General features: G+C 60.1%; 95 protein-coding genes and 1 tRNA gene (2 of these 96 running past the window's edge). 48 read left to right on the forward strand and 48 right to left on the reverse strand.

Annotated elements, in window-relative coordinates; all coding sequences use genetic code 11:
- The 4 genes from IB246_RS07425 to IB246_RS07440 all read left to right on the forward strand — a co-directional run.
- Positions 1-840, forward strand: partial view of an electron transfer flavoprotein subunit alpha/FixB family protein gene (locus IB246_RS07425; RefSeq protein ID WP_008044814.1) — the 3' portion only. It extends 381 nt beyond the left edge of the window; 840 of the gene's 1,221 nt are visible here — the last part of the coding sequence; the start codon falls outside the window, past its left edge; it ends in the stop codon at positions 838-840.
- A gap of 15 nt (positions 841-855) precedes the next feature.
- On the forward strand, positions 856-1,626 hold the full coding sequence (locus tag IB246_RS07430) for an electron transfer flavoprotein subunit beta (protein ID WP_008044824.1): 771 nt from the start codon (positions 856-858) through the stop codon (positions 1,624-1,626).
- 124 nt (positions 1,627-1,750) lie between these two features.
- The gene (locus IB246_RS07435; protein ID WP_008044826.1) at positions 1,751-2,317 is read left to right on the forward strand and encodes a GNAT family N-acetyltransferase; all 567 of its coding nucleotides are present in this window, start codon (positions 1,751-1,753) and stop codon (positions 2,315-2,317) included.
- A gap of 79 nt (positions 2,318-2,396) precedes the next feature.
- Complete coding sequence (locus IB246_RS07440) at positions 2,397-3,560, forward strand: retropepsin-like aspartic protease (RefSeq protein ID WP_008044828.1); 1,164 nt, start codon at positions 2,397-2,399, stop codon at positions 3,558-3,560.
- A 771-nt stretch (positions 3,561-4,331) separates the two neighbouring features.
- Here the strand turns inward: IB246_RS07440 and gbcA are convergent.
- On the reverse strand, positions 4,332-5,627 hold the full coding sequence (gene gbcA, locus IB246_RS07445; RefSeq protein ID WP_008044830.1) for a glycine-betaine demethylase subunit GbcA: 1,296 nt from the start codon (positions 5,625-5,627) through the stop codon (positions 4,332-4,334).
- Between the two features lie 281 nt (positions 5,628-5,908).
- Between gbcA and gbcB the strand changes: the two genes are divergently transcribed.
- Positions 5,909-7,009: a glycine-betaine demethylase subunit GbcB gene (gene gbcB, locus IB246_RS07450; RefSeq protein WP_008033237.1), complete on the forward strand. Its 1,101-nt coding sequence runs from the start codon at positions 5,909-5,911 to the stop codon at positions 7,007-7,009.
- Positions 7,010-7,135: 126 nt separating this feature from the next.
- Here the strand turns inward: gbcB and IB246_RS07455 are convergent, their stop codons facing one another.
- Both IB246_RS07455 and IB246_RS07460 read right to left on the reverse strand, forming a co-directional pair.
- Complete coding sequence (locus IB246_RS07455) at positions 7,136-7,960, reverse strand: SDR family oxidoreductase (protein WP_008044832.1); 825 nt, start codon at positions 7,958-7,960, stop codon at positions 7,136-7,138.
- 380 nt (positions 7,961-8,340) lie between these two features.
- A complete protein-coding gene (locus IB246_RS07460; RefSeq protein ID WP_008035042.1) occupies positions 8,341-9,381 on the reverse strand; it encodes a low specificity L-threonine aldolase in 1,041 nt (346 codons plus the stop codon).
- A 133-nt stretch (positions 9,382-9,514) separates the two neighbouring features.
- On the opposite strand from IB246_RS07460, the gene IB246_RS07465 reads away from it, so the two are divergent.
- From IB246_RS07465 to IB246_RS07505, 9 genes are all read left to right on the forward strand, one after another.
- The gene (locus IB246_RS07465; protein ID WP_032832900.1) at positions 9,515-10,225 is read left to right on the forward strand and encodes a TraX family protein; all 711 of its coding nucleotides are present in this window, start codon (positions 9,515-9,517) and stop codon (positions 10,223-10,225) included.
- A gap of 283 nt (positions 10,226-10,508) precedes the next feature.
- Positions 10,509-11,762: a serine hydroxymethyltransferase gene (gene glyA, locus IB246_RS07470; protein ID WP_008035038.1), complete on the forward strand. Its 1,254-nt coding sequence runs from the start codon at positions 10,509-10,511 to the stop codon at positions 11,760-11,762.
- 23 nt (positions 11,763-11,785) lie between these two features.
- Positions 11,786-13,036 carry a sarcosine oxidase subunit beta gene (locus IB246_RS07475; protein ID WP_007947735.1) on the forward strand — a complete coding sequence of 417 codons (1,251 nt, stop codon included), beginning with the start codon at positions 11,786-11,788 and terminating at the stop codon, positions 13,034-13,036.
- Between the two features lie 14 nt (positions 13,037-13,050).
- Entirely contained in the window at positions 13,051-13,380 is a 330-nt protein-coding gene (locus IB246_RS07480) for a sarcosine oxidase subunit delta (RefSeq protein ID WP_008035036.1), read from the forward strand.
- Positions 13,377-16,394: a sarcosine oxidase subunit alpha gene (locus tag IB246_RS07485; protein WP_008045161.1), complete on the forward strand. Its 3,018-nt coding sequence runs from the start codon at positions 13,377-13,379 to the stop codon at positions 16,392-16,394. Before IB246_RS07480 ends, IB246_RS07485 begins: the two co-directional genes overlap by 4 nt.
- Before the next feature lie 136 nt (positions 16,395-16,530).
- Positions 16,531-17,163 (forward strand): sarcosine oxidase subunit gamma, encoded by a 633-nt coding sequence (locus IB246_RS07490; protein WP_008035033.1) that lies wholly within the window; start codon positions 16,531-16,533, stop codon positions 17,161-17,163.
- A gap of 116 nt (positions 17,164-17,279) precedes the next feature.
- On the forward strand, positions 17,280-18,137 hold the full coding sequence (gene purU / locus IB246_RS07495; protein WP_008035031.1) for a formyltetrahydrofolate deformylase: 858 nt from the start codon (positions 17,280-17,282) through the stop codon (positions 18,135-18,137).
- A gap of 197 nt (positions 18,138-18,334) precedes the next feature.
- Positions 18,335-19,534, forward strand: coding sequence for a formaldehyde dehydrogenase, glutathione-independent (gene fdhA, locus IB246_RS07500; protein ID WP_008035029.1), 1,200 nt, complete (start codon positions 18,335-18,337; stop codon positions 19,532-19,534).
- Between the two features lie 185 nt (positions 19,535-19,719).
- Entirely contained in the window at positions 19,720-20,268 is a 549-nt protein-coding gene (locus tag IB246_RS07505; RefSeq protein WP_008045160.1) for a DUF2780 domain-containing protein, read from the forward strand.
- Between the two features lies 1 nt (position 20,269).
- Here IB246_RS07505 and IB246_RS07510 read toward each other — a convergent pair whose 3' ends face one another.
- Complete coding sequence (locus IB246_RS07510) at positions 20,270-21,157, reverse strand: acyltransferase (protein ID WP_192230001.1); 888 nt, start codon at positions 21,155-21,157, stop codon at positions 20,270-20,272.
- 293 nt (positions 21,158-21,450) lie between these two features.
- On the opposite strand from IB246_RS07510, the gene IB246_RS07515 reads away from it, so the two are divergent.
- The 4 genes from IB246_RS07515 (at position 21,451) to creD (ending at position 25,684) form a co-directional block, all read left to right on the forward strand.
- Positions 21,451-21,954, forward strand: coding sequence for an ATP-dependent zinc protease (locus tag IB246_RS07515; protein ID WP_008045158.1), 504 nt, complete (start codon positions 21,451-21,453; stop codon positions 21,952-21,954).
- A 74-nt stretch (positions 21,955-22,028) separates the two neighbouring features.
- On the forward strand, positions 22,029-22,709 hold the full coding sequence (creB, locus tag IB246_RS07520) for a two-component system response regulator CreB (protein WP_032832901.1): 681 nt from the start codon (positions 22,029-22,031) through the stop codon (positions 22,707-22,709).
- Positions 22,709-24,127: a two-component system sensor histidine kinase CreC gene (creC, locus tag IB246_RS07525; RefSeq protein WP_008045156.1), complete on the forward strand. Its 1,419-nt coding sequence runs from the start codon at positions 22,709-22,711 to the stop codon at positions 24,125-24,127. Before creB ends, creC begins: the two co-directional genes overlap by 1 nt.
- A 186-nt stretch (positions 24,128-24,313) precedes the next feature.
- Positions 24,314-25,684 (forward strand): cell envelope integrity protein CreD, encoded by a 1,371-nt coding sequence (gene creD / locus IB246_RS07530; RefSeq protein ID WP_008045155.1) that lies wholly within the window; start codon positions 24,314-24,316, stop codon positions 25,682-25,684.
- A 211-nt stretch (positions 25,685-25,895) separates the two neighbouring features.
- Here creD and IB246_RS07535 read toward each other — a convergent pair whose 3' ends face one another.
- The 8 genes from IB246_RS07535 to IB246_RS07570 form a co-directional block, all read right to left on the reverse strand.
- Complete coding sequence (locus tag IB246_RS07535; protein WP_192230003.1) at positions 25,896-26,525, reverse strand: glutathione S-transferase; 630 nt, start codon at positions 26,523-26,525, stop codon at positions 25,896-25,898.
- Between the two features lie 157 nt (positions 26,526-26,682).
- A complete protein-coding gene (locus IB246_RS07540) occupies positions 26,683-26,862 on the reverse strand; it encodes a hypothetical protein (protein ID WP_008045153.1) in 180 nt (59 codons plus the stop codon).
- Positions 26,859-27,989, reverse strand: coding sequence for a PepSY-associated TM helix domain-containing protein (locus IB246_RS07545; protein ID WP_008045147.1), 1,131 nt, complete (start codon positions 27,987-27,989; stop codon positions 26,859-26,861). Before IB246_RS07545 ends, IB246_RS07540 begins: the two co-directional genes overlap by 4 nt.
- A 69-nt stretch (positions 27,990-28,058) precedes the next feature.
- A complete protein-coding gene (locus IB246_RS07550; RefSeq protein ID WP_008045146.1) occupies positions 28,059-30,467 on the reverse strand; it encodes a TonB-dependent siderophore receptor in 2,409 nt (802 codons plus the stop codon).
- Positions 30,468-30,704: 237 nt separating this feature from the next.
- A complete protein-coding gene (locus IB246_RS07555; RefSeq protein WP_008035007.1) occupies positions 30,705-31,676 on the reverse strand; it encodes a FecR domain-containing protein in 972 nt (323 codons plus the stop codon).
- Positions 31,673-32,191 (reverse strand): RNA polymerase sigma factor, encoded by a 519-nt coding sequence (locus IB246_RS07560; protein WP_032829214.1) that lies wholly within the window; start codon positions 32,189-32,191, stop codon positions 31,673-31,675. The genes IB246_RS07555 and IB246_RS07560 overlap by 4 nt, the downstream gene beginning before the upstream one ends.
- A gap of 236 nt (positions 32,192-32,427) precedes the next feature.
- Positions 32,428-33,135: a PolC-type DNA polymerase III gene (locus IB246_RS07565; RefSeq protein WP_008045145.1), complete on the reverse strand. Its 708-nt coding sequence runs from the start codon at positions 33,133-33,135 to the stop codon at positions 32,428-32,430.
- A complete protein-coding gene (locus IB246_RS07570) occupies positions 33,132-35,072 on the reverse strand; it encodes a putative nucleotidyltransferase substrate binding domain-containing protein (protein WP_008045144.1) in 1,941 nt (646 codons plus the stop codon). Before IB246_RS07570 ends, IB246_RS07565 begins: the two co-directional genes overlap by 4 nt.
- Before the next feature lie 253 nt (positions 35,073-35,325).
- Here IB246_RS07570 and IB246_RS07575 point away from each other — a divergent pair, with 253 nt between their 5' ends.
- Positions 35,326-35,772 carry a response regulator gene (locus IB246_RS07575; RefSeq protein WP_008045143.1) on the forward strand — a complete coding sequence of 149 codons (447 nt, stop codon included), beginning with the start codon at positions 35,326-35,328 and terminating at the stop codon, positions 35,770-35,772.
- A gap of 195 nt (positions 35,773-35,967) precedes the next feature.
- Here IB246_RS07575 and IB246_RS07580 read toward each other — a convergent pair whose 3' ends face one another.
- Positions 35,968-38,145, reverse strand: a complete 2,178-nt coding sequence (locus IB246_RS07580) for a malate synthase G (protein WP_008045142.1) — start codon at positions 38,143-38,145, stop codon at positions 35,968-35,970.
- 539 nt (positions 38,146-38,684) lie between these two features.
- Here IB246_RS07580 and IB246_RS07585 point away from each other — a divergent pair.
- Positions 38,685-39,203 (forward strand): glycine cleavage system protein R, encoded by a 519-nt coding sequence (locus tag IB246_RS07585; protein WP_008045141.1) that lies wholly within the window; start codon positions 38,685-38,687, stop codon positions 39,201-39,203.
- Positions 39,204-39,418: 215 nt separating this feature from the next.
- Here IB246_RS07585 and rarD read toward each other — a convergent pair whose 3' ends face one another.
- From rarD to IB246_RS07610, 5 genes are all read right to left on the reverse strand, one after another.
- Positions 39,419-40,306, reverse strand: a complete 888-nt coding sequence (gene rarD, locus IB246_RS07590; protein WP_008045140.1) for an EamA family transporter RarD — start codon at positions 40,304-40,306, stop codon at positions 39,419-39,421.
- 155 nt (positions 40,307-40,461) lie between these two features.
- Positions 40,462-41,436 carry a serine/threonine protein kinase gene (locus IB246_RS07595; protein WP_008045139.1) on the reverse strand — a complete coding sequence of 325 codons (975 nt, stop codon included), beginning with the start codon at positions 41,434-41,436 and terminating at the stop codon, positions 40,462-40,464.
- A gap of 64 nt (positions 41,437-41,500) precedes the next feature.
- Positions 41,501-43,420, reverse strand: coding sequence for a PhoX family protein (locus IB246_RS07600; protein ID WP_192230005.1), 1,920 nt, complete (start codon positions 43,418-43,420; stop codon positions 41,501-41,503).
- A gap of 58 nt (positions 43,421-43,478) precedes the next feature.
- Positions 43,479-44,243 (reverse strand): TOBE domain-containing protein, encoded by a 765-nt coding sequence (locus IB246_RS07605; protein ID WP_008035895.1) that lies wholly within the window; start codon positions 44,241-44,243, stop codon positions 43,479-43,481.
- A gap of 183 nt (positions 44,244-44,426) precedes the next feature.
- Entirely contained in the window at positions 44,427-45,167 is a 741-nt protein-coding gene (locus tag IB246_RS07610) for a ComF family protein (RefSeq protein WP_008035896.1), read from the reverse strand.
- Between the two features lie 92 nt (positions 45,168-45,259).
- On the opposite strand from IB246_RS07610, the gene bioB reads away from it, so the two are divergent.
- The 10 genes from bioB (at position 45,260) to IB246_RS07660 (ending at position 57,832) form a co-directional block, all read left to right on the forward strand.
- The gene (gene bioB / locus IB246_RS07615) at positions 45,260-46,315 is read left to right on the forward strand and encodes a biotin synthase BioB (RefSeq protein ID WP_008024223.1); all 1,056 of its coding nucleotides are present in this window, start codon (positions 45,260-45,262) and stop codon (positions 46,313-46,315) included.
- Between the two features lie 137 nt (positions 46,316-46,452).
- A complete protein-coding gene (bioF, locus tag IB246_RS07620; RefSeq protein WP_008035899.1) occupies positions 46,453-47,631 on the forward strand; it encodes an 8-amino-7-oxononanoate synthase in 1,179 nt (392 codons plus the stop codon).
- A complete protein-coding gene (locus IB246_RS07625) occupies positions 47,624-48,355 on the forward strand; it encodes an alpha/beta fold hydrolase (protein ID WP_008035901.1) in 732 nt (243 codons plus the stop codon). The genes bioF and IB246_RS07625 overlap by 8 nt, the downstream gene beginning before the upstream one ends.
- The gene (gene bioC / locus IB246_RS07630) at positions 48,348-49,160 is read left to right on the forward strand and encodes a malonyl-ACP O-methyltransferase BioC (protein ID WP_008035904.1); all 813 of its coding nucleotides are present in this window, start codon (positions 48,348-48,350) and stop codon (positions 49,158-49,160) included. Before IB246_RS07625 ends, bioC begins: the two co-directional genes overlap by 8 nt.
- Positions 49,157-49,837 (forward strand): dethiobiotin synthase, encoded by a 681-nt coding sequence (gene bioD, locus IB246_RS07635; RefSeq protein ID WP_008035906.1) that lies wholly within the window; start codon positions 49,157-49,159, stop codon positions 49,835-49,837. Before bioC ends, bioD begins: the two co-directional genes overlap by 4 nt.
- 120 nt (positions 49,838-49,957) lie before the next feature.
- Complete coding sequence (locus tag IB246_RS07640; protein WP_008024213.1) at positions 49,958-50,254, forward strand: hypothetical protein; 297 nt, start codon at positions 49,958-49,960, stop codon at positions 50,252-50,254.
- Positions 50,255-50,532: 278 nt separating this feature from the next.
- Positions 50,533-52,338 carry a phenylacyl-CoA dehydrogenase gene (locus IB246_RS07645; protein ID WP_008024212.1) on the forward strand — a complete coding sequence of 602 codons (1,806 nt, stop codon included), beginning with the start codon at positions 50,533-50,535 and terminating at the stop codon, positions 52,336-52,338.
- A gap of 275 nt (positions 52,339-52,613) precedes the next feature.
- On the forward strand, positions 52,614-53,900 hold the full coding sequence (locus IB246_RS07650; RefSeq protein ID WP_008035909.1) for a GGDEF domain-containing protein: 1,287 nt from the start codon (positions 52,614-52,616) through the stop codon (positions 53,898-53,900).
- Between the two features lie 90 nt (positions 53,901-53,990).
- Complete coding sequence (locus IB246_RS07655) at positions 53,991-55,787, forward strand: acyl-CoA dehydrogenase C-terminal domain-containing protein (RefSeq protein ID WP_008035910.1); 1,797 nt, start codon at positions 53,991-53,993, stop codon at positions 55,785-55,787.
- Positions 55,788-56,053: 266 nt separating this feature from the next.
- On the forward strand, positions 56,054-57,832 hold the full coding sequence (locus IB246_RS07660; RefSeq protein ID WP_008024204.1) for an acyl-CoA dehydrogenase C-terminal domain-containing protein: 1,779 nt from the start codon (positions 56,054-56,056) through the stop codon (positions 57,830-57,832).
- Positions 57,833-58,059: 227 nt separating this feature from the next.
- On the opposite strand, the gene IB246_RS07665 is transcribed toward IB246_RS07660, so the two are convergent.
- Complete coding sequence (locus IB246_RS07665) at positions 58,060-58,980, reverse strand: LysR family transcriptional regulator (RefSeq protein WP_008024202.1); 921 nt, start codon at positions 58,978-58,980, stop codon at positions 58,060-58,062.
- Between the two features lie 169 nt (positions 58,981-59,149).
- Between IB246_RS07665 and IB246_RS07670 the strand changes: the two genes are divergently transcribed.
- Both IB246_RS07670 and IB246_RS07675 read left to right on the forward strand, forming a co-directional pair.
- Positions 59,150-60,433, forward strand: coding sequence for an aspartate aminotransferase family protein (locus IB246_RS07670; protein ID WP_008035913.1), 1,284 nt, complete (start codon positions 59,150-59,152; stop codon positions 60,431-60,433).
- A gap of 208 nt (positions 60,434-60,641) precedes the next feature.
- Complete coding sequence (locus IB246_RS07675; RefSeq protein ID WP_008035914.1) at positions 60,642-60,800, forward strand: YqaE/Pmp3 family membrane protein; 159 nt, start codon at positions 60,642-60,644, stop codon at positions 60,798-60,800.
- Between the two features lie 112 nt (positions 60,801-60,912).
- Here the strand turns inward: IB246_RS07675 and IB246_RS07680 are convergent, their stop codons facing one another.
- From IB246_RS07680 to IB246_RS07725, 10 genes are all read right to left on the reverse strand, one after another.
- Positions 60,913-62,739, reverse strand: a complete 1,827-nt coding sequence (locus IB246_RS07680) for a S9 family peptidase (protein WP_008035917.1) — start codon at positions 62,737-62,739, stop codon at positions 60,913-60,915.
- Positions 62,705-63,880: a pyrroloquinoline quinone biosynthesis protein PqqE gene (pqqE, locus tag IB246_RS07685; RefSeq protein WP_008035918.1), complete on the reverse strand. Its 1,176-nt coding sequence runs from the start codon at positions 63,878-63,880 to the stop codon at positions 62,705-62,707. The genes IB246_RS07680 and pqqE overlap by 35 nt, the downstream gene beginning before the upstream one ends.
- Positions 63,852-64,127, reverse strand: coding sequence for a pyrroloquinoline quinone biosynthesis peptide chaperone PqqD (pqqD, locus tag IB246_RS07690; protein ID WP_008024193.1), 276 nt, complete (start codon positions 64,125-64,127; stop codon positions 63,852-63,854). Before pqqD ends, pqqE begins: the two co-directional genes overlap by 29 nt.
- The gene (gene pqqC / locus IB246_RS07695; protein WP_008035929.1) at positions 64,124-64,876 is read right to left on the reverse strand and encodes a pyrroloquinoline-quinone synthase PqqC; all 753 of its coding nucleotides are present in this window, start codon (positions 64,874-64,876) and stop codon (positions 64,124-64,126) included. The genes pqqD and pqqC overlap by 4 nt, the downstream gene beginning before the upstream one ends.
- 128 nt (positions 64,877-65,004) lie before the next feature.
- Positions 65,005-65,916 (reverse strand): pyrroloquinoline quinone biosynthesis protein PqqB, encoded by a 912-nt coding sequence (gene pqqB, locus IB246_RS07700; protein WP_008035931.1) that lies wholly within the window; start codon positions 65,914-65,916, stop codon positions 65,005-65,007.
- Positions 65,917-65,988: 72 nt separating this feature from the next.
- The gene (gene pqqA, locus IB246_RS07705) at positions 65,989-66,063 is read right to left on the reverse strand and encodes a pyrroloquinoline quinone precursor peptide PqqA (RefSeq protein WP_009045898.1); all 75 of its coding nucleotides are present in this window, start codon (positions 66,061-66,063) and stop codon (positions 65,989-65,991) included.
- Between the two features lie 155 nt (positions 66,064-66,218).
- Positions 66,219-68,645: a pyrroloquinoline quinone biosynthesis protein PqqF gene (gene pqqF / locus IB246_RS07710; protein WP_008035933.1), complete on the reverse strand. Its 2,427-nt coding sequence runs from the start codon at positions 68,643-68,645 to the stop codon at positions 66,219-66,221.
- 48 nt (positions 68,646-68,693) lie between these two features.
- Positions 68,694-69,488, reverse strand: coding sequence for a carbon-nitrogen hydrolase family protein (locus tag IB246_RS07715; protein WP_008035935.1), 795 nt, complete (start codon positions 69,486-69,488; stop codon positions 68,694-68,696).
- 12 nt (positions 69,489-69,500) lie between these two features.
- A complete protein-coding gene (locus tag IB246_RS07720; RefSeq protein ID WP_008027019.1) occupies positions 69,501-71,183 on the reverse strand; it encodes a flavin monoamine oxidase family protein in 1,683 nt (560 codons plus the stop codon).
- Between the two features lie 264 nt (positions 71,184-71,447).
- On the reverse strand, positions 71,448-71,909 hold the full coding sequence (locus tag IB246_RS07725) for an Lrp/AsnC family transcriptional regulator (RefSeq protein ID WP_008027020.1): 462 nt from the start codon (positions 71,907-71,909) through the stop codon (positions 71,448-71,450).
- A gap of 174 nt (positions 71,910-72,083) precedes the next feature.
- Here IB246_RS07725 and IB246_RS07730 point away from each other — a divergent pair, with 174 nt between their 5' ends.
- Positions 72,084-74,438: a glucose/quinate/shikimate family membrane-bound PQQ-dependent dehydrogenase gene (locus IB246_RS07730; RefSeq protein WP_032832252.1), complete on the forward strand. Its 2,355-nt coding sequence runs from the start codon at positions 72,084-72,086 to the stop codon at positions 74,436-74,438.
- Between the two features lie 145 nt (positions 74,439-74,583).
- Entirely contained in the window at positions 74,584-75,231 is a 648-nt protein-coding gene (locus tag IB246_RS07735; protein WP_008035941.1) for a hypothetical protein, read from the forward strand.
- Positions 75,232-75,300: 69 nt separating this feature from the next.
- Here the strand turns inward: IB246_RS07735 and IB246_RS07740 are convergent, their stop codons facing one another.
- Positions 75,301-75,609: a DUF3077 domain-containing protein gene (locus IB246_RS07740; RefSeq protein WP_008035943.1), complete on the reverse strand. Its 309-nt coding sequence runs from the start codon at positions 75,607-75,609 to the stop codon at positions 75,301-75,303.
- A 553-nt stretch (positions 75,610-76,162) separates the two neighbouring features.
- Here IB246_RS07740 and IB246_RS07745 point away from each other — a divergent pair.
- Entirely contained in the window at positions 76,163-76,708 is a 546-nt protein-coding gene (locus IB246_RS07745) for a hypothetical protein (protein WP_008035944.1), read from the forward strand.
- Between the two features lie 218 nt (positions 76,709-76,926).
- On the opposite strand, the gene IB246_RS07750 is transcribed toward IB246_RS07745, so the two are convergent.
- From IB246_RS07750 to rpsU, 5 genes are all read right to left on the reverse strand, one after another.
- Positions 76,927-77,003: transfer RNA gene (locus tag IB246_RS07750), tRNA-Ile, on the reverse strand.
- A gap of 15 nt (positions 77,004-77,018) precedes the next feature.
- A complete protein-coding gene (locus IB246_RS07755) occupies positions 77,019-80,765 on the reverse strand; it encodes a bifunctional diguanylate cyclase/phosphodiesterase (RefSeq protein ID WP_008027034.1) in 3,747 nt (1,248 codons plus the stop codon).
- Positions 80,766-80,887: 122 nt separating this feature from the next.
- Positions 80,888-82,735 (reverse strand): RNA polymerase sigma factor RpoD, encoded by a 1,848-nt coding sequence (gene rpoD, locus IB246_RS07760; protein WP_008027035.1) that lies wholly within the window; start codon positions 82,733-82,735, stop codon positions 80,888-80,890.
- A gap of 67 nt (positions 82,736-82,802) precedes the next feature.
- Positions 82,803-84,782: a DNA primase gene (gene dnaG / locus IB246_RS07765; RefSeq protein ID WP_008035947.1), complete on the reverse strand. Its 1,980-nt coding sequence runs from the start codon at positions 84,780-84,782 to the stop codon at positions 82,803-82,805.
- Between the two features lie 481 nt (positions 84,783-85,263).
- Positions 85,264-85,479 carry a 30S ribosomal protein S21 gene (rpsU, locus tag IB246_RS07770; protein ID WP_002551877.1) on the reverse strand — a complete coding sequence of 72 codons (216 nt, stop codon included), beginning with the start codon at positions 85,477-85,479 and terminating at the stop codon, positions 85,264-85,266.
- Between the two features lie 199 nt (positions 85,480-85,678).
- Here rpsU and tsaD point away from each other — a divergent pair, with 199 nt between their 5' ends.
- Positions 85,679-86,704, forward strand: a complete 1,026-nt coding sequence (tsaD, locus tag IB246_RS07775) for a tRNA (adenosine(37)-N6)-threonylcarbamoyltransferase complex transferase subunit TsaD (RefSeq protein WP_008027039.1) — start codon at positions 85,679-85,681, stop codon at positions 86,702-86,704.
- Positions 86,705-86,727: 23 nt separating this feature from the next.
- Here the strand turns inward: tsaD and plsY are convergent, their stop codons facing one another.
- Positions 86,728-87,297: a glycerol-3-phosphate 1-O-acyltransferase PlsY gene (gene plsY / locus IB246_RS07780; protein ID WP_008035949.1), complete on the reverse strand. Its 570-nt coding sequence runs from the start codon at positions 87,295-87,297 to the stop codon at positions 86,728-86,730.
- Positions 87,298-87,371: 74 nt separating this feature from the next.
- On the opposite strand from plsY, the gene folB reads away from it, so the two are divergent.
- Together folB and folK are read left to right on the forward strand one after the other, a co-directional pair.
- The gene (gene folB, locus IB246_RS07785; RefSeq protein WP_008027044.1) at positions 87,372-87,728 is read left to right on the forward strand and encodes a dihydroneopterin aldolase; all 357 of its coding nucleotides are present in this window, start codon (positions 87,372-87,374) and stop codon (positions 87,726-87,728) included.
- Positions 87,719-88,237, forward strand: a complete 519-nt coding sequence (gene folK / locus IB246_RS07790) for a 2-amino-4-hydroxy-6-hydroxymethyldihydropteridine diphosphokinase (RefSeq protein ID WP_008035951.1) — start codon at positions 87,719-87,721, stop codon at positions 88,235-88,237. Before folB ends, folK begins: the two co-directional genes overlap by 10 nt.
- 82 nt (positions 88,238-88,319) lie before the next feature.
- Here folK and IB246_RS07795 read toward each other — a convergent pair whose 3' ends face one another.
- The 11 genes from IB246_RS07795 to IB246_RS07845 form a co-directional block, all read right to left on the reverse strand.
- A complete protein-coding gene (locus tag IB246_RS07795) occupies positions 88,320-89,549 on the reverse strand; it encodes a multifunctional CCA addition/repair protein (protein ID WP_008035953.1) in 1,230 nt (409 codons plus the stop codon).
- A gap of 63 nt (positions 89,550-89,612) precedes the next feature.
- Complete coding sequence (locus IB246_RS07800) at positions 89,613-91,175, reverse strand: SpoVR family protein (protein WP_008027050.1); 1,563 nt, start codon at positions 91,173-91,175, stop codon at positions 89,613-89,615.
- On the reverse strand, positions 91,172-92,443 hold the full coding sequence (locus tag IB246_RS07805) for a YeaH/YhbH family protein (protein WP_008035961.1): 1,272 nt from the start codon (positions 92,441-92,443) through the stop codon (positions 91,172-91,174). The genes IB246_RS07800 and IB246_RS07805 overlap by 4 nt, the downstream gene beginning before the upstream one ends.
- A 204-nt stretch (positions 92,444-92,647) precedes the next feature.
- The gene (locus IB246_RS07810) at positions 92,648-94,570 is read right to left on the reverse strand and encodes a PrkA family serine protein kinase (protein WP_008027052.1); all 1,923 of its coding nucleotides are present in this window, start codon (positions 94,568-94,570) and stop codon (positions 92,648-92,650) included.
- Between the two features lie 296 nt (positions 94,571-94,866).
- On the reverse strand, positions 94,867-95,196 hold the full coding sequence (gene glpE, locus IB246_RS07815; RefSeq protein ID WP_008027054.1) for a thiosulfate sulfurtransferase GlpE: 330 nt from the start codon (positions 95,194-95,196) through the stop codon (positions 94,867-94,869).
- A gap of 33 nt (positions 95,197-95,229) precedes the next feature.
- The gene (locus IB246_RS07820; RefSeq protein ID WP_008035962.1) at positions 95,230-96,114 is read right to left on the reverse strand and encodes a symmetrical bis(5'-nucleosyl)-tetraphosphatase; all 885 of its coding nucleotides are present in this window, start codon (positions 96,112-96,114) and stop codon (positions 95,230-95,232) included.
- Positions 96,114-96,494 (reverse strand): Co2+/Mg2+ efflux protein ApaG, encoded by a 381-nt coding sequence (gene apaG, locus IB246_RS07825; RefSeq protein WP_008027059.1) that lies wholly within the window; start codon positions 96,492-96,494, stop codon positions 96,114-96,116. The genes IB246_RS07820 and apaG overlap by 1 nt, the downstream gene beginning before the upstream one ends.
- Positions 96,495-96,617: 123 nt before the next feature.
- Positions 96,618-97,436, reverse strand: a complete 819-nt coding sequence (gene rsmA, locus IB246_RS07830) for a 16S rRNA (adenine(1518)-N(6)/adenine(1519)-N(6))-dimethyltransferase RsmA (protein WP_008027060.1) — start codon at positions 97,434-97,436, stop codon at positions 96,618-96,620.
- Positions 97,433-98,422 carry a 4-hydroxythreonine-4-phosphate dehydrogenase PdxA gene (pdxA, locus tag IB246_RS07835; protein ID WP_008035963.1) on the reverse strand — a complete coding sequence of 330 codons (990 nt, stop codon included), beginning with the start codon at positions 98,420-98,422 and terminating at the stop codon, positions 97,433-97,435. The genes rsmA and pdxA overlap by 4 nt, the downstream gene beginning before the upstream one ends.
- Positions 98,419-99,735: a peptidylprolyl isomerase SurA gene (gene surA, locus IB246_RS07840; RefSeq protein ID WP_032832254.1), complete on the reverse strand. Its 1,317-nt coding sequence runs from the start codon at positions 99,733-99,735 to the stop codon at positions 98,419-98,421. The genes pdxA and surA overlap by 4 nt, the downstream gene beginning before the upstream one ends.
- Positions 99,716-102,514, reverse strand: coding sequence for an LPS-assembly protein LptD (locus tag IB246_RS07845; RefSeq protein ID WP_008035965.1), 2,799 nt, complete (start codon positions 102,512-102,514; stop codon positions 99,716-99,718). Before IB246_RS07845 ends, surA begins: the two co-directional genes overlap by 20 nt.
- 130 nt (positions 102,515-102,644) lie before the next feature.
- On the opposite strand from IB246_RS07845, the gene IB246_RS07850 reads away from it, so the two are divergent.
- Genes IB246_RS07850 through IB246_RS07860 form a run of 3 tightly spaced genes read left to right on the forward strand, consistent with a single transcriptional unit; the run spans position 102,645 to position 105,101 of the window.
- Positions 102,645-103,664, forward strand: coding sequence for an aminoglycoside phosphotransferase family protein (locus IB246_RS07850; protein WP_008035966.1), 1,020 nt, complete (start codon positions 102,645-102,647; stop codon positions 103,662-103,664).
- Complete coding sequence (gene murU / locus IB246_RS07855) at positions 103,661-104,332, forward strand: N-acetylmuramate alpha-1-phosphate uridylyltransferase MurU (RefSeq protein WP_008035967.1); 672 nt, start codon at positions 103,661-103,663, stop codon at positions 104,330-104,332. Before IB246_RS07850 ends, murU begins: the two co-directional genes overlap by 4 nt.
- A 1-nt stretch (position 104,333) precedes the next feature.
- Positions 104,334-105,101 carry a TerB family tellurite resistance protein gene (locus IB246_RS07860; RefSeq protein WP_008035968.1) on the forward strand — a complete coding sequence of 256 codons (768 nt, stop codon included), beginning with the start codon at positions 104,334-104,336 and terminating at the stop codon, positions 105,099-105,101.
- 142 nt (positions 105,102-105,243) lie between these two features.
- Here the strand turns inward: IB246_RS07860 and IB246_RS07865 are convergent, their stop codons facing one another.
- The gene (locus tag IB246_RS07865) at positions 105,244-106,236 is read right to left on the reverse strand and encodes an alpha/beta hydrolase family protein (RefSeq protein ID WP_008035970.1); all 993 of its coding nucleotides are present in this window, start codon (positions 106,234-106,236) and stop codon (positions 105,244-105,246) included.
- Positions 106,237-106,309: 73 nt separating this feature from the next.
- Between IB246_RS07865 and IB246_RS07870 the strand changes: the two genes are divergently transcribed.
- The 7 genes from IB246_RS07870 to IB246_RS07900 form a co-directional block, all read left to right on the forward strand.
- Entirely contained in the window at positions 106,310-108,706 is a 2,397-nt protein-coding gene (locus IB246_RS07870) for a PAS domain S-box protein (protein WP_008035974.1), read from the forward strand.
- A 144-nt stretch (positions 108,707-108,850) separates the two neighbouring features.
- Positions 108,851-109,480 (forward strand): response regulator transcription factor, encoded by a 630-nt coding sequence (locus IB246_RS07875; RefSeq protein ID WP_003210977.1) that lies wholly within the window; start codon positions 108,851-108,853, stop codon positions 109,478-109,480.
- A gap of 337 nt (positions 109,481-109,817) precedes the next feature.
- Positions 109,818-110,942 carry an ABC transporter ATP-binding protein gene (locus IB246_RS07880; RefSeq protein ID WP_008027079.1) on the forward strand — a complete coding sequence of 375 codons (1,125 nt, stop codon included), beginning with the start codon at positions 109,818-109,820 and terminating at the stop codon, positions 110,940-110,942.
- Positions 110,943-110,986: 44 nt separating this feature from the next.
- Positions 110,987-112,030 carry an ABC transporter substrate-binding protein gene (locus IB246_RS07885; RefSeq protein ID WP_008035977.1) on the forward strand — a complete coding sequence of 348 codons (1,044 nt, stop codon included), beginning with the start codon at positions 110,987-110,989 and terminating at the stop codon, positions 112,028-112,030.
- 207 nt (positions 112,031-112,237) lie between these two features.
- Positions 112,238-113,485 carry an ABC transporter permease gene (locus IB246_RS07890; protein ID WP_008027082.1) on the forward strand — a complete coding sequence of 416 codons (1,248 nt, stop codon included), beginning with the start codon at positions 112,238-112,240 and terminating at the stop codon, positions 113,483-113,485.
- Between the two features lie 13 nt (positions 113,486-113,498).
- The gene (locus IB246_RS07895; RefSeq protein WP_008027084.1) at positions 113,499-114,323 is read left to right on the forward strand and encodes an ABC transporter permease; all 825 of its coding nucleotides are present in this window, start codon (positions 113,499-113,501) and stop codon (positions 114,321-114,323) included.
- 217 nt (positions 114,324-114,540) lie between these two features.
- Positions 114,541-115,343, forward strand: the 5' portion of a protein-coding gene (locus tag IB246_RS07900; RefSeq protein ID WP_008035978.1) for an iron-containing alcohol dehydrogenase. Its footprint extends 346 nt past the window's final position; the window shows 803 of its 1,149 coding nt (coding positions 1-803); its start codon is at positions 114,541-114,543; its stop codon lies off the right edge, out of view.

Here is a 115,343-nt window from a genome sequence, read left to right on the forward strand (position 1 = left end):
TTCGGCGAACACAAGGAAAACGCCTTTGCCACCGCCGGCGTCGATCGCTTGCTGGTGCTCGAAGGCGACGAATTCAGCGGTTATGCACCGGAGCAACGTGTCCAGGGCCTGCGGGCTGTGGATAACCAGTTCAGCCCGCGTCACTGGCTGCTGCCGGACAGCCGCAGCGGTGGCGGCGAACTCGGTCGGCGCTTTGCCGCTGCACTGGGCGAACGCCCGGCCACGCGGGTCTGGCAGGTCAAGGATCAGGAATGCATCGGCCGCGCTGGTGCCGGGTTGCAAGACCTTGCACGTCCCGTCGCACGCTTGATTCTGGCCGCCGCCGAATGCGCCGAGCCGGTCAGCGAAACCCGTCATGAAGCCTTGCCGGTGGAGTTATCCACAACCGTGGCGCGCAGCTTGTCGCGGATCGAGGATCTGGGCGCTGTGGCCGTGGACCCGGCAGCCATTCCGATGGCCGAAGCCGAGTTCATCTTCTCCGGCGGCAACGGCGTCAAGGACTGGGGACTTTTCCACAGGACTGCCGAAGCGCTCGGCGCCACCGAAGGCGCATCCCGTGTGGCGGTGGACGATGGCTTCATGGCCCGTGACCGTCAGGTCGGCGCGTCCGGCACGTGGGTCACTGCGCGGGTCTACGTGGCGGTGGGGATTTCCGGGGCGATCCAGCACCTGCAAGGCATCGGTGCCTGCGACAAGGTGGTGGCGATCAACCTCGACCCAGGTTGCGACATGATCAAACGGGCCGACCTGTCGGTGATCGGCGAGAGCGCCGAGATTCTTCAAGCCTTGATCGATGCGATAGCGGCTTATCGCGACGACGCCAAGCGCGATGCGGCTTAAGGGAAGGAAAGGGTTATGAGCACGAAAATCATCAGCCTGGTGTCCATCGGCGCCCACCCGACCTCCGGCCGGCCACGTCGCGCGGAGCAGGATGCGCGGGCTGTGGAACTGGGTCTGCAACTGGCTGGGGATAACCTGCAAGTGCTGCATGCCGGCGACGTCGCGGAGCCAGCGCTGCGCGCCTATCTGGGCATGGGCCTGGAACAGCTGCACGTACTGGAGCAACCATCCGGTGCCGATGCCTTGCCGGCGTTGACCGCCTATTTGCGCGATGCCGGAGCACAAGTCGTGCTGACTGGCAGCCAGGCAGAAACCGGCGAAGGCTCGGGCATGCTGCCGTTCCTGCTGGCGGAAAACCTCGGCTGGCCGCTGGTGGTCGGGCTGGCTCAGGTTGAATCCATCGATGGCAGTTCGGCGCTTGTCCTTCAAGCGTTGCCCCGTGGTCAGCGCCGTCGTTTGAAGGTGCGGCTGCCGTTCCTGGCGACTGTGGATAACGCGGCGCCGAAGCCTCGTCAGAGCGCGTACGGCCCGGCCCGGCGTGGTGTGTTGCAGGCGGATGAAGTCGAAGTGATCGATGATGAGTTGCTGGCCGTATCGACGCTGCAACCGGCCAAGCCTCGGCCTAAACGCTTGAAGGTGATCAAGGCCAAAAGCGGCGCGGACCGGATGAAAGCGGCGACAGCCAAGGCCAGTGGCGGCGGCGGGCAGGTGCTCAAAGGCGTCACGGCGCAAGCGGGTGCCGAAGCGATTCTCAAATTGCTGATCGAAGAAGGCGTGGTCCGCTAACCGCGAATCTGCACAGAACTAATGTAGGAGTGAGCCTGCTCGCGATGGTGGTGTATCAGTTGACATCTATTCAGCTGATACACCGCTATCGCGAGCAGGCTCGCTCCCACAGGGGGAAAGTTTAATGACCGTCAAATTTCGTTCGGCCCTGCGCGCGGATGCGCGGGAGATTGCCCGTTTGTTCCAGATTTCCTCAGAGGGCGCTTCGGATTACATCTGGAGCCAACTCGCCGAACCCGGCCAGGATCTGTTGGACGTCGGCGCCCTGCGTTACGCCCGTGACGACGTGGATTTCTCCTACCAGAACTGCCTCATCGCCGAGGCCGACGGCCACGTCATCGGCATGATGCACAGCTACGTGATGCGCCACGATCCGCTGGCCGAGCCCACCACCGACCCGGTGCTGGCGCCGTATGCCGACATGGAAATCCCCGACACGCTCTACATCTCCAGCCTCGCGCTGCATGAAGGCTGGCGCAACCAGGGCCTTGGCAAGCAGTTCCTCGCCCACGCTCACGAACGCGCCCGCCAGTTGGGGCTCAAGGGCTTGAGCCTGATCGACTACGCCGTCAACACCGGCGCCCGTCGTTTCTATGAGCGGCATGGTTTCCGCATCGTCGATACCTGCCAGATCACGCCACACCCGATGATTCGGGTGACCGGCGACGCTTACCTCATGCAGTGGCCCTAGTGAGCTACATTTCTTAATGAGCGGCCCGAGGCGGCAGCAGCGCTGATTCATAAAACTCGTTTTCAGGAATGGGTTGCCGATGAACACGGTCAGTCGGCGTGAGACATGTCTGATCTGTAGCGTGATGCTGGTTGTGATGGCTGCGGCCGCTGAAACCCGCCAGGGCGATCCGGATTTCTATCAATGGACCGACTCTGCGCAGGGGCGGCATGCCTCCCTGGCGCAAATGAAGCAACACTGCGATCAGGTGTTGGCGCCTGATAAAAACCTCAATTGTTCAGTCACCGTTCTCGCCAGAATGTTCGAGACCAAGGCCGCCAACCAGCTGCCCGACTACTACCTGGCAATCAAGCGGCGCCATGCTCAAGCCATCGCCAATGACCCTGAACTCCAACAGTTGTTCTCCATGTTCGGCAGCGAATCGATCGCGACCTTGCGGCAGGTCGCCGATTTCTCGCTGACAAGATCACCGCGACGCGAAGTGCTGCCGATTCATCCTTCCCCAGACGATGGCCACGTGACGAATGAGGTGCTGCCGTACCTCGATGTCAAAGCCGCCAACGGTGTTTCGGCGCGGTTCATTCTTGATACGGGCGCCCCGCAAACCCGGGTCAACAGCGAAACCGCGAAACAGATGGGCATCAAGCTGCTGACCGACTCTGATTACGGCTACAGCACTTTCTACGGCGAGCGAGACCTGGCGGCCAAACTCGGAATCCTTGAGTCCCTGAAGATCGGTGCAAGCGAGTTCAGGAACGTCCTGGTGTTTGTCAGTGACCGGGATAACTTATTGGGGCTCGACCTGATCGGTAAGCTGGGACGATTGAACATTACGAAGAAGGCGCTGGAGATCAACGCTGCGGCGCCCACACGATGTGATTCGCCAGTCACCTTCGTCCGTATCGACATCAATCAACGATTGACCCTTGCTGCGCGGCTGGATCGGCGTGCGACCGTGGCGATTATCGACACCGGCAATGTGGATTACCTGACATCCGCCTCGCCCGGCGCTTCACCTGTTCATGTCATCGATAAGCCGCACCACCAAATCTTCAAGGGCGAGTTGAGCTTGTCCGGGCGTACCCGTCTGATCGCCTACAAGTACTACCCGGACTTTACGATCCCGCCGTCGATGCTGCTTGGGCAGTACGTGCCGTCGATTTTGCTCGGATGGCGTGCATTCAATGATTACGAGTTGAATCTGGATATTGCTTCGGGCTTGTCCTGTTTCAACAGGGTTTGATCACGGTTACCCACAATCCCTGTTAGCGCTTCTGTGGATAACGTGTTCGCCCATCGCTGCACGCCATACGAATCAAGCCCTGCAAGCCTTCGTACAAAAAACAACCAGCCTAAGTTGCGGTTTTTTCGCCCTTTTTCCAGAGGATAAGTCTGTTCGTTCGCCAATACTTGCCCCCAAACTCTGTTGGCGCTTCTGTGGATAAGATGTTCGCTGTCCGCTACAGGCCATATAAACCGGGCCTGTTAGCTGCATGATTAAAAAGTGATCAATTTTCCGGTTTGGAGGGGCGAGCCTCGCGCAAACCCTGATTTATCGCGGCTTTCGGCGGTTTTCCACAGAGGCGGCGAAGTTGCCCCCAAAGTCTGTTGGCGCTTCTGTGGATAAGGTGTTCGCCATCCGCTACAGGCCACGTACTGCGTGGCTTTCAGGTGTTAGGTTAAAAAACAACCAATCGCTGTTCAAAACCCTGCTTCTGGATAAGTCACGGATTTTCTTCGGTTTCTGTGGAGAAAGTTAGGGGGGGGCGCACACTTGTCCCCATTAGCTGTGGGTGGAGGTGTGGATAACTTGTTTGCGGAAGGCTGGAAGCCACGAACGGCATAGCGCTGAACGCAATAGATCATATTTCGTACAGTTCTAATGTCGCGGAGAGTCAGAAGGGGATGTGTTGCGAGGGATGGCGCCATCGCGAGCAAGCTTGCTCCTACATTTGATCTTCGGTGCGCCAAAGATCCCCTGTGGGAGCGAGCCTGCTCGCGATGCTTTTGATCTTTAACCCTGAACCGGAACCCCTTTGAGGTAAGGCGCAGGCTCAGCGCCGAGGTTGTTCAGCAGACGCTCGCTGTACCAATCCACAAAGTTCACCACACCAAACTCATAGGTCTTGGAGTAAGGCCCTGGCTGGTAAGCCGAGGAGTTGATGCCGCGCTGGTTTTCTTCAGCCAGGCGACGGTCCTGGTCGTTGGTGGCATCCCAGACCTGGCGCATGCGCTCCACGTCGTAGTCGACGCCTTCGACGGCATCCTTGTGCACGATCCACTTGGTGGTGACCATGGTTTCCTGCGCGCTGATCGGCCACACGGTGAAGACGATGATGTGGTCGCCCATGCAGTGGTTCCACGAGTGCGGCAGGTGCAGGATGCGCATCGAGCCCAGGTCCGGGTTCTTGATGCGGCCCATGAGTTTGGCGCAACCCTGTTTGCCGTCCATGGTCATCGACACGGTGCCTTTGAGCAGCGGCATGCGCACGATGCGGTTACGCAGGCCGAAGCTGGCGTGGGCGTAAGGAATCTTCTCGGCTTCCCAGGCAGCGGCGGAAGCGGCGACGTGGTCCTTGAACGCCTGGTCGGCGCGCGGGTCGGTGACGTCGTCCCATTCCAGCAGGGTTTTCAGCAGTTCCGGGTGCGACGCGTTGCAGTGGTAGCACTCGCGGTTGTTTTCCAGCACCAGTTTCCAGTTGGCCTTTTCCATCAAGGTGGTTTGCACCGCCACCTTGGTGTTTTCCATGTCGTACGGTTCCATGTAATGGTTCAGCGTCGACAGGAAGTCATCGATGGCCGGCGGATTCTCCGACAGGCTGATGAAGATATAGCCGCCGGCGGTCTTCACGTTCACCGGTTTGAGGCCGTACTGCTTCATGTCGAAATCGGCGCCCATCTCGGTGCCGGCGAACAGCAGGCGACCGTCCAGCTCGTAGGTCCACTGGTGGTAGTGGCAGACCAGCTTGGCGACTTTGCCTTTTTCACTGGTGCACAGCCGCGAACCGCGGTGACGGCAGACGTTGTGGAAGGCGTGAACCACGCCTTCGGCGCCGCGAATCACGATGATCGGGTTCTTGCCGACTTGCAGGGTCAGGTAGTTGCCCTTGGTCGGGATTTCGCAGGTCATGCCGGCGATCAACCACTCTTTCTGGAAGATCTCCTGCATGTCGATATCAAACAGCCGCTCGTCAGAGTAAAACGGCTGCGGCAGCGAGAAGGTGCGCTCGCGCTCTTGCAGCATCTGCGCGGTGGCCTTGCGTGCGGGTTCCAGCGGATCGCCCAGGCTGATTTTTGCGGTGACGTCCATCGTGTATATCCTCAAGGCCATCTGCGTGGCCGCGAAAGTGGCTGATCAGGGTTGCTACGCAAGGTGTAAAGGTTATGTCTTGGTATGGGGCGAGTGTGGGGCCGGCGTTGCCCGGAACCTTATCCATGGGCGACATGGCCCAATCTGTTCCCGACGCGTAACCCCCGGCAGTTGGGGGCTGGTCGCGATAAGTATGTGAATGTCGCAGATAGGTAAATGGGTGGTCTGCGCTATACGCAGAATCGTCAACATAAGGCCGACCATCGGCGGTGGAGAACAGCATGTCCAACAGCTTCCTGAATCCGGTAACCACCCAGACCTGGGCCAATGGCCGACACATCGTCCGTTGCGTCAAAGTCATCCAGGAAACCTGGGATGTGCGCACCTTCTGCTTTATGGCCGACCAGCCGATCATGTTCTTCTTCAAGCCGGGGCAGTTCGTCACCCTGGAGCTGGAAATCGATGGCCAGCAGATCATGCGTTCGTACACCATTTCCAGTTCGCCCTCGGTGCCGTACAGCTTTTCGGTCACGATCAAGCGCGTGCCGGGCGGCAAGGTTTCGAACTGGCTGCACGACACCCTGCATGAAGGCTATGAGCTGGCGGTGCACGGCCCGGTCGGGCTGTTTAACGCGATCGACTTCCCGAACCCGAAAGTGCTGTACCTCAGTGGCGGCGTGGGCATCACGCCGTGCATGTCCATGGCCCGCTGGTTCTTCGATACCAACGGCAATGTCGACATGGCGTTTATCCACAGCGCCCGCTCGCCGAAAGACATCATTTATCACCGCGAGCTGGAACACATGGCCGCGCGGATCGAAAATTTCAGCCTGCACCTGATCTGTGAAAAACATGGTTTCGGTGAGCCATGGGCCGGATATCGCGGTTATCTGAACCACAAGATGCTGGAACTGATGGTCCCGGACTTCCTTGAGCGCGAAGTGTTCTGCTGCGGCCCGACGCCTTACATGAACGCGGTCAAGCGCCTGCTGGAAAACGCCGGCTTCAATATGAAGCACTACCACGAGGAATCGTTCGGCGCCACGCCGCCAGAGGCGATCGCCGATGCCGTGGAGAATGCCGAGCAGGCCGCTGAGGCGCCGGAAATCGATGCGGCTGATTTGCATGAGGTGGAATTCACCGCCTCGGGCAAGAGCATCCGCGTGGCACCGGGCGAGACCGTGCATGCGGCGGCCGCCAAGGTCGGCCTGATGATTCCGAAAGCTTGCGGCATGGGCATTTGCGGCACCTGCAAGGTGCTCAAGCTTGGCGGCGAAGTGGAGATGGACCACAACGGCGGGATCACCGAGGAGGACGAAGCCGAAGGGTTCATCCTGTCGTGCTGCAGCGTGCCGAAGGGCGACGTTCGCATCGAGTATTGATGGTCGCACGATAAACCTGTAGGAGCTGTCGAGTGAAACGAGGCGGCGATCTTTTGACCTTGATCTTTGAAGTCAAAAGATCGCCGCCTCGTTTCACTCGACAGCTCCTACAAGGTTGTGGATATCTCAGTCGACGAATAGGTCTGGCATCAGCTTGTCGTTGGTGCCGGGCTCAAAGCGGTAATGATCGAATTCGGTTACTCCGTTTTCTCGCAAAAGCTCCTCATCAATCAACAACCGCCCGGTCAGGCTGCGTCCGGTGCTGCTCAAGATAACGTGAGCGGCATCCGCCATGATTTCCGGTGTGCGCGCATGTTTGAACGACTCGCGTGAGCCCAATTGAAATTCGATGGCGGCGGTGGCGATCATCGTCTGCGGCCACAGCGAGTTGACACTGATCCCGTAATTCTTGAATTCCTCGCTCATTCCCAACGTGAGCATGCTCATGCCGTATTTGGTCACGGTGTACGGGCTGTATTGGGCGAACCATTTGGTTGCCAGGTTCAGTGGTGGTGACAGGTTGAGGATATGACCGCTGCTTTTCTTCAGGTAAGGCAGGGCTGCCTGGCTGCACAGCAATACGGCGCGGGTGTTGATCTGGTGCATCAGGTCAAAGCGCTTGAGCTCGATGTGCTGAACCCCGGTCAGCTTGATCGCGCCGGCGTTGTTGACCAGCGCATCGATGCCGCCGAAATGCTCGTTGGCCTGGGCCAGTGCCTCACGCACCGCGACTTCATCTCGAACGTCTACCTGCAGCGCCAGCGCCTTGCCGCCGGCGGCTTCGACTTCCTTTGCGACACTGAAAATCGTGCCCGGCAATTTGGCGTGCGGCTCGGCACTTTTGGCTGCAATCACGATGTTGGCCCCATCGCGCGCGGCCCGCAGCGCGATCTCACGACCAATCCCGCGGCTGGCGCCGGTGATGAACAGGGTTTTGCCTTGAAGGGACATGCGTGCGCTCCTGATTATTGTTATCTGAGCGCTTCAATGTAGACCAACATGCGTGGTGCATCTTGCTGGCGATGGCGGTGTGTCAGGCACACCGCGTCGTCTGGATCGCCAGCAAGCCGGCTCCTACAGGTTTTTCGTCGTACGCAGAATGGGAGGCAGGGCGGGAATTTGTAGGAGCCGGCTTGCCGGCGATGGCGGTGTGTCAGGCATACCGCGTCGTCTGGATCGCCAGCAAGCCGGCTCCTACAGGGTTTGTGTCGTACGCGGGATGGGAGGTAGGGCGGGGATTTGTAGGAGCCGGCTTGCCGGCGATGGCGGTGTGTCAGGCATACCGCGTCGTCTGGATCGCCAGCAAGCTGGCTCCTACAGGGTTTGTGTTGTTAGCGGGACATCACTTCGCGAATATCCGCTGCCAATTCACGTACGCGTTCTTCCTCGGTGTCCCAGGAGCACATGAAGCGGGCGCCGCCGTTGCCGATGAAGGTGTAGAAGCGCCAGCCCTTGGCGGTCAGTGCGGCGATGGCCGGTTCCGAGAGTTGCAGGAACACGCCGTTGGCCTGCACCGGGAACATCAGTTCCACGCCCTGGATATCGCTGACCAGTTCCGCCAGCAGTTGCGCGCAATGGTTGGCGTGGCGGGCGTATTTGAGCCAGGCATCGTTTTCCAGGATCCCGACCCACGGCGCCGAGAGGAAGCGCATTTTCGAGGCCAGTTGCCCGGCCTGCTTGCAGCGGTAGTCGAAGTCTTCGGCCAGTTTGTGGTTGAAGAACAGAATCGCCTCACCCACTGCCATGCCGTTTTTCGTGCCGCCGAAGCACAGCACATCAACACCAGCCTTCCAGGTCAGGTCGGCCGGTGTGCAGCCGAGGAACGCGCAGGCGTTGGAGAAGCGCGCGCCGTCCATGTGCAGGTTCAGGCCGAGTTCTTTGCAGGTTGCGCTGATGGCGCGGATTTCTTCCGGGGTGTAGACGCTGCCGACTTCGGTGGCCTGGGTCAGGGTCACGACGCGCGGTTTCGGGTAGTGAATGTCCTGGCGCTTGAGGGCCACTTCGCGGATCGATTCCGGGGTCAGCTTGCCGTTCTCGGTGCGGGCGACCAGCAGCTTGGAGCCGTTGGAAAAGAATTCCGGCGCGCCGCATTCGTCGGTTTCGACGTGGGCGGTTTCCGAGCAGATCACGCTGTGGTAACTCTGGCACAACGACGACAGGGCCAGGGAGTTGGCGGCGGTGCCGTTGAAGGCGAAGAACACTTCGCAGTCGGTTTCGAACAGTTTGCGGAAATCATCGGACGCGCGAGCGGTCCATTCATCGTCGCCGTAGGCGCGCTGGTGGCCGTGGTTGGCCTGTTCCATCGCCGCCCAGGCTTCAGGGCAGATACCGGAATAGTTGTCGCTGGCGAATTGTTGGCTCTTATCGGTCATGGCCCTGCTTTCCGTGGTCGGGACGCTTATGGTGAAGCGTCTCGTGGTCAATGATGGTGCGCACTTTACCGAAGATCATCCGGCGAGCACACAGGATGCGTCTGACAGAAAAATACAAAGACGACGGGCGATTATGCACATGACTCAACGGGATGGGGCACTGGATCTGCTCAAGTGGCTGGCGCTGCTGAGCATGGTGCTCGATCACCTGCGATATATCGGTTATTCCCTCGATCTGCTGTATGTGCCCGGACGACTGGCGTTTCCGTGGTTTTGTCTGGCAATGGCGGCGAACCTGTCGCGTTCACGACAAGTCACACATCAATGGCGGTATCTGGGCTGGTTGATTCTGTTTAGTGCTATCAGCGAAATCCCTTACAGGATGTTCATCCCCGATCCCGACACCTTGAACGTGCTGCCTACGCTGGCGCTTGGGCTGTTGGTCGCGCGTGGCTGGCAACAAAAGACGCTGTCATCGCGCCTGCTTGCGGTTGCTGCCTTATTGCTGGCAGCGGTGTTCACGGAATACCTGATGTTCGGCGTTTTTGGTGTGTTGTTGCCGCTGGCGATGTTGCTGGTGATCAAGCGGCCCTGGTATTTCAGTCTGTTGCCGGGGTTGATCTGTCTGGCTGCCAATCAGTGGGAGGTGCTGTATTACTCAGCCCGGTTGGGTAACAGTGCGGCGATCCTCGGCATTGCCACTTGCTTGGTCGCACCGCTGTTGGGAATGTTCCTGTTGCGACATACGCGACAAATAACGCCACCACCGATGCGGCGTTGGGCGTATGCCCTTTATCCGCTGCATTTCCTGCTGCTGCTACTCGTCCGTCAAATCGTCACCTAACCCCTGTAGGAGCGAGCCTGCTCGCGATGGCGGCGGGTCAGTCGACATCAATGTTGAATGTAAGGCCGCTATCGCGAGCAGGCTCACTCCCACAGGGATCTCTACTGGTTCAAGGATCGTGTTCGTTCAGCCATTTCGGTCTATGTCGTAAACGCACCTTTGCGTGGCGTCCGTAGGCATTTGACCTGTCTGCGCCGGTCATACCATCGCTATCAAAGGGCACTGCCGAAACGCCGTGCCTTACCGAGACGAATGGCGCACAGATGCCGCTGGGAGAGACGCGATGTTCAGCAAGCAAGACCAGATCAAAGGTTACGACGATGCACTGCTGGCGGCGATGAATGCCGAGGAGCAACGCCAGGAAGATCACATCGAGCTGATCGCGTCCGAAAACTACACCAGCAAACGCGTCATGGAAGCGCAGGGCAGCGGCCTGACCAACAAATACGCCGAAGGCTATCCGGGCAAGCGCTACTACGGTGGCTGCGAGCACGTCGACAAGGTTGAAGCGCTGGCCATCGAACGCGCCAAGCAACTGTTCGGCGCCGATTACGCCAACGTGCAGCCGCACTCCGGTTCTTCGGCCAACAGCGCCGTTTACCTGGCCCTGCTGCAAGCCGGCGACACCATTCTGGGCATGAGCCTGGCCCACGGCGGTCACCTGACCCACGGCGCCAAGGTTTCGTCCTCGGGCAAGCTGTACAACGCCGTGCAGTACGGCATCGACACCAAGACCGGTCTGATCGACTACGACGAAGTCGAGCGCCTGGCCGTCGAGTGCAAGCCGAAAATGATCGTTGCCGGTTTCTCGGCTTACTCCAAGACCCTCGACTTCCCGCGCTTCCGTCAGATCGCCGACAAGGTCGGTGCGCTGCTGTTCGTCGACATGGCCCACGTTGCCGGTCTGGTCGCTGCCGGTCTGTACCCGAACCCGCTGCCGTACGCCGACGTGGTGACCACCACCACCCACAAGACCCTGCGCGGTCCGCGTGGCGGCCTGATCCTGGCCAAGGCCAACGAAGAAATCGAGAAGAAGCTCAACGCTGCAGTGTTCCCGGGTGCCCAGGGCGGCCCGCTGATGCACGTGATCGCCGGTAAAGCGGTGTGCTTCAAGGAAGCGCTGGAGCCAGGTTTCAAGGCTTACCAGCAACAAGTGATCGATAACGCCCAGGCCATGGCCGGCGTATTTATCAAACGCGGCTACGATGTAGTGTCCGGCGGCACCGATAACCACCTGTTCCTGGTCAGCCTGATTCGTCAGGGCCTCACCGGCAAAGAGGCGGATGCAGCACTCGGTCGCGCCCACATCACTGTGAACAAGAACGCTGTCCCGAACGATCCACAGTCGCCGTTCGTCACTTCCGGCCTGCGCATCGGCACCCCTGCGGTGACTACGCGCGGCTTCAAGGTGACCCAGTGCGTCACGCTGGCCGGCTGGATCTGCGACATCCTCGACAACCTCGGCGACGCCGATGTCGAAGCGAACGTCGCGCAGCAAGTGTCGGCCCTGTGCGCGGACTTCCCGGTTTATCGCTGAGCGCGGTTTTGGAGTAAATGACTATGCAACGCTACTCGGGCTTCGGCCTCTTCAAACACTCCCTCAGCCATCATGAAAACTGGCAGAAAATGTGGCGCACGCCGACCCCTAAAAAGGTCTACGACGTGGTCATCGTCGGCGGTGGCGGGCATGGTCTCGCCACGGCTTACTACCTGGCCAAGGAACACGGCATCACCAACGTGGCCGTGGTCGAAAAAGGCTGGCTGGGCGGCGGTAACACCGCGCGCAACACCACCATCGTTCGCTCCAACTACCTGTGGGACGAGTCGGCGCACCTGTACGAACACGCGATGAAACTGTGGGAAGGCCTGTCCCAGGACCTGAACTACAACGTGATGTTCTCCCAGCGCGGCGTCTACAACCTGTGCCACACCCTGCAGGACATTCGTGATTCCGAGCGTCGGGTCAGCGCCAACCGCCTCAACGGCGTGGACGGCGAGCTGCTCGATGCCAAGCAAGTAGCGGACGAGATTCCGTACCTCGACTGCTCCAAGAACACTCGCTACCCGGTGATGGGCGCTACCGTCCAGCGTCGCGGCGGCGTCGCCCGTCACGATGCCGTGGCATGGGGCTTTGCCCGTGCCGCCGACGCACTCGGCGTGGACCTGATCCAGCAGACCGAAGTGATCGGTTTCCGCAAGGAAAACGGTGTGTGCATCGGCGTTGAAACCAACAAGGGCTTCATCGGTGCCAAGCGCGTCGGCGTGGTCACGGCCGGTAACTCCGGGCACATGGCCAAACTCGCCGGTTTCCGTCTGCCGATCGAATCCCACCCGCTGCAAGCGTTGGTGTCCGAGCCGATCAAGCCGATTATCGACAGCGTGATCATGTCCAACGCCGTACACGGTTACATCAGCCAGTCCGACAAGGGCGACCTGGTGATCGGTGCCGGTATCGACGGCTACAACGGCTACGGCCAGCGTGGTTCGTACCCGGTGATCGAGCACACCATCCAGGCCATCGTCGAGATGTTCCCGGTGTTGTCCCGCGTACGCATGAACCGCCAGTGGGGCGGCATCGTCGACACCACGCCGGATGCCTGCCCGATCATCTCGAAAACCCCGGTCCCGAACATGTTCTTCAACTGCGGTTGGGGCACCGGTGGCTTCAAGGCAACACCTGGCTCGGGCAACGTGTTTGCCGCGAGCCTGGCCAAGGGTGAAATGCACCCATTGGCCGCACCTTTCTCCATCGACCGTTTCCACAACGGTGCGTTGATCGATGAACACGGCGCTGCTGCGGTTGCCCACTAACAGGAGAAATCCCCATGTTGCATATCTTCTGTCCTCACTGCGGCGAGCTGCGCTCTGAAGAGGAATTCCACGCATCCGGCCAGGCGCACATCCCGCGTCCACTGGATCCGAACACCTGCACCGACGAGGAGTGGGGCGACTACATGTTCTTCCGCGATAACCCTCGCGGTCTGCACCACGAGCTGTGGGATCACGTTGCCGGTTGCCGTCAGTACTTCAACGTCACCCGCGACACCGTGACCTACGAGATTCTCGAGACTTACAAGATCGGCACCAAGCCACAATTCACCGACAAGACCGATAGCTCGAAAGCGGCTACGACGGCTCTGGGAGAGAAGGTATGAGCCAGATCAATCGCCTGTCCAACGGCGGACGGATCGACCGCAACAAAGTGCTGAGCTTCACCTTCAACGGCCAGACCTACAAAGGCTTTGAAGGCGATTCCCTGGCCGCTGCACTGCTGGCCAACGGCGTCGACATCATCGGTCGCAGCTTCAAGTATTCCCGTCCGCGCGGCATCTTCGCCGCCGGTGCCGAAGAACCGAACGCCGTGCTGCAGATCGGCGCGACCGAAGCCACGCAGATTCCGAACGTCCGCGCCACGCAACAAGCGCTGTATCAGGGCCTGGTCGCCACCAGCACCAACGGCTGGCCGAGCGTGAACAACGACATGATGGGGATTCTCGGCAAGGTCGGCGGCAAGCTGATGCCACCGGGCTTCTACTACAAAACCTTCATGTACCCGCAATCGTTCTGGATGACTTACGAGAAGTACATTCGTAAGGCTGCCGGTCTTGGCCGCTCGCCGACCGAGAACGATCCGGACACCTACGACTACATGAACCAGCACTGCGACGTGCTGATCGTCGGCGGTGGCCCGGCTGGCCTGGCCGCTGCTTTGGCAGCCGCTCGCAGCGGTGCTCGCGTCATTCTGGCCGATGAGCAGGAAGAGTTCGGCGGCAGCCTGCTCGACTCCCGCGAAAGCCTCGACGGCAAACCTGCCGTGGAATGGGTCGCCAGTGTCCTCGACGAACTGAAGAACACCCCGGACGTGCTGCTGTTGCCGCGCGCCACGGTCAACGGCTACCACGACCATAACTTCCTGACCATTCACGAGCGCCTGACCGATCACCTCGGTGACCGCGCCCCGATTGGCCAGGTGCGTCAGCGCATCCACCGGGTTCGCGCAAAGCGCGTAGTCCTGGCGACCGGCGCTCACGAGCGTCCACTGGTCTACGGCAACAACGACGTGCCGGGCAACATGCTCGCCGGCGCTGTGTCGACTTACGTCCGTCGCTACGGCGTGGCACCGGGTAAAAAACTGGTGCTGTCGACCAACAACGATCACGCCTACCGCGTTGCACTGGATTGGCTCGACGCCAGTCTGCAAGTGGTGGCCATCGCCGACGCCCGCAGCAACCCGCGTGGTGCACTGGTTGAAGAAGCCCGTGCCAAAGGCATTCGCATCCTGACCGGCAGCGCCGTGATCGAGACCCGTGGCAGCAAGCACGTGACCGCCGCTCGCGTTGCCGCGATCGACGTCAAAGCCCACGCCGTGACCAGCCCTGGCGAGTGGCTCGAATGCGACCTGGTTGCCAGTTCCGGCGGTTACAGCCCGGTGGTTCACCTGGCTTCGCACTTGGGTGGCAAGCCAATCTGGCGTGAAGACATCCTCGGTTTCGTACCGGGCGAAGCACCGCAGAAACGCGTGTGCGTCGGTGGCATCAACGGCGTCTACGGCCTCGGCGATTCGCTGGCCGACGGTTTTGAAGGCGGCGCTCGCGCAGCCAGCGAAGCCGGTTTCAGTGTGGTCGAAGGCTCCTTGCCGAAAGCCCTGAGCCGCCTGGAAGAGCCTACGTTGGCACTGTTCCAGGTGCCGCACGAAAAGAACACCGCACGTGCGCCGAAGCAATTCGTCGACTTGCAAAACGACGTCACCGCCGCCGCCATTGAACTGGCGACCCGCGAGGGCTTCGAGTCGGTCGAGCACGTCAAACGCTACACCGCACTGGGCTTCGGCACTGACCAGGGCAAGCTCGGCAACGTCAACGGCCTGGCCATCGCCGCCCGTTCGCTGAACGTGACCATCCCGCAGATGGGCACCACCATGTTCCGTCCGAACTACACGCCGGTGACTTTCGGCGCCGTGGCCGGCCGTCACTGTGGGCACATCTTCGAACCTGTACGCTTCACTGCGCTGCATCACTGGCATGTGAAGAACGGCGCCGAATTCGAAGACGTCGGTCAGTGGAAACGTCCTTGGTACTTCCCGAAAAACGGTGAAGACATTCACGCCGCCGTGAAACGCGAATGCAAAGCCGTGCGCGACAGCGTCGGCCTGCTGGATGCGTCGACCCTCGGCAAGATCGACATTCAAGGCCCGGATGCGCGTGAGTTCCTCAACCGCGTCTACACCAACGCCTGGACCAAGCTCGACGTGGGCAAGGCGCGTTATGGCCTGATGTGCAAAGAAGACGGCATGGTCTTCGACGACGGCGTCACCGCTTGCCTCGCCGACAACCATTTCGTGATGACCACCACCACCGGCGGCGCTGCACGCGTGCTGCAATGGCTGGAAATCTACTCACAGACCGAATGGCCAGAGCTGAAGGTGTACTTCACTTCCGTGACGGATCACTGGGCAACCATGACCTTGTCCGGGCCGAACAGCCGCAAGCTGCTCAGCGAAGTCACCGACATCGACCTGAGCAACGAAGCCTTCCCGTTCATGACCTGGAAAGAAGGTCTGGTCGGCGGTGTACCGGCGCGGGTGTTCCGGATCTCGTTTACCGGTGAGCTGTCGTACGAAGTCAACGTGCAAGCCGACTACGCCATGGGCGTGCTCGAAAAAATCGCTGAGGCCGGCAAGCAGTACAACCTGACGCCGTACGGCACCGAAACCATGCACATCCTGCGTGCGGAGAAGGGCTTCATCATCGTCGGTCAGGACACTGACAGCTCGATGACCCCGGACGACCTGAACATGGGCTGGTGTGTCGGTCGCACCAAACCGTTCTCGTGGATCGGCTGGCGTGGCATGAACCGTGAAGACTGCGTGCGTGATCAACGTAAACAACTGGTGGGCCTGAAGCCGATCGATCCGACCAAATGGCTGCCGGAAGGTGCGCAACTGGTGTTCAACACCAAGCAGACGATCCCGATGACGATGGTCGGTCACGTCACCTCCAGCTACCTGCACAACTCCCTCGGCTATTCGTTTGCCATGGGCGTGGTCAAGGGCGGCTTGAAGCGGATCGGCGAGCGCGTATTCGCTCCGCTGGCCGACGGCAGCGTGATCGAGGCGGAAATCGTTTCTTCGGTGTTCTTCGATCCGAAAGGCGATCGCCAGAACATCTGACACCACAGCCCCTGTAGGAGCGAGGCTTGCCCGCGAAGAACGATGACGCGGTGCCTCAGTAAAACCGAGTCGATGCCTTCGCGGGCAAGCCTCGCTCCCACAGGTGAGATGCAAGAACTTCAGGAACAGGTGCTTTATGACCGCAGCCAATGTTTACCAACAACGCCCAACCACCGGGGCCAAGGCCGAGTCGTCGCTGCATCATGCCGACCTCGCCAGCCTGGTCGGCAAGGGCCGCAAAAACGCCGGCGTGATCGTGCGTGAGAAAAAACTCCTCGGCCACCTGACCATCCGTGGCGATGGCCACGATGCCGCGTTCGCCGCTGGCGTGCACAAGGCCCTGGGCATCGAATTGCCGAGCGCGCTGACCGTCATCGTCAAGGGCGAAACCAGCCTGCAATGGATGGGGCCGGATGAGTATTTGCTGATCGTGCCGACCGGCGAAGAATTTGCCGCCGAGAAAAAACTCCGTGAAGCGCTGGGCGACCTGCACATCCAGATCGTCAACGTCAGCGGTGGCCAGCAGATCCTCGAACTGAGCGGTCCGAACGTGCGCCAGGTGCTGATGAAGTCCACCAGCTACGACGTACACCCCAACAGCTTCCCGGTCGGCAAGGCTGTCGGCACCGTGTTTGCCAAATCGCAACTGGTGATCCGCCACACCGCCGAAGACACCTGGGAACTGCTGATCCGTCGCAGCTTCTCGGATTACTGGTGGTTGTGGTTGCAGGATGCGGCGGCCGAGTACGGGCTTAGCGTTCAGGCCTGAGATTGCCTTCGCGGGCAAGCCTCGCTCCTACAGGGAGATGCATTCCAAATGTAGGAGCCGGCTTGCCGGCGATCAACCGCGCAGCGGTTGCCCATAACAACAGGAGTCACCGCACTATGAGCCGCGCCCCAGACACATGGATTCTGACCGCCGACTGCCCAAGCGTCCTCGGCACCGTGGACGCGGTGACCCGCTTTCTGTTCGAGCAGGGCTGCTACGTCACCGAGCACCATTCGTTCGATGACCGGCTCTCGGGTCGTTTCTTCATTCGCGTGGAATTCCGTCAACCTGACGGCTTCGACGAACAAGCCTTCCGCGCAGGGCTGGAGGAGCGTGGCCAGGCGTTCGGCATGATCTTCGAGCTGACCCCGCCGCATCACCGCCCGAAAGTGGTGATCATGGTCTCCAAGGCCGATCACTGCCTCAACGATTTGCTCTACCGCCAACGCATCGGCCAGTTGTCGATGGACGTCGCCGCCGTGGTTTCCAACCACCCGGACCTCAAGCCGTTGGCCGACTGGCACCAGATTCCGTACTACCACTTCCCGCTTGACCCGAACGACAAGCCGTCGCAAGAGCGCCAGGTGTTGCAGGTGATCGAAGAATCCGGTGCCGAGCTGGTGATCCTTGCGCGCTACATGCAGGTGTTGTCGCCGGAGCTGTGCCGCAAACTCGATGGCAAGGCGATCAATATCCACCACTCCCTGCTGCCCGGTTTCAAAGGCGCCAAGCCGTATCACCAGGCCTATAACAAGGGCGTGAAACTGGTCGGCGCCACGGCGCATTACATCAACAACGACCTGGACGAAGGCCCGATCATCGCCCAGGGCGTGGAGGTGGTGGACCACAGTCATTACCCGGAAGATTTGATCGCCAAGGGGCGGGATATCGAGGGGCTGACGTTGGCGCGGGCGGTTGGGTATCACATCGAAAGAAGGGTGTTTTTGAACGCCAATCGCACCGTCGTTCTTTAGATCGCCTTCGCGGGCAAGCCTCGCTCCTACAGGTGAGCGAGTTGCCCTTGTAGGAGCGAGTGGTGCGGCATCCCGACTTGCCCGCGAAGGGGCCATAACAAACAACACAAGACACACAGGCAATAACCCGAGCAATCAACGCGCCGCCGATCCTGGGCGACGCGGCTATTACATAAAAACAACAGCGAGGTGAAAGCATGTCTGGCAATCGTGGTGTGGTGTATCTCGGCGCTGGCAAGGTCGAAGTACAGAAAATCGACTATCCGAAAATGCAGGACCCGCGTGGCAGGAAGATCAACCACGCCGTGATCCTGCGCGTGGTTTCCACCAACATCTGTGGTTCCGACCAGCACATGGTGCGCGGTCGTACCACCGCTCAAACCGGTCTGGTACTGGGTCACGAAATCACCGGTGAAGTGATCGAGAAGGGCAGCGACGTCGAGAACCTGCAAATCGGCGACCTGGTGTCCGTTCCGTTCAACGTGGCTTGCGGGCGCTGCCGTTCCTGCAAGGAAATGCACACCGGCGTCTGCCTCAGCGTTAACCCGGCACGTCCGGGCGGTGCTTACGGTTACGTCGACATGGGCGACTGGACCGGCGGCCAGGCTGAGTACGCAATGGTGCCGTACGCTGACTTCAACCTGCTGAAACTGCCTGACCGCGATCGCGCGATGGAAAAAATCCGCGACCTGACCTGCCTCTCCGACATCCTGCCGACCGGTTACCACGGCGCAGTGACTGCCGGCGTTGGCCCAGGCAGCACGGTGTACATCGCCGGTGCCGGTCCGGTTGGTCTGGCGGCTGCCGCTTCCGCTCGCCTGCTGGGTGCGGCAGTGGTCATCGTCGGTGACGTCAACACCGTTCGCCTGGCGCACGCCAAGGCGCAGGGCTTTGAAATTGCCGACCTGTCCCTGGACACCCCACTGCACGAACAAATCGCCGCATTGCTGGGTGAGCCAGAAGTGGATTGCGCCATCGACGCCGTGGGCTTCGAAGCGCGCGGTCATGGGCATGACGGCGTGAAGCACGAGGCTCCGGCCACCGTGCTCAACTCGCTGATGGGCGTGGTTCGGGTAGCCGGCAAAATCGGTATCCCAGGCCTGTACGTGACTGAAGACCCGGGTGCCGTGGACGCGGCCGCGAAAATGGGCAGCCTGAGCATTCGCTTCGGTCTGGGCTGGGCCAAATCCCACAGCTTCCACACCGGCCAGACTCCGGTGATGAAGTACAACCGCCAGCTGATGCAGGCGATCATGTGGGACCGCATCAACATCGCCGAAGTGGTGGGCGTTCAGGTGATCAGCCTGGATCAAGCACCTCAGGGCTACGGTGAGTTCGATGCAGGCGTGCCGAAGAAGTTTGTGATCGATCCACACAAACTGTTCAGCGCGGCTTAAGGCTTCACGCAATGCAAAACGGCGACCCTCGGGTCGCCGTTTTTGTTTGAGCCATCCATCTGTCCAGTGACGAACGGGCTCAAAATGGGCGTAGCGCTGAGGAACATGCCGGCAGAAGCCGAGTCAAATCGGCAGGTTTTCCCGCCCATTGCCGGGCGGTTTTCATGGCGCAAGAGGATGTCTGGATGAAGTTTTCACGTGGTTTTGTACTGGCATCGCTCATGACTCTGGTGGCCAGTCCGGTCTTCGCTCAGTTCAGCTTGAGCGATGCAGCCAGTGCCATTTCCGGCATGAAGGACGATAACGCCGCCACAGCGGCAGCGCCGACTGCTGAAACAGCCGATCTGCTGGGGGCGCTCAGCGAGTTGAACCTGACGCCACAACAATTGCTTGGCGGTACCGGAGCGATGCTCGGCCTGGCGAAGAATCAATTGAGTTCAACCGACTATTCGGAACTGGCCCAAAGCGTACCGGGCATCGACATGCTGTCCGGCGGCGGTGAACTGGGGGCCATCGCCGGTTTGCTCGGTTCGTCCGGCAAGGTGGCCGGGCTGGACAATGTCTTGGGCAACGTCAAGGACACCAACGACCTTAACAATGCGTTCAGCGCATTGGGCATGGAAAGCGGCATGATCGGTCAGTTTGCCCCGCTGATTCTGCAATACCTCGGTCAGCAGGGCGTCGCCGGTTCGCTGCTGCAGAACCTGGGCGGGATCTGGGGCGCCGGCACCTGATTCAGTGGCGCTCGGCGCGCAAGGCGTCGATGCGCCGGTCCTTCTCGATCCAGAGCTGGTTGACCCAGTTCTGGACCGTTTCGCGAAACACCGGATCGTTCTCGTAATCGCCCTGCCACAACGCGGGGTCGAGTTCGCGGGTCTTGATGTCAATGATGACCCTCGGCACGTTGCCGCTGATCAAATCCCAAAACCCCGGAATCTTCTGCTGCGGATACACCACCGTCACATCGAGAATGGCGTCCAGCTGTTCACCCATTGCCGCCAGCACAAACGCCACGCCGCCAGCCTTGGGCTTGAGCAAATGGGTGAACGGTGACTGCTGCTGAGTGCTTTTCGCCGCCGTGAACCGGGTGCCTTCCAGGTAATTGACCACCGTCACGGGCTGGCGCTTGTACAGTTCGCACGCCGCTTTGGTGATCTCCAGGTCCTTGCCGGCAAGCGTCGGGTTCTTCGCCAGAAACGCCTTGGTGTAACGCTTCATGAACGGGTAATCCAGCGCCCACCACGCCAGGCCCAGGAGGGACACCCAGATCAGTTCTTTCTTGAGGAAGAACTTGAAGAACGGCGTGCGCCGGTTGAGGGTCTGGATCAGTGCCGGAATGTCCACCCAGGTTTGGTGGTTGCTGATCACCAGGTACGACGTGTCGACCCGCAGGTCATCGCCGCCTCGCACGTCCCATTGCGTGGGGATGCACAGACGGAAGATCAGCTTGTCGATCTCGGCCCAGGTCTCGGCGATCCACATCACGGCCGCTGATGCGTAATCACGCAAGCGGCCGGGCAGGACCAGTTTGAGCAGGGCAAACACCATCAGCGGCCCGAACAGGACCAGGGTGTTGAGCAACAGCAGCAGGGTAACGAAACAGCCGGTGAGCAGGCGGCGCATAAGTAACTCTTGAAAGCGTTTGGGCGCGCCATGATAAGCAGCTTCGGGCGACAGGCCAAATCGGAGGGGAACGAATGTTTCACGCTCGCGTGAGTATGCTGGGGCTGTGGTGATCATTCCGGCCTCTTCGCGGGCAAGCCTCGCTCCTACAGGATTGGGTGTGTTCCCGCGATGTGCGGCACCACGCAAAACCTGTAGGAGCGAGGCTTGCCCGCGAAGCGATCTCAAGAACGAACGAATTGCTCACTGACGGTCTAAAATTCCGCTGCCCACTTTCCCAGGATGCCCCTTACGTGAAATCCCTCCTCGCATTGCTTTCCCTCGTGGCCCTGCCGGTCCTGGCCGCCGAGCCGACCCTGTACGGGCGCTACGAATACATTGCGCTGCCGGAAATCGGCGGTGAAGTGCTCAAGGCCAAAATGGACACCGGCGCCCTGACCGCCTCGCTGTCGGCCAAGGACATCGAAACCTTCACCCGCGACGGCGAAGAATGGGTGCGCTTCCGTCTCGCCACCAAAGACGCGAGCAACAAGGTCTACGAACACAAGGTCGCGCGGATCAGCAAGATCAAGACCCGCTCCGAAGAGGACGAGGATGAAGATGTCGCGGCGCCCACCAAGCGCCCGGTGGTCGATCTGGAACTGTGCCTGGGCAACGTCAAGCGCACGGTCGAGGTCAACCTCACCGACCGCAGCAGCTTCAACTACCCGCTGCTGATCGGCGCCAAAGCCCTGCGTGAATTCGGCGCGGCCGTGAACCCGGCGCGACGTTTTACGGCGGACAAGCCCGACTGCTGATTTCAAGTGGTCTCATTGACGTGACGTGAGGCATGGGGCACCGTTCGCCCACTCAACTGCCGGGCTCGGACGCCATGCCTCATATCCTGATTGTCGAAGACGAAGCGGCGATTGCCGACACCCTGATTTTCGCCTTGCAGGGCGAAGGGTTCACCACGACGTGGCTGAGCCTTGGCGCCGCCGCGCTGGACCATCAGCGGCAGACGCCGGCCGACCTGATCATTCTCGACATCGGCCTGCCGGATATCAGCGGCTTCGAAACCTGCAAGCAACTGCGCCGTTTCAGTGAAGTGCCGGTGATTTTCCTCAGCGCGCGTGATGCGGAAATCGACCGTGTCGTGGGCCTGGAAATCGGTGCCGACGATTATGTGGTCAAGCCGTTCAGCCCACGGGAAGTGGCCGCACGCGTGCGGGCCATCCTCAAGCGCATGGCGCCGCGTGCTGTGGCCGACGCTGGCTCTGCGCTGTTTCGCATCGACAGCGAGCGGGTACAGATCTGCTATCGCGGCCAGTTGCTGAGCCTCACCCGCCACGAATTCCGTCTGCTGCAATGCCTGTTGGAACAACCCGAACGCGTGTTCAGCCGCGAGCAGTTGCTCGATGCGCTGGGCGTCGCCGCCGACGCCGGGTATGAGCGCAGCATCGACAGCCACATCAAGAGCGTGCGCGCCAAATTGCGTCTGGTGAAGGCTGATGCCGAACCGATCCAGACCCATCGCGGCCTCGGTTACAGCTACAGTCCGGGGCACAGCTGATGCCCTTGGGGATCCGGATATTCCTGGTCTATGTGCTGTTCATCGGCCTGACCGGTTACTTCGTGCTCAACACCGTGATGGAGGAAATCCGCCCCGGTGTGCGTCAGTCCACCGAAGAGACCCTGGTCGATACCGCCAACCTGATGGCCGAAATCCTGCGCGATGATTTCAAGGCCGGCACGCTCAATCAGAACCGCTGGCCCGAATTGCTCAAGGCCTATGGCGAGCGGCAACCGAAGGCGAGCATCTGGGGGTTGCCGAAAAATCAGGTCAACCACCGCATCTACGTCACCGACGCCAAGGGCATCGTGGTGCTGGATTCCAGCGGTGTGGCTGTGGGTCAGGATTACTCGCGCTGGAACGATGTTCTGCTGACCTTGCGCGGTGAATACGGCGCCCGCTCCAGTCGCAGCGATCCGAACGATGCCAGCTCTTCGGTGATGCACGTTGGCGCACCGATCCGCGACAACGGTCGGATCATCGGCGTGGTCACCGTGGCCAAACCTAACAGCTCGTTGCAGCCTTACGTCGATCGCACCGAGCGCCGATTGCTTGCGTATGGCGCCGGGCTGATCGGCCTCGGCTTGCTGTTTGGCGCGTTGCTGTCGTGGTGGCTGAGCGCGGCATTGCGGCGCTTGACCGCTTATGCGAAAGCCGTGAGTGAAGGCCGGCGAGTCGAGGTTCCACACTATCGCGGTGGCGAGCTGGAGCAACTGGCGACTGCTGTGGAACAGATGCGCACGCAGCTCGAAGGCAAGGCCTACGTCGAGCGTTACGTGCACACATTGACCCATGAATTGAAAAGCCCGCTGGCGGCGATTCGTGGTGCGGCGGAATTGCTGCAAGGGGAGATGCCGTTGGCGCAACGGCAGCGTTTCGTCAGCAACATCGACAGCGAAAGCGTGCGGATGCAGCAGTTGATCGAACGGTTGCTGAACCTGGCGCAGGTTGAGCAGCGCCAAGGCTTGGAAGAGCGGGTGGCCGTGCCGTTGGCGGGTTTGGTCGATGAGCTGCTGAGTGCTCAGGCCGGGCGCATCGAAGGCAAACGGTTAAGCGTGGAGCAGGCGATTCCAGGGGATCTGGCGTTGACCGGTGAACCCTTTCTGTTGCGTCAGGCGCTGGGTAATCTGCTGGAAAATGCGCTGGATTTCACGCCGGTGAATGGCGTGCTGCGATTCAGCGCCGAGCGTATTGGCGAACAGATTGAATTCAAACTGTTCAATCAGGCCGAAGCGATTCCCGAATACGCGTTGCCGCGATTGAGTGAGCGCTTCTACTCGTTGCCGCGTCCGGACAGTGGGCGCAAGAGCACAGGGTTGGGGCTCAATTTTGTAGAGGAAGTGGTGAAGCTGCATGGCGGGACATTGAGCATTGGCAATGTCGAGGGTGGTGTTGAAGTGACGTTGCGGCTGGCATAAAACCGAGTCGCGGCCAATCGCCGGCAAGCCGGTCTCGCTCCCACATGGACTTGCGTTGAACCTGTGGGAACGAGACCGGCTTGCCGGCGATGGGGACGGCCCAGTCTCCACATAATCTCCATACTCCCCCCACAAAACCCCCACATACCCATCCCAGACTCTCCCCATCCAAACAGGGAGAGTCCCATGAACCGAAATCTGACCATAAAACTCGGGGCCATTGCCCTGCTGATTCTGTTGTTGCTGATCCCGTTGCTGATGATCAACGGCGTGATTCAGGAGCGTCAGGAACTGCGCGACGGTGTGCTCGAAGACATCGCGCGCAGTTCCAGCTACAGCCAGCGCCTGAGCGGGCCGCTGATGGTGGTGCCTTATCGCAAAGTGGTGCGCACCTGGAAGCTCAACGAAAAAACCAACGAGCGTTACCAGGACATCGGCGAAGAGCGCGGCCGTTTGTACTTCCTGCCGGAGCGTTTCGAACTCGACGGGCAGGTCCAGACCGAGCTGCGTTCGCGGGGCATCTACGAGGCGCGGCTGTTCCACGCCGACAACCGCATCAGCGGACACTTCTCGGTGCCGGCGCAACTGGGCATCAAGGAAGACTTCGCCGATTACCAGTTCGATCAGCCGTTCCTCGCCGTCGGGATCAGCGACATTCGCGGCATCGAGAATGCATTGAAACTGGAGCTCAATGACCAGCGCCTGGACTTCATCCCCGGCAGTCAGGTGGGCTGGTTGGGCGAAGGTGTGCACGTGACGCTGCCGGCGCTTGACCCACGTCAGGCCACGGAACTGGCCTTCGGTTTCGACCTGCGTTTGCAAGGCACCGGCCAGTTGCAGGTTCTCCCGGTGGGCAAGACCAGCAAAGTCTCTCTGGCCGCCAACTGGCCGCATCCGAGCTTCATCGGTAACTACCTGCCGACCCAACGCGAAGTCTCCGATCAGGGCTTTACCGCGAATTGGCAGACCTCGTTTTTCTCCACCAACCTGCAAGAAGCGCTGAGCAGTTGCGTGTCCGGCGGCGACTGTGACGCGTTCAGCGGCCGCAGCTTCGGCGTGAGCTTCATCGACCCGGTGGACCAGTACCTGAAAAGCGACCGGGCGATCAAATACGCACTGCTGTTCATCGTCCTGACCTTCGCCGGTTTCTTCCTCTTCGAAGTCCTGAAGAGCCTGGCGGTGCACCCGGTGCAATACGCGTTGGTGGGCGTGGCGCTGGCGTTCTTTTATCTGCTGTTGCTGTCATTGTCCGAGCACATCGGTTTTGCCCTGGCGTATCTGTTGTCGGCCAGTGGCTGCGTGTTGTTGATCGGTTTCTATGTCTGCCACGTGCTGCGCAGCGTGCGCCACGGCTTGAGTTTTTCGGCAGGATTGGCGGCGTTGTATGGCCTGCTCTATGGCTTGTTGAGCGCCGAGGATTACGCGCTGTTGATGGGGTCGTTGTTGCTGTTTGGGTTACTGGGCGTGTTCATGGTGCTGACCCGCAAGCTGGATTGGTACGGCATCGGGCAGAAGGCGGCCAAGCCGCTGGAATTCGATATCGGGGCGGTGGAATGAGCCGGTCGTTGGGGTTGCGTGAGGATCAGCGGGAAGGGGAAGTTTTGGCGACGCTGATTTTTGGGTTGTTTCCGGTAGATCCGGTGTGGTGCCATCGCGAGCAGGCTCGCTCCCACAGTGGATCTCCAGTGAACACAAAATATATGCACACCACGAATCAAAATGTAGGAGCGAGCTTGCTCGCGAAGAGGCCGGAACAGTCAGCGAAAATCTAGCCCTTCGGCATCGTCGCCACCATCGAAGGCCGCTGGCTCACCTCAAAATACCAGTCCGCCAGCTTCGGATTCACCTCGCGCCATCCCAGGTCCGGATGGCGCAAATCCACGTAACCCAACGCACACGCCACACTGATCGCCGCCACATCGAAATGGCTGGTCAGCTCGGCAATCGCGTCTTTTTCCAGCAGCGCCAAGGCGCGGCGGATCTTGTCGCGTTGGCCGTCGAGCCATTCGTCCCAGTGTTTTTCCGGGGCGCGCAGGGCGACTTCGTAACGCACCAGCACCGCAGCGTCCATGATCCCGTCGGCCAGGGAGGCCAGGGTCAGGCGACGCCAGCGCGCGGAGCCTTCGCGAGGAATCAGCGGGTTGCCGACGTGTTGGTGGTCGAGGTAGTCGAGAATCACCCGGCTGTCATGGATGACGTTGCCGTCGGCCAGGCGCAGGGCCGGGATTTTGCTCAGCGGGTTGTCATCGATCAGGGGCAGGTCCGGGGCGACCGGGGTCAGCACACAGTTTTGCAGGGCGACGCGGTCTTGCTGACCGGTCTCGTGCAGCAGCACCATGACTTTGCGAACGAAGGGCGACAACGGGTTGTGGTAGAGGGTCATGTTCGGTGCGGACATGGCAGCATCTCGGTCGGTTTGCAGTGTCGGGAGCATAGCGCGTGGATCACACAACTTGTAGGAGCGAAGCTTGCTCGCGAAGGGATCGCCTCGGTCTGACTGAAGGACCGAGGCGATCCCTTCGCGAGCAAGCTTCGCTCCTACAGGTTTGGTGTGGTTATCGGCGTTGCAGGAGACCGCGCAAGGCGAGGACGGCCGGGATGCCCAGGCCCAGCCAGCTCAGCGCATCCCACACGCCATCACCCAGTAACGCGGCGAATAACCCGGCAGCACTGAGCAGTGCAATGACAATGGGCGTGGAGAAGACCTTCCAGAAATTCGACTGCCGCGGCTTCATGCGTTGGCCTCCGCTTGTTCCAATACAGGCCTTGCCGCTTTGCGCCGCACCACCCACAGGTAAACCCCGCTGCCGAGCACGATGATGGTCAGCACATCGAGGGTCGCCCAGAGGATTTTCATCGGCATGCCGCCGTAATCGCCGAAGTGCAACGGCTGCGACATGCCCATGGCGTCCATGTACCACGGTCGTTCGGCCACGGCGGTGACTTGCAGGGTGCTGGCGTCGATCAGCACCGGCGTCAGCAGATGCGAGGTCAGGTGCGTGCTGCCCTTCATGAACACCGCGTAATGGTGCTCACTGGAAAACCGCGTGCCGGGGAAGGCGATGAAGTCTGGCTGCATACCGGGCGCGACTTCTTTGGCGATGTCGAGCAAGCGGGTTGCAGGCGCGAGTTGCGTCAGCGCCGGCGCATCGCGATACGGTGCAACCATCGCGCTCAGGCTGTCATTGCGCCACGCGGCGATCAGCAGGTCGGCGCAGGCACTGATGACGCCGGTGACGCCGACCACCAGCGCCCAGGTCAGGGTGACGACGCCGATCAGGTTATGCAGGTCGAGCCAGCGCAGGCGCGTGGATTTGTCCTGGCGTACGGTGGCGAATTTCAACCGGCGCATGAACGGCAGGTACAGCACCGTCCCGGACACGATAGCCACTACAAACAGAATCCCCATGAACGCCAGCAGCAGCTTGCCCGGCAGGCCGGCGAACATGTCCACGTGCAGGCGCAGCATGACCATCATGAAGCCGCCGTTGGCCGATGGCATCTCCAGCGCTTCACCGGTGCGGGCGTCGAGCATGAACGTGTGCGACGAATTCGGTTCGGTGCCGGCAGTGGCCGCCATGATCGCGATGGCGGCGTTCGGTTCGTCTTCGTCGAAGCCGAAATACTGCATGACCTCGCCGGGGCGATGTTTTTGGGCGGCCTGCACCAACTGCTGCAGATTCAGCTGCGGGGTGTCGGCCGGCAGCTGCTGCAACTCGGCGGCATCGCCCAGCAAGTGGTCGATTTCGTGGTGGAAGATCAACGGCAGGCCAGTCAGTGCCAGCATCAGCAGGAAGACCGTGCAGATCAGGCTGGTCCAGGTGTGGACAAAGGACCAGCGGCGAATGGTTTTGCTTTTCATGACCCATCCAAATGCAAAAGGGCCACGGCTGTACCGTGACCCTTGTGTGGCTGTAATCCGCTCAGCGGTTTACCACTTGTAGTTGACTGCCGCCACGACGTTGCGCTCGTCGCCGTAGTAGCACCAGGTGCCATCACAGGTCGACAGGTAGTCCTTGTTGAACAGGTTCTTCGCGGTGACGTCAACCGAAACGCCTGCCAGTACCGGGTTGATGCGGCTCAGGTCGTAATGCACAGCGGCGTCGTACACGGTGTACGAACCCACGTGACCATTGTTGGTGTTGGCCGTGTTGCCGTAGGTATCGCCGACATAACGCACGCCCGCGCCCACGCCAAAACCGTCGAGCACACCGGTGTGCCACGTGTAATCGGACCACAGGGAGGCCTGATTGCGCGGGACCAGTTTCATCCGGTTGCCCTTGTCGTCGCCCTTGAGGATCTCGGTATCGGTGTAGGTGTAGGAGCCCACCAGTTTCAGGTTGTCGGTGACATCGGAGACGGCTTCCAGCTCGATACCGCGCACTTTCAATTCACCGATCTGGCTGGTGACGTTGTTCTGCGACACCGACACGTTCTGCTGGCGCAGGTCGAACGCGGCGGCGGTCAGCAAGGTGCGGCTGCCCGGTGGCTGGTACTTCACGCCGACTTCGGTCTGCTTGCCTTCGGTGGGTTTGAACGACTTGGTCGAACTGGCATCGGCGCCCATCGAAGGCTGGAACGACTCGGTGTAGGAGATGTACGGCGTGATCCCGGAGTCGAACACGTAACTCAGGCCTGCGTTGCCGCTGAAAGCCTTGTCGCGCTGGGTGTTAGTGGCATCGCCCTGGTTATTGAACTGCGTCGAGCTGTGAATCCAGTCTTCGCGGCCGCCGAGGGTCAGGCGCCATTTGTCCAGGGAGATCTGATCCTGGGCGTAGAGGCCGGTCTGGTTGGTTTTCTGGTTGTAGTCGTAAAAGGTGTTGTACGCGACGTTGGAGAAGTCCGCACCACGGATTGGCTTGATCACATTGCTGTCGGGCGCGTTGCCTTCCAGCCATTTGTAATTGGTGTTGGTCCGCTGGTGGTCCAGGCCCAACAGCACGACATGGCTCAGCGCGCCGGTCTGGAAGTCGGCCTGGAAGTTGTTGTCCACGGCGAACTGGCTGATGTCCTCATCAACCTGATCGACCAGACGGCGCAGCGTGCCATCCGCCGCCACGACGTCACCGAACGACGCATAGGCTTGCTGGAACGACAGATCGCTTTTGGTGTAACGCAGGTTTTGCTTGAACTGCCAGACATCGTTCAGGCGATGGTCGAAGGCGTAACCCAGTGCGTAATAGGTGCGGTCGTAGTGATCGGAGTCCGGATCGCCAAGGTTTTTATGGTGCGAAATTTTCGCCCCGGCCGGAGAGGCCAGCTTGGTGCCTTGCAGAGGCAGGAACTGACCACTGACCCCGGTATCGTCGCGGGTGAACTGCGAGAGGAAGGTCAGGTGTGTATCGTCATCGATGTTCCAGGTCAGGCTCGGCGCGAGGTTGTAGCGCTTGTCATCAATGTGATCGACCGGCATGCCGCTGTCGCGCACCACGCCGTCGACGCGGTACAGGAACTGACCCTCGTCATCGATTTTTCCGGTGCTGTCGAAGCTGATTTGCTTGCGATTGTTGCTGCCGACTTCGGCTCGCACTTCGTGGCTGGCAATGACGTCGGGACGGCGGCTGACCATGTCGAGCATGCCGCCCGGTGGCGTCTGGCCGTATACCGAAGAGGCCGGGCCGCGCAGGAGCGTGATGCGTTCCAGGTTCCAGGTTTCAGCCTTTGGGTTGGCGTAGGAGCCTTTTGGCAACGGCAGGCCGTCGAGGAACTGGGTTGGCTCGAAGCCGCGTACGCGCAGCCAGTCGGCGCGGGAGTCGCTGCCATAGCTGCTGGCGATCACGCCTGGCATGTAACGCACGGCGTCATCGAGATTCTGTACGCCGCGATCTTCCATCTGGGCGCGGGTGATCACCGACATCGAGCGTGGTGCTTCGACAATCGGCGTATCGGTCTTGGTGCCGGCAGCGGTGCGAGTGGCGACGTATCCGTCAACCGGTCCCCAGGCGTTTTCAGTGTTTTCTACGCCGATCACGCTGGTTTCCGGCAGGGCCACCACGCCCTCAGGCATCGCCACCAGGCTGTAGGTGCCAGTGCTGCTCTGTTCCAGTTGCAGACCGGTGCCACGCAAAGCTGCCTGCAAGGCGCCAACCGCGTCGAACTGGCCATTGACCGGTGCCGACGTCTTGCCCGCCGCCAGCGACGGATTCAGCGACAGCGCCAGGCCCGACTGGCTGGCGATCTGGTTCAACGTTGTGGCCAATGGCGCGGCCGGCAGGTTGTAGGCACGAACGCTGGACGCTTGTTCGGCGGCGATCAGTTGGCTACTGGCCAGAGGGGCGCAAAGGGCAATGGCGACCGCCAGCAAACTGGGGCGCAACAAGGTGTTTAGCGAACGGGACATGCAACGGCTCCTGAAAGGGAATACTTCTCAATTGCCTAGGTGCCGGACGAGAATCAAAAAGTGATAGGGCTGGATGAAAATAATTTCGATTCAGCAATTTTGGTGAGGCTGATGGCCTCTTCGCGGGCAAGCCTCGCTCCTACAGGGTTTTGTGTCATACACAGAATTACCGTTCGACACAAAACCCTGTAGGAGCGAGGCTTGCCCGCGAAGGCGTCCGCTCAGACGACAACTTTCTCAGGGCTTGGCATCAGCCTTCGCCACCGTCACCCACCACGGTGTGTGCTGTTCGATCTGCACCGGCAGCGTCGGCAACAATGCGCTCAGCGCCAGGTCGGTGTCGTGCAACGGGAAACTGCCGGTGATGCGCAAGTCGGCGATCTCGGGCGCTACGCCCAGATGCCCACGCCGATAACGACCGAGCTCGTGAACCAGGTCTTCCAGCCGTGCGTTGTCCACCACCAGCATGCCGCGCGTCCAGGCATCGGCGCCGAGGTTGAGCGCGATGATCGGCCCCAGGCCATTGTTGCGCATCAGCACTTGCTGGCCTTCGTGCAGGATCTGTTCTTCAGTGCTCGACTCGGGGTGGGCGGCCACGGCGGACTGCAACACGCTCAGGCGCGTGCCTTCTTCCTCGCGCTTGACCAGGAACCGCGTGCCCAGTGCGCGCATGCTGCCTTCGCGGGTTTCGACGATAAACGGCCGGGCGTCGCCATGGCCGGTTTCGACGAGGATTTCCCCTTCCTGAAGAATCACCCGGCGCTGCTTCTCATCAAAACGCACATCCACGGCGCTGTGAGTGTTGAGGTTGATCAGCGTGCCGTCGCTCAGGCGCAGGGTGCGTTGCTCGCCGGTGGCGGTGCGCTGATCCGCCAGCCAATAGTCGACCGGCAGATAACGATCACCGGCAAACAGCGCCAGGCCAAGCACCGCAACGATGCTGGCCACGCCGCTGCCGAGTTTGCGCACCCGTCGGCGAATGCTTTCGCGCGATTGCAGCAACGCGGTGCGGGCCGGGCCGCTGGCCACGCTGAAACGCTGGTCGAGCATGCCCAACTGGCGCCAGGCGCGGGCGTGCTCTTCGTGGGCGGCGTGCCATTTGGCAAACTCCTCGCGCTCCACCGGGGTGCCGGAATCCAGCGACAATTGCCAGGCAATCGCCGCGTCCAGCACCTGTGCCGAGACCGGCTTGGAACTGACCGGGTTCACACCGGCTCACCGTACAGCGCGATGTAGCACTGACGAATGCCCTGAGCCAGGTACTGACGCACCCGCGGCACCGACACGCCCAGGCGCTGGGCGATTTCTGCGTGGCCGAGGCCGTCCAGACGGTTGTAGAGAAACGCCGCCCGCGCCTTGCTCGACAGCTTGCCGAGCAGGCGGTCGATGTTTTTCAGGTCTTCGAGGATCATCTGCTGTTCTTCCACCGACGGTTGTTCGCCTTCAGGGATCAGCATCAGTTCGGTGAGGTAGGCCTGTTCCAGCGCAGCGCGGCGGAAATAGTCGAACAGCAGGCCCTTGGCAATCGCCACCAGAAACGCCCGCGGTTCGCGAGGTTCGTTCAGTTGATCACGGCCCAGCAAGCGCACGAAGGTGTCCTGACTCAGGTCTTCGGCCCGTTGCGGGCAGGCGACATTGCGTCGAAGCCAGGCCAATAGCCAACTGCGGTGGTCGCGATATAACGCACCGACGAGCTCACTGTGGGGGCTTTGGACTGACGACACGCAGCATCACCGATTGGGAAGTGTTAACTAACGAGAATTGTTCGCGATTGTGGCAGAGGCGGGGGAGGTAAGCAATTGGCCACTGGTCAGGTGGTTTTGGTGGGGGGCAGTTGGACCGTGTCATCGTTCTTCGCGGGCAAGCCTCGCTCCTACAGGATGGTGCGTTGCTCACGAACAACGTAAACCCTGTAGGAGCGAGGCTTGCCCGCGAAGGCGCCAGATCAGACGCCGCGAATTCAGAACGAAGGCGCCCGCTGCCTGCGCTTCCACTGACTCAACCGCTGTTGCAGATTCAACGGGCTATGAATCTGCTGCTGCCGCGCGCGGCTGAACAGGATCAGCGCCAGCTCGGCGGTCGCCAGCGCATCGGCACTGGCGTTGTGGCGTTCGAACACCTCGAGCTTGAACCAGTCGATCCACTCGTCCAGCCCCGCCTCGCGAATGTGCGCCTGGGGGCAGAGCAGGGGAGCGATATCCGCCACATCCAGAAACGGATGCTGCAACTTGTAGCCCAGATGATCTTTCAGTGCGCGACCGAGCATGTGCTGATCAAACGGCGCATGAAACGCCAGTACCGGGCTGTCGCCGACAAACTCCATGAACTCGACCAACGCCTGCGCCGGATCGCTGCCGGCGGCAATCGCGCTCGGGCCCAAGCCGTGAATCAACACGCTCGGCGCCACTTTCATGTCCGCGCATTGCAGGGTGCGTTCGAACTGCTGGCTGAAGTCGATCGCCCCGTCCTCAATCACCACGGCACCGATGGACAACACCCGATCCTTGTTCAGGTTCAACCCCGTGGTTTCCAGATCCAGCACCACCCAGCGCTGCTCGCGCAGGCTGCATTCTCTGAGCTCGGCCCGCGCCGGCAAGCGTTGCAGACGTTGCTGCAAGTCCCCGGACAGCATCGGCCCTGCCGGGCGCAGCCATGAAAACAGGCTCATAGCTGATACCGCAGGGTCAGGCTGCTTTGCAGGCGTTGGGCCTGGCGCAGGGATTCACGCAGGATGCGTCGGTCCAGATGATTGAGGCTGTCGGGATCGACCCGGTTGGAGTAGGGCAAATTTTCCCGGGTCTGTAGCTGATGTTGCTGCATGCGGGTTTGCTGGATGAAGTGATACGCCTCTTCGTACGCCGCACCGTCCTGTCGATCAATGACTTCTTTGTCGACCAACTGGCGAAAGCGCTCCAGCGTATTGTTCGCCTCGATGCCATGGGCCAAGGCCAACAGTCGGGCGCCGTCGACAAACGGGGTCAGGCCCTGGACTTTCAGGTCCAGCGTGGCTTTCTCGCCATTTTTGCGCGCCAGCACAAACTCGCGGAAACGCCCTACGGGTGGACGGTTGCGCAAGGCGTTCTCGGCCATCATTCGCTGGAACAATCGGTTGTCGGCAACCTGATCGAGAATCCCCCGACGCAACTGCTCGCAGCTTTGCTCGTCGCCCCAGACCACGCGCAGGTCGAAATAGATGCTCGAACCCAGCAGGTTTTCCGGTGTCGCCTCACGAATGAACGCCGCAAAACGCCGCGCCCATTCGGCTCGGGACAAACACAGCTCGGGGTTGCCGGCCATGATGTTGCCTTTGCACAGGGTAAAACCGCAGAGCGCCAGGCTCTGGTTGATCTGCTGAGCGATGGGCAGCAACTTGCCGCGAATCTCGGCGGCGTGCGCGGCGTCCCGCGCCTCGAACAGAATGCCGTTGTCCTGGTCAGTGTGCAGCGTCTGCTCGCGGCGCCCTTCGCTGCCGAAACACAACCAACTGAACGGCACGCCCGGGTCGCCTTTCTCGGCGAGGGTCAGTTCGATCACCCGGCACACGGTGTGATCGTTGAGCAGGGTGATGATGTGGGTGATCTGGGTCGAGGACGCACCGTGGGCCAGCATGCGCTCGACCAATTGACCGATCTCGCCGCGTAGCGCCACCAGGTTTTCCACGCGCTGGGCGCTGCGGATGGTTCGCGCCAGATGCACGAGGTCGACCCGTTGCAGGGAAAACAGGTCGCGCTCCGAGACCACGCCACACAGACGCTGGTCCTTGACCAGGCAGACGTGGGCGATGTGCCGCTCGGTCATGGCAATCGCGGCATCGAAGGCGCTGTGGTCCGGCGTCAGGAAAAACGGCGCCTGGGTCATGTGCCGTTCGATGGCTTCGTTGAAGTCGTTGATGCCTTCGGCCACCACGTGGCGCAGGTCGCGCAGGGTGAAAATACCCAACGGCGCCTTGTGTTCATCGACCACCACAATGCTGCCGACCTGCTGCTCGTGCATCAGGGTGACCGCTTCCCGCAGCGGCGTGGTCGGGCTGCACGTCACCGGGTGACGCATGGCCAATTCGCCCAGACGGGTATTCAGCGAGTATTGGGTGCCGAGGGTTTCCACGGCTTTTTGCTGGACTTGCTGGTTGACCTGGTCCAGCAAACTGCTCACGCCGCGTAGGGCAAAGTCGCGAAACGCGTTGGAAAGTGCGAACAGTTTTATGAACGCCAGCTTGTTCAGCTGTAGGCAAAAGGTGTCTTCGGCGGCCAGATGTTCGGTGCGTGTCGCACGCTCACCCAGCAGCGCGGCGAGGGGGAAACATTCGCCGGTGGTGATTTCGAAGGTGGTTTCCGTGCCGCCCTTGGCCGTGTGGGGACGTTCACCCACGACCCGGCCCTGTTTGACGACGTAGAAATGCTCAACCGGGCCATCGGCGGGCTTGATGATGCTCTCGCCGGGGGCATAAAAACGTAGCTGACATTGTTCAACCAGGTACGCCAGGTGAGCGTGTTCCATTTGATTGAAGGGCGGGAAGCGCTGAAGGAATTGCAAAGTGCCCTGGATGTTCTGCAATACCGCGGTTTTCCCTGCCTGTGTGAAGGCGTCCGCTTTACTCATAACCATTACCGCAGTCTTTTATGAATTGTTGTTGTCGGGTGACTCAGTCATGGTCGGCCCCTGCGCGCAGGGTGCCCATTGGACGTAAGTCTAGGTCGGGCCTTGCGGCGATGAAATTTCGGAAATGCCTTACACAATCTTGGGAAGAACCTATCCTTCCCCCTATAGGAAATAAATCCGACGAAGTGCACATTGACGGCCCGCTTAGCGATGTCTCACCACTGTGCTAGGGAATGATATTGGAAACTTAGAGAAAACCATGTCCGACCACGATATTTTGAGTGACGCCGAGCGCGAGGCGCTGAGTGCCGTCATGCTGGAACCCGACTTGCCGCCGCAACGGGTGCTGATCGTCGATGACGATAAAGATGCGCGCGAGCTGTTGTCGGAGATTCTTGGTCTGGATGGTATTCGTTGCATGACCGCAGCCAGCGGTGAAACCGCGCTCAAGATGCTGGCGGAGAAACCATCGATAGGCCTGGTGATTACTGATCTGCGGATGGGCCACATTGATGGCCTGGAGTTGATCCGCAAGGTCCGTGAGTCCGTTCGGGGCGCCATGCCGTTCATCATCGTTTCCGGCGATGCCGACGTGAAGGACGCGATTGCCGCCATGCATTTGAGCGTGGTGGATTTTTTGCTCAAGCCGATTGATAGCGCGAAACTGCTAAAGCTGGTCAAGCATGAGTTGGGGTTGGAGCCTTAACCAAAACCTGTCGGTCCTGAACATTTCCCTGTAGGAGCCGGCTTGCCGGCGATCGCGGTGTAACAGTCAACATAGATGTTGAATGTCACGGCCCCATCGCCGGCAAGCCGGCTCCTACAGGGGATAGCATTTGCAAACAAAAAAGGCCCTGATCCGAAGATCAGGGCCTTTTTTTGTCACGGCATCAACGCTCGGTTACAGGCCATTGGCAGCCTTGAACTCGCGACGACGACGGTGCAGAACCGGCTCGGTGTAGCCGTTCGGCTGTTTGGTGCCTTCAACCACCAGTTCGACCGCCGCCTGGAAGGCGATGTTGCTGTCGAAGTTCGGTGCCAGAGGACGGTACAGCGCGTCGTTGGCGTTCTGACGGTCAACCACCGGCGCCATGCGCTTGAGGCTTTCCATCACTTGCGCTTCGGTGACGATGCCATGACGCAACCAGTTGGCGATGTGCTGGCTGGAGATACGCAGCGTGGCACGGTCTTCCATCAGGCCGATGTCATTGATGTCCGGCACTTTCGAGCAACCAACACCCTGGTCGATCCAGCGCACCACGTAACCGAGAATGCCCTGGGCGTTGTTGTCCAGTTCGTTCTTGATCTGTTCCGCGGTCCACTGCGGGTTGACCGCCAGCGGGATGGTCAGGATGTCATCCACCGAGGCGCGTGCACGTTTGGCCAGTTCGGCCTGACGGGCGAACACGTCGACCTTGTGGTAGTGCAGCGCGTGCAGCGCAGCCGCCGTTGGCGATGGCACCCAAGCAGTGTTGGCGCCGGCCAATGGGTGAGCGATTTTCTGTTCAAGCATCGCCGCCATCAGGTCGGGCATCGCCCACATGCCTTTACCGATCTGTGCGCGACCTTGCAGGCCGGTGCTCAAACCGATATCGACGTTCCAGTTCTCGTAGGCACCGATCCACTTCTCGGCCTTCATGTCGGCCTTGCGCACCATCGGGCCGGCTTCCATGGAGGTGTGGATTTCATCGCCCGTACGGTCGAGGAAACCGGTGTTGATGAACACCACGCGCTCGCTGGCGGCCTTGATGCAGGCCTTGAGGTTGACCGTGGTGCGGCGCTCCTCGTCCATGATCCCGACTTTCAGGGTGTTGCGCGGCAAGCCGAGCACGTCTTCGATGCGACCGAACAGCTCGTTGGTGAACGCAGCTTCTTCCGGACCGTGCATCTTCGGTTTCACGATGTAGACCGAACCGGTGCGGCTGTTCTTGCGCGAGCTGTTGCCGTTGAGGCTGTGGATCGCCGCCAGGCAGGTCACCAGGCCGTCGAGAATGCCTTCCGGCACTTCGTTGCCGTCTTTATCGAGGATCGCGTCGATGGTCATCAGGTGACCGACGTTGCGCACGAACAACAGCGAACGACCGTGCAGGCTCAGTTCCTTGCCATCGACGCCGGTGTAGGTGCGGTCGGCGTTCATGGTACGGGTAAAGGTCTTGCCGCCTTTGGAGACTTCTTCCGACAGGTCGCCCTTCATCAGGCCGAGCCAGTTGCGGTAGATCACCACTTTGTCATCGGCATCGACGGCGGCGACGGAGTCTTCGCAGTCCATGATGGTGGTGAGTGCAGCTTCCATCAGGATGTCTTTGACGCCGGCAGCGTCGGTCTGGCCGACCGGGGTGCTGGCATCGACCTGGATTTCGAAATGCAGGCCGTTGTTTTTCAGCAGGATCGCGGTCGGTGCAGCGGCATCGCCGTGGAAACCGATCAGCTGAGCGTCGTTGCGCAGGCCGCTGTTGCTGCCGCCTTTGAGGGCGACCACCAGTTTGCCGCCGACGATCTTGTAGCCGATGGAGTCGACGTGCGAGCCGGCAGCCAATGGCGCCGCTTCGTCGAGGAAGGCGCGGGCGAAGGCGATCACCTTGTCGCCGCGAACCTTGTTGTAGCCTTTGCCTTTTTCCGCGCCGTCAGCTTCGCTGATGGCGTCGGTGCCGTAGAGCGCGTCATACAGCGAACCCCAGCGGGCGTTCGAAGCATTGAGCGCGAAACGCGCATTCATCACCGGCACCACGAGCTGCGGGCCGGCCATGCGGGCGATTTCGTCATCGACGTTTTGCGTCGTTGCCTGGAAATCGGCCGCTTCTGGCAGCAGATAACCGATGTCTTGCAAGAAGGCTTTATAAGCCACGGCGTCGTGCGCCTGACCGGCACGGGATTGGTGCCAGCCGTCGATACGAGCCTGGAAATCATCGCGTTTGGCGAGTAGGGCTTTGTTCTTCGGCGCCAGGTCGTGAATGACCTTGTCGGCACCGGCCCAGAATTTATCGGCGGTGAGGCCGGTTCCGGGAATGGCTTCGTTGTTCACGAAGTCGAACAGGACTTTGGCGACCTGCAGGCCACCGACTTGAACGTGTTCAGTCATTGCTTGCCTCACTCTGCTCAGCTATTTCGCTTTTCAGCTCTTCAAATTAACAATGAAGCCTCTGGCTATTTAAACCACAAACCCCTTCCACCAGTACATGCCATTTCGGGCGGCTGGGATGGAACCGATCAACGGCGTTGAGGCCTTGCTGATAGGGCTTTCAGGGCTGCGACCGCGCCTGTGGCAGACATCGATCCAACGTTATGTAGTGCGCGCTGCGGCATACTACATGATGAATTGCGGTTGTGAAAATTAGACTAATTACGTCGTTCTGCGACCCCGTGACGCATTGCAGTCACGTCGGGGATAGGGATGTTCTCAAAAAAGTATGAGATTGTTCCAGTTAAATATAAGAAGTTGTACACGATTTGTTTTTTGGCAGGTTCATCGGTGGTGATCCATTCGCGGGCAAGCCTCGCTCCTACAGGGATGGCGCAGGTCTTGTAGGAGTGAGGCTTGCCCGCGAAGGCGTCGGCCGATTCAGCGCAGCAACATCCCTTGCCTATACTTCTCTTTCTACAACAAAAGAGGGCTGCGCCATGGACCACCTCGTACTCACTGTTTTCGCACCGGACAAACCTGGGCAGGTCGAGCGCATCGCCCAGTGCATTGCCGAGCACGGCGGCAACTGGCTGGAAAGCCGCATGTCACGCATGGCCGGGCAGTTTGCCGGGATTCTTCGGGTGGGCGTGCCGGCCGAGGCCTACGACGAATTGGTCGATGCCTTACAGGCGTTGTCCGTCCATGGCATTCGCGTGCTGATCGCCGAAAGCGGCATCGAACAATCCTGCACCTGGAAACCGATTGCCATGGAACTGGTCGGCAATGATCGCCCCGGGATAGTGCGCGACATCACGCGTCTGTTGAGTGAGCAAGGGGTCAACCTGGAGCGGCTGGTGACGGAAGTGCGTCCGGCGCCTATGAGCAGCGAGCCGTTGTTCCACGCCGAAGCGATTCTTGCGGTGCCGCTGACCTTGTCGCTGGACGTGTTGCAGTCGCGCCTGGAAACCCTGGCGGACGATTTGATGGTGGAGTTGGTATTGCGCAGCGACCCCTGACAGGGTTATCCAAGTTATACGTGCACCTGCCTGTGGATAACCTGTAGAGACAGCCCGCCAGCCCACGCCGGCCGGGCTTCTTCAAGATCTGATCAAAAAACCATCAGTTTCAACAAGTTGCGCACAAACGCCGGGGATCACGCTGTGGATAACCTTGGGAAGGATCGATGCAGGCCACGAGAGGCGTGGCCTGCAGAGGTTTGTACGATTTTTGATCAGCTGCGGCGGCGCAGACTTATCCACGCATCGACGCTGTAAACCGCCAGGCCTGCCCAGATAAAGATGAAGGCAACCAGTGTGCTGGACGACAGATGCTCGCCAAACAGCAGCACGGCTTGCAACAGCACCAATGTCGGCGCCAGGTACTGGAGAAATCCGAGTGTCGTGTAGGGCAAATGCCGTGCGGCGGCGTTGAAACACACCAGCGGCACCAGCGTTACCGGACCGGCAGCGACCAGCCACCAGGCTTCGGACGTGGTCCAGAACTCGGGCTGGGCGCTGACAGCCGTCTGATTGAACAGCAGCCAAGCGATGGCAATCGGCACCAGCATCCAGGTTTCCACCACCAGGCCCGGTAGCGCCTTGACCGGCGCCTGCTTGCGGATCAATCCGTAGAAGCCGAACGTCAACGCCAGCACCAGCGACACCCACGGCAGACTACCGACTTGCCACACCTGTTGCGCGACGCCGACCGCCGCCAGTCCCACGGCAATCCACTGCATACGCCGCAACCGTTCGCCAAGGATCAACATCCCCAGCAACACGTTCACCAGCGGGTTGATGTAGTAACCGAGACTGGCCTCAAGCATGCGCCCGTTGTTTACCGACCAGACGTACGTCAGCCAGTTGGCCGCGATCAGCGTGCCGCTCAAGGCCAGGATCGCCAGCCGTTTCGGGTTGTCACGCAACTCGCGCCACCAGCCCGGATGCTTCCACACCATCAGCAGCAACGCGCCGAACAGTGCCGACCAGAGCACGCGATGGATGATGATCTCCACGGCGGGCACGTTGGCAATGGCCTTGAAGTAGAGCGGGAAAAGTCCCCAGATGATGTAGGCACTCAGGCCCAGGATGTACCCGCGACGGGGGTTGGCGGCTTGCATGCAGAATCCTTGCTTAGGCAGCTAACAAAGAGAGGATTGTATAGACATGTCAGATATTTTGTAGGAGCGAGGCTTGCCCGCGAAGAACGATGATGCGGTATATCAGCCAAACCGCGTCACCGTTCTTCGCGGACAAGCCTCGCTCCTACAAAGGGTTAGAACAGTTTCAGGGGTTCTTCGTTGAGGGCGGCGAGTTGCTCGCGCAACGCCAACACCTGATCACCCCAATACCGCTCCGTCCCGAACCACGGAAAACTGTGCGGGAACGCCGGGTCATCCCAGCGGCGTGCCAGCCACGCGCTGTAATGCATCAGGCGCAGCGCGCGCAGCGGTTCGATCAGCGCCAATTCCCGTGGGTCGAAATCATGAAACTCGTTGTAGCCGTCCATCAATTCCGACAACTGCCCCAGACATTCCTGACGGTCGCCGGCGAGCATCATCCAGATGTCCTGCACCGCCGGGCCCATGCGGCAGTCGTCCAGGTCGACGATATGGAACATCTCGTCGCGACACATCATGTTGCCGGGGTGGCAATCGCCGTGCATGCGGATGTTCTGGTGCGGCGTGGCGTTGTAGACCTCTTCCACACGCTTGAGCAGATCACGGGCGACAGATTCGTAGGCCGGCAGCAGGCTTTTGGGGATGAAGTTGCCTTCGAGCAAGGTTGTCAGCGAGGCATGACCGAAGTTCTTCACGCCCAGGGCTTCACGGTGTTCGAACGGTTTGGTCGCGCCGACGGCGTGCAGGCGACCGAGCAGTTGGCCCAGCCGATACAGCTGATCGAGATTGCCAGGCTCCGGTGCGCGGCCACCACGGCGGGGAAACAGGGTGAAACGGAAACCGTTGTGTTCGTGCAGGCTGGCACCGTTGTGAATCATTGGCGCCACCACCGGCACGTCGCACTCGGCGAGTTCGAAGGTGAACTGGTGTTCTTCGAGAATCGCTTCGTTGGTCCAGCGCTGCGGGCGGTAGAACTTGGCGATCAGCGGCTCGGAGTCTTCGATGCCGACCTGATAGACACGGTTCTCGTAGCTGTTGAGCGCCAGAACGCGCGCGTCGCTGAGAAAGCCGATGCTTTCGACGGCATCGAGCACGAGGTCTGGGGTGAGGGTTGCAAACGGGTGGGCCATGCTGACTCCTGCGCGCAGCAGGCTGCCGCGTCCGGCCAAGCATGGTAGCGCAGACGGGCTGTCTTTAGTGGTTGGGGTTGAGATGAGTGTTGTCAGGGCTGACGTCTTCGCGGGAAATCGCCATCACCGAGGACCGTGGCTTGCCGTTCGGCAGGTGCTCAGGGAACGTCGAGCCACCGTTTTCCCCCGGATGCTGAATCCCGACAAACAGCGTCTTCTGGTCCGGAGAGAAGCTGATCCCCGTCACCTCGCAACCCACCGGCCCGACCATGAAGCGGCGGATCTCACCGGTCACCGGGTCGGCACAGAGCATCTGGTTGTTGCCCATGCCGGCAAAATCACCGGCGTTGCTAGAATCGCCATCGGTCAGGATCCACAACCGCCCGGCCTTGTCGAAACCCAGGCCGTCCGGGCTGTTGAACATGTTCTGCGGCGTGATGTTCGACGAACCGCCCTTCGGCGTGCCGGCGTGGACACCCGGGTTGCCGGCGACCACAAACAGATCCCAGGCAAAGCTTTTCGAGCCGTGATCATCACGGTCGGTGCGCCAGCGCAGAATCTGCCCGTAGACGTTCTTCTCGCGCGGGTTCGGCCCGCCCACCGGCTGACCGTCTTCACCGCGCTTGGCGTTGTTGGTCAGCGTGCAATAGACCTGGCCGTCCTTGGGGCTGACGACGATCCATTCCGGACGGTCCATGCGCGTGGCTTTCACCACCGTGGCGGCGAGGCGTGCATGAATCAGCACTTCGGCCTGATCGGCAAAACCGCTGCTGGCGTCGATGCCGTTTTTGCCGTGGGTCAGCTCGATCCACTCGCCCTGGCCTTTCGGGTGATCGGCATTGCCGTCGCCCGCGTCGAAACGCGCCACGTACAAGGTGCCGTGGTCCAGCAGGTCGCGGTTGGCTTTCGGGTTCTTGTGGTTGATCTTGTCGCGGCTGACGAACTTGTAGATGAGCTCGCCGCGTTCGTCGTCGCCCATGTACACCACGGCGTGGCCGTCATGGGTTTCGGCCAGGGCCGCGTTTTCATGTTTGAAGCGGCCCAGCGCGGTGCGCTTGACCGGTGTCGATGTCGGATCGAACGGGTCGATTTCCACCACCCAGCCATGACGGTTGAGTTCGTTGGGGTTCTTCGCCAGGTCGAAGCGCTCGTCGTGTTGATGCCAGTTGATCTCTTTACTGGTCGCCACCGCACCGTAGCGTTTTTGCGCAGCGTCGAATTTCTGCTCGGCATTGCTGCTACCGAAGCAGTCGGTGAAGTTCTCTTCACAGGTCAGGTAGGTGCCCCACGGCGTCTTGCCGTTGGCGCAGTTCTGGAAGGTGCCGAGCACGTTCTTGCCGTGCGGGTCGGCGCTGGTTTTCACCAGCGCGTGGCCGGCGGCCGGGCCGCTGAGGCTGATCGGTGCGTTGCCGTGAATGCGCCGGTTGTAGCGCGAGCCCTGAACGAATTGCCATTGGCCGTTCTTGCGCTGCACCTCGATCACCGACACGCCTTCGCAGGCCAGCGCCTTGCGCACTTCTTCGGCCGATTGCGGCATGCCGCCGTGCGGGTAGAGGTAGCGGTAGTTGGTGTATTCGTTGTTGATCGCCATCAGCGCCCGGTCTTTCTCACCCGGAAATTCGAACAGGCTCATGCCGTCGTTGTTGTCGCCGAACTGGACTTCCTGTTGCTCGGCGCTGCCGTTGCCGCTTGGATCAAATGCCGGACCGTTCTTTTGCAGCGGCTGGCCCCAGCTGATCAGCACCGAAGACTTGTAGCCCGGTGGCAGGGTGATTGCGTCGCTGGTGGCGGCGGGAATGCTGTCAAAACCCAACAGTTTGCTGGTGCCTGCGCTGACACTGGCCGCGAGCACGCTGCGGCTCAGCAGGTTGCCGCCGAGGAACATCGCGGCACCGCACAGGGCGCCCGCGCTGATGAAACCACGACGGCTGAGGCCGACCATTTGCTCGAGGTCGGTGGATTGGTTGTCTTCTAATAGGCTCACATCAGGCTCCCTGCTGGTTTTTGCAGTCACCTTAAAGCGCGTTAATGACGCTTGTGTTTCAGAGCGGTGTACCGAGCAGCACATTGGAGGGGGAAAATTGCACCCGCAGCGCTTTGCCGGTGTCCAGGCCGTGGGTTCGCAAGTGCAGCGGTTCGGCCAGCGCGCACAGCGTCTGGCCATTGGGCAGGCCGATGCGCACTTCACTCGGGCCGTCTTCGGCGTCGAGGATTTCCTCAAGGGTGCCGGTCAGGCAATTGTGTCCGGGCGTTGCCTCGTCATCGATACCCAGCAGGTCGAGCCAACCGGCCTTGATCAGGGCGACGACTTCGGTGCCGGTTTGCAGCTCCAGGCGCAGGGTGCTGTCGTGAGTGATCTGCGCCACGAGGATCAAGCCTTCAGCCAGTTCCAGGCGGATCAGGTCGTTGCGTCCCTGAGCTTCGATTTCCACGACCTTGCCGTGCAATTGATTGCGCGCGCTGGTTCTGAGCATCAGACGGCCGAGCAGGTTGAGGTCGCTGGCGTCTTCGGCGGCTTCCAACACCTGCGCCTGCAACGTTTGCAGCTTTTGATACAGGCGCAAAACGCGCTCGCCTTCGCTGGACAGCTTGGCGCCACCGCCGCCCTTGCCGCCGACGCTGCGCTCCACCAGCGGTTTCTGCGCGAGGTTGTTCAGCTCGTCGATGGCATCCCATGCAGCTTTGTAGCTCAGGCCCGCGCTTTTCGCGGCGCGAGTGATCGAGCCCTGTTCGGCGATGTGTTGCAGCAAGGCGATGCGCTGCGGGCGACGGACGATGTGCTGGGACAACAACGTAGGCAAGGACATGGCGAGACGCTTTGGCGGGTGATGATGGTGAGGACGTTGGCGGCTTGGGGCGCGGGAGTCAAGTCAGCCACGATTCCTGTGGGAGCGAGCCTGCTCGCGATGGCGGTGTATCAGTCACATCAATGTTGACTGTAATGCCCTCATCGCGAGCAGGCTCGCTCCCACAGATTTTGTGTCCTTGAATCAAATCTCGTTGCCGGGTTTTGGCGTGCGGGCCAGGCAGTAGACGTCGACTCGCGCGGCACCGGCGTCCATTAACAGACGAGCCAATGCCTGGGCCGTGGCGCCGGTGGTCAGTACGTCGTCAACCAGCGCCAGGTGACGGCCCTTGATCAGTGCTCCGGGCATCAGCGCGAAGGCGTGACGCAGGTTCTTCCTGCGCGCATCGGCCTTCAGCTCCTGTTGCGCGCTGGTGTCCTGAATCCGTTTGAGCAGCTGTTCGTCACAGGGGATATCCAGGCTGGCGCTCAACCAGCGGGCCAGCATCGCGGCCTGGTTGAAGCCCCGTTGGCGCAGACGTTTAGCGGCGAGCGGAACGGGGACCAACGCATCTGGCCGTTCCAGCCCTTCATCGAAGCGATGTTGCAGGTATTGAGCAAGAAGTTCGGCGAGCAGGCGACCATACGGCCACTTCGCGCTGTGCTTGAATCGGGTGATCAGACTGTCGACCGGAAAACCATAGGTCCACGGGGCAATGACTTGCTCGAAAGGCGGCGGTTGCTGCAAGCACTGGCCGCACGTCAGGCCCGCCGCAGGTAATGGCAGGGCGCAGGTCTGGCAGTGATCGCCGAGCCAGGGCAGCTCGGTTTCGCAGGCCATGCAGATCGGCGTGGCTTCTTCGGCCGTCTCGTCGCAGAGCAAACAGGACTGGTTGTTTTTTGACCAGATGTAAACCGGTCCTTCGTATCGTGGTTGACAGCGCATCGCTCTTCCTTAAATATGCCGAACATCCGTGTCGCGTCTGTGGGTATTCCGTCCCCCGACCGCTTGCCCAGCATAAAACAAAGGAAACGCCCATGAGCGCCAGCACCTCTGCAACCCTGCGTCATGACTGGTCTTTGGCCGAAGTCAAAGCACTCTTCGTTCAGCCATTCAATGACCTGCTGTTTCAGGCGCAGACCGTGCACCGCGCGCATTTCGACGCCAACCGCGTCCAGGTTTCCACGCTGCTCTCGATCAAGACCGGCGCCTGCCCGGAAGATTGCAAATATTGTCCGCAGTCCGGTCACTACAACACCGGCCTGGAAAAAGAAAAACTGATGGAAGTGCAGAAGGTCCTCGAAGAGGCCGCTCGCGCCAAAGCCATCGGTTCGACCCGTTTCTGCATGGGCGCGGCGTGGAAACACCCGTCGGCCAAAGACATGCCCTACGTGCTGAAGATGGTCGAAGGCGTGAAGGCCATGGGCCTGGAAACCTGCATGACCCTCGGTCGTCTGGACCAGGAGCAGACCGAAGCGCTGGCCAAGGCCGGCCTCGATTACTACAACCACAACCTCGACACTTCGCCGGATTTCTACACCAGCATTATCACCACCCGCACCTACAGCGAGCGCCTGCAAACCCTGGCCTACGTGCGTGATTCGGGGATGAAGATCTGCTCCGGCGGCATCCTCGGCATGGGCGAGTCCCTCGATGACCGCGCCAACCTGCTGATCCAGTTGGCCAACCTGCCGGAGCATCCGGAATCGGTGCCGATCAACATGCTGGTGAAAGTCGCCGGTACGCCACTGGAAAACGCCGAAGACATCGACCCGTTCGACTTCATCCGCATGCTCGCCGTGGCGCGCATCCTGATGCCGAAGTCCCACGTGCGCCTGTCCGCCGGCCGTGAAGCGATGAACGAGCAGATGCAGGCCCTGGCGTTCTTTGCCGGCGCGAACTCGATTTTCTACGGCGACAAATTGCTGACCACCGCCAACCCGCAGGCCGACAAGGACATGCAACTGTTCTCGCGCCTTGGCATCCTGCCGGAAGCGCGCGAAGAGCACGCCGACGAAGTGCATCAGGCCGCCATCGAGCAGGCGCTGGTGGAGCAGAAGAGCAGCGAGCAGTTCTACAACGCCGCCGTCTAACCAACGCGAAACCCTGTAGGAGCGAGGCTTGCCCGCGAAAGAGTCACTGCGGTCGCTCAGTCAGGCCGCGGCGTTCCCTTCGCGGGCAAGCCTCGCTCCTACAGGTTATGTATGTTTTCCTTACTTGCGAGGCCTGCATGTCTTTCGATCTCGCCGCACGCCTTGCTGCCCGTCGTGCCGAAAATCTCTATCGCCAACGCCCCTTGCTCGAAAGCCCTCAGGGCCCGGAAGTGATGGTCGATGGCCAGCCGTTGCTGGCGTTCTGTAACAACGATTACCTGGGCCTGGCCAATCATCCGCAAGTGATCGAGGCCTGGCGCGCCGGGGCTTCTCGATGGGGCGTCGGCGGCGGCGCTTCGCATTTGGTCATCGGCCACAGCACGCCACATCACGAGCTGGAAGAAGCGCTGGCTGACTTGACCGGCCGCCCGCGCGCGTTGCTGTTCACCACCGGCTACATGGCCAACCTCGGTGCGGTCACTGCGTTGGTCGGGCAGGGCGATACGGTGCTCGAAGACCGCCTCAATCACGCCTCGTTGCTCGATGCCGGTTTGTTGTCCGGCGCGCGTTTCAATCGTTATCTGCACAACGATGCAGCGAGCCTGGCCAATCGTCTCGAGAAAGCCACCGGCAATACGCTGGTGGTCACCGACGGTGTGTTCAGCATGGACGGCGATATCGCCGACCTGCCAGCGCTGGCCCGAGAAGCCAAGGCCAAAGGTGCGTGGCTGATGGTCGATGACGCGCACGGTTTTGGTCCGCTGGGTGCCAACGGTGGCGGGATCGTCGAGCATTTCGGCCTGAGCCAGGAAGACGTGCCCGTGCTGGTCGGCACCCTCGGCAAGGCGTTCGGGACGGCGGGCGCGTTCGTCGCCGGCAGCGAAGAGCTGATCGAGAGTCTGATCCAGTTCGCCCGTCCCTACATTTACACCACCAGCCAACCGCCGGCCCTGGCCTGCGCGACGCTGAAAAGCCTGGAGTTGCTGCGCAGCGAACACTGGCGGCGTGAACATCTGAAAACGCTGATCCGTCAGTTCCGCCACGGCGCCGAGCAGATCGGCCTGGAGTTGATGGACAGCTTCACGCCCATTCAACCGATCATGATCGGCGACGCCGGGCGTGCGGTGCGACTGTCGCAGATGATGCGCGAACGCGGCTTGATGGTCACGGCGATTCGTCCGCCGACCGTGCCCGCCGGCAGCGCCCGTCTGCGGGTAACCCTGACCGCCGCGCACAGCGAGGCGCAGGTGCAGCTATTGTTAAATGGACTGGCCGATTGTTTTCAACAACTGGGACCGGAGCCAAGCCATGCGTAATCGCCTGATTCTGCTGCCCGGCTGGGGTCTCGGGATTTCTCCGCTGGAACCCTTGGCGGCTGCGTTGCAGGGGCTGGACGAACACCTGCGCGTCGAGATTGAGCCGTTGCCGGATTTGGAATCCAGCGACCTTGAAGAATGGCTCGACGAACTCGACTCGGCCGTACCTCAGGATGCCTGGCTTGGCGGCTGGTCCCTCGGCGGCATGCTTGCCTCCGAGTTGGCGGCGCGACGCGGTGATCGTTGCTGCGGCTTGCTGACCCTGGCGAGCAATCCTTCTTTTGTTGCCCATGAACAGTGGCCGAGCGCGATGCCCGGCGAGACGTTTGATGCGTTTCTGGCAGGCTGCAATGCCGATCCGCGCATGACCTTGAAACGCTTTTCGCTGCTGTGCGCGCAAGGCGCCGAAGACCCGCGCGGGCTGTCGCGGCTGCTGCTCGGTGGTGCGCCAAACGCCTCTGCTGCGGTGTTGATGAGCGGCCTGGAGTTGCTGGCACAACTGGATACCCGCCAGGCGTTGCAGGCCTTTCGCGGTCCGCAGTTGCACCTGTTCGCCGGCCTTGACGGACTGGTTCCGGCCGAAGCGGCGGGGGACTTGCTGGCGTTGCTGCCGGATGTCGAAATCGGTCTGATTGAACAGGCCAGCCACGCGTTTCTTCTGGAAGACCCTCACGGTGTGGCGGGGGCGATCCAGGCCTTTTTGCATGAGTCCGGTGATGACTGATTTATCCCTTCCCAGCCTGCCCGGCGGCCTGCCGGACAAACGCCAGGTGGCGGCGTCCTTTTCCCGCGCGGCGGCCAGCTACGACAGCGTCGCCGAATTGCAGCGTGACGTCGGCAGCCAGTTGTTGAGCCGTTTGCCGGAAGATTTCGTGCCTGGTCGCTGGCTGGACCTGGGCTGTGGCACCGGGCATTTCAGTCGTGTGCTGGGTGAGCGTTTTCCTGGCGGTCACGGCGTGGCGCTGGACATCGCCGAAGGCATGCTCAATCACGCGCTCCCATTGGGCGGGGCCACGCACTTCATCGCCGGGGATGCGGAGCGGTTGCCATTGCAGGATTCGACCTGTGATTTGATTTTCTCCAGCCTGGCGGTGCAATGGTGCGCGGACTTCGCGTCGGTGCTCAGTGAGGCCCATCGCGTGCTGAAACCCGGAGGAATGTTTGCGTTTGCTAGTCTGTGCGTGGGCACACTGTTTGAGCTGCGAGACAGTTGGCGTCAGGTGGATGGCATGGTGCACGTCAACCGCTTCCGCGAGTTCGGGGTTTATCAACACCTGTGTGCGGCCAGCGGTTTGAAGGTCGCGAGTCTGCAAACTCGTCCTCACGTGCTGCATTACCCGGATGTGCGCAGCCTGACCCATGAACTCAAAGCGCTGGGCGCGCACAATCTGAACCCCGGTCGGCCGGGTGGTTTGACCGGCAGGGCGCGGATCCTCGGCCTGGTCGAGGCGTATGAGCAGTTTCGTCAGGCCCAAGGCCTGCCGGCGACTTATCAAGTGGTGTACGCCGTTTTGGAGAAACCCTTATGAGCGCAGCGTATTTCATCACCGGCACTGACACCGATGTCGGCAAGACCACCGTGGCTGCGGGTTTGCTGCATGCCGCGCGATTGGCCGGCCTGAGTACGGCGGCGGGAAAACCGGTGGCCTCCGGTTGCGACGTGACGCCCAAGGGCTTGCGCAACGCCGATGCGTTGGCGCTGCTGGCGGAATGTTCGGTGCCGCTGACGTATGCACAGGTCAACCCGGTGGCCTTCGAACCGGCCATCGCTCCGCATCTGGCAGCACGCGAGGCCGGCGTCGCGTTGACGGTGCAATCGTTGCTGACGCCAATGCAGCAGATTCTGGAGATCCAGGCAGATTTCACCCTGATCGAAGGCGCTGGCGGCTGGCGCGTGCCGCTGGCGGATCAGGACAACCTGTCGGACCTGGCCATGGCGCTGGGTTTGCCGGTGATTCTGGTGGTCGGCGTACGGCTGGGCTGCATCAACCATGCGCTGCTGACGGCCGAGGCGATTGCCCGTGACGGTTTGCAATTGGCGGGTTGGGTGGCCAACATCATCGATGCCAAGACCGCGCGCCTTGAAGAAAACCTGGCCACGTTGGCCGAGCGGATCCCGGCGCCGTGTCTGGGGCGCGTGCCGAAACTCAAGGTGGTGACGGCAGAGGCGGTGGCGGAACACCTTCAGCTGGATTTGCTGGACTGAGGTTTCAAGCACTGGTTTTACCTATGACAAGGCACTGTGCCATTAGTGTTTTTGTCGGGCCTTTTGCAGGCGGGTCTGGTTCAATGGCCGCTGTTGACCCTTTGTAGGACGAGTTCTCCCATGGAAATCTCAGGAAGTACCGCTTTTTATGCTGGTCTGAGCACTATTCAGACGGGGCAGAACCGTGTCGATCAAGCCTCCGGCCAGATTGCCAACAATTCGGTCGAGCGTTCGGTGACCAGTCAGTCCTCCGATGCTCAGGTCAATCGCCTGCGCTCGGTTGATCGCAGCCAGCAGTCGGACCTCGCCAGCAACATGGTCGAGATGGCTCAGGGCAAGTTTCAGGTCGAGGCCGGTGTCAAAGTTGCCAAAGCTTCCGATGAAATGCTCGGTACGCTGATCGACACATTCGCTTGATCATCTGCTGAAACCGCTCTGCCAACGCCGCGACCCTTCGCGGCGTTTTTGTGTGTAAGTCCTTCTCCCCCAACTAAACTTTTCTGCAGGACGTGTTGCTCAGTCAACGGCGTTGCGTTGTCGCGTGTGCAGCTTTGCGCGGGGAGTGAAGACGAACGGCAAAAGATCGGCGCTTGACAAGATTTGGGCGTAAACGTATGTTTCAAACAACTGTTTGACCGTCACAACAAATCAACGCGGTCGTTCATTCCCGGTTACATCAGCAGAGGTTTATCGCTATGCCTGACTACAAGGCCCCCTTGCGTGATATTCGCTTCGTTCGTGACGAACTGCTCGGCTACGAAGCGCACTATCAGAGCCTTCCGGCTTGCTCGGACGCAACTCCGGACATGGTTGACGCCATTCTCGAAGAAGGCGCCAAGTTTTGTGAGCAGGTACTGGCTCCGCTGAACCGCGTGGGTGACACCGAAGGCTGCACCTGGAGCGAGTCCGGCGTTAAAACCCCGACCGGTTTCAAAGAAGCCTACAAGCAATTCGTTGAAGGCGGCTGGCCAAGCCTGGCCCACGACGTAGAGCACGGCGGCCAGGGCCTGCCGGAGTCTCTGGGTCTGGCAGTCAGCGAAATGGTTGGCGAAGCCAACTGGTCGTGGGGCATGTACCCGGGCCTGTCGCACGGCGCGATGAACACCATTTCCGAGCACGGCACGCCTGAGCAGCAACACGCCTACCTGACCAAACTGGTCTCCGGCGAATGGACCGGCACCATGTGCCTGACCGAACCGCACTGCGGCACCGACCTGGGCATGCTGCGCACCAAGGCCGAACCTCAGGCCGACGGTTCCTACAAAGTCTCCGGCACCAAGATCTTCATCTCGGCCGGTGAACACGACATGGCCGACAACATCGTCCACATCGTGCTGGCTCGCCTGCCGGATGCACCGGCTGGCACCAAAGGCATCTCGCTGTTCATCGTTCCGAAATTCATGCCGAACGAAGACGGTTCGATCGGTGCGCGCAACGCCGTGTCCTGTGGTTCCCTGGAACACAAAATGGGCATCCACGGCAACGCCACCTGCGTGATGAACTTCGACGCGGCCACCGGTTTCCTGATCGGCCCGGCGAACAAAGGTCTGAACTGCATGTTCACCTTCATGAACACAGCACGTCTGGGCACCGCGCTGCAAGGCCTGGCCCACGCCGAAATCGGTTTCCAGGGCGGCCTGAAATACGCTCGCGATCGTCTGCAAATGCGCTCCCTGACTGGCCCGAAAGCGCCGGAAAAAGCCGCCGACCCGATCATCGTGCACCCTGACGTTCGTCGCATGCTGTTGACCATGAAAGCGTTCGCCGAAGGCAACCGCGCAATGGTTTACTTCACCGCCAAGCAAGTCGACATCGTCAAGTACGGCGTGGACGAAGAAGAGAAGAAGAAAGCCGACGCACTGCTGGCGTTCATGACGCCAATCGCCAAAGCCTTCATGACCGAAGTCGGTTTCGAATCCGCCAACCACGGCGTGCAAATCTACGGCGGCCACGGCTTCATCGCCGAGTGGGGCATGGAGCAGAACGTTCGCGACAGCCGCATTTCGATGCTGTACGAAGGCACCACCGGCATCCAGGCACTCGACCTGCTGGGCCGCAAAGTGTTGATGACTCAAGGCGAGGCCCTGAAAGGCTTCACCAAGATCGTCCACAAGTTCTGCCAGACCAACGAAGGCAACGAAGCCGTTCAGGAATTCGTCGCACCGCTGGCTGCAATCAACAAAGAATGGGGCGAGCTGACCATGAAGGTCGGTATGGCAGCCATGAAAGACCGCGAAGAAGTCGGCGCGGCTTCCGTGGACTACCTGATGTACTCCGGTTACGCCTGCCTGGCCTACTTCTGGGCTGACATGGCACGTCTGGCGGCCGAGAAACTGGCAGCCGGCACCACCGAAACGGCGTTCTACACCGCCAAGCTGCAGACTGCGCGCTTCTACTTCCAGCGCATCCTGCCGCGTACCCGCACTCACGTTGCAACCATGCTGTCGGGCGCCAACAACCTGATGGACATGAAAGAAGAAGACTTCGCACTGGGCTACTAAGCCTTAACGCAGCCTTCTGAAAAAACCGCTGCTCCTTTGGGAGTGGCGGTTTTTTTTCAACTCGACTTTGGTGAAAAAAACCACGGTCGGGGGCAGTTCTCCCGTCTTTTGTAACGACCTTTGATGGGGGAGCGGTGAATTGCTGGTTGGCCGGATAGTAGTCAGTAATGCGGCGTCAAAAAAACCTTAGCAAATCACTCAGAAAATCAGGGTCACTGCCGTTAAAGTAGTGGGCACAATGCCATCTATAGACATGACGGGTCGGAGCTTTACCCTTGCCGCGTTCTTCCGCTGTACGTTTCAGTCATTTCCTACCCTCACTTCTGCTTTTGCTTGCGGGGCTGGCGGCTGCGTACGTCAAGGACCTGAACGTCTTCTTCACTTCGCTGTTCAACGTGCTGCCTACGTTGGTGCTGTTGCTCGGCGGCGCTTATTGCGCGGTTTACCGACGTCAGCGTGAACTGTTTCTGATGGTCACGGTGTACATCGCCTACTACCTGCTCGACACCCAGACCGACTATTACCGCGACAACGGCAGAGTGCGTGAAGACGCCGCCGTGGTCTTTCACCTGTGCTGTCTGTTGCTGCCGCTGATGTTTGGCATATTCGCCGCGTGGCAGGAACGCACCCATCTGTTCCAGGACATGATTGCGCGTTTCGCAGTGTTGCTGGCCGTCGGCAGCGTGGCGTTGGGCCTGGAGCAAAGTTACCCACAGGCGCTGTTGATGTGGCTGTCGGAAATCCGCTGGCCAGCCCTGCATGGCGCGTGGATGAGCCTGATTCAGCTGTCCTACCCCGTGTTTATCGCCTCGTTCCTGCTGCTGAGCTGGCAATACTGGCGCAACCCCAGACCTTTGCACGCCGCCCAGTTGGTGGGTTTGCTCGGGTTGTTCTGGGCGTTGCCGAAGACGTTCATCCTGCCGTTCACCCTGAACATCATGTGCAGCCAGGTGATGTTGATGATTGCCGCGGCGGTTGCCCATGAAGCCTATCAAATGGCCTTCCGCGATGAGCTCACCGGTTTGCCTGGCCGCCGCGCGTTGAACGAACGCATGCAGCGCCTGGGGCGCAATTACGTGCTGGCCATGAGCGACGTCGACCACTTCAAGAAATTCAACGACACCCACGGCCACGACGTCGGCGATCAGGTGCTGCGGCTGGTAGCCAGCAAACTGTCGAAAATCGGCGGCGGCGGTAGGGCGTATCGTTACGGCGGTGAGGAATTTGCGCTGGTGTTCGCGGGCAAGACGCTTGAAGAGTGCATGCCGCACCTGGAAGTCATCCGCGAATCCATCGCCACCTACAACATTCAACTGCGTAACCAGGACAACCGTCCTCAGGATGACCAGCAAGGTCGTCAGCGTCGTGCCGGATCAGGGGCTTCGAGTGTGTCGGTCACCGTCAGCATCGGCGTCGCCGAACGCGTGGAACAGCGCAACCCGGAAAAAGTGCTCAAGTCCGCCGATGAGGCGCTCTACGCCGCGAAAGGCGCCGGGCGAAACTGCGTGGTGGCTTACGGTCAGAACCGTCGTGGTGCGGTGCGCGAGGCGGCTGCGGGTTGAGTGATGATGGCGCATTCAGCGTCTGGACTGTGATTGTGAGGCGTGGTCGGCGGCAGTAGGTTTGATCAATCTGCTGCCGGAGAAATGACCATGCCCGAGTACAAAGCTCCCCTGCGCGACATGCGCTTTCTGATCGACCACGTCTTCGACTTTCACAGCAACTACGCCGCACTGGGCGCCACGGATGCCAGCCCGGACATGGTCAATGCGATCCTCGAAGAAGGCGCGAAGTTCTGCGAGAACGTGCTCGCACCGCTCAATCGCAGCGGCGACGAAGAGGGCTGCCATTTCGACAACGGCGTGGTGACAACGCCTACAGGCTTCAAGCAAGCCTTCGCACAATACGTCGAAGGTGGCTGGCATGGTCTGGCGGCCGATCCCGCTTATGGCGGCCAGGGCTTGCCGAGTTCCCTGGGGCTGGTCATCAGCGAGATGGTCGGGTCCAGCAACACTTCCTGGGGCATGTACCCGGGCCTGACGCACGGCGCGATGTCGGCGATCCACGCCCATGGCACCGAAGAGCAGAAAAACACCTACCTGAGCAAACTCACCGCGGGCCAATGGACCGGCACCATGTGCCTGACCGAAGCCCATTGCGGCACAGACCTGGGCATCATCAAGACCCGCGCCGTGCCGGCAGCCGATGGCAGTTACGCGATCTCCGGCAGCAAGATTTTCATCTCTGCCGGCGAACACGACATGAGCGACAACATCATTCACCTGGTGCTGGCGAAACTGCCGGATGCGCCTGCGGGCACCAAGGGCATTTCGCTGTTCATCGTGCCTAAATTCCTACCCGATGCCGAAGGTGAGGCGGGTGCGCGCAACGGCGTTTCCTGCGGCTCGATCGAACACAAAATGGGTATCAAGGCCTCGGCCACCTGCGTGCTGAACTTCGACGAGGCCAAGGGCTTTCTGATCGGTGAACCGAACAAGGGCCTGAACTGCATGTTCACCATGATGAACCATGCGCGTCTCGGCACCGGGATGCAGGGTTTGTGTCTGGGGGAAGCGAGTTTTCAGGGCGCGATCAAGTACGCCAATGACCGTCTGCAAATGCGTTCGCTGACCGGCCCGAAAGTGCCGGAAAAAGCCGCTGACCCAATCATCGTCCACCCTGATGTGCGCCGGATGTTGCTGACCATGAAGGCCTTCAACGAAGGTAATCGCGCGCTCACCTACTTCACCGCGCAACTTCTGGATGCCGCGCACCTGAGCCCGGATGAAGCCGCGCGGCAGGACGCTGAAGACCTGTTGGCGTTCCTGACGCCGATCTGCAAGGCCTTCATGACCGACACCGGGCTGGAAGTGACCAACCACGGCATGCAGGTGTTCGGCGGCCACGGCTTCATTCGTGAGTGGGGCATGGAGCAGTTGGTTCGCGATTGCCGGATCGCACCGATCTACGAAGGCACCAACGGCATTCAGGCGCTGGATTTGCTCGGGCGCAAAGTGCTCGGCAGCCAGGGCAAACTGCTACGCGGTTTTACCAAAATCGTTCACAAGTTCTGCGCGGCGAACGCCGATCATCCGCAACTCGCCAGCTACGTGGCGCAACTCAACGGGTTGAATCAGCAGTGGGGCGAACTGACCACTCAGGTGGGCATGGCCGCGATGAAGAATCCGGACGAAGTGGGCGCCGCGTCGGTGGATTACCTGATGTACAGCGGTTACATCATCCTCGGTTACTTGTGGCTGCGCATGGCGCTGGTGGCTCAGGCACAGCTGGATGCGGGCAGCGGCGACGCCGATTTCTGCCGGGGCAAACTGGCGACCAACGAGTTTTACTTCAAGCGATTGCTGCCACGCACCGCCGCACATCGCGCGGCCATCGAAGCGGGTAGCGATTGCTTGATGAAGCTGCCGGCTGAGTTGTTTGCGCTGTAGCGGTTGCGTTTGAATAGCTTCGCGGGCAAGTCGGATCGCCGCATCGCTCGCTCCTACAGGTCATGCACCAAATCGAAATGGCGCAAACCCTGTAGGAGCGAGGCTTGCCCGCGAAGGCGTTCTGGCAGACACAAAAACGCAATGACCAAAAATTACAAAACGGTCACAGCCTGACCCTATGTGTCGCAAAAGTTGTTGGGTTACACTCGGACCCAACGAAAACACTCTTCCTACGAATCACCTGTAAAGATCCTGCGAGGTTTGCCATGGCTGACTACAAAGCGCCCCTGCGCGATATGCGCTTCGTCCTCAATGAAGTATTCGAGGTCGCCAAGCTCTGGGCCGAGTTGCCTGCACTGGCCGATACCGTCGACGCAGAAACCGTTGAAGCCATTCTTGAAGAGGCCGGCAAGGTCACCAGCAAAAGCATCGCGCCCCTGAGCCGTGCGGCTGACGAAGAAGGTTGCCATTGGGCGGACGGTGCTGTCACCACGCCGGCAGGTTTCCCACAGGCTTATCAGACTTATGCTGAAGGCGGTTGGGTCGGCGTCGGTGGCGATCCGACCTACGGCGGCATGGGCATGCCCAAGGCGGTTTCGGCCCAGGTCGAAGAAATGGTCAACTCCGCGAGCCTGTCGTTCGGCTTGTACCCGATGCTGACCGCCGGTGCTTGCCTGTCGATCAACGCCCACGCCAGCGACGAGCTGAAAGCCGCCTACCTGCCGAACATGTACGCCGGCGTCTGGGCCGGTTCCATGTGCCTGACCGAGCCTCACGCCGGTACAGACCTGGGCATCATCCGCACCAAGGCTGAGCCTCAGGCGGACGGTTCCTACAAAGTCAGCGGCACCAAGATTTTCATCACCGGCGGCGAACACGACCTGACCGAGAACATCATTCACCTGGTACTCGCCAAACTGCCGGATGCACCGGCGGGGCCGAAAGGCATTTCGCTGTTCCTGGTGCCGAAGTTCATGGTCAATGCCGATGGCAGCCTCGGCGCACGTAACCCGGCGACCTGCGGTTCGATCGAACACAAGATGGGCATTCAGGCCTCCGCGACTTGCGTGATGAACTTCGACGAAGCCGTGGGTTACCTGGTCGGCGAGCCGAACAAAGGCCTGGCGGCGATGTTCACCATGATGAACTACGAGCGTCTGGGCGTCGGTATCCAGGGCCTGGCCTCTGGCGAGCGCTCTTACCAGAACGCCGTTGAATACGCCCGCGACCGCCTGCAAAGCCGTTCGCCGACCGGCGCGCAGAACAAGGACAAAGTGGCCGACCCGATCATCGTCCACCCGGACGTGCGTCGCATGCTGCTGACCATGAAAGCCTCGAACGAAGGCGGCCGTGCTTTCTCGACTTACGTGGCGATGCAACTGGACACCGCCAAGTTCAGCGAAGATGCGACCACCCGCAAACGCGCGGAAGACCTGGTGGCGCTGCTGACCCCGGTAGCCAAGGCGTTCCTGACTGACCTCGGTCTGGAAACCACCGTTCACGGCCAGCAGGTTTTCGGCGGCCACGGTTACATCCGTGAGTGGGGCCAGGAGCAACTGGTTCGCGATGTGCGCATCACTCAGATCTACGAAGGCACCAACGGCATCCAGGCGCTGGACCTTGTAGGGCGCAAGATCGTTGGCAGCGGCGGGGCGTTCTACAACCTGTTCGCCGACGAGATTCGTCACTTCACCGCGACGGCCAGCGCTGAGCTGGACGAGTTCACCAAGCCGCTGAACGATGCTGTGACCACCCTCGACGAACTGACGGCGTGGTTGCTGGATCGGGCGAAAAACAACCCGAATGAAATCGGTGCGGCTTCGGTCGAATACCTGCAAACTTTCGGTTACGTGGCTTACGCCTACATGTGGGCACTGATGGCCAAGGCCGCCTTCGGCAAAGAAGCGCAGGACGATTTCTACGCGAGCAAATTGGGCACGGCGCGGTTCTATTTCGCACGCCTGCTGCCGCGTATTCACTCGTTGAGTGCGTCGGTGAAGGCCGGTAGCGAGTCGCTGTTCCTGCTGGACGCGGCGCAGTTCTGACAGTGTAACGTCATGTAAGCATTCTCTTACATGACGTGCTGCTTTTCTCCCATAGATGCAAATTGGATCCACGGCTAATCTACTTCACATGGACGTCGCGCAGGAAGCGCAAAGCAACAACACGGACACGTAGGATTCTGCCAGGACGGCGGAGTGAAATGGATGTCAGGGAAACAGTCTGCAAAGCCCCGCTTCGGCGGGGTTTTCTTTTGCCCGCAGAAAAGTAGTCAGCTCATCCCGTCCAGGGTTGTCGGGACTTCATTCGGGCCATTCATCACTTCTTCAAGCAAGGTCCGCAACAACGCCAATGACGCTTGTTGCCGTTGCACATCGCGACACACCAACCCGACTTTCAATGGCACCCGTGGCTCGGTCAGCGGCTTCCAGAGCAGTTCGTCATTGCCCAGCATCTTCTGCGAGCGGCCGGGCAGGACAGTCGCCAACCGGGTGTGCGGCAGGCTGTCGAGAATCCCCGCCATGTTGTTCAGTTCGGCCTGCACTTGCGGGCGTCGTCCCAGGCTGGCCAGTTGCGTCTGCCAGATCTGTCGCACCTGAAACTCTTCACCCAGCAGCAACATCGGCAACTCGGCGGCCTGACTCATGGAGACTTTCTTGAATTCACGCAGCGGATGATCCGCCGGGATGACCAGTGTCAGTTCATCTTCGTACAGCATCACGCCGTGTAGCCCCGGCTGACGGGGCGGCAGGTAACTGATGCCGATGTCCAGCGAACCGTTGAGCAGCCGTCGTTCGATTTCCAGTCCCGTCAGTTCATAGATCTGCACCACCAGGTGCGGCTGCGCCTTGCGCACGCGTTCGAGCATCTGCGGCACCAGGCTGGTGTGGACGGTTTGCAGCACGCCAATGGCCAGGGTGCGCAGCGCTTGTCCCTTGAAGTTGCCCAATGCTTCACGCGCCCGTTGCAGGCCGTCGAGCAAGGGCAGGGCGTGGTTGTACAGCGTGTGTGCGGCCAGGGTCGGCAGCAAGCGTTTACTGCTGCGCTCGAACAGGCTCACATCGAGGTGTTGTTCGAGCTGGCGAATCTGTTGGGAGAGTGCCGGTTGGGAGATTGAAAGCCGCTCGGCGGCCCGGCCCACATGGCCCTCTTCGTAGACCGCGACGAAATAACGCAGTTGTTTAAAATCCATAAGTTTTACTTATTGAAAATGCTGGTAAATCGAAATGGCTCAAGGTCCTGCCTGAGCCTAGTCTAACCGCATTCACAGGGCTTACAGGGCCATAGAACGCGATGACTACCGTTTACGCCGAAGGTGTTTACATAGGTAAGGCAAAACACTTCACACGAGGTGTTTTCGGATGAATTTGTTCAATTTACGACGCAACGCTCCCAGTCTTGATGACCTGAGCGCGGACACTTTCCTGTCGTACAGAAGTGACAATCTTTCCAGTGAGTGCCTGATGCCCAGTGTCGAGCGGCCGAAACAGATTTTTGTGCGCGGTCAGGGCTCCTGGTTGTGGGACAGCGAAGACCGCGCCTATCTGGATTTTTCCCAGGGTGGCGGGGCCAATAGCCTCGGACATAGCCCTTCGGTACTGGTCAACGCGATCACGGCGCAAGCTCAATCGCTGATCAACCCCGGTTTCGGCCTGCACAATCGCGGCATGCTCAACCTCGCCGAGCGGCTCTGCGTCAGCACTGGCAGTGACCAGGCGTACCTGCTCAACAGTGGCAGTGAAGCCTGTGAAGCGGCGATCAAACTGGCGCGCAAGTGGGGCCAGCAACATCGCGGCGGTGCGTCGCGGATCATCGTGGCCAACAACGGTTGCCATGGCCGTAGTCTCGGGACGATTCCGGCGTCGGACAGTTCCAGGCTGACCAACCGCTTCGAGCCGCAACTTCCAGGCTTCAGCCACGTACCGTTCAATGATCTGGCCGCTCTGCACGCCGCCGTTGATGCCCGGACCGTGGCAATCATGCTTGAGCCGATCCAAAACGAAGCCGGGGTCATTCCCGCTACCGAGGATTACCTCAAGGGTGTCGAACGCCTGTGCCGTGAGCTTGGCATCCTGTTGATCTTCGACGAAGTGCAAACCGGTCTTGGTCGACTCGGCACCTTACTCGCGGAACAGTCCTACGGTGTGCGAGCCGATATCGTCGTCCTCGGCAAAGGCCTGGGCGGTGGTGTGCCCTTGGCGGCGCTGCTGGCGCGAGGCAAAGCCTGCTGCTTCGACGTCGGCGAGCTGACGGGCACTCACCATGGCAACGCGCTGATGACCGCTGCTGGCCTGGCTGTGCTCGATAGTGTGCAGGACAAGGGCTTTCTCGAGCATGTCAGGGAAACTGGCCAGCACTTGTGCGAAGGCCTGGCACGTCTGGCTCATCGCTATGGACACGGCGAACTGCGCGGTCAGGGATTGCTCTGGGGTCTGACCCTGTCCGACGATTCGGCTGACGCCGTAGTCAAAGCAGCGCTGTACGAAGGCTTGCTGCTCGACGCCCCGCAAACCGATTGCCTGCGATTCACCCCAGCGCTCACGGTCAGTAAATCCAACATCGACGAAATGCTCCTGCGCCTGGCCCGCGCGTTTTCCCGCGTGCGCACCGCACAACTGCAATGCCGCAAAGGGATTGCCGTCTGATCAGAACCGCCCTACACGAATTCCCGAACCGTCTCGCGGTATAACGCATCGCCCCACGTTTGATTCTTTTTACGTGGGGCGTTTTTTTTGTCTGCGAACTCATTCGGGCAACGACAGTGGGCCAAGACTCGAACTGAACCCTGACGAACGGCGCAGGTCGATTGGTTGTGTGGCTCACGTGAGCCCACTTCAATTCAGGAGCTGCCCCATGGATTTCATTCGCATCCTCTTCGCCATTCTGTTGCCGCCACTGGGCGTGTTTCTGCAAGTCGGTTTCGCTGGCGCGTTCTGGCTGAATATTCTGCTGACGTTGTGCGGATACATTCCGGGGATCGTGCATGCGGTGTACATCATCGCCAAGCGCTAAGGTTCGCAGCGCAAGATAGATCGCATTCGCTGGCAAGCCAGCTCCCACAGAGTTTGTGCACGCTGAAGATCCTGTAGGAGCGTGGCTTGCCCGCGAAGGGAACGACACGGTTTCAGCTTTCGAGCGCCATCACCCGCCGATAAAACAACCACTCCTGCTCCAGCGCATGGGCCTGATTACCGGCCTTGCGGAAGCCGTGACGCTCGTCCGCGTAATAATGCGCCTGTACCAGAATGCCGTTTTGCTGCAGCGCCTCGGCCATGTCGCGGGTCTGTTGCGGCACGACCACAGCGTCCAGTTCGCCCTGAAAGAAAATCACCGGCACGCTGATGTTGCTCGCATGCAGCAGGGGTGTGCGTGCGGCGTAGCGCTCGGCGTCCAGCTCGGGATCGCCAATCAGCCAATCCAGGTAATCGCCTTCGAACTTGTGGGTTGCGCGGCCCAGGGCAACGGGATCGCTGACGCCGTAAAGGCTGGCACCAGCGCGAAAGACCTTCTTGAACGCCAACGCACACAGCGTGGTGTAGCCGCCGGCACTGCCACCGCGAATAAACGCCTGGTCGCCATCGATCAATCCGCGCTCGGCGAGATGGGCGACTACTGCGCAGGCATCTTCCACATCCACTTCACCCCAACTCAAATGCAGCGCCTGGCGATAGCCCCGGCCGTAGCCGCTGCTGCCACGGTAGTTGAGGTCGGCCACGGCGAAGCCGCGTTGTGCCCAGTACTGGATGCGCGGATCAAGCATCGGGTAGCACGCTGATGTCGGGCCGCCGTGGATGAATACCACCAGCGGCGGTTTCGCTTCGCCGGTCATCGCAGGGTAGAAGAAACCATGAGCCTCGCCCGAACCGCTCGGGTAGCGCAGGGTTTGTGCGATGCTGATCTGATCGGCGGGCAGCGGCGCGATTCCACCGGCCAATACCCTGACGGCTCGGGTCTTGCGGTCGATGGCGATCACGGCTGATGAACTGACCGGCGAAGCGGCGATGCAGTAGATGAATTGTTCATCCAGTGCGAGATGTCGGAATCGGCTGTAGTCCCCGGTGAAATCTTCTGTAGCGTCACCGCCAATGCCCAGTCGGCCGAATCCGCCTTCGGTCCAACTGGCCAGATATCTGTTTTCACTCAAGGGCAGCCAAGTGCAACCACCCAACTGCCAGGGCGCGGGTCCATGATCCGCCGCAGCGCTGGGCAACGGGCGCAACCCATCGGAAGACTCCGCCCACGGCTGCCAGTAACCGCCGCGATCCGTCAGGCAAAGCAGTCGGCCACGGTCATCAAATCGCGGTTGTTGCAACGACTCCTGAATATCTTCACCCGCCAGGCAGCGCACTTGAGCGTAACGGCCATCGCTCTGGCGCTCGGCAACCATCAGGCGCGTCGCGGTCCATGGCTGGTCCGGACGGCTCCATTCGATCCAGGCCAGCCGTCGAGCATCGGGGCTCAGTGTCGGCGAGGCATAAAAGTCAGCACCCTCGGCCAACAGATGCCGCGTGCTGTCCGCCAGATCGATGGCCACCAGTCGATGCCGATCCCGATGTTCTTCAACGGCCAACACTTGCCCATTGGCAAATTGCAGATCGCCGTAGCGGCATTCACCGGACGTCAGCGCTTCGGGCGTTTCGCCTTTGAGCGATTGGCGATACAGCTGCTGATCCGCCTCGTTGACGAAAACCAACCCGTCATCTGTCAGACAGAACGCTCCGCCGCCATATTCGTACACCCGACTGCGCACGCTGAAACCCATTGGCGTCAGGCAATGGGCCTGGCCATCACGCCAATGCCAGATTCGACAAGCGGCGTCCTCGGGACGGTACTCGTTCCAGAACAGGCCATGCTGGCCAACCTGCAGTTCGGCAAAGTCGACACCGGCAGCGACCGCTTTGGCGGCGCTGAAGGGTTCAGCTTTTTGCGATGAGTCGTGAGTTTCGTTCATTGCGAAAGGCCAGTTGTTCGATGGTCTGGGTCGCGTGCTCGGCTTCTTCGCGGGCCTTGATAATCACGCCGTGATGTTCCGACTTGCTGCACACCGGGTCGGCGTTGCTGGCGTCACCGGTGAGCATGAAGGCCTGGCAGCGGCAGCCACCGAAGTCCTTTTCTTTCTCGTCGCACGAGCGGCAAGGCTCGGGCATCCAGTCGTAACCGCGAAAGCGGTTGAAGCCAAACGAGTCGTACCAGATGTGCTGCATGCTGTGGTCGCGCACGTTAGGAAACTGCACCGGCATCTGTCGGGCGCCGTGACACGGCAGCGCGGTTCCGTCCGGGGTTACTGTCAGAAAAATACTGCCCCAGCCATTCATGCAGGCTTTCGGGCGTTCTTCGTAATAGTCCGGCGTGACGAAAATCAGCTTGCACGGATGCCCTTCGGCTTCCAGTTTTGCGCGGTATTCGTTGGTGATGCGTTCGGCCCGGACCAGTTGTTCCTTGGTCGGCAGCAGTCCGACCCGATTGAGCTGCGCCCAACCGTAGAACTGGCACGTGGCGAGTTCGACGAAGTCCGCCTCAAGGGCGATGCACAGCTCGATGATCCGGTCGATCTTGTCGATGTTGTGCCGATGGGTGACGAAATTCAGCACCATCGGATAACCATGTGCTTTCACTGCGCGAGCCATTTCCAGCTTCTGCGCGAAGGCCTTTTTCGACCCGGCCAGCAAGTTGTTCACCTGCTCGTCGCTGGCCTGGAAGCTGATCTGGATATGGTCCAGGCCGGCCTTCTTGAAGTCGCTGATTTTCTGCTCGGTGAGGCCGATGCCGGAGGTGATCAGGTTGGTGTAGAAACCCAACTTGCGCGCCTCGGCAATCAGTTCGGCGAGGTCCTGGCGCACCAGCGGTTCACCGCCGGAAAAGCCCAGCTGCGCCGCGCCCATTTCCCGTGCTTCGCGGAACACCTTGATCCACTGCTCGGTGCTCAGCTCTTTGCCTTGCTCGGCGAAATCCAGTGGATTGGAGCAGTACGGGCATTGCAGCGGGCAGCGGTAGGTCAGTTCGGCCAGCAGCCACAGCGGCAGGCCGATTTCCGGTTTGGGCGGTAACTTGTCCGACACGGAATCAGGCAAGTTCGATCCAGTGCTGAGCACGGGCGACCTCCATGAATTGCTCGATGTCATCACCGAGCTCCGGCACGCCAGGGAACTGCGCGTCGAGTTCGGCGATGATCGCCGCGACGTCACGTTCGCCGTCGATCAAACCGCCGATCAGCGCGGCGCTTTCATTCAGTTTGATCATGCCTTCCGGGTACAGCAGCACATGGCCTTTCTGCGCCGGTTCGTACTGGAACCGGTAGCCTGGACGCCAGGTTGGGGTCTTGCTGCGATCAAAACTCATAAGCTGATTCCTTTGTGCCAGACCCGTTGCTCGGTCACGCTGTGATACGGCGGGCGTTTCAGTTCGTAGGCCATGCTCATGGCATCGAGCATGCTCCAAAGAATGTCCAGTTTGAACTGGAGAATTTCCAGCATGCGCTCCTGTCCTTCACGCGTCGTGTAGTGCTGCAAGGTGATCGCCAGACCGTGTTCGACATCGCGGCGCGCCTGGCCCAGACGGGTGCGGAAATATTCGTAACCGGCCGGGTCGATCCATGGGTAATGCTGCGGCCAGCTGTCGAGGCGCGACTGGTGGATCTGCGGCGCGAACAGCTCGGTCAATGAGCTGCTGGCGGCTTCCTGCCAACTGGCCCGGCGGGCGAAGTTGACGTAGGCGTCCACGGCGAAACGCACGCCGGGCAACACCAGTTCCTGCGAGCGCAGTTGGTCCGGGTCGAGGCCGACGGCCTGTCCCAGACGCAGCCACGCTTCGATGCCGCCGTCTTCACCGGGGGCGCCGTCATGGTCGAGCAGGCGTTGAATCCACTCGCGACGGATTTCCCGGTCCGGGCAGTTGGCCAGAATCGCGGCGTCCTTCAGGGGGATGTTCACCTGATAGTAGAAGCGGTTGGCGACCCAGCCCTGGATCTGCTCGCGGGTCGCCCGGCCTTCGTACATCGCCACGTGATAGGGGTGATGGATATGGTAATAGGCGCCCTTGGCGCGCAGGGCGGTTTCGAATTCGGCGGGGGACAGTGGGGTGTCAGTCATTTCGGTCTCCGGGGAACAACCGGTGGATTCTGTTGTGTCTGTTCGGACGCCTTCGCGGGCAAGCCTCGCTCCTACAGGGATAGCGCCGAATCTGTAGGAGCGAGGCTTGCCCGCGAAGAGGCCATCCGCTACAACACAATACTCATGCCGTCATACGCCACTTCAACATCCCGCCGAACCAGCTCGGCGCGCTCCGGCGAATCCTCATCGAGGATCGGGTTGGTGTTGTTGATGTGGATAAGCACCTTGCGCTGCTTGGGCAACTGTTCCAGCACTTCCAGCATACCGCCGGGGCCGTTCTGCGCCAGATGGCCCATTTCCCGACCGGTGCGGGTGCCGACACCACGGCGCTGCATTTCGTCGTCGTCCCACATCGTGCCGTCCACCAGCAGGCAGTCGCTGCCGGCCATGATCTCCAGCAGCGGCGCGTCGACCTTGCCCAGGCCCGGCGCGTAGAACAGCTTGCCGTCGGTGTTCAGGTCTTCAATGATCAACCCGATGTTGTCGCCCGGATGCGGGTCGAAACGGTGCGGCGAATACGGTGGCGCGGCACTGCGTAGTGGCAGTGGAGTGAAACGCAGACTCGGGCAGGTCGGGATGGTGAAGCTGCAGTCGAGTTCGATGCGGTTCCAGTTCAGCCCGCCGTTCCAGTGGGTCAGCATGGTAAACAGCGGGAAACCGGTGCTCAGGTCTTCATGGACCATGTCGGTGCACCAGACGTTGTGCGGGCAACCCTCGCGCAGGCTGAGCAGGCCGGTGGTGTGGTCGATCTGGCTGTCCATCAGGATGATCGCGCTGATACCGGTATCGCGCAGGGCGCGGCCCGGTTGCATCGGGGCAAAATTCTGGAGCTGGGCGCGGATGTCCGGCGAGGCGTTGCACAGCACCCAGTTCACGCCGTCATCGGAAATCGCGATGGACGACTGGGTCCGCGCCTTGGCGTTCAGGCTCCCGTCGCGAAAACCTGCGCAGTTCACGCAGTTGCAGTTCCACTGGGGGAAACCGCCGCCGGCGGCGGAACCTAGAATCTGGACAAACATGGGTGCTCCATCATTTCAACGCTGAAAATAAAAACGCCTCGGCAAACCGAGGCGCTGAACGGCAGGACAAGCTTAGCGGCTTGCGAAGTACATGGTGACTTCAAAGCCGATACGCAGGTCGGTGTAAGCAGGTTTGGACCAGGACATGGGAGCGCTCCTTCAGGTGATGGGACGGTTGAGATCTATACATATAGTCCACCTCCAGCCGGAGATGTTCAGATAGTTAGGTGGCTATGTTACTCAAAATTACAGAGCGATTGGCCTGCAATCTCGGAAAAAGCTAATTGCACCAGCGGTAATGATCATTTTGCCACTTGCCAAGGCGCCTCCGGCTGCGAACTGCTGGCCAGCCCGCGCCAGCCGCCCTCGGCATTGATCAGGCGTTGTGCGGCGGCGCGCAGGGCAGAACGATCGATGTCCAGAATGGCTTGGGGAAGCTGCGTCAGATAATCCGACGAGTGGCCGGCCAGCTTGCCCTGCCAGAGCAGTTCGGCGGCCTGGGCGACGGGCAACGCAGCGATCTGGAATTGATCGGCCAAGGCCTGACGCTGGGCAACGAAGGTCGCCTCGTCGATGCCGTTGATCATTGCGGGCACGTCGTTCAGAAAGTCTTCCATGTGTTGCAGCAGGTTTAGAGGGGCGACGCTCGGTGATTGCACGCCGAACAGAACACCCGTCTGCCCATGGACCTGACGCAGCGCACTGAACACCGCATAACCCAGTTGCAACTCAACACGAAGACGCTGGTAGAACGGTGTCTGACAAATATGCGCGAGCAAACGCCACGCAGCTTCGTCAGAGATTTCCTGCGTGGCCGTCGGACAGAACAGCAACAGCGCGTGTTCGCTGGAACCGGTGTCGAGGGCGGTCCACAGACGCTGCCCGTTGATCGAGGACGGCGACGACGAATGAGTGTCCGCAATGCCGGGCACGCGACTCAGGGCGAACCCCATCGCTGCTTGAGTCTGTGCCGACAACCCGATTGCCAGGCCTTCCCAGCGCGCCGTCGACCACAGCTGCTGCAAGTCATCAGCGACTGAGCTTTGCTCAAGGCAATGATCAGGCAGCGCTTTCAGCAGTTGTTTAATCGGTATCAACGCGGTGCTTTTCGGTTCTTCCTGTGAGAAACCGGTGTCAGGGTTTGTCAGCTCTTTCAGCGCATGTTCGAGGACGGTCGGCATCGACTCTTGCAGCCCCGTCATTTTCAGCAACCATTCATTTCCAGAAGCGCTGAAGGAAAAGTCGACGCCTGCCTGACGGGCATCCTCGCGCAGCGGCTGCAGGCGATTTTCCAGACCCTGCTGATGGCGGGGTTGAGGTCTGGACTCTAATCGCCAGCGCAGATAAATCGCGCCTTCAGCGCTGTTGTCCGGCAGGGCTAGGCTGAATTGCATCGGCGATTTTTCGCGACGGCTGCGCGAGCGGTCCTGCGCGAATGTCCGCAGGCCACGGTGTTTGCTGGTCTGGCCGCGAATCAGTCCGGCATTTGAGGGTGGCGCCTCGGTGCGCAAGAACGGATTCGGTGTCGGCAGTTGCCATTCACCGCTGAAGTTATCCACAGCGCCGATTTTCTTCAGGATGTCCTTGAGCGCTACAACGCCTTGCTCGGATAACCCGGTTTCAAGCTGTTCGCTGTCGAGTCGGGCCAGCTGCATAGCACTGCTGACTTGTTGCTGGCGCTGAAGCACGGCAGCGTACTCGTCACGCAGAAGGGCCCAATCTTGTTGAGCAGCAAAAAAGCCCAGCCAATCCAGGAGCTTCTCGCTCAGGATGCTCGCCGACGCGGTCGTTGTGAATTCAACGTGCAGCACGGCCTGTCCGGCAAATTGATACAGCGGCTTGGCATTCAGATGCTCAGCCAAACCGCATTCGCGCAATACAGTCAGCAGCCCGCCGGGTTTTGCGGCGTTCAACCAATGGCACAGAAACGCCAATGCTTCGGTCGACGAGTTGGGCAGTGCTTCGAAGGTAAACAGCAGATCCTGCCGACGCTCGCCAGCCTGTTGATAACTTGCGACTGAAGATTCCATCAGCGGCACAGGAGCCTGTTGCGGGAGGTTTTCTCCCAGGGAAATCACTGCGCCGAACTTCAGCGCCATTTGCTTCAGCTCTTCGATACTTTGCGGGCCGGCCAGGCTCAGCGTCATCTGTCCGGTCTGATAAAACCGCTGATGGAAATCCTGCAGCGCTTGCTGAAACTCCGGTTGCTGCACGGGCAGGCTGTCGCGGTTGCCGGCATGAAAGCCGCGCAACGGATGAGTCGGCGAAAGCCCATCGAACAACGCCAGTTGTTGCTGTGCCGTAGGATCCTGCGACCAGGCGACAAACTCCGCGTGCAGCACTTCCCGTTCCCGCAACTGATCGTCCAGATTCATACGCGGATGAGCGAGCATGTCTGACAGACGCTGCAGTCCTCCGTTGAAAACTTGAGGCGGCAATTCGAAAAAGAAGTCGGTGGTGCGCTCGCTGGTCCGTGCATTCACCTGCCCGCCATGGCCTTGTACGTAGGCCATCAGCCCTTGTTCCGCAGGAAAACGCTCGGTACCGAGAAACAGCAGGTGCTCAAGAAAATGCGCCAGGCCTGGCCATGCCAATGGCACGTCATGACTGCCCGCAGCGACCCGCAACGCGGCCGCACAACGCTTCAGATTCGGGGCATGACGCAGCGTCACCCGCAGGCCGTTGGCCAGGGTTTCAGTGTGAGGGCGAGGGGGATTCAGCGCAGGCATGAGCACTTCCAGAACAGGGAAGCGCTAATGCTAGCGGATTACTGGGTGTCAGCGCTTGCTCAGCTCGCCGTAAAGCTCGGGGCGGCGATCGAGGAAGTAACGATTGGCGGCGCGGGAATCGATCATCAACTGGCGATCCAGCTCACCGACAATCAGCGCTTCATCGAGGCCCGCCTGAGCGATGCGGTTGCCATCCGGTGCGGCGATGCTGCTCTGGCCGCAGTAGTGGATGTCGCCTTCGTTGCCGCAGTAATTGGCATACGCCACATAACACTGGTTTTCGAAGGCGCGGGCGCGGACGGTGACGTCGGCGATGAAGTCGTAAGGAATCATGTTCGCTGTCGGCACCAGAATCAGCTCGGCGCCGGCCAGGGCCAGACGCCGCGCGTTCTCCGGGAACTCCATGTCGTAGCAAATCAGGAAACCGAGCTTCCAGCCGTTGAGCTCCACCAGCGGAAAATCATCCTGGCCGGCGCTGAACATCGAGTGATCGAGGTCGCCGAACAGGTGAGTCTTGCGGTAGTTGCACAGGCGTTCGCCATTGGCGTCGATCAGTTGCACGGCGTTGTAGATCTGCCCGTCTTCGGTGCGCTCGGGATAGCCATACAAAATGGCGATCCCCGCGGTCTTGGCAATGCGCGCGATCTGTTGCGCCGATTCACCGTTGTGCACCTCCGCCAGGACTCTGACGGCATCGACGCCGATGTTGTAACCGGTCAGGAACATCTCCGGCAGCACCAGCAAATCGGCGCCTTTGGCCTCCAGCGCCAGTTGGTGCAGGCGCTGCAAATTGCCAGCGACGTCCAGAGGCAGCGGTGGACATTGGTAAAGGGCTACGCGCATTTCGAACTCCTTTTACTCGGGCAGGGCGATCGGACCGATCTCGTTGAACACATCTCCTGGACCCGGGTTCTCGGCGTGAGTTTCACCGCCGAAGTGTTTCATGATGCCCCACACCGCATTGAGCGAGGTCTGCACCGCGCCTTCGACCCACGCAGGCGTCCACGAAACGTCGTCGCCAGCGATGAAAATCCCGCGTTGTTCGGCCGGCATATCAGCCTGCATGAAGTGCGCATACATGCGCTGGTTGTAACGATAATGACCGGGCAATGCGCCTTTGAAGGCGCCAAGGAAATGCGGGTCGGCTTCCCACGACACGGTGATCGGATCGCCGATGATTCGCGCGGCGATGTCGACTTTCGGGTAGATCTTTTTCAGCGCGTTCAACGCCAGTTCGACGCGTTTTTCCACCGGGTGCGGAAGCATTTTCAACGCATCGCTCATCCACGAGTACGACAGGCAAATCACGCCCGGCTTGTCGTCGCCGTTATCGAACAGATAGGTGCCGCGGGTCAGGCGATCGGTGAGGGTCATGCTCATCAGGTCGCGGCCGGTTTCCGGATCCTTGTCCTTCCAGAACGGGCGGTCGACCATCACGAAGGTTTTGGAAGATTGCATGTAGCGGGTGCGGTCGAGGGCCATCCACATCTTTTGCGAGAACAGTGTTTCGTCGCACTCGATCTGGGTGGTCAGCAGCCAGCTCTGGCAGGTGGTCAGCACTGCCGCGTACTCGCGGGTATCGCCGTTGTTATCGGTGACCGCAAAACGACCGTCCGCGGCGTGAGCGATTTTTTTGACCCCGGAGCGTGGCGCGCCTCTGTGCAGCGACTTGAGGCTGGTGCCTTCGGGCCAGTGCACGCAACGTTCCGGCGCATGGCGCCAGATGCCTTGCGGCACTTGTTCGACGCCGCCGACGACCAGGTGTTGGTGATCGTCGCAGTTAGTCATCACTACGCGGAAGATTTCCAGCATCGAGTTCGGGAAGTCCGAGTCCCAGCCACCGGTGCCGAAACCAACCTGGCCGAATACTTCGCGGTGATGGAACGACAGCTTGGCGAATGCTTCTGAGGTGGCGACAAAGTCGTAGAAGGTGCGGTCGTCCCACAGCGGAACCAGGGTGTTCCACAACTCTTTGAGGCGTGGCACGTCGCGGTCGCGGATCGCTTGCTGGATATCGGAGAACTGTGAGCCGGCTTCCAGTGCGTCCGCCCACGCGTCAGCCACTTCCTGGAACAGTGCCGGAAGATCCGCCAGTTTCTGTGCGTAATGGGTTTTGCCTTCCAGGTCGATGACGGTGCTGCCAGAGGCAGGGGTCAGCGGATTGGGAAAGGGTTTGGTCTCGAGGCCGAGCTTGTCGACGTAGTGGTAAAACGCGGTGGACGACACCGGGAAGCGCATGCCGCCCAGTTCGGCGACGATGCCATCGGTCCCGTTGAACGCCTGCGAGCGCAGACGGCCGCCCAATTTCGAGGCTTCATAGACGACGGGCTTGAGGCCCAGTTTCATCAGTTCGTAGGCCGCGACCAAACCGGCGATACCGGCGCCGACAATCGCTACTTCGGCGCCGTGGTTGTGCGCAGGAATGCTGCCGAGGCCGGCCGGGTGTTCGATCCAGTCGTCGAAGGCGAAAGGAAAGTCCGGGCCAAAAATGGTGACTGGTTTTTTACCGTCTGCAGGATGGCGATTGTTCTTGTTCATGGCTGACCTTGCTGGCGACCGGACGCGGGGTGCGCGTCTGAGTATAGGAAAAGATGGCAGCCATTCTAGAGAGCGTAGAACACGTTAATAAGACGCAATGTGTCGTCGTTTTGCTAATTAATTGAGCAAAATGACGAGCTATTGCTACACACCGTCCAGTGTGGGAGCGAGCCTGCTCGCGATGACGGTGTGTCAGTCGACATTGATAGTGATGGGTAAATCGATTCGCCGGCAAGCCAGTCTCGCTCCCACCTTGGACCGCGTCTAAACCGGCTGGCCGCGATCTATCTTGCTGCTGAGAATGATCGACGTGGTCGTCTTCTCCACCCCGTCCACACTGCCGATCTGATCCAGCAACTGATCCAGTTGCTCCGGCGAATCAGTGCGTAGCCACGCCACATAATCAAATTCGCCACTTACGGCACACAACTGCTGAACCTGAGCCATCGCACTCAAGCGCCGCAACACTTCCTTGCCGGAGCGCGGCTGCACCGTGATCCCGACGTACGCCTGCAATCCGCCGTCCACCACACGCTGGCCCAAGCGCACGCCGTAACCGGTGATGACCCTGGCCTTTTCCAGACGCGACAGCCGCGACGTCACGGTGGTGCGGGCGATGCCCAATTGCCGGGCGAGCATGGCCACGCTTTCGCGGGCATTGATTTGCAGGGCCGCGATCAATTGGCGGTCGATTTCGTCAAGAACGGGCGGGCGAGTGTCAGGCAATGGTCGTCTCCAGCAACACAAATCAATGGGTCAGCATGTTACAGCACCGCTCGCATACCGGATGTTTGATCTAGCCTCAGTACCGTTCATGCCATTTTTACCTGCGACAATTTGCCATAAGTAACTAGGTAGTACATTATTCCGCGCTTGTCACAAATGGGGAAAATTACCGACATGAATAATTCTGGGGCTGCCGGCGGCGGCAAATGGTTGCTGTCGGGGCTGGGTGTCCTGATTGCGTTGATCGGACTCGGCCTGGCCGGTGGCGGCGGTTATCTGGTCTCGCTGGGTGGCAGCTGGTATTTCCTGCTGATGGGCCTGGCGATGCTGGTGTCCGGACTGATGATCGCCCGTCGCAAGCCGCAAGGTGCGTGGCTGTATGGCGTGGCGCTGATTCTTACCGCGATCTGGGCCGTATGGGACACCGGTTTCGAATACTGGCCACTGGTCTCGCGCGTGCTGACCTTCGCCGTGATCGGCGTGGTCGTTGCGCTGATCTATCCGACGCTGGTCCGTGCTTCAGGCGCGACTGCCGGCCGTGGCGCTTATGGCCTCGCCGGTATCCTGGGCGTCGGCGTTGTCGCAACGATGGCCTACATGTTCGTGCCGACCCATGTGGTCAAGGCCAGCATTGAACCGGCTGTTACGCCGGTCGCTCCGGGTACCGAGCAGAAAGACTGGGCCCATTGGGGCAACACCACCGCTGGCAACCGCTTTGCCGCACTGGACCAGATCAACAAAGGCAACATCGACAAGTTGCAGGTGGCGTGGACCTTCCGCACCGGCGACATCCCGCAAAGCACCGGCGCTGGCGCTGAAGACCAGAACACCCCGCTGCAAATCGGCGACACGGTCTACACCTGCACCGCTTACGGCAAAGTCTTCGCGCTGGACGTCGACACCGGCGCCCAACGCTGGAAGTTCGACCCGCAAGGTACTGCGCCAAACTGGCAGCGTTGTCGTGGCCTGGGTTATTCCGAGACGCCAGTGTCTTCGGATAACAAGCCCACTGCCTGTACGAAACGTCTGTTTCTACCGACCGGCGATGCCCGTCTGATCGCGATCAATGCCGAGACCGGCAAGCCGTGTGAAGAGTTTGGCAACAAAGGCACGGTCGATCTGACCACCGACATGGGTGAAGTGAAGCCCGGTTACTACCAGCAAACCTCAACCCCGCTGGTCGCAGGTGACGTGGTGATCGTCGGTGGCCGTGTGGCCGACAACTACTCCACCGGTGAACCGCCAGGCGTGGTCCGCGCTTACGATGTACGCAGCGGTGAACTGGTGTGGGCGTGGGATCCGGGCAATCCGAACACCACCAAACGTCCACCGGCTGGTGAGACCTACACCCGTGGCACACCGAACGTCTGGTCGGCCATGTCCTACGACGCCAGACTCGGTCTGGTCTACTTGCCCACCGGCAACGCCACGCCAGACTTCTTTGGTGGTCAACGCACGGCATTCGATGACAAGTGGAGTTCGTCCATCGTCGCCATCGACGTGAAGACCGGTCAGGTGCGCTGGCACTTCCAGACCACCCATCACGACCTGTGGGACTTCGACCTGCCGGCTCAGCCGTTGTTGTACGACGTACCGGACGACAAGGGCGGCCTGCAGCCAGCCTTGGCGCAAGTCACCAAACAAGGCGAGATCTTCCTGCTCAACCGCGAAACCGGCGTGCCGATCGCGCGCGTCGAAGAGCGCCCGGTTCCGCAAGGTAGTGTGCCTGGCGAACGCTATTCGCCCACCCAGCCGTTCTCGGTGGACATGCCGTCCATCGGCAACAAGACCCTGACCGAAGCCGACATGTGGGGCGCCACGCCGTTTGACCAGTTGATGTGCCGCATCCAGTTCAAAGGCATGCGCCACGAAGGCGTCTACACCCCACCGGGCATGGACCGCGCGCTGCAATTCCCGGGCTCGTTGGGTGGTATGAACTGGGGCAGCGTCTCGGTAGATCCAAACACGAACTACATGTTCGTCAACGACATGCGCCTGGGCCTGGCCAACTACATGATCCCGCGCAACAAGATCGCCGCCGGGGCCAGCGGTATCGAAATGGGCGTCGTGCCACAGGAAGGCACACCGTTCGGGGCGATGCGCGAACGCTTCCTCTCGGCGGTGGGCATTCCGTGCCAGAAGCCGCCGTTCGGCACGATGTCCGCCATCGACCTCAAGACCCACAAACTGATGTGGCAAGTCCCGGTCGGCACCGTGCAAGACACCGGCCCGCTGGGTATCCGCATGCATTTGCAGATACCGATTGGCATGCCGACCCTCGGTGCTTCCCTGGCCACCCAGTCCGGCCTGCTGTTCTTCGCCGGTACCCAGGATTTCTACCTGCGGGCGTTCGATACGGGTAACGGGAATGAGATCTGGAAGTCGCGTTTGCCGGTGGGTAGCCAGTCGGGTCCGATGACGTATGTTTCGCCGAAAACCGGTAAGCAGTACATCCTGCTGACGGTGGGCGGTGCGCGTCAGTCAACGGATCGTGGGGATTACGTGATTGCGTATGCCTTGCCTGAGTAAAGGCTGAATCGCACGTACGAAAAAGCCGCGCGATTGCGCGGCTTTTTTTTGTTGAGCGAACCGACCCGAAGCCAGCAACGCACAGGATGGACAGCAATCGCCACTCGTAGTCGAATGCTAAGTCGAGGGATGCAAGGAGACGGAGATGACGAAGCAGATGCCTTCAGCCATGCGCGATCGTGCATTGCAGATTGCCAATCACGAAATGGGCCACTACGTCGTGGCCCGCGCTTTGGGGTTTGCAACCGGCGGCGTGACCCTGTCCGTGACCATGGACTTGCGGCATCAAGGAGGCGCTGCCATTACCCTGGCGCGCCCGATTTCATCGATGGAAGCAATGAAAGCGCACGTGGAAGCCCGAATAATGGTCCTGATGGCTGGCGCCATGGGGCAGACATTGTCTTCGACACATCGGTCCGGGAATCGCGTCGACAAGACGAAAGCCGTCAGCATCCTGAAAGGTGCGCTGGGGGCGGAACAGGATTACGCAAAAGTAAAAGAGCTTCAGCATTTACTGCGCAACATCACCTGTCCCGATACGGACCCTGCGTCATCTGACCGTATTGCGGCTGAGCTTCAAGCGATGACTGATCGCATGTGGGGCCGGACTCAAGCAATCGTCGAGGACCTGGCGGACACGATTACCGAATTGGGGCGCGTGTTGGTCGACGCCATGGTCATCGTGGAACAGTGGGGCAGGGCGGCGGATACGTATGAGGTGGTGTTTACGCGTGAGATGCTTGAGCGGTTGCGGCCAGTGCAGGCCATTCCAGCGTTGGGTGTTTGGGCGTAAGACAACGCGCCACCGATCATCCTGTGAAAGCCCCGAATTCTCGGGGCTCATTCCACGGTCAATTGGCCGCTATTTTTCGGACTTCGTATTGGCGCGATCAGGTCCGCGCTCCAGCACCTTCATCACATCATCGACCACGGCCTTGCTCATCGACGTCAGGTAATGCGCGGCCCAGGCGTGGCGGTCGGTGTCTTTGGCGTAGGCGGCGTCCATGGTCAGCTCCTTGGCGAGGTACAACAGATTTGAGGCCTGAGCTAGAGCATCGGCGAGGGGGACACCACTACTGACATGGAACAGCGGTTGGTTTGAGCAGTAGATGAAGGGGGTGAGGCCGATGGTTTTCAGTTCTGAGGGGTGGAGCGGATTTGTTTGAGGCATGGTTTTACTCCAGGGTTCCAGGAGCTGCCATTTTTCGTTACCACACGAAAAGGTGGCAGCTGTACGCAGGGTGGTAAACCGGGAACCAAGGAAACCGGCACGCCCGAGGGCGTCCCACGCACAGCCGCCATATCAAGAATTCAGGCCTGAAAACTACCTTCGTTCGAAATGCGTGCATTAGTGCGCTGGTTTCGCCGGGTTACCACACCCGATCACTGCATTTGCAGCGACGTCCGGAGACTATCCCGTCGAAGAACAGCGCAACAAGGCATCAAAGTGCCCACAAAACACGATTCGGAGTTTGCCTACAAGGTCTGCGGACGTCATCCGATATTGCGCCACCTGAAGTAAACAAAACCAAACACCATTCACGAAAAAGCCGCGCATTAAGCGGCTTTCTTGTTTGGACTGTCTCGCCTTGAAATCAGATGTAAATCGTTTCAGGACGAGAGAGGAACACCAATTTCGGAAGCGTCTGACATACACAGTGGTGGCCTCTTGTTGATCATTGTTTCTTTCTCGTGGCGTCGAGCCTTGGTTCGAGGTTGGCGGAATGGAGACCGAAGTGACCGCTTATTTTCCAGCACTGACCATTGGCGATCAGACCTTCGATTTTGTTCACCTTGAACCGTTCAATTTCACGATTGCGAGCCAGTTGGCCAAGCGTGATTTGCGCGTGCATGTCACTTTTTCGAGCCACTGTTTCAGTCGGGGGTATGACGCGGCGACGCATCCGGCCGGTGAACCAATCCTTCTCGATGGTGCAGGACGGCCGCGCACCTTCTGTGCAATCCGTTATCGGCTGTCATTGGGTCTACCGACGGTGATCCAGGGGTTAAACCATCCCCAGTCCAAGGTCCGTGAGACTGCAGCCCTACGCAATTGGGCATACTCTATGACGATTCAGGATCCTGCCGGGCCTTATCACGTGTTTTTTGAGATACGGCGGGCGGCCAAGGAAAAGCCGCAGGATCTGAATCTGGTGGTTGAAAGTGCTTATCACCAAGCCGAGCAGCCGCCAAGGTTGCTGGGCAAAATGGGCTTTATGCTGCTGTGCGGTAAGGTCTACTTGCGGCAATCGAGCTCGACCAAACGCTAGGGGCAGAAACGAAAAAAGACGCCGTAGGCGTCTTTTTCGATTCGGTAAAGCAGATCCGGACACCACTTACGAACCGCCTTGCGCGGTTACGGCTTTCGCCGCTGGGAAGCGCTCAATCTCATCCGGTCAGTCGCTTCGACGAGTCAAATCTAATGAAAGTTGATATTCACGTCAATCATTAAGTCTGACGAAAGCCGCGCAATGCGCGGCTTTCAATTTGGTGGGCCCACACGGACTTGAACCGTGGACCAAAGGATTATGAGTCCTCTGCTCTAACCAACTGAGCTATAGGCCCTCAGTAGGCCGCGGATTATAGCGACGGTTTCTCGGCTGTGCTATCCGAAAAATCCGATACGGCTATACGAAGAAACGTCGCGGCGAATTCGTCCGCCCGCAACGGCAAGCTGACGATGTAGCCCTGAATCTGTTCGCAGCCTTCTTCGGCGAGAAATAGTTGCTGCGCCAGGGTCTCGACGCCTTCGGCTATCACGGTGAATTGCATGCTGCGACCCAGCGCGATGATGGCGCGAACGATTGCCGCATCGTGGGGATCATCCGGCAGGCCGCGGACGAAAGACTGGTCGATCTTGAGAATATCCAGCGGCAGGCGTTTGAGGTAGCTCAGGGAGGAATAGCCAGTGCCGAAGTCGTCGATGGCCAGTTGCACGCCCAGGTGTTTGAGTTGATGCAGCACCGCCAGCGCTTCCTCGGCCTGGCTCATGATGAAGTTCTCGGTAATTTCCAGTTGCAATAACCCGGGCTGAAGGCCGTTGTCCTTGAGCAGTTGTTCGATCCGGCCGAGCAGGTTGGGTTGACGCAGTTGTGCGCCTGCGAGGTTGACCGACAGCGGGCCGAGGCATTCATAGGTCTGATTCCATTCGTACATCTGCCGACACGCGGTCTCGAGCACCCAGTCGCCGATTTGCAGGATCATCCCGTTCTCTTCGGCCAGCGGAATGAAGTGCTCTGGCGGCACGGCGCCGAAGGTCGGGTGATGCCAGCGGATCAGCGCTTCGGCGCCGACAAGGCGATGGTCCTCCAGGCTGATTTTGGGCTGGTAACACAGGGACAGCTCATTGCGCTCGATGGCACGGCGCAGCTCGTGCTCCAGTGCGACGCGCTCGCTGGCCTGGGCGGTCAGGTCGCGGGTATAGCTCTCGACCCGGTTGCGGCCCTTGGCCTTGGAGCGATACATCGCTGCGTCGGCGTTTTTGACCAGCGTGGCGACGTCACAGCCGTCCTTGGGATACAGGCTGGTGCCGATGCTGGCGCTGATGAAGAACTCATGCTCGCCGGCCTGGAATGGCGCGCTGAAGCAGTTGAGCAACTTGGTTGCGATATTGTCGGCGTCGGTGGATTGCTGCAGGCCTGGCAGCAGGATGATGAACTCGTCGCCTCCCAGTCGCGCCACGGTGTCGATATCGCGCAACTGCTCCTTCAGACGCACGGCGATGCCCTTGAGCAGCAGGTCGCCGACCGGGTGGCCGAGGCTGTCATTGATGTGTTTGAAACGGTCCAGATCGAGGAACAACACCGCGCCCTGGCCGCCGTTTTCCTGCTGGTTGTTGAGCGCGGTCAGCAGCCGGCTTTCGAACAGTGTGCGGTTGGGCAGGCCGGTGAGCGGGTCGTGGTGCGCCTGATAATCGAGTTTGGCTTGCGCGTGCTTCAGGCTGGAAATGTCCGCAAACACGGCAACAAAGTGGGTGATGAACTTGTCGCGGTTGCGCACGGCGCTGATGGTCAGCCAGCTCGGGTACAACTCGCCGTTTTTGCGCCGGTTGGAAATCTCGCCCTGCCAATGGCCTTCGGCGGTCAGTTGATGCCACATGGCCGCGTAGAAGGCGCTGTCATGCAGGCCTGAGGCAAGCAGGCGCGGGGTGTGGCCCAGTGCTTCGCTTTCGCTGTAGCCGGTAATTTCGGTAAACGCGCGATTGACCGCGCTGATGTGTTGCTGCGTGTCGGTGATCAAAACCCCCTCGGCGGTGCTCTCGAACACAGTCGCGGCTTGTTGCAGTTTTTCCTGCATCAGGTGTCGCTCGGTGATGTCCCGGGCGATGGTCAACATGCAGTCTTCATCGCCGATCGGCAGAGGACGGCTGGACACCTCGCAGAGGCGGATCTGCCCGTCGCTGCGGCGGATATGGCAACTGAAGTCACGGACGAAACCATCCCGGTGCAGCAGGTCGAGCATCTGTTTGCGTTCGTTGAGATTGACCCAGATCCCCAACTCAAGCGCCGAACGATCCACCGACATCGCACTGTTGAAACCGGTAATGCGGCTGAAGCCTTCGTTGACCTCCAGCAGCAAGCCATCGCTCTGCCGGGACAGCAGCAAACCGTCGGGGGACGCGTGGAAGGCTTTGGCGAATTTTTCTTCGGACGTTTGCAGCTGTTGCTGGGTTTCCTTGAGCTTACTGATATCGCGCACAACCACCACCAGCGCCGGGGTCGTGTCGAGGTCGAAAGGTTCGGCGGAGATCAGGCCGGTAAACACTTGGCCATTGCTGCGGCGAAAGGGCATCTCCAGGTTACGGATGCTGCCGGCCTGCAAGCGTTGCAACAGACCTGGCCCAACGCCGGGTATGCCCCAGATGTTCAGGTCGGTGGCGGTCTGACCGATGACTTCCTCGGCTTTGAGGCCAATCTGCTCCTCGAACGCTTCGTTGACCTCCAGCAGGCAGCCATCCGACAACCGCGCAATGACCAGAATGTCCGGGCATTGCTGGAACACCGAGGCAAACTTCTGCTCCGACAGGCGCAATGCCTCTTCGGTGCGCTTGGTTTCACTGATGTCGATCATCAACCCGCGCATCACCGGCTCATGACCGTGCTCGATCAGGCTGACGATGTCGCGCACCCACAGGCAACGGCCGTCGGCGGTGATGACCCGGTAGTCGAGGCTGTGATCGCGCCCGGCCAGGACTTCGTGATCGCAGAAGGTCTGGGCGCGGGTCAGGTCGGCGGGGTGGATGATGTTGCGCCAGAACCCCGGAATCAGCCAATGGGACAGGGGATAACCAAGCAATTCTTCGGCATGGGGCGACACATAGCTGTAGGTGAAATCGGTGATCCGCGCTTCCCAGGCAATGGCCGAAAGGCTCTCCACCAGCCCGCGATAATGGTATTCGCTGCTGCGCAGTTCCTGTTCAAGGTCGACGCGGCGGGAGATTTCCGAACTCAGTCGGCGATTGATCCGGATGACCACCGCCAGCACGGTGATCAGCAACAGCAACCCCGGCAGGCCGTAAACGATCAGATCGGACCAGAAGGTTCGATGATCGAGGACGTTACCGACCCAATGTTCCTGGATGGCGCTGATTTCTGCCGGTGTCATGTCCGCCAGGACTTTGTCGAGGATGCCGACCAGAATCTTCTTGTTCTGAGGCACGCCCATGGCCAGTTGATAGCGATAGGGCGTCTCGCCGCTGACATAGAGCCCATCGAGCTTGAGTTGGCGCAGGCTCCAGACGCTGGAAGCGAGATCGCCGACCACCGCGTCCACTTCATCGGTCGCCAGTGCCTGCAAGGCTGAACTGACGTTGGGCATGCCCACAAGGTTCAGGTCGGGGTGGTGAGTGCGCAGCAGTTCATGAGGCGCGTAGTTTTCCACCACGGCGATTTTCAGACCGTACAACTCTTCAAGCTTGTGCGGTTGAGCGCCTCCGACGTGGGCAAGAATGACGATCGGAAAGTCGAGGTAGGGGCGCGTAAACGCCAGGTATTTCTGACGCTCCGGGGTCGACATGATGCCCGGCAACAGGTCCAGTTTCGCTTGTTTGGCCTGCTCAAGCACAGCCGTCCAGCTCACAGGCTCGATGGGCGTGAGCTTAATGGCCAGGCGTTGGCGAATCAGATCGATGTAATCCGCCGCAAGGCCCTGATAGCGGCCCTGATCGTCACGAAACTCAAAGGGTGGCCATGACGCATCGACACCCAAGCGTAAGTCAGGGTGGGCCGTCAACCAGCTACGTTCTTCGTCGGTCAGAGTCAGCGCGCCAGCCGTTGCGGTCCAGGTCATCAGCGACAGCAAAAAAAGCACGGTCGGCAGTCTGGGCATAACGGTCTCGTTATGGCTCGGGGGAATGTTTCGAGTGTAGACGGGCAATTCGGCGGGAGGGAAGTGCGGGGGATTTAATCTGCATAAAGCAAAACCCCCGGCCTGGGCCGGGGGGTTTGTGATCACTCGTCGAGGAAGGAGCGCAGATGCTCGCTTCTCGTCGGGTGGCGCAGCTTGCGCAGCGCCTTGGCTTCGATCTGACGAATCCGTTCACGGGTCACGTCGAACTGCTTACCAACCTCTTCAAGCGTGTGGTCGGTATTCATGTCGATACCGAAGCGCATGCGCAGAACCTTGGCTTCACGGGCAGTGAGGCCGGACAGGACTTCGCGAGTCGCTTCTTTAAGGCTCTCAACGGTAGCAACATCGATTGGCGACTGCATGGTCGAGTCTTCGATGAAGTCACCCAGATGGGAGTCTTCGTCATCACCGATCGGGGTTTCCATGGAGATCGGCTCTTTAGCGATCTTCAATACCTTGCGGATCTTGTCCTCAGGCATTTCCATGCGTTCGCCCAGCTCTTCCGGGGTCGGTTCGCGACCCATTTCCTGCAACATCTGCCGGGAAATACGGTTGAGCTTGTTGATCGTCTCGATCATGTGCACCGGAATACGGATGGTGCGGGCCTGGTCGGCGATCGAGCGAGTGATCGCCTGACGGATCCACCAGGTGGCATAAGTCGAGAATTTGTAGCCGCGGCGGTATTCGAACTTGTCTACCGCTTTCATCAAACCGATGTTGCCTTCCTGGATCAGATCGAGGAATTGCAGGCCACGGTTGGTGTACTTCTTGGCGATGGAGATCACCAGACGCAAGTTCGCTTCGACCATCTCTTTCTTCGCGCGGCGGGCCTTGGCCTCACCGATCGACATGCGACGGTTGATGTCCTTGATCTCGGCGATCGTCAAACCTGTTTCGGTTTCCAGCGCGGTCAGCTTCTGCTGGCAACGAATGATGTCCGGCTGCAGGCGACCAATGGCTTCAGCATATTTGCTTTTGCCTTTGGCCAGAGCGTCGCTCCAGCTTTCGTCAACTTCGTTGCCCGGGAACTGGCGCAGGAAGTCGGCACGCGGCATACGGGCATCACGCACGCACAATTGCATGATCGCGCGCTCTTGCTGACGCAGACGATCCAGGGCACTGCGAACACGCTCGACCAGGCCTTCGAATTGCTTCGGCACCAGTTTGATCGGCATGAACAGCTCAGCCAGGGCCAACAGTTCGGCGATAGCTGCCTTGTTGTTGCGACCGTGCTTTTTCAGAGCCTTGCGGGTGATTTCCATCTGATCAGCGACAGCGCCAAAACGCTGTGCGGCGATGATCGGATCCGGACCGCTTTCGGCTTCTTCTTCGTCATCCGAAGCTTCGGCGTCATCGTCATCGGTATCGTCGTCCGCTTTCACGGCTTTCGGATCGACTGGCGGCGGCACTTCTGCAGCAGGCGGCGCAATGCCGTCGTCCGGGTCGATATAACCGCTCAGGACGTCGGACAGGCGGCCACCTTCGGTGGTGACGCGAGTGTATTCGGAGAGAATATGGTCAACCGTGCCAGGGAAGTGCGCGATTGCGCCCATCACTTCGCGGATGCCTTCTTCAATACGTTTGGCGATTTCGATTTCGCCTTCACGTGTCAGGAGCTCTACCGTACCCATTTCGCGCATGTACATGCGCACCGGGTCGGTGGTGCGACCGATGTCGGTTTCGACCGCTGCCAACGCTGCTGCTGCCTCTTCGGCCGCGGCTTCGTCGGTATCGGCGTCGGCCAGCATAAGGGAATCCTTATCTGGCGCAACCTCGAATACGTTGATCCCCATGTCATTGATCATGCGGATGATGTCTTCCACCTGTTCCGGATCTGAAATATCCTCCGGCAGGTGGTCGTTGACCTCCGCGTAAGTCAGGTAGCCCTGCTCACGACCAAGTGTGATCAACTCTTTGATACGAGACTGCTGTTGCGCTTTTCCGGACATAACACCCTATCCACTGAAGGTCTTGGCGGGCAAAAAACAAGCCGAGGATTATACCTGAGCTATGACCTCACGCGCCAGTTGAGGTCGGGTTTGGTACAGTCATATTGCGTTTTAATAGGTCGCGCATCTGATTTGCGATCTGATTTGCTTCCTCTGCGGTCAATCCCGGCTGTCTTGCTTTTCTGATAAGTGCTTCCAGGCTATCGGTGTGTTGACCGGCTGATAGCCTAGTAATGGTGTCTAAAAACTGTTGTTCAAGGTTGCCGCCTTCAATCAGCCATTCCTTTTCCGCCAATGCTTTGAGAAGGCGTCCCTGCTCCGTCCCATGCCAGCGGGCCATTAACTGAATTGAGTTTAGCTTAGGATTTTTTTGCACGGCCTCGATAAGGGCCACCAGCAATTGCGCGTAGGTGTTGCTCTCATTGGCGAAGTGATCGGCGGTTTCTACCCTGCCAGCCAGTTCCGGATGATGAATGAGCGTGCGAAGCGCAATCAGGGTCGGGGCTTCCACGGCAATCGGTGTGCGCGGGGGGCTTTGTTGATCGCGATCACCGCCACGCTTGCCATTTTTGTCCCACGGTTTCTTGTCCCATTTCTTGCCGCCGGCGCCGGGTTTCTTCGGCGTCCATTCCTGCTGCGGCACGTACATCTCTTGTGCCTGCGGCTGATGGTAATCGCCGTAATCCGGCATCGCGTCGTAATCGATGCCCGGATCGTAAGCGGGCGGCGCGTCCTGAGGTGCGCTTTGCACCAGCTGGGTCACCGCTTCGCCACTGAGCCCGGTGATTTCGGACAGGCGCTTGCGCATGAGGATCCGCAGGTTCGCGCCCGGAACCTTGTCGATCAGCGGCGCCGCGAGGGTGGCCATGTGGGCCTTGCCTTCGAGCGAGCGCGGGTCCGATTCCTCGGTCAGTTGCTGGAAAAAGTAGTCTGCCAATGGCTGCGCGTGCTGGTTGATCCGCGCGCGGAACGCATCGGTGCCTTCGGAGCGGACCAGTGTATCCGGGTCTTCGCCCTCGGGCAGAAACAGAAAGCGCGCCCGTCGCCCGTCTTGCAGGCAGGGCAGGGTGGCTTCCAGTGCTCGCCATGCGGCGTTGCGGCCAGCCTGGTCGCCGTCGAAGCAGAACAAAACGTTGGGCACGACGCGAAACAGACGCTTCAAGTGCTCTTCGCTGGTGGCGGTGCCGAGTGTGGCGACGGCATTGCGCAGGCCTTGCTGGGCGAGGGCGATGACGTCCATGTAGCCTTCGACGACGATGATTTCGTCGAGGTTACGGTTGTTTTTGCGTGCTTCATAAAGGCCGTAGAGTTCCTGGCCCTTATGGAATACCGGGGTTTCCGGTGAGTTCAGGTATTTCGGTTTGTCATCGCCCAGCACCCGTCCACCAAAAGCAATGATGCGGCCGCGGCTGTCTCGGATCGGAAACATCACGCGATCGCGGAAGCGGTCATAGCGCTTGCCGGTTTCGGCGTTTTCGATCAGCAGGCCGGCATCGACCATGGCTTTCTGTTGCAGCGTGTCGCTGCTCAGGTGCTTGAACAGATTGTCCCAGCCGGGCGGAGCGAAACCGAGGCCGAAGTCCCGGGCGATCTCGCCGGTCAGTCCGCGACCCTTCAAGTAATCCACCGCGGCTTTGCGCGACGGATGGCTTTTCAGTGCCTGACGATAGAAATCGGCGGCGGCGGTGAGCAGCGGGTAAAGCGGCGAATCGGTTGGCTGCCGCGGTTTGTGCGGCCGGCCGCTTTCTTCGCGGGGGATTTCCATGCCGGCGGCTTTGGCCAGTTCTTCGACCGCCTGGATGAAGTCCAGGTTGTCGTGGTCCATCATGAAGCCGAGGGCGTTACCGCCAGCGCCGCAGCCGAAGCAGTAATAGAACTGCTTGTCGGGGCTGACGCTGAAAGAAGGGGTTTTTTCTTTGTGGAACGGGCAGCAGGCAGTGTAGTTCTTGCCGGCCTTTTTCAGTTGCAGGCGCGAGCTGACCACATCGACGATGTCGGTGCGGTTCAGAAGGTCGTCAATGAAGCTCTGGGGAATTAGCCCGGCCATGGCGGTCTCGTCATCTGCGCTGAAATGGACCCAAAACGAAGGGCCGGCGAACGCGGGTCATTGCTTGAGGCGCGCAAAGTGTGCGGCTCGACCAGTGTCGTCTGCGTAATCGCTGTCGGGAAGTGTATCTGCCGAAAATCCACTGACGTTAATACCAATCAGTATTCGACTATTTGAAAGTGTTTCGCTGAATCCGCTGCGGCCAGTCGATGGCCTCGGATAGCTCATAAGCGGGCACGCAAGAAGGTGCCTTGGGCTGATCGTCGTGAGAGGAATCAGTGGGTGTGCTCGTCAGTAGCCTTGGAAGGCTCGTCAGAAAAGACGTGCACCGCTGGCAAAAGAGCCAGGTCTGACGCTGTGAAGCAGGTTTGTCTCGGTCGCGTCTGCGGCTTTGACGGTGAAGCATCAAGCGTTGTCCGCAAATGCCATTAGCCCGGCTGAGGGCCGGGCTTGGCAGAAGCTTGCTACGAACGTCTGTGTATTAGTACAGACGAACGGCGCGGCGCTGTTCGCGCTGAACTTTCTTGGCGTGACGCTTAACAGCGGCTGCTGCTTTGCGCTTACGCTCAGAAGTTGGCTTCTCGTAAAATTCGCGGCTACGAACTTCAGCCAGTACACCGGCTTTTTCGCAGGAGCGCTTGAAACGACGCAGAGCTACGTCGAAGGGTTCGTTCTCTTTTACTTTGACGGCTGGCATCCAGAGCTACCTTCATTCATTACCGGGGTCAACATCCTCGCGGCAAAAGAGCACTTGAAGACGTCGGTTTTTAAGGGTTGCGGATGTTAACCCCTCATCGCTCGGAATGCAAAGCCTCTGATCGAAAACCGCTAGTCGGGGCATCACATGGCGACTATTATGCGCGCCTTCGAATTCAGCCTAAACAAGGCGCAAACCCATGCTAGTACTGGGATTAGAAACCTCCTGCGACGAAACCGGTGTCGCATTATATGACAGTGAACGCGGCTTGCTGGCCGACGCGCTGTTCAGCCAGATCGACCTGCATCGCGCCTATGGTGGCGTCGTGCCGGAGCTGGCTTCGCGTGACCACGTCAAACGCATGCTGCCCTTGATTCGTCAGGTGTTGGCCGAGGCGGGCTGCGTGCCCACCGAGATCGACGCGATCGCCTACACCGCGGGTCCGGGGCTGGTCGGGGCGCTGCTGGTCGGTGCTTCCTGTGCTCAGGCGCTGGCCTTTGCCTGGGGTATTCCGGCGCTCGGCGTGCACCACATGGAAGGCCATTTGCTGGCGCCGATGCTGGAGTCGCAACCGCCGGAATTCCCGTTCGTCGCTTTGTTGGTGTCGGGCGGTCATACGCAGCTGGTTCAGGTCGACGGGATCGGTCAATACACGCTCTTGGGCGAAACCCTCGACGATGCTGCCGGTGAAGCCTTCGACAAGACCGCGAAGATGATGGGGCTGAATTATCCGGGCGGTCCGGAAATCGCTCGTCTGGCGGAGCAAGGCGTTGCAGGACGTTTCACTTTTCCGCGTCCGATGTGCGACCGCCCGGGCCTGGCTTTCAGCTTCAGTGGCCTGAAAACCTTCGCCCTCAACACCTGGCAGCAGAGCGTCAGCGCCGGGGACGACAGCGAGCAAGCCCGTTGCGACATCGCGCTGGCGTTCCAGCAGGCCGTGGTGGAGACTTTGACCATCAAGTGCAAGCGCGCCCTGAAACAGGCGGGCATGAAGCGTCTGGTCATCGCAGGGGGCGTCAGCGCCAACAAGGCGCTGCGCTCTTCACTGGAAAAAATGCTCGGCGACATGAAGGGTGACGTGTTTTACGCCCGTCCGGAGTTCTGCACCGATAATGGCGCAATGATTGCGTTTGCCGGCTGCCAGCGCTTGCAGGCCGGTCAGCACGAAAGTCTGGCGATCAGCGTGCAGGCACGCTGGCCGATGGAGCAATTGTCAGGGCTGTGATGAGCGGCGCTCACGTCCGGTATTTAAAAATGCCGTTCGCGCCCGGCAAACAGGTCGCGTAGATTGCCCCGATGACGCCAGACGATCATGCCCGTGAGCGCGCTCATGGGCAGCAAGGCCGCCGGTTCCTGCCAGGCCAGCAGCGGCAGGGTCAGCGGTGTGGCGATCAGCGCGGCGAGTGAGCTGGTGCGGGTCAGGTAGAACGTCAGCAGCCAGGCACAGACCGCCAGCAGGGCTGCTGGCGGGTAAAGCCCCAGTAACATGCCGGCAGCAGTGGCGACACCTTTGCCACCGCGAAAGCGAAAATACAGCGGGAACAGGTGCCCGATGACGGCACAAACGCCGATCCAGGCCTGTTCTTGCAGCGAAAGACCCGCAACACCGGCGATCAGCACCGGCAACAGCCCTTTGCAGAGGTCGCCGATCAAGGTCAGGATGGCGAGTTTCTTGCCGGCCAGACGCAACATGTTGGTGGCACCGGCATTGCCCGAGCCACTCATTCGCGGATCGGGGCTACCGGTCAGGCGGCTGAGCAAAATGGCGAAGGACAGAGAGCCGAGCAGGTAGGCGAGAGTCGCCAGTAACCAAAACATGCTAACTATTCCGGGCGAGGACGCCCTGATTCTAACGGCGCATTGCGCCCTTGTCGTGCAGCGGAGAAAAGTGCTTGGACAGAGTGTTTATCGAGGGCCTGGAAGTCGACACCGTGATCGGTGCCTACGACTGGGAGCGAGGCATCCGACAGTGCTTGCGTCTTGATCTGAGCTTCGCCTGGGACAATCGCCCGGCCGCGGCGGGTGATGACCTGACCCTGGCGCTCGATTACGCGAGCGTTTCGTCGCGCATCCAGGCCTTTGCCGAGCAAGCGCAGTTCCAGTTGGTCGAGACCTTTGCCGAGCGTCTGGTTGAGGTGCTGATGAGCGAGTTCAACATCACCTGGATGCGTCTCAAACTGACCAAGCCAGGTGCCGTCCCGGCGGCCACCGGTGGTGTGGGCGTGGAGATCGAGCGCGGATGTCGCTGACTCAGGTGTACCTCGGGCTCGGTAGCAATATCGAGCGCGAAACCCATTTGCAGGCTGGCCTGGAAGCCCTGGCGGTTTTTCTGGTGGATATAAGATGCTCGGCGGTGTTTGAAAGCCAGCCGGTGGGGATCAAGAGCGGGCCGTTCTTCAATTTCGTGGTCTCGGCTTACACCGATTTGCCGCTGATAGAACTGGACCGCCGACTGAAATTCATCGAGGCGGACAACGGCCGCTATGCACCGGACCGCAAGGGTTTGCCGCTGGATATCGACGTGCTGTTGTTCGGTGATCTGGTGGGCAACTTCGACGGATTGATTCTGCCGCGCGCAGAGATCCTGAAAAATGCCTTCGTATTGTGGCCGTTGTCGCTCATTGCACCGGATCGTGTGCATCCGGGTGTAGGCAAAAGCTTTGCGACGTTGTGGGGCGAAGCGCAGATTGATCAGGTGTTGGCGCCGGTGGCGTTTGAATGGCGTGGGAAGCCGTTGACTCCATTGCATCTCCTGTGAGGCTGATGACGCCATCGCGAGCAGGCTCGCTCCCACAAGGGTTGCGCTAAACCTGTGGGAGCGAGCTTGCTCGCGATGCTTTTCAGGCAGACGCCCCGTCTTTGTAGGCTTTCAAGGCCTTGAGCCGCTCACGCTTGATCGCCTCTCCCAATTCAGGCCCCTTGAATCCCTTCTCCAGCAGCGGTTGTACCGCCACGCTGCGGGCTGCATTCGCCGCCCCGCGCAAATAATCCGCCTGTGGATAACTTCTCTGCTCCAGCCCTTTGCGCCCGCGCGCGTCCATTTCACACGCCGCAATGAACTCCTCAAACCGCTGCGGACGACGATAGACGTCAAAACTTTGCAGCAGCTCCAGCAGCGTCGAGGGCTTTAGCTCCAGGGCGCGATGGCCATGGGTGTGATATTGCCCCACCAGCAAAGCCAGTTCCTGGCAGTCCTTCGGTGCCTTGAAGCGTTCATTGACCGCTTTGATCAGCTTCAGGCCGGTGTGTTCGTGGGCAATGTGCCGCGGCCAGTCTTCTTTCGGCGTCAGTCCTTTGCCCAGGTCATGCAGCAGGCAAGCCCAGCGCACAGTCAGTGGTTGTTTGTGCAGCGCTGATTGCTCAAGCACGCTCAAGGTGTGCACGCCCGTGTCTATTTCCGGGTGATGAGCTTCCGGTTGCGGTACGCCGAACAGGGCGTCGACTTCTGGCATCAGTACCTTGAGAGCGCCGCACTCGCGCAGCACTTCGATAAACACCTGCGGTTGATCTTCCAGCAGTGCGCGGGAAATTTCTTTCCAGCTGCGTTCGGCGGTCAATGCCTCCAGTTCGCCCGACTCGCTGAGTTGGCGCATCAGCTCCAGCGTTTCCGGTGCGACGGTGAAGCCCAATTCCGCATAACGAGCGGCAAAGCGCGCAACACGCAGAACACGGAGCGGATCTTCGGCAAATGCGGGGGAAACGTGACGCAGAACGCGAGCTTCGAGATCGCGTTGGCCATGGTACGGGTCGGTCAAATTCTGTTGATCGTCTTCAGCCATGGCGTTGATCGTCAGGTCGCGACGAATCAGGTCTTCTTCGAGGGTTACTTCAGGGCTGGCGTGAAAGGTAAAACCGCCGTAACCGCGTCCGCTTTTGCGTTCAGTCCGGGCGAGGGCATATTCCTCACCACTTTTTGGATGAAGAAACACTGGGAAGTCCGCGCCCACCGGGCGATAGCCCTTGGCGAGCATTTCTTCGGTGGTGGCGCCGACCACGACCCAGTCGATATCGGTGACAGGTTTGCCCAGCAGGCGATCGCGTACCGCACCGCCGACTTTATAAATCCGCATAAAAAACCTCCGTTAGCCCGACAGAATAACCGTTGCGTCGAGCTTGCGGAGGCACGAACAGGATCAAAGATGAATGACGGCCAGGTCCAGCCGGCCGTATTCGCCTTCGCTGTGCTCGCTTCTGGGCGGTACGTGGTGGGTTTTCATCACCTGATCCCCTTGCAGGGTTTCCAGGTGAATGTCGAAGCCCCATAGGCGGTGCAAGTGTTTAAGCACTTCCTCGGTGGACTCGCCCAGCGGTTTGCGGTCGTGTTGCTGGTGACGCAGGGTCAGGGAGCGGTCTCCGCGGCGGTCGATGCTGTAGATCTGGATGTTGGGTTCGCGATTGCCCAGGTTGTACTGCGCGGCCAGGGTTTCACGGATGGTGCGGTAGCCATCTTCGTCGTGGATGGCCGGTACCAGCAGGTCGTCCTTCTGGTCATCATCGAGAATGCTGAACAATTTCAGGTCGCGGATCACCTTCGGCGACAGGTACTGCAGGATGAAGCTTTCATCCTTGAAGCTGCTCATGGCGAACTTGATGGTGGATAGCCAGTCGGTGCCGGCGATTTCCGGGAACCAGCGATAATCTTCCTCGGTGGGGGTTTCACACATGCGCCGGATATCACGGTACATGGCAAAGCCCAGGGTGTAGGGGTTTATTCCGTTGTAGTACGGGCTGTCGAAGCCCGGCTGGAAGACCACGCTGGTGTGGGACGTCAGGAACTCCATCATGAAGCCGTCGGTGACCAGGCCTTCGTCGTACAGGTCGTTCATCAGGGTGTAATGCCAGAACGTGGCCCAGCCTTCGTTCATCACCTGAGTCTGGCGTTGCGGGTAAAAATACTGGGCGATCTTACGCACGATCCGCACGATCTCCCGCTGCCAGGGCTCCAGCAGCGGCGCGTGTTTTTCGATGAAATACAGGATGTTTTCCTGCGGTTCGGCGGGGAAGCGTGCGTTGTCCCGGTCGCTGTACTTGTCCGCGCCTTTCGGAATGGTGCGCCACAGATCGTTGATCTGTTTCTGCAAATGCTCCTCCCGGTCCTTTTGCCGACGACGTTCTTCCTCGGCGGAAATCGGGTAAGGGCGTTTGTAGCGGTCAACCCCGTAATTCATCAATGCATGGCAGGAGTCCAGCAGGTCCTCGACCGCGTCGATGCCGTGGCGCTCTTCGCACTGCATGATGTACTGCTTGGCGAACACCAGGTAATCGATGATCGAGCTGGCGTCGGTCCAGGTGCGAAACAGGTAGTTGCCTTTGAAAAAGCTGTTGTGCCCGTAGCAGGCGTGAGCCACCACCAACGCCTGCATGCAGATGGTGTTTTCTTCCATCAGGTAGGCGATGCAGGGGTCCGAGTTGATCACGATTTCGTAGGCCAGTCCCATCTGCCCGCGAGTGTAGGATTTTTCGGTGCTGAGGAAGTGTTTGCCGTACGACCAATGGTGATAACCCAGCGGCATGCCGACGGAGGCATACGCGTCCATCATCTGCTCGGCCGTGATCACTTCGATCTGGTTAGGGTAGGTGTCGAGTGCATAGCGAGCCGCGATACGACTGATTTCGCGGTCGTAGGCCTGGATCAGCTCGAACGTCCATTCGGAGCCGGTGGAAATGGGTTGGCGCTTCTGCTCTTTGGCGGTCATGTCACTAACCTGCGCTGGAAGAGTTCACGGAAGACCGGATAGATATCCCCGGCCGAGACCAGTTGTTGCTGGGCAAAGGTGTCAGAAAAGGCTTCGGCGATGCGCTCGTACTCGAACCACAGGGCCTGATGTTCGCGCGGGGTGATCTCAACGTAAGTGTAGTACTGCACGAACGGCATGATCTGGTTGATCAGAATGTCGCGGCAGATCGGCGAGTCGTCATTCCAGTTATCGCCGTCGGAAGCCTGGGCGGCGTAGATATTCCACTCGTTGCTCGGATAGCGTTCGGCCATGATCTCCTGCATCAGTTTCAGCGCGCTGGAAACGATGGTGCCGCCGGTTTCGCGGGAATAGAAGAATTCTTCCTCATCCACTTCCCGGGCACTGGTGTGGTGGCGGATGAAAACTACGTCAATCTTGTCGTAATTACGTTTGAGGAACAGGTACAGCAGGATAAAGAAACGCTTGGCGATGTCCTTGGTCGCCTGGGTCATGGAGCCGGACACGTCCATCAGGCAGAACATCACCGCCTTCGAACTGGGGTTGGGTTGCTTGACCAGCAGGTTGTACTTGAGGTCGAAGGTGTCGAGGAACGGTATGCGATGAATGCGCGCACTGAGTTTTTCTATTTCCGCCTCGATTTCCTGAATATCGCCGAAGTTGTCCGGTTCTTCCTGCCTGAGTCGCAGCAATTCCTCTTTGGCTTCGCGCAGTTTCGCCCGGCTGCTGCCGGACAGGGCGATTCGTCGGGCGTGGGCCGAGCGCAAGGTGCGGATGATGTTGATCCGCGACGGGTTGCCTTCGTTGCTGATGCCTGCACGAACGGTTTTGAAGGTATCGGTGCCGGTCAGGTTGCGCTTGACCAGATTGGGCAGTTCCAGGTCCTCGAACATGAACTCGAGGAACTCTTCCTGGGTGATCTGGAAGACGAATTCGTCCATGCCTTCACCCGAGTTGCCAGCCTTGCCGGGCCCTCTGCCGCCGCCACCTCCGGGCGGACGGGCGATGTGTTCGCCGCTGGTGAACTCTTTGTTGCCGGGGTGCACGACGGTCTGTTTGCCCCCGCGACCGTGGTGAAGCACCGGCTCGTCGATGTCGCGGCCGGGAATGCTGATCTGTTCGCCGTGTTCCATGTCGGTGATGGAGCGCCGGCTGACCGCCTCTTCGACAGCCTTTTTGATGTGATCACGGTAACGCCGCAGAAACCGCTGACGGTTCACCGTGCTCTTGTTCTTGCCATTGAGACGTCGGTCGATCACATAGCTCATGACTGCTCCTTAGAAGCTGTCCTGAAAGGGGCGAGCGGTGATGCAGCATCGGACCGAAGGCCAAGGGATATTCAACGCTCCCCCAAGCGCTTTGGATGCTGCCTGAACTCGCTACCGACTTTCGAACACCTTCCAGAGGCCTGTGTAACAGAAAATGCGTACACAGGCCTCTGGCTGACGACAACCGGTCTGACCGGCAGCGGGTTATTGTGATTTTCTGACCCGCAGGTACCACTCGGACAGCAGTCGTACCTGTTTGTCGGTGTAGCCCCGCTCGACCATCCGTGTGACGAAGTCGTTGTGTTTCTGCTGGTCCTCTTTGCTCGCCTTGGCGTTGAAGCTGATGACGGGCAGGAGGTCCTCGGTGTTGGAGAACATTTTCTTCTCGATGACCACCCGCAGTTTTTCGTAGCTGAGCCAGGTCGGGTTTTTGCCGTTGTTGTTGGCACGGGCGCGCAGCACGAAGTTGACGATTTCGTTGCGGAAATCCTTCGGATTGCTGATGCCGGCCGGTTTTTCGATTTTCTCCAGTTCTTCGTTCAGCGCCACGCGATTGAGGATTTCGCCGGTTTCCGGGTCGCGGTATTCCTGGTCCTGGATCCAGAAGTCGGCGTACAACACGTAGCGATCGAAGATGTTCTGGCCGTACTCGCTGTACGACTCGAGGTAGGCGGTCTGGATTTCCTTGCCGATGAACTCGATGTAACGCGGCGCCAGGTACTCCTTGAGGAAGCGCAGGTAGCGTTCGCGGGTTTCAGCCTGGAATTGTTCCTGTTCGATCTGTTGTTCCAGCACGTAGAGCAAATGCACCGGGTTGGCGGCGATTTCGTGCGGATCGAAGTTGAAGACCTTCGACAGAATCTTGAACGCGAAACGAGTCGACAGACCGTTCATGCCTTCGTCGACACCGGCATTGTCGCGGTATTCCTGGATCGACTTGGCCTTTGGATCGGTGTCCTTGAGGTTTTCACCGTCGTAGACCCGCATCTTGGAGTAGATATTCGAGTTTTCCGGCTCCTTGAGGCGCGAGAGCACGGTGAACTGGGCGAGCATCTTCAGCGTGTCCGGTGCGCAGTGCGCCTTGGCCAGGGAGCTGTTGAACAAGAGCTTGTCGTAGATCTTCACTTCGTCGCTGACCCGCAGGCAGTACGGCACTTTGACGATGTAGATCCGGTCGATGAAGGCTTCGTTGTTCTTGTTGTTGCGGAAGGTGTGCCATTCCGATTCGTTGGAGTGAGCCAGCAGGATCCCGGTAAACGGAATCGCCCCCAGACCTTCGGTGCTGTTGTAGTTGCCTTCCTGGGTGGCGGTCAGCAATGGGTGCAGCACCTTGATCGGTGCCTTGAACATTTCGACGAATTCCATCAGGCCCTGGTTGGCCCGGCACAGTGCGCCCGAGTAGCTGTAGGCGTCGGCGTCGTTTTGCGGGAATTCTTCCAGTTTGCGGATATCGACCTTGCCCACCAGTGCCGAGATGTCCTGGTTGTTTTCGTCTCCCGGCTCGGTTTTGGCCACGGCGATCTGGTTGAGGATCGACGGATAGAGCTTCACCACGCGGAACTGGCTGATGTCGCCGCCGAACTCGGCCAGGCGTTTGGTGGCCCATGGCGACATGATGGTGTTGAGATAGCGCCGCGGAATGCCGAAGTCTTCTTCGAGGATCGCGCCATCTTCGGTGGCGTTGAACAGACCCAAAGGAGATTCGAAAACCGGCGAGCCTTTGATCGCGTAGAAAGGCACCTTCTCGATAAGCTGTTTCAGCTTCTCGGCCAGGGACGATTTACCGCCGCCGACGGGGCCGAGCAGATAGAGGATTTGTTTTTTCTCTTCCAGGCCCTGAGCGGCATGGCGGAAATACGAGACGATCTGGTCGATGCATTCTTCCATCCCGTGGAAGTCTTCAAAGGCCGGATAGCGGCGGATCACCTTGTTGGAAAAGATTCGCGAAAGCCTCGAGTTGGTCGAGGTGTCGAGCAGCTCCGGTTCTCCGATGGCCAGCAACAGACGCTCGGCGGCGGAAACGTAGGCGCTGCGGTCCTTTTTGCACAGCTCCAGGTACTCTTGCAGTGAGAGTTCTTCCTGGCGTGTGGACTCGAAGCGTTGTTGGAAGTGGCTAAAGATACTCATGACGTCACCTCGCTCGATACGTGGAGCCGACGCCGGATCAGTCAGTCGATGCTGGCAGCGACCGGATATGCAGTCGCTGTTTACCCCCCAGAACCCTTTCAAAGCGTACCGCCCCGAAAGCTACTCCCGATGACCCGCGCGCCGGTGTACCGGCTCTCCCCTGTTTTGGATGGCCTGCGCTTAAGGATAGTTGCTTATTCGGGAGGTAAAGGCGAGATACGTAATTAGTTGTGGCAGACCGTTCGTCTGCCACCGCGCGAGCCCGCGGCAGCCGGGGCTTGCACGTTACAAAAAAATTATTCGGAAGTGCCTTGCGCGGTTTCCGAAGGATAAGTCGTACGCCACAGCTCAAAACCGCCGTCCATGCTGTAGACATCGGAGAAGCCCTGGCTGATCAGGTAGGCCGCTGCGCCCTGGCTGGAATTGCCGTGATAGCAGACCACCACCGTCGGTGCGTCCAGGTCTGCGCCCTGAATGAAAGCATGCAGGGAATGGTTGTCCAGATGCTTCGAGCCGCTGATGTGCAGCGCGGCAAATGTTGCCGGGTCTCGAACATCGACCACCACTGCGCCTTGTTCGCGCAGGGCCTGGGCCTGTTCTGGGGGGATACGTTTGAATTCGCTCATGGCGGGCTCCTGTGGCTCGGCTGAAAGCGCAGTCTAGCGCCGGGCGCTGGCTGGCGTTTGTTCGGAAATAGGGGAGGCGACTGACGGCAGGAAGGTGTGGCCATGCTCGTCGCATTTGCACTGCAGTCGCTCAAGGGTGTCGACGTTCATCAAGGTCATCGACCCGCCCCAGACGCAACCGGTGTCGAGGGCGAAGATGCCCGGTTCGTTGCACTGGCCTTCGAGCGCTGCCCAGTGGCCGAAGATGATCTTCACGTCCCTGGTCTTGCGCTCCTTGTAAGTGAACCACGGCGCATAACCTGGCGGCGCGGTGTCGACGCCTTCCTTGCCCTTGAGGTCGAGTTTGCCTTCGCTGGTGCAGAAACGCATGCGGGTGAAATAGTTGGTGATCACACGCAGGCGGGTTACGCCTTTGAGATCGCTGTCCCATTTCAGCGGTTCGTTGCCGTACATGCCGTCGAGGTAAGGCGCGAAGCGATTGTCGTCGCGCAGGGCCTCTTCGACTTCGGCGGCGCACTTCTGGGCTTTGCGCAGCGACCATTGCGGGGGGATGCCGGCGTGGACCAGGGCGATGTTGCGTTGCTCGTCGTAATGCATGAGCTTTTGCTGGCGCACCCATTCCAGCAGTTCCACACGATCCGGCGCTTCGAGAATCTCGCGCAGGGTGTCGGCTTTCTTCAGGCGTTCGATGTTATGCCCGGCGGCCAGCAGATGAAGATCGTGGTTGCCGAGCACGCATACCAGAGATTCGCGAATGCTATAGAGGAAGCGCAAGGTTTCCAGCGACTGCGGGCCACGGTTGACCAGATCGCCCACCAGCCACAGTTTGTCCCGGGCAGGGTCGAAGGCGACTTGCTTGAGCAGGCATTTCAACGGTTCGAGGCAACCTTGCAGGTCGCCAACGGCGTACGTCGCCATCAGTGCAGGGCTCCGGGCACCGCCAGGCGGAATGGAGCGATGATGGCGTCGAAGTGTTTGCCGTCTTCGGCAATCATTTGATAGCTGCCTTGCATGTTGCCGACCTTGGTCGTCATCACCGTGCCGCTGCTATAGGTATGGCTCTCGCCTGCCTTGATCAACGGCTGTTGGCCAACCACGCCGGCACCGCGAACCTCCTCGACATGCCCGTCACCATCGGTGATCACCCAGTGCCGCGACAACAGCTTGGCCGGTAATTCGCCATTGTTGTGCACGGTGATGGTGTAAGCGAAGGCAAAGCGGTTTTGCTCGGGTTGCGATTGTTCTGCCAGATAGCGGGTGACGACGCTGACGTCGACCTGATAACGAGGATCGGACATTCAAGAGGCCTTAAAAACGAAGCGGGACGCGGGGCGTAGCTGATGGAACTCAGTCTAGGCCAAGTATCGGGTAGTAAACCAGACATGAGGGCTGGTGTCCTACCCGATAACGCTTGTTGCCTGTCAGTCGGCGGCGGGTTTCTGTAGGACTTGTTCGCTGAGTTTGTCGGCCAAGCGTACGAAGGCGGCCAGATCGAGCTGCTCCGGGCGCAGGCTGCCGTCGACACCGGCTGCGGTGATTTCGTCGTTGCTCAGCAGCAACTTGAGGGTGTTGCGCAGGGTCTTGCGGCGCTGGTTGAAGGCTTCGCGCACGACGCGCTCCAGCAAGCGGTGATCCTTGGCCGGGTGCGGCAGTACGGCGTGAGGCACCAGGCGCACGATGGCAGAATCGACTTTCGGCGGTGGGTTGAATGCGCCGGGGCCAACGTTGAACAGGTGCTCTACACGACAATGGTACTGAACCATGATCGACAGACGACCCCAGTCACCGCCGCCAGGGCCTGCCGCCAGACGCTCGACCACTTCTTTCTGCAGCATGAAGTGCATGTCGCGAATGATGCCCGCGTTGTGCAGCAGGTGAAAAATCAGCGGCGTGGAGATGTTGTACGGCAGGTTGCCCACCACGCGCAGGCTGTTCGGCGCAGCGTTCAGGCTGTTGAAGTCGAACTTCAGCGCATCGCCCTGGTGCAGGTTGAAATTGCTCTTGCCGGCGAACTGCTGGTTGAGGATCGGGATCAGGTCTTTATCCAGCTCTACTACGTCCAGCTGGGCACCGCTGTTCAGCAGGCCTTGGGTCAGCGCGCCCTGGCCCGGCCCGATTTCCAGCAGGCGGTCTTCGGGCTTGGCATGGATGGAGCGCAGGATGCGGTCGATAACGCCGGCATCATGCAGGAAGTTCTGGCCAAAGCGTTTGCGCGCCTTGTGTTGGTAATGCTCGGTCATAAACGGGTCTCGGCCATCTGGTAGGCGGTTTCCAGGGCGACTTGCAGGCTGCCGGTGTCGATTTTGCCGCTGCCGGCCAGGTCCAGGGCAGTGCCGTGGTCGACCGACGTGCGGATGATCGGCAAGCCGAGGGTCACGTTGACTGCTGCGCCGAAGCCTTTGTATTTCAGCACAGGCAAGCCCTGGTCGTGGTACATCGCCAGCACCGCGTCGCAGTGCTCCAGATATTTGGGGGTAAACAGAGTGTCGGCGGGCAGGGGACCGCGAAGGTCCATGCCTTCGCCACGCAGGCGCTCTAATGTAGGTTCGATGATGTCGATTTCTTCATGGCCCAGGTGTCCGCCTTCGCCGGCATGGGGATTGAGCCCGCACACCAGGATACGCGGCTGGGCGATGCCGAATTTTTGTTGCAGGTCGGCATGCAGAATCCGCGTGACCCGCTCCAGACGCTCCGGTGTGATTGCATCGGCAATCTCGCGAAGGGGCAGGTGAGTGGTGACCAGCGCCACGCGCAATCCGCGTGTCGCAAGCATCATCACCACTTGCGCGGTCTGCGTCAGGTCGGCGAGAAATTCTGTATGCCCGGAAAAGGCGATACCCGATTCGTTGATCACGCCCTTGTGCACAGGTGCGGTGATCATGCCGGCGAAGTGCCCGTCCAGGCAGCCCTGGCCCGCGCGGGTCAGGGTTTCCAGAACAAAAGCAGCATTGGCTTTGTCGAGTTGACCGGCAGTCACCGGCGCATTGAGCGGTGTATCCCAGACATACAGGCTGTTGGCTGGCGCGGGGACATCCGGCCAGCTGTCCGGGGTCACCGGCAGCAAATCAACAACCACGCCCAGCTGCGCGGCCCGCTCAAGGAGCAGGTCGCGGCTGGTAATGGCAATCAGGGGGTGTGGCTGGGCTTGCGAGGCAACCAGCAGGCACAGGTCAGGACCTATGCCGGCCGGTTCGCCGGGTGTCAGCGCGAAACGTTGGGGTTTCACTGCGCTGCCTGGTCTGCACCAGGGAGTTTGATCTCTACGTACGCTTCGTCACGGATCTGACGCAGCCAGGTTTGCAGCTCTTCGTCGTATTTGCGGTTACGCAGTACGGTCATTGCTTGCTGCTCACGGGCCTGGGTGGTGCTGTCGGTGGCGCGGCGGCCAAGGACTTCCAGGACGTGCCAGCCATATTGGGTCTGGAACGGCTTGGACAGCTGACCTTGCGGGGTCTTGGCCATCACTTCGCGGAACTCGGGCACCAATGCATTCGGGTCGATCCAGTTCAGGTCGCCGCCGTTGAGGGCGGAACCCGGGTCTTCCGAGAAGCTTTTCGCCAGTTCGCCGAAATCTTCGCCCGCTTCGATACGGGTGTAGAGCGATTGGGCCAGGGCCTTGGTTTTTGCTTCGTCGCGGATCGGGCTAGGTTTGACCAGGATATGACGCACGTGTACTTCGTCACGGGTCTGGGTCTCGCCGCCACGCTTGTCGAGGATCTTCAGGATGATGAAGCCGCCCGGCGTGCGCATCGGTTGGGTGACATCGCCGACCGACATGGTGCTCAGCATGCGATCGAACGGAGGTGGCAATTGAGCGGCTTTACGCCAGCCCATGTCGCCGCCTTCCAGTGCGGTTTCGCTGGCGGATTTGGCGATTGCCAACTGAGCGAAGTCAGCGCCTTGCTTGAGCTGCTGGTAAACCGCGTCGGCCTGTTTGGCAGCACTCTGAATCGCATCGGAGTTAGCACTTTCCGGTGTAGGAATCAGGATGTTGGCCAGGCGGAACTCTTCGGACAGCTGCATTTTGCCAAGGTCGGAAGCGAGGAAGTTCTTCACTTCCTGCTCGGACACTTGAATGCGCTCAGCCACACGGCGTTGACGCACGCGGCTGATGATCATTTCACGACGAATCTGCTCGCGAGCGTCTTCATAAGACAGGCCATCACGAGTCAGGGCCGCGCGGAATTGATCGATCGACATGTTATTGCGCTGGGCAATGGTGCCGACCGCCTGATTCAGCTCTTCATCGGTGATGCGAATGCCGGAGCGTTCGCCGATCTGCAGTTGCAGGTTTTCGACGATCAGGCGCTCAAGCACCTGCTGATCCAGCACGCTGGCCGGCGGCGCAGCAGAACCGCGTTTGGCGATGGTTTGCTGAACTTCATGAACACGTTGGTCCAGCTGGCTCTGCATGACCACATCGTTGTCGACAATGGCCACCACTTTATCGATGGACTGTACCGCGGCATTCGCCGCAGTACCCAGGAACAGCGCGCCCAGCATCAGCGGGCGCAGACAATCAGAAAGCTTGGTCTTCACGTTCACGATAACCTTGGATGCCTTTGTCGAGGAAGCTCTCTACTTTTTGGCCAACAACGCCGCCGAGACCTTTCAGAACGATTTGGAGGAAGATGCCATGGTCGCCTTTTTCGTTTTGCGGAGCTTCCTGACTGAATTCGTCATAGGAAACCCAGTAACGGTTGATCAGGCGCAGTTTCCAGCAGCAGTTGTCGTACTCGAAACCACCAAAGGCTTCCAGAGTACGGTTCTGGTTGTAGTCATACTGCCAGCGGCTGATGGCGTTCCATTGCGGCACGATCGGCCAGATCACCGAGAAGTCGTGCTGCTGGATCTTGTAGTAGTCCTTCACGTAACCCGGGGTGCCCGGCGTGCCGTAGTCACCACCACCCACCGACCATTGACCGGTGTTCTGGTCGTAACGGACCTGGTCATTGCGATAGCGATAGCCGGCGTTGATGACCTTGTTCGGGTTGTCTTCAGGCTGGTAGTGGAACATCGCACTGCCCGAGCGAGGGCTGTGGCTGTCCGGATCCCAGTTGTAATCGGCAGTCGTGCGCCAATCGCGGTTCCAGCGGTATTCGTATTCCAGCGCATACGGAGAAACGTTGGCCTGCGCATCTTCGCGGGTTTTTGCGTCGATACCCGGCAACTGGACTTCGCGATCCTTGAAGTACAAGGCCTGGCCGACGCTGATGCGTTGACGTTCAAAGCCGTTTTCTTCGATCCAGCGGCTGGTCACGCCCAGCGACAGTTTGTTCTCGTCGCCGACGCGGTCGGAGCCCGAGAAGCGGTTGTCGCGGAACAGCGACGCATAGTTGAAGGTGTACTCGCCGGTGTCGAAAACCGGAATGTCCTTCTGGTCTTCTTCAGGGACATACAGGTAGAACAGGCGCGGTTCCAGGGTCTGGCGATAGTTCTTGCCGAACCAGGTGGTGTTGCGATCGAAATACAGGCCGCTGTCGACGCTGGCGATCGGGACGCCGCGGTTTTGCGAGCTGCTGAAGGACTCGCCAAGCGCCGAAGCGTTATTGCGGTTCGTCAGGAGATCGTTTTTACCGGTGCCATCGAGATCCAGGTCGTACTGGGTGTATTGATATTTGAGCGATGGCTTGACGAAGCCATACGTCCAGTCCAGCGGCAGGCTCACGCCTGGCTTGAGGTTCAGACGATTACCGTTGGCACGAGCCAGGCCCGCTACGTTGGTGTCCAGACGAGGCGACAGGTTGCCGTCTTCATCGGAGAACGAGCCCGTTTGCAGGTCGCGCTCGAATCGCACGATTTCTGTTTCGTAGTCGAAATTCAAACCGTTCGGGTGCGTTGGCAACTGACCGTTGAAGGTGAGCTGTGGCAAGCGGTCGTACGGTGTGATGTTCGATACGGTCGCCAGCTGATAGGCCTGGGCATTGAGGCGTGCAACGTAGCTGTCGCCACGATAGCTGACAGAGCCCTGCTGGTTCACGTAATCGGACGACTTCACGCCAAGCTGGTCGGTCTGCAGATCCTGGAAGTAATACGGATCGCTGATCTTGGTGTAGTCGACCTGCGTGAATACCCGCGAGTCGAGACCGCCCTTGTGCTGCCAGTTGTACATGTAGCGGGTTTTTTCGTAATCCGTTTGAAGCTTGCGATCGTCGTCCTCGTCGTTGAGGTACGCGGCGCCGAACTGACCTTCGGTGGACTTGGTCAGGTAACGGAACTCGCCTTCCATCAACAGGCCGCGCTTGCTCATGTAGCGCGGGTACAACGTGGCATCGTAGTTCGGCGCCAGGTTGAAGTAGTACGGGGTGACCAACAGGAAGCCAGTGTCGCTGCCGCTGCCAAGGGTTGGCGGCAGGAAGCCGGACTGACGACGGTCGTCGATCGGGAAGTAGATGTACGGCGTGTACAGAACCGGAATGTCCTTGACCCGCAGCGTCACGTTGGTCGCGGTACCGAAACCGGTCGCCGGGTTCAAGGTGATGTTGTTGCCCTTGAGCTGCCAGGCGTTGCTGTTCGGTTCGCACGTGGTGTACGTACCATCCTTGAGGCGGATGATCGCGTTTTCGGCACGCTTGGCGTACAGCGCGTTACCGCGGATACGGGATTTGTGCATCACGTATTCGGCGTTGTCGACCTTGGCTTCGCCGGTGTCGAGCTGCACTTCGGCGTGGTCGCCGACGATCAGCGCGCCGTTGTCGCGAATGCGCACGTTGCCGTCCAGCTCGCCACGGCTCTCGGCCTGGTAGAGGTTCGCTTCGTCGGCTTCGGCCTGCATGCTGCCCTGACGCAGGACCACGTCACCGGCCAGGGTAGCGATCTGTTCATCCTGCTTGTAGCGAGAAGCCTTGGCACCGACAAACGTCGGGGCGTCACTTTTATTCGTCTTGTCATTCATGCCAGGACGAATTGGTTCGATATAGGAACCAGAGCAGTAAGGACCGGTTTCGGCCAATTGCGCTGCAGTGAGATTCTCGCGCGGAACCCAGTCGAGGTGACTGTAGTCTGCGCTACGGGACTTGAGGGCACGGCCTTTGGATTCGGTGACCAGCACAGGCTTGGTGCCGGTGTCTTCACTGGCGCCGCTCTCGGTAGGTGCTTCACCGGTTGCGGAGACTGCGCTGCCCTCATGGATGGGACGCGGTGGCAATGCAGCCGCCGACGTCTTGGGCGCACAGTTCCAGGCACCCGAAGCAGAGACTGAGCAGTCATACTGTTCCGCGGCGACCACGAACGAAGTGGCTAGAGGTTGCAGGGCCAGCAGACTGCCAGTGACCAACAACGGAAATTTTTTACGAAACGCGGGGGATTTCAATGCCATCTTATTAGTCCGGGCTTCCTGCGTGCCATCTGCCCGCGGTGTGGGCCGCACGCCTCTCGATGGTCTGAAAAAGATGCTGGATAATAAAGCATGACCCGCTTGACGGCTAGCGCCGTCGGAGACCCTTGCAATGCCTGACCAAGATGTACGTTTGCAACACCTGAAAGTTTGGCTCGATGAGCAGTTGGCGACCCTCTTTGCAGAGCAGAGTTGGGGCGCCGTACCCCCGGCCACGTTGACCGCGGCCAGCAGTGATGCGAGTTTTCGGCGCTATTTCCGCTGGGAAGGCGGCGGCAAAAGTTTCGTCGTAATGGACGCGCCGCCGCCCCAGGAAAACTGCAAACCCTTCGTGGATATCGCTTTTTTGCTGGCGAAATCCGGAATAAATGTGCCGAAAATTTATGCCGAAGACCTCGAGCGCGGTTTTCTTTTGCTCAATGACCTGGGCAACAAGACCTATCTGGACGTTATCGACAGCGAAAATGCCGACGATTTGTTCAAGGATGCCTTGCAGGCTCTGTTGGCTTTTCAGCAGTTGCCGATGGTTGCTCCGCTGCCGAGTTATGACGTGGCGCTGTTGCGTCGCGAGCTGGAATTGTTCCCCGAGTGGTTTGTGAAGCGTGAGTTGGGCATCGAGTTCGACCCTGCGCAGCAAATGCTCTGGCAGAACGTGTCGCAGCTGCTGATCGACAGCGCCCTGGCGCAACCGAAAGTCCTGGTGCATCGCGACTACATGCCGCGCAACCTGATGCTCAGCGAGCCGAATCCCGGCGTGCTGGATTTCCAGGATGCGGTTTATGGCCCGGTGACCTATGACGTGACCTGCCTGTTCAAGGACGCGTTCCTGAGCTGGCCCGAGGAGCGAGTGCACGGTTGGCTGCAAGATTACTGGCAGCAGGCAGGCGCCCTCGGCATTCCCGTCCAGCCAGACTTCGAAGACTTCTTGCGCGCCAGCGACCTGATGGGCGTGCAGCGTCACCTGAAAGTCATTGGTATCTTCGCCCGCATCTGCCATCGCGATGGCAAGCCGCGTTACCTCGCCGACGTGCCGCGCTTCTTTGCTTATATAGAAGCAGTGATCGCCCGCCGTCCTGAACTGGCGGAACTGGATGTGTTGCTGCTGAGTCTGCGTGCTGGAGTGAATGCATGAAGGCAATGATTCTGGCTGCGGGTAAAGGCGAGCGCATGCGCCCGCTGACCCTGACCACGCCAAAACCGCTGGTCCGCGCTGGCGGGGTGCCGCTGATCGAGTATCACCTGCGCGCGCTGGCCGCTGCCGGGTTTACCGAAATCGTGATCAACCATGCCTGGCTGGGACAGCAGATCGAAGACTATCTGGGCGATGGCTCGCGTTATGGCGTGAGTATCCAGTACTCGCCCGAAGGTGAACCGCTGGAGACCGGTGGCGGGATTTTCCGTGCATTGCCATTGTTGGGTGATGAGGCGTTTGTGGTGGTCAACGGTGATATCTGGACCGACTATGACTTCAGCGTCTTGCATCAACCCATCAGCGGCCTGGCGCATCTGGTGTTGGCGGATAACCCGAGCCACCACCCGGCAGGCGATTTCACGCTGGTCGACGGGCAAGTGCACGACGGCCAGGCAGATTCGCCGACCCTGACTTACAGCGGCATTGCAGTGTTGCATCCGCAGCTGTTCGACGGGCACACCGCCGGGGCGTTCAAGCTTGCACCGCTGCTGCGCAGGGCCATGGCCGACGGACAAGTCTCGGGTGAACGGCTGAGCGGACAGTGGGTGGATGTCGGAACTCACGAGCGTTTGGCGGAAGTTGAAACTTTGATTGAAGCGAGTCGCTGAGATGCTGTGGCCAGGGACTCTGATTGGAGCCGGAGCGGGCTTTGCCATTGCCAGCATTCCGGGGGCCTTGCTCGGCGCTTTATTGGGGCAGGCGCTGGATCGGCACCTGCAATTGCATTCGTGGGGGCATTTGCGTGAAAAGCTCGGTGGCAGGCCGGTGCTGCGCAACGATGAGCTGCTGTTCGTGTTGCTGGGGCGGCTGGCCAAATGCGATGGGCGAGTGGTAGACGGGCATATCCAGCAGGCGCGCCTGGAAATGCAGGCACTGGACATGTCCGAGTCGGCCAAGCGTCGGGCGATTGCCGCGTTCAACCGCGGCAAGTCGGGCCGTGACCGGTTGCGCGGTTATCTGCGACGCTTGAGTGAGCAACCCCATGCGGCGGAAGGCGTATTGCGCGCCTGTTGGCGAATGGTCTGGGCCGATGGTCGTGCCGGGCATGCCGAGCGCGAACTGATTCGCCAATGGGGTAAATGGCTGGGCTGGACGTCGTACCAGGTGCAGGCGCTGGCGTCTGACTATGAGCCGCACAAGCAATCGTCGGCCGGCACTGCCATCACTTATCAGGAAGCGTTGTCGCTGTTGGGTGTGTCTGCCACCACCGAACCGGCGCAGATCAAACGTGCCTATCGGCGCCTGCTGAGTCGTCATCATCCGGACAAAATTGCCGGCAGCGGTGCGACGGCGTTGCAGGTGCGCGAGGCAACGGACAAGACGCGCGAATTGCATAACGCCTATACGTTGATTCGTCAGCGGCGGGATTTCAAGTGATGCGTCGTCAGTGATGACGCCTTCGCGGGCAAGTCGGATCGCCGCACCGCTCGCTCCTACAGGATTTAGTCAATCACAAAAATTGCAAACGACTAAATCCTGTAGGAGCGAGGCTTGCCCGCGAAGGGCGCGACTCGGTCTATCAGTCCGCCGCAGCCTGAGGATTCAACCAGCCCCGCACCCGGCGAACCAACTGCTCCTGCTCTGCTTTCGAGTCACCCGGCAACGCCTTGAGCGATACCTGACTGAACGCCGAACCCTTCAAACGCTTGCTGGCCTGCAAGCGCTCCAGAGCCGCATTGCGGTCCAGCGGCTTGTCCTTATAGAAGATGTCGGCGGTGGGCAGTTTTAGCGTCGGCGTCAGTTCAGCCAGGCCAGGTTTCGCTGCCACGGGCGTCTGCGCAGCGACCATCGCGAACTTCTCGACTTGCGAGGGCTGCCTCTCGCTCAGATAACGCGCGGCCCAGTAAGCGCCGGTGCCATGACCCAGCACCACGATGCTGCGAGCGCTCTGCTGTTCGGTGTAGGCAACAGCCGCATCGATGCGTGCGAAAATTCGTTCGGCGTCAGCTTTGACCTGTTCATCGCTGGTTTCAGCAATGGCCTTGTCGGCCACCTCCGCTTCACCGCCCGCCGCCTGCTCGATGGGCGCCGCCGTGGTCGAGTCCTTGCTGCCGGCATCAGGTGCTTTGGGCGATGGCGTTACTTCAACAATACGTGGCGCAATGGCATCGCTTTGCACGTCTGGCAAGGTGATACTCAGGCTGCTCCACTCGGCGTCCGGCAATTGGCGCCGCAACGGGCCGATTGCCTGCGGCCAGTCAACGGTTTCGCCCGCGCCCGGGATGATAATCACCGCACCCTTGGGGTCAGCGGTATTGGCCGGTTTCCACAAGGCCAGAAACGTGTCGCTGCCGGCTTGGAGTTGTTGCTGTTCCTGAGCGGGGATTTTTCGCTCAAGTGCTGCCGCTTCTTCCTGACTACGCTCAAGCAGCGGCTGACGTTCAACCGGTTTTTCTTCTGCGGGTTTTTCCGCGGCGGCCGGTGCCGGGTCTGCGGCCTCGACGGAAAAGGCGCAAGGCAGGATCAGCGACAGGCACAATGCTGGCAGTGCCAGGCGGTAGACAGGGGGCATCGGATATTCCAGGCCAGAAGTGGTTCCGGCAGCCTAATGGGTTGGTCAGTATTTGTCAGTGTGTGAGATTTCAATGATGCGTTTTTGCTGTCTGTGGGTTATCGGCTGTTTGTGGTTTCCCTTGATGGGCTGGGCGGCGCCTGCGCCACCGGAGCACATCGCGCAGTTGTCTGCGAGCCAGCAGCAATGGCTCGCGCAACATAATGAATTACGCGTCGGACTGGTGTTGCAAGTGCCCTATGCGCAATACGATCGCCGCTTGCAGCGGTTATCCGGGGTTAACGTCGAGCTGATGAAATGGCTGGCAAAAGCGCTCAAGGTCGAGCTGAGCTGGCGTAACTATCCCGACCTTGCGCAACTGGAAGCCGCCGCGCGCGAAGGTGAAATCGACATCGCCCCAGGGTTGGCGCAAACCCCCGGCGGCCTGCGCCTGTGGCAGTTTTCCGATCCATACATGCGGGTGCCGCAACTGGTGGTCAGCGACCAGAAGGGCGCCGGCGTGGTCGAGCTGGAAAAACTCGACAGCCAGACCCGCGTCGCCGTACGCATGCCCAGCGCCACCGCCGATTACCTGCGCAGCAATTACCCGCACTTGAACCTTCAGGGCGTGCCGATCGAGCGTCAGGCACTGCAACTGTTGTTGAGTCAGCAGGCCAGTTATGCCGTGGTCGACGAAGCGCAATTCGGGCGTTTGTCCGTCGAACCGGAGTTTGCCGGGTTGGTGGTGGTCGGTGATATTGGCCTGCCGCAACTGCTGCGCGTGGCTACACGGCGGGACTGGCCGGAACTCGCCGGCATCATCGAAAGCGCGCTGCGGGCGATCCCCGCCAAGGACCTGGAGCAACTGCACAACCAATGGCTGCAAGCCAAATACCCGCGACTGACCGAGTCGCCGGGTTTCTGGCAGAACCTCTGCCTGCTGTTGGCGGTGTTGATGCTGAGCTGCATGGCGATCGTGGTCTGGCAACGTCGGCAGCAACACAGTCTTGAGCAACGGTTGTTGGTGGCTCGGGAAGACATTGCCTTGCGTGCCGCCAGCGAAGAAGCGTTGCGCCTCACCCAGTTTTCTATCGACCAGAGCACTGTCGGCATTCTCTGGGTCAACTGGGACAGCCATGTGCGCTACGCCAACCGCGCCGCGGAAACCATGCTCGGCTATCCGTCGGGTGGCATCATCGATCGGCCGTTGATCGACTTTGAACCGGGTCTGCACATGGACCGCTGGCTGAATCTGTGGAAACGCGCCCGCGCCAGCGAAGAAGGGCCGCTCAGCTTTGAAACCAATTGTCTGCGAGCCGATGGCAGCATTCTGCCGACGGATGTTTCGTTGAGCTTCCTGCGTTTTCGCGATGGTGAATACCTGGTGGTCTACCTCAACGACGTCACCGAGCGTCGTCGTGCGCTGGCCGCGTTGCAGGAAAGCGAGGCGCGGCTGCAAGGGATCGCTGCCAACGTACCGGGATTGGTCTTTCGCCTGGAGCGGGCTCCGGTGACAGGGCAGATCGACTTTGCCTACATCAGCGAGGGCAGCGAGAGCCTGGTCGGTTATTCCCCCACTACCTTGGCCCACCGCGACAAAGGCCTGCGCAGCCTGGTGCATCCGGATGACAAGGCCAGTTACCACCAGACGCAGGATCATGCGCTGGACACTGACAGTGACTGGTCGTGGCAAGGGCGGATTCTCACGCGCCAGGGCGATCAGCGTTGGGCTGAGATCAAGGCCATCACGCGTCGCCTCGATGACGGTACCTATGTCTGGGACGGCATCGTCTGGGACATCAGCGAGAGCAAGCGCATCGAGCTGGAACTGGCCAGCTCCCGTGAGCAATTGCGTGAATTGTCCGCACACCTGGAGAGCGTGCGAGAAGAGGAAAAGGCGCGCATCGCCCGGGAAGTTCACGACGAGTTGGGTCAGATGTTGACCGTGCTGAAACTGGAAACGTCCATGTGCGAACTGGCCTACGCCCAGCTCGACCCAGGTCTGAATGAACGTTTGAACAGCATGAAGCGCTTGATCGCTCAGTTGTTCCAACTGGTGCGCGATGTGGCCACGGCACTGCGGCCACCGATTCTCGATGCCGGGATTGCTTCGGCCATCGAATGGCAGGCCCGGCGTTTCGAGGCGCGCACGCAGATTCCGTGTCTGGTGCAAGTACCGGAGAACTTGCCGGTGCTCAGCGATGCCAAGGCGATCGGCTTGTTCCGGATCCTTCAGGAAGCGCTGACCAATGTCATGCGGCATGCCCAGGCGCATACTGTTGAACTGACATTGACGCTTGAGGGCGACGAGTTGTGTCTGACTGTCAGCGATGATGGCGTAGGATTTGTCGCCGCTACTGGCCGGCCAACATCCTTCGGGGTTGTGGGCATGCGCGAGCGAGTGTTGATCATGGGTGGGGAGCTGTCGCTTGAAAGTGAGCCGGGGGAGGGTACGACGTTGAGTGTGCGCGTACCTTTGGATGAGGCCTGAAGAATTTGTGTTGATGGTACTTACGCCTTCGCGAGCAAGCCCGCTCCCACATTTGATCCCTGTGTGGCAGCGATTTGCTCATTTACACAAATCCAATGTGGGAGCGAGCCTGCTCGCGAATGATCTTGAATCTGGAGAAAGACCGTGATCCGTGTACTGGTAGCCGAAGACCACACCATCGTTCGCGAAGGCATTAAACAACTGATCGGCCTGGCCAAGGACTTGCTGGTGGTGGGCGAGGCGAGCAATGGCGAGCAGTTGCTCGAAACCTTGCGTCATGTGCCTTGCGAAGTGGTGTTGCTGGACATCTCGATGCCGGGCGTCAATGGCCTGGAAGCGATTCCGCGGATTCGCGCACTGAACAATCCACCGGCGATCCTGGTGTTGTCGATGCACGACGAAGCGCAAATGGCTGCCCGGGCGTTGAAGGTCGGCGCGGCGGGTTACGCGACCAAGGACAGCGACCCGGCGCTGCTGCTGACGGCGATCCGCAAGGTCGCGGCGGGCGGTCGATACATCGACCCGGACCTGGCCGACCGCATGGTTTTCGAAGTCGGCCTGACCGATTCGCGGCCGCTGCATTCGTTGCTCTCGGAGCGCGAATTCTCGGTGTTCGAACGCCTGGCCCAGGGCGCCAACGTCAACGACATCGCCCAGCAACTGGCCCTGAGCAGCAAAACCATCAGCACCCACAAGGCGCGGCTGATGCAGAAACTCAACATCACATCCCTGGCTGAACTGGTGAAGTACGCCATGGAACACAAGCTGCTCTAACACGATTCACCACGGATCCTGTAGGAGCGAGGCTTGCCCGCGAAGCTTTTAGCGTCAGTAAGATCGCCTTCGCGGGCAAGCCTCGCTCCTACGAAACGTTGTGGCATATCCATTTGCGACATGCCTTTAAAACCGCTATCGCCGCTCCGTAAGGCTCGCAGCTCACCACCTGCCCCCATCCCGAAACGACATACCCATCCCCGCCATCCTTGTAGGGCAATCCCTACCCCCAACCTTCCATCCGGCTGAGGCGATTCTCTCCTGCGCCCCGATTTGCGTGCTCCCCAGCGTCCACTAGGCTTAGTCCACAGCAGTCATCAATAACAAAGGTGTGGGTATGAGCCAGGTCGATTCAAGCGCAGGGGCCAATGACATTCTGGTCAGCTTTCGTGGAGTGCAAAAGAGCTACGACGGCGAGAACCTGATCGTCAAAGACCTCAACCTGGACATTCGCAAAGGCGAGTTCCTCACGTTGCTCGGGCCATCCGGTTCCGGCAAAACCACCAGCCTGATGATGCTCGCCGGTTTCGAAACCCCGACCGCCGGTGAAATCCTCCTGGCCGGGCGCGCCATCAACAACGTGCCGCCGCACAAGCGCGACATCGGCATGGTGTTCCAGAACTATGCATTGTTCCCGCACATGACCGTCGCCGAGAACCTCGCGTTCCCGCTGACCGTGCGCGGCTTGAACAAGAGCGATGTCAGCGACCGGGTCAAACGTGTCCTGAGCATGGTTCAGCTCGAGACCTTCGCCCAGCGTTATCCGGCGCAACTGTCCGGTGGTCAGCAACAGCGTGTGGCCCTGGCCCGTGCATTGGTGTTCGAACCGCAACTGGTGCTGATGGACGAACCCCTCGGCGCACTCGACAAACAACTGCGCGAACACATGCAGATGGAGATCAAGCATCTGCACCAGCGCCTCGGCGTGACCGTGGTCTACGTGACCCACGACCAGGGCGAAGCCCTGACCATGTCCGACCGCGTGGCGGTGTTCCATCAGGGCGAAATCCAGCAGATCGCCCCTCCACGCAGCCTCTACGAAGAACCGAAAAACACCTTCGTCGCCAACTTCATCGGCGAGAACAACCGTCTCAACGGCCGCCTGCACAGCCAGACCGGCGATCGTTGCATCGTCGAACTCGGTCGCGGTGAAAAGGTTGAAGCGCTGGCGGTCAATGTCGGCAAGACCGGCGAACCCGTCACGCTGTCAATTCGTCCGGAACGCGTGAGCCTCAATGGTTCGAGCGAGTCCTGTGTCAACCGCTTCTCAGGGAGGGTGGCGGAATTCATCTATCTGGGCGACCACGTCCGGGTTCGCCTGGAAGTCTGCGGCAAGACCGACTTCTTCGTGAAACAACCGATTGCCGAGCTCGATCCCGGGCTTGCTGTCGGCGACGTGGTACCGCTTGGCTGGGAGGTCGAACACGTTCGCGCGCTCGACCCACTTCTAGAGGCGAACTGATCGCCCCCTGCTTCAACCAACCCTGCACGTGGAGAGAACAATAAATGTTGAGATCCCTGAAATTCACCGCCCTGGTCATGGGCATGATCGGTGCGGCACACGCGATGGCGGCGGGCCCGGACCTGACCGTGGTGTCCTTTGGCGGGGCGAACAAGGCCGCGCAGGTCAAAGCCTTCTACGCACCGTGGGAAGCGGCGGGTAACGGCAAGATCGTAGCGGGCGAGTACAACGGCGAGATGGCCAAGGTCAAAGCCATGGTCGACACCAAGAGCGTGTCCTGGGATCTGGTGGAAGTTGAGTCGCCAGAACTGTCCCGCGGTTGCGACGAAGACATGTTCGAGCAACTCGACCCGGCGCTGTTCGGCAAGACCGAAGACTACGTCAAAGGCGCTATCCAGCCTTGCGGCGTAGGTTTCTTCGTGTGGTCGACCGTGTTGGCCTACAACGCTGACAAGCTGGCCTCCGCACCCACCAGCTGGGTGGATTTCTGGGACACCAAGAAATTCCCGGGCAAGCGCGGCCTGCGTAAAGGCGCCAAGTACACCCTGGAATTCGCACTGATGGCCGACGGCGTTGCGCCGAAAGACGTCTACAAAGTGCTGGCCGGCAAAGACGGTCAGGACCGCGCGTTCAAGAAGCTTGATGAGCTGAAACCAAACATCCAGTGGTGGGAAGCCGGCGCACAACCGCCGCAGTACCTCGCTTCCGGTGACGTGGTCATGAGCTCGGCCTACAACGGCCGGATCGCTGCCGTGCAGAAAGAAAGCAACCTGAAAGTCGTGTGGAACGGCGGTATCTACGACTTCGACGCATGGGCCATTCCAAAAGGCCTGGACAAGGCACGTGCTGAAGCGGCGAAGAAATTCATCGCGTACTCGGTGGCGCCGCAGCAGCAGAAGACCTACTCGGAAAACATCGCCTACGGCCCGGCCAACACCCAAGCCGTACCGCTGTTGTCCAAGGATGTCCTGAAAGACATGCCGACCACCCCGGAAAACATCGCCAACCAAGTGCAGATCGACGTCAGCTTCTGGGCTGACAACGGCGAGCAACTGGAGCAGCGCTTCAATTCCTGGGCTGCGAAATAAGACCACCCCGTGGGCTTATCGACTCCCGTAGGAGCGAGGCTCGCCCGCGAAGACGTCAGCACATTCAACATCAATGTTGACTGACACGCTGCCTTCGCGAGCAAGCTTCGCTCCTACGGGGGGTGATGTGTAGTTATCAAGAACAGAGGCGGCCTCGCGGTCAATGGATGCCGCCTCTGTAACGATCAAAGATTTCCGGAGTACGCCATGGCCACCGCCATTCCCCTGAACGCGGGCACTGACCCCACCTTGAAGCAGCGGCTCAAGCACGCCGAGCGGATCAACCGCTGGAAGGCCCAGGCATTGATCGCGCCATTGGTGCTGTTTCTGTTGCTGGTGTTCCTGGTGCCCATCGTGGCGCTGCTCTACAAAAGCGTTGGTAACCCGGAAGTGGTCGGCGGCATGCCGCGCACCGTGGCGGCCATCGCCAGCTGGGACGGCCGTGGCCTGCCCGCTGAACCGGTTTACAAAGCGGCCAGCGAAGACCTCGCTGAAGCGCGCAAGAATCAGACCTTGGGCGACCTGTCCAAGCGCTTGAACATGGAGCTGGCCGGCTATCGCAGCCTGCTGACCAAAACCGCCCGCGCCTTGCCGTTCGCTACCGAACCGGCCTCTTATAAAGACGCGCTGGAAGGGCTCGACGAGCGTTGGGGCGACCCGGCCTACTGGCAAGCGGTGCGCCGCAACACCAGCAACATCACGCCGTACTACTTGCTGGCAGCGGTCGATCACCGCATCGACGACCTCGGCGAAATCGCCCCGGCCACGCCCGATCAGGCGATTTACCTCGACATCTTCGCCCGCACCTTCTGGATGGGCCTGATCATCACCGCCATTTGCCTGGTACTCGCCTATCCGTTGGCTTACCTGCTGGCTAATCTGCCGTCGCGTCAAAGCAACCTGCTGATGATCCTGGTGTTGCTGCCGTTCTGGACCTCGATTCTGGTGCGCGTCGCCGCGTGGATCGTATTGCTGCAATCGGGCGGGCTGATCAACAGCGGCCTGATGGCCATGGGCATCATCGATAAGCCGCTGGAGCTGGTGTTCAACCGCACCGGGGTCTACATCTCGATGGTGCACATCCTGCTGCCGTTCATGATCCTGCCGATCTACAGCGTGATGAAAGGCATCTCGCCGACCTACATGCGCGCCGCGATTTCCCTCGGCTGCCACCCGTTCGCCAGTTTCTGGCGGGTGTACTTCCCGCAGACCTATGCCGGTGTCGGTGCCGGTTGCCTGTTGGTGTTCATCCTCGCTATCGGCTACTACATCACCCCGGCCTTGCTGGGTAGCCCGAACGATCAGATGGTCAGTTACTTCGTCGCCTTCTACACCAACACCAGCATCAACTGGGGCATGGCGACCGCACTCGGTGGGCTGCTGCTGTTGGCGACCGTGGTGCTTTATCTGATTTACAGCTGGCTGGTGGGCGCCAGTCGCCTGCGCCTGAGCTAAGGGGAGAATCGAAATGCTGAGTCCTTACATGTCGCCCATCGAACGGGTGTGGTTCTACAGCTTGCGGATTCTCTGCGGCTTGATTTTGCTGTTCCTGATTCTGCCGGTGTTGGTGATCATCCCGTTGTCGTTCAACTCGGGCAGTTTCCTGGTGTATCCGCTGCAAGGTTTTTCGCTGCACTGGTATCAGGACTTCTTCGCGTCGGCGGAATGGATGCGTGCACTGAAGAACAGCATCATCGTCGCCCCGGCGGCGACCGTGCTGGCGATGGTGTTCGGTACGCTGGCGGCGATTGGCCTGACTCGGGGCGACTTCCCGGGCAAGGCGCTGGTGATGGCGTTGGTGATTTCGCCGATGGTGGTGCCGGTGGTGATCATCGGTGTCGCGAGTTACCTGTTCTTTGCGCCGCTGGGCCTGGGCAACAGCTTCTTCTCGTTGATCGTGGTGCACGCGGTGTTGGGCGTGCCGTTTGTGATCATCACGGTGTCGGCAACATTGCAGGGGTTTAACCACAACCTGGTGCGCGCCGCTGCCAGCCTCGGTGCTTCGCCGCTGACCGCGTTCCGCCGCGTGACCTTGCCGCTGATTGCGCCAGGTGTGATCTCCGGTGCGCTGTTTGCCTTCGCGACCTCGTTCGATGAAGTGGTGGTGACGTTGTTCCTCGCCGGTCCCGAGCAAGCGACCTTGCCACGGCAGATGTTCAGCGGTATCCGCGAAAACCTCAGCCCGACGATTGCCGCCGCGGCAACGCTGCTGATCGCCTTCTCGGTGATCCTGCTGCTGACCCTGGAATGGCTGCGTGGCCGCAGCGAAAAACTGCGCACCGCCCAGGTTTGATCAGCTTTTGATTTTGTAGGAGCGAAGCTTGCTCGCGAAGAGGCCGGAACATTCAGCATCGATGTTGACTGACATGGCCCCTTCGCGAGCAAGCTTCGCTCCTACATTAGATTTGTGTTGTTCCCATGTTTGGTCATTCACGCGCTGAATAGCAGACAAACCCCAATCCCCAGCTACTATTGTGCCCAGCTCCCCTATCTATAAGAGGCTGCGCACGATGAGTCTTTCCTCTTTCAAAATCGCACACAAACTGATCACCGGCGCAGCTGCCATCGAGCAACTGTCCGCCGAGCTCACGCGCCTGGACATCGACAACCCGCTGATCGTCACCGACGCCGCGCTGGTCAAGTCCGGCACGGTGGAGCTGGCGCTCGCGCAGTTGGGGGACCGTAGTTACGAAATTTTCGACCGTGTACTGCCAGACCCGGAAATCGCCATCGTCGAAGACTGCATGCGCGTTTACCGCGAAGGCGGGCACGACGGGCTGATCGGCCTGGGCGGCGGCAGCGCGATCGACATCGCCAAAAGTGTTGCAGCGTATGCCGGTTATCACGGCGCGCTGGAGGATCTGTTCGGCATCGACCAGGTTCCGCGCAAGGGGCCACCGCTGATCGCCATCCCGACCACCGCTGGCACCGGCTCGGAAGTGACCAACGTCGCGATCCTCTCCGACAAGGTCGCGCAGCTGAAAAAGGGCATCATCAGCGACTATCTGTTGCCGGACGTGGCGCTGGTCAGCCCGCAAATGACCCTGACCTGCCCGCGCAGTGTCACCGCCGCCAGTGGCGTCGATGCGCTGGTGCACGCCATCGAATCTTATTTGTCCCTCAATGCTTCAGCGATTACCGACGCGCTGGCCATCGGCGCGATCAAGTTGATCACCCAGGCGTTACCCAAGGCCTACGCCAATCCTTCCAATCTGCAGGCGCGTGAAGACATGGCCACCGCCAGCCTGATGGCCGGCATGGCGTTTGGCAATGCCGGGGTCGGTGCGGTGCATGCGCTGGCGTATCCGCTGGG

The sequence above is a fragment of the Pseudomonas sp. PDM01 genome (assembly GCF_014852325.1).
Classification (GTDB): Bacteria; Pseudomonadota; Gammaproteobacteria; order Pseudomonadales; family Pseudomonadaceae; genus Aquipseudomonas; species Aquipseudomonas migulae.

What these genes read in the sequence shown, in the direction of transcription:
- IB246_RS07430 (WP_008044824.1), top strand. Translation starts at nt 856, where the DNA reads ATGAGCACGAAAATCATCAGCCTGGTGTCCATCGGCGCCCACCCGACC.
- IB246_RS07435 (WP_008044826.1), top strand. Translation starts at nt 1,751, where the DNA reads ATGACCGTCAAATTTCGTTCGGCCCTGCGCGCGGATGCGCGGGAGATT.
- IB246_RS07440 (WP_008044828.1), top strand. Translation starts at nt 2,397, where the DNA reads ATGAACACGGTCAGTCGGCGTGAGACATGTCTGATCTGTAGCGTGATG.
- gbcA (WP_008044830.1), bottom strand. Translation starts at nt 5,627, where the DNA reads ATGGACGTCACCGCAAAAATCAGCCTGGGCGATCCGCTGGAACCCGCA.
- gbcB (WP_008033237.1), top strand. Translation starts at nt 5,909, where the DNA reads ATGTCCAACAGCTTCCTGAATCCGGTAACCACCCAGACCTGGGCCAAT.
- IB246_RS07455 (WP_008044832.1), bottom strand. Translation starts at nt 7,960, where the DNA reads ATGTCCCTTCAAGGCAAAACCCTGTTCATCACCGGCGCCAGCCGCGGG.
- IB246_RS07460 (WP_008035042.1), bottom strand. Translation starts at nt 9,381, where the DNA reads ATGACCGATAAGAGCCAACAATTCGCCAGCGACAACTATTCCGGTATC.
- IB246_RS07465 (WP_032832900.1), top strand. Translation starts at nt 9,515, where the DNA reads ATGCACATGACTCAACGGGATGGGGCACTGGATCTGCTCAAGTGGCTG.
- glyA (WP_008035038.1), top strand. Translation starts at nt 10,509, where the DNA reads ATGTTCAGCAAGCAAGACCAGATCAAAGGTTACGACGATGCACTGCTG.
- IB246_RS07475 (WP_007947735.1), top strand. Translation starts at nt 11,786, where the DNA reads ATGCAACGCTACTCGGGCTTCGGCCTCTTCAAACACTCCCTCAGCCAT.
- IB246_RS07480 (WP_008035036.1), top strand. Translation starts at nt 13,051, where the DNA reads ATGTTGCATATCTTCTGTCCTCACTGCGGCGAGCTGCGCTCTGAAGAG.
- IB246_RS07485 (WP_008045161.1), top strand. Translation starts at nt 13,377, where the DNA reads ATGAGCCAGATCAATCGCCTGTCCAACGGCGGACGGATCGACCGCAAC.
- IB246_RS07490 (WP_008035033.1), top strand. Translation starts at nt 16,531, where the DNA reads ATGACCGCAGCCAATGTTTACCAACAACGCCCAACCACCGGGGCCAAG.
- purU (WP_008035031.1), top strand. Translation starts at nt 17,280, where the DNA reads ATGAGCCGCGCCCCAGACACATGGATTCTGACCGCCGACTGCCCAAGC.
- fdhA (WP_008035029.1), top strand. Translation starts at nt 18,335, where the DNA reads ATGTCTGGCAATCGTGGTGTGGTGTATCTCGGCGCTGGCAAGGTCGAA.
- IB246_RS07505 (WP_008045160.1), top strand. Translation starts at nt 19,720, where the DNA reads ATGAAGTTTTCACGTGGTTTTGTACTGGCATCGCTCATGACTCTGGTG.
- IB246_RS07510 (WP_192230001.1), bottom strand. Translation starts at nt 21,157, where the DNA reads ATGCGCCGCCTGCTCACCGGCTGTTTCGTTACCCTGCTGCTGTTGCTC.
- creB (WP_032832901.1), top strand. Translation starts at nt 22,029, where the DNA reads ATGCCTCATATCCTGATTGTCGAAGACGAAGCGGCGATTGCCGACACC.
- creC (WP_008045156.1), top strand. Translation starts at nt 22,709, where the DNA reads ATGCCCTTGGGGATCCGGATATTCCTGGTCTATGTGCTGTTCATCGGC.
- creD (WP_008045155.1), top strand. Translation starts at nt 24,314, where the DNA reads ATGAACCGAAATCTGACCATAAAACTCGGGGCCATTGCCCTGCTGATT.
- IB246_RS07535 (WP_192230003.1), bottom strand. Translation starts at nt 26,525, where the DNA reads ATGTCCGCACCGAACATGACCCTCTACCACAACCCGTTGTCGCCCTTC.
- IB246_RS07540 (WP_008045153.1), bottom strand. Translation starts at nt 26,862, where the DNA reads ATGAAGCCGCGGCAGTCGAATTTCTGGAAGGTCTTCTCCACGCCCATT.
- IB246_RS07545 (WP_008045147.1), bottom strand. Translation starts at nt 27,989, where the DNA reads ATGAAAAGCAAAACCATTCGCCGCTGGTCCTTTGTCCACACCTGGACC.
- IB246_RS07550 (WP_008045146.1), bottom strand. Translation starts at nt 30,467, where the DNA reads ATGTCCCGTTCGCTAAACACCTTGTTGCGCCCCAGTTTGCTGGCGGTC.
- IB246_RS07565 (WP_008045145.1), bottom strand. Translation starts at nt 33,135, where the DNA reads ATGAGCCTGTTTTCATGGCTGCGCCCGGCAGGGCCGATGCTGTCCGGG.
- IB246_RS07570 (WP_008045144.1), bottom strand. Translation starts at nt 35,072, where the DNA reads ATGGTTATGAGTAAAGCGGACGCCTTCACACAGGCAGGGAAAACCGCG.
- IB246_RS07575 (WP_008045143.1), top strand. Translation starts at nt 35,326, where the DNA reads ATGTCCGACCACGATATTTTGAGTGACGCCGAGCGCGAGGCGCTGAGT.
- IB246_RS07580 (WP_008045142.1), bottom strand. Translation starts at nt 38,145, where the DNA reads ATGACTGAACACGTTCAAGTCGGTGGCCTGCAGGTCGCCAAAGTCCTG.
- IB246_RS07585 (WP_008045141.1), top strand. Translation starts at nt 38,685, where the DNA reads ATGGACCACCTCGTACTCACTGTTTTCGCACCGGACAAACCTGGGCAG.
- rarD (WP_008045140.1), bottom strand. Translation starts at nt 40,306, where the DNA reads ATGCAAGCCGCCAACCCCCGTCGCGGGTACATCCTGGGCCTGAGTGCC.
- IB246_RS07595 (WP_008045139.1), bottom strand. Translation starts at nt 41,436, where the DNA reads ATGGCCCACCCGTTTGCAACCCTCACCCCAGACCTCGTGCTCGATGCC.
- IB246_RS07605 (WP_008035895.1), bottom strand. Translation starts at nt 44,243, where the DNA reads ATGTCCTTGCCTACGTTGTTGTCCCAGCACATCGTCCGTCGCCCGCAG.
- IB246_RS07610 (WP_008035896.1), bottom strand. Translation starts at nt 45,167, where the DNA reads ATGCGCTGTCAACCACGATACGAAGGACCGGTTTACATCTGGTCAAAA.
- bioB (WP_008024223.1), top strand. Translation starts at nt 45,260, where the DNA reads ATGAGCGCCAGCACCTCTGCAACCCTGCGTCATGACTGGTCTTTGGCC.
- bioF (WP_008035899.1), top strand. Translation starts at nt 46,453, where the DNA reads ATGTCTTTCGATCTCGCCGCACGCCTTGCTGCCCGTCGTGCCGAAAAT.
- IB246_RS07625 (WP_008035901.1), top strand. Translation starts at nt 47,624, where the DNA reads ATGCGTAATCGCCTGATTCTGCTGCCCGGCTGGGGTCTCGGGATTTCT.
- bioC (WP_008035904.1), top strand. Translation starts at nt 48,348, where the DNA reads ATGACTGATTTATCCCTTCCCAGCCTGCCCGGCGGCCTGCCGGACAAA.
- bioD (WP_008035906.1), top strand. Translation starts at nt 49,157, where the DNA reads ATGAGCGCAGCGTATTTCATCACCGGCACTGACACCGATGTCGGCAAG.
- IB246_RS07640 (WP_008024213.1), top strand. Translation starts at nt 49,958, where the DNA reads ATGGAAATCTCAGGAAGTACCGCTTTTTATGCTGGTCTGAGCACTATT.
- IB246_RS07645 (WP_008024212.1), top strand. Translation starts at nt 50,533, where the DNA reads ATGCCTGACTACAAGGCCCCCTTGCGTGATATTCGCTTCGTTCGTGAC.
- IB246_RS07655 (WP_008035910.1), top strand. Translation starts at nt 53,991, where the DNA reads ATGCCCGAGTACAAAGCTCCCCTGCGCGACATGCGCTTTCTGATCGAC.
- IB246_RS07660 (WP_008024204.1), top strand. Translation starts at nt 56,054, where the DNA reads ATGGCTGACTACAAAGCGCCCCTGCGCGATATGCGCTTCGTCCTCAAT.
- IB246_RS07665 (WP_008024202.1), bottom strand. Translation starts at nt 58,980, where the DNA reads ATGGATTTTAAACAACTGCGTTATTTCGTCGCGGTCTACGAAGAGGGC.
- IB246_RS07670 (WP_008035913.1), top strand. Translation starts at nt 59,150, where the DNA reads ATGAATTTGTTCAATTTACGACGCAACGCTCCCAGTCTTGATGACCTG.
- IB246_RS07675 (WP_008035914.1), top strand. Translation starts at nt 60,642, where the DNA reads ATGGATTTCATTCGCATCCTCTTCGCCATTCTGTTGCCGCCACTGGGC.
- IB246_RS07680 (WP_008035917.1), bottom strand. Translation starts at nt 62,739, where the DNA reads ATGAACGAAACTCACGACTCATCGCAAAAAGCTGAACCCTTCAGCGCC.
- pqqD (WP_008024193.1), bottom strand. Translation starts at nt 64,127, where the DNA reads ATGAGTTTTGATCGCAGCAAGACCCCAACCTGGCGTCCAGGCTACCGG.
- pqqC (WP_008035929.1), bottom strand. Translation starts at nt 64,876, where the DNA reads ATGACTGACACCCCACTGTCCCCCGCCGAATTCGAAACCGCCCTGCGC.
- pqqB (WP_008035931.1), bottom strand. Translation starts at nt 65,916, where the DNA reads ATGTTTGTCCAGATTCTAGGTTCCGCCGCCGGCGGCGGTTTCCCCCAG.
- pqqF (WP_008035933.1), bottom strand. Translation starts at nt 68,645, where the DNA reads ATGCCTGCGCTGAATCCCCCTCGCCCTCACACTGAAACCCTGGCCAAC.
- IB246_RS07715 (WP_008035935.1), bottom strand. Translation starts at nt 69,488, where the DNA reads ATGCGCGTAGCCCTTTACCAATGTCCACCGCTGCCTCTGGACGTCGCT.
- IB246_RS07720 (WP_008027019.1), bottom strand. Translation starts at nt 71,183, where the DNA reads ATGAACAAGAACAATCGCCATCCTGCAGACGGTAAAAAACCAGTCACC.
- IB246_RS07730 (WP_032832252.1), top strand. Translation starts at nt 72,084, where the DNA reads ATGAATAATTCTGGGGCTGCCGGCGGCGGCAAATGGTTGCTGTCGGGG.
- IB246_RS07735 (WP_008035941.1), top strand. Translation starts at nt 74,584, where the DNA reads ATGACGAAGCAGATGCCTTCAGCCATGCGCGATCGTGCATTGCAGATT.
- IB246_RS07740 (WP_008035943.1), bottom strand. Translation starts at nt 75,609, where the DNA reads ATGCCTCAAACAAATCCGCTCCACCCCTCAGAACTGAAAACCATCGGC.
- IB246_RS07745 (WP_008035944.1), top strand. Translation starts at nt 76,163, where the DNA reads ATGGAGACCGAAGTGACCGCTTATTTTCCAGCACTGACCATTGGCGAT.
- IB246_RS07755 (WP_008027034.1), bottom strand. Translation starts at nt 80,765, where the DNA reads ATGCCCAGACTGCCGACCGTGCTTTTTTTGCTGTCGCTGATGACCTGG.
- rpoD (WP_008027035.1), bottom strand. Translation starts at nt 82,735, where the DNA reads ATGTCCGGAAAAGCGCAACAGCAGTCTCGTATCAAAGAGTTGATCACA.
- dnaG (WP_008035947.1), bottom strand. Translation starts at nt 84,782, where the DNA reads ATGGCCGGGCTAATTCCCCAGAGCTTCATTGACGACCTTCTGAACCGC.
- rpsU (WP_002551877.1), bottom strand. Translation starts at nt 85,479, where the DNA reads ATGCCAGCCGTCAAAGTAAAAGAGAACGAACCCTTCGACGTAGCTCTG.
- tsaD (WP_008027039.1), top strand. Translation starts at nt 85,679, where the DNA reads ATGCTAGTACTGGGATTAGAAACCTCCTGCGACGAAACCGGTGTCGCA.
- plsY (WP_008035949.1), bottom strand. Translation starts at nt 87,297, where the DNA reads ATGTTTTGGTTACTGGCGACTCTCGCCTACCTGCTCGGCTCTCTGTCC.
- folK (WP_008035951.1), top strand. Translation starts at nt 87,719, where the DNA reads ATGTCGCTGACTCAGGTGTACCTCGGGCTCGGTAGCAATATCGAGCGC.
- IB246_RS07795 (WP_008035953.1), bottom strand. Translation starts at nt 89,549, where the DNA reads ATGCGGATTTATAAAGTCGGCGGTGCGGTACGCGATCGCCTGCTGGGC.
- IB246_RS07800 (WP_008027050.1), bottom strand. Translation starts at nt 91,175, where the DNA reads ATGACCGCCAAAGAGCAGAAGCGCCAACCCATTTCCACCGGCTCCGAA.
- IB246_RS07805 (WP_008035961.1), bottom strand. Translation starts at nt 92,443, where the DNA reads ATGAGCTATGTGATCGACCGACGTCTCAATGGCAAGAACAAGAGCACG.
- IB246_RS07810 (WP_008027052.1), bottom strand. Translation starts at nt 94,570, where the DNA reads ATGAGTATCTTTAGCCACTTCCAACAACGCTTCGAGTCCACACGCCAG.
- glpE (WP_008027054.1), bottom strand. Translation starts at nt 95,196, where the DNA reads ATGAGCGAATTCAAACGTATCCCCCCAGAACAGGCCCAGGCCCTGCGC.
- IB246_RS07820 (WP_008035962.1), bottom strand. Translation starts at nt 96,114, where the DNA reads ATGGCGACGTACGCCGTTGGCGACCTGCAAGGTTGCCTCGAACCGTTG.
- apaG (WP_008027059.1), bottom strand. Translation starts at nt 96,494, where the DNA reads ATGTCCGATCCTCGTTATCAGGTCGACGTCAGCGTCGTCACCCGCTAT.
- rsmA (WP_008027060.1), bottom strand. Translation starts at nt 97,436, where the DNA reads ATGACCGAGCATTACCAACACAAGGCGCGCAAACGCTTTGGCCAGAAC.
- IB246_RS07845 (WP_008035965.1), bottom strand. Translation starts at nt 102,514, where the DNA reads ATGGCATTGAAATCCCCCGCGTTTCGTAAAAAATTTCCGTTGTTGGTC.
- IB246_RS07850 (WP_008035966.1), top strand. Translation starts at nt 102,645, where the DNA reads ATGCCTGACCAAGATGTACGTTTGCAACACCTGAAAGTTTGGCTCGAT.
- murU (WP_008035967.1), top strand. Translation starts at nt 103,661, where the DNA reads ATGAAGGCAATGATTCTGGCTGCGGGTAAAGGCGAGCGCATGCGCCCG.
- IB246_RS07860 (WP_008035968.1), top strand. Translation starts at nt 104,334, where the DNA reads ATGCTGTGGCCAGGGACTCTGATTGGAGCCGGAGCGGGCTTTGCCATT.
- IB246_RS07865 (WP_008035970.1), bottom strand. Translation starts at nt 106,236, where the DNA reads ATGCCCCCTGTCTACCGCCTGGCACTGCCAGCATTGTGCCTGTCGCTG.
- IB246_RS07870 (WP_008035974.1), top strand. Translation starts at nt 106,310, where the DNA reads ATGATGCGTTTTTGCTGTCTGTGGGTTATCGGCTGTTTGTGGTTTCCC.
- IB246_RS07880 (WP_008027079.1), top strand. Translation starts at nt 109,818, where the DNA reads ATGAGCCAGGTCGATTCAAGCGCAGGGGCCAATGACATTCTGGTCAGC.
- IB246_RS07885 (WP_008035977.1), top strand. Translation starts at nt 110,987, where the DNA reads ATGTTGAGATCCCTGAAATTCACCGCCCTGGTCATGGGCATGATCGGT.
- IB246_RS07890 (WP_008027082.1), top strand. Translation starts at nt 112,238, where the DNA reads ATGGCCACCGCCATTCCCCTGAACGCGGGCACTGACCCCACCTTGAAG.
- IB246_RS07895 (WP_008027084.1), top strand. Translation starts at nt 113,499, where the DNA reads ATGCTGAGTCCTTACATGTCGCCCATCGAACGGGTGTGGTTCTACAGC.